This is a genomic window from Spongiibacter sp. C9W, assembly GCF_057370015.1.
Window position 1 is genome coordinate 1,841,324 of sequence record NZ_CM170672.1, and the last position, 114,976, is coordinate 1,956,299.

A 114,976-nucleotide genomic window follows, 5' to 3' on the forward strand; every position below is an offset into this window, starting at 1 on the left:
CTTACTGCTTTAAAGGATGACTTGCATCGGTGCCCTCCTGGCTTACGCTGCAAAAGTAGCCGCTACATAACTCACTATCGCAGCGGCGAATAACAAGGTCACTGCAGCTTTAATGCCAGCTTTTCATAAATTAGTATTGCAGTGAAAGTCGGTGTTTTTTCGATCAATCGCGCATCTAACGCCCTTTTATAGGGCGCTGCGGGATGCATTCAGCACGTAGTGCACCAGTAATGACCGCGCCAGTGCGCTCACTGGAAGCGGGTTTTCAACTTGCGGCCAACACCACATCAAGCTATAAGAAGCCGCCATTTTCATTGCAAACTCCGGTACACTTGAGCGCATGGATTCAAAACCTCAAAACGCAGAACTCCCCTTCGGCAGCGCGCCGCAATTTCGCTTGAAAGCGGGCTTGTTCCCGCTGACGCAACTCGATATCAGCGACTATGAGCACAGCTGCTTTGAGCAGCAGTTGCGCGCCAAAGCCGCCGAAGCGCCGGCCTTTTTCCAGCACACCCCGGTCGTGCTCAACCTAGAGCCCTACCAGGGCACGCTGGCGCCGCCCGTGCAGGAAATGGCCGCACTGTGCCGCGAGCATGGCTTGATTCCCGTCGCCCTGCGCAGCCCGGATGACGCAATACAGGAACAGGCGCGCGCTTGCGGCCTGGCCATCATGCCCGCTGGTCGCCCCGCTCGCGAAACTGCCGATACATCTGACACCTCCAAGGCTTCCGTGAGCGTTGCGGTCAAAGCAGAGCCAGAGACCGCCGCGCCAACCAGCGAGGCGCCCACTGCGCGGCCCAGCAAAGTGATCGACACGCCGATTCGCTCCGGCCAACAGGTTTACGCCGCTGGCGGCGACTTAATTGTGCTGTCGTCGGTATCAGCCGGCGCGGAAGTACTCGCCGATGGCAATATTCATGTTTACGGCGCACTCCGCGGACGCGCTCTGGCAGGTGTACGCGGCGACACTTCTGCACGAATATTTTGTCAGAGTTTGGAGGCCGAACTGGTATCTATCGCCGGAACCTTTAAGCTGGATGAAGATTTTCGCGGCCAGCATTGGAAGTCCGCCGCAAAGATTCGCCTCGACGAGCAAACATTAGAGATTCAACCACTCAGTTAATTGAAAGAAGGGCGCAACCCGCCCTGCCAACATATAAGGGAGCCTTGCTTTGGCCAAAATTATTGTCGTGACCTCCGGGAAGGGCGGCGTGGGTAAAACCACCAGCAGTGCCGCAATCAGCAGTGGCTTGGCGCTACGCGGCCACAAAACTGCCGTTATCGATTTTGATATTGGCTTGCGCAACCTCGACATTGTGATGAACTGCGAGCGCCGCGTTGTCTATGACTTTGTCAATGTGATCAACGGTGACGCAACGCTGCGCCAGGCGCTGATTAAAGATAAGCGCGTCGACAATTTGTATATTCTCCCCGCCTCGCAAACCCGCGACAAAGATGCGCTGAGCGTGGACGGTGTAGAGCGCGTACTTAAAGAGCTCGCCGACGACGGTTTTGAATACATTATTTGCGACTCACCCGCGGGCATTGAACACGGTGCCTTTATGGCGCTGTACTTCGCCGACACCGCGATCGTGGTTGCCAACCCCGAGGTAAGCTCAGTGCGAGACTCCGACCGCATTCTCGGCATTTTGCAGAGCAAATCCCGCCGCGCCGAAAACGGCGAGCGCGTGGAAGAATACCTGCTACTCACCCGCTACAACCCTGAGCGCGTGGCCAAGGGCGAAATGCTGGCGGTGGAAGATGTCGAAGAAATTCTGGCAACCAAACTGCTGGGTGTTATCCCCGAGTCAGAAACCGTATTGAAGGCGTCAAACCAGGGTATTCCGGTTATTCACGACGACCAAAGCACGGCGGGGCAAGCCTATAGCGACGCCGTGGCACGCTTACTCGGCGAAGAGGTGGAGCAACGTTTTATTCACGCGGAACAAAAAGGCCTGTTCAAGCGCCTGTTCGGGAGGACTGCATGAGCATCCTGGACTTTTTCCGCAACAACAAAAAAGATACCGCCGCCGTCGCCAAAGAGCGGCTGCAAATCATTGTTGCTCACGAACGCAATCAACGGAACCAGCCCGACTATTTGCCAAAACTTCAGCAAGAGCTGCTGGAAGTGATACGCAAGTACGTGGATGTGAACCAGGATCAGGTCGAAGTGGCCTTGGACAATGCTGGCAACTGCTCGGTACTTGAGCTAAACATCACCCTGCCTGACCGCTAAGCCGTGCTGCGGGAATGACCAGCGCATTCCCGCCGCCGCTAACGTGGTGCAAAGGACTGCATATACGGATTCGCGCTGCTGCGCTGCACATGGATGTATCCGTGCTCGGTGAGTTCGTGACAGCTATTGCAGCCATCAATCAACTTATCAAACGCCGTGCTGGCTCGGCTGACATCGCCGCTATCGATTGCCGTTTCCAGCTTTAACACCAGCGGTTTAAGCGTACTGGCCGACAAGCGCCCTACCGGATAGTCGCCATAGCTTTCAATGTCACTGGCCTGCTTTACCGCCGCTTCCAGCTCGTGGGCATAAAAATCTGCCAGCGTCAGGTTGCTCGCATCCAGCGACAGCTGCAGTTTGTGCGCAAAGCGCTGCATATCGCCCATCACGGCAATCAGGTCAGGGCTTTCATTTGCCTGCAATAGCGAACTTCCCGACATAACCGTGCCGACGCACAGCCCTACTATCCATTTCTTCATTGGGCGCTTGTATCCTAAAAAATAAACGGCTGATGTTATACCAAAACGCGCAGAGGCGACTCCACTACTGCGGCGATTTGTCGCTATCGCCATGGGCCAACTCATCGTGTAGGAAGCCCATCTGCCGCGCGCGCTGCTCCCAGCGCTGACGCGCAAATACCTGCATATCGACCACTTCATCGGTTTCGTCGGTAATTTCAAAGCCCAGCAAGGTTTCCACCAAATCCTCGGTTGTTACCAAGCCGTGCAACTCGCCGTACTCGCCCACGGCCAATGCCATTTGTTTACCGGGTACCAGCATCTTTTGAATCATGCCGCGCAGCGGCAAGTTGTCGGGCACAATTAACAGTGGGCGCTGAAGGGTGTGCAGCACTGTGCCCGGCGCCTCGATCGCAGCGCGTAAAATTTCGTCTTTGCGCACGAAGGCGTAAACGTTATCGGCCTGGTCGCGATAAATCGGAATGCGGGAGAACGGCAAGCTGGGGTTTTCAGCCAGAACCTGCTCGGCGGTTTTGTCACCATCCAAACTAAAAATCACCGGCCGCGGGCTCATTACGTCGCGCACTTTTAGGCGACTGAAGTGCAGCAAGCTGCGCACTGCCCGCGCTTCGCGCGGCGAGAACACTCCTTCCTCAACACCCAGTTCGGCAAGGGCGGCAAACTCGGCACGGCTAACGGATGCAGCTTCTTCTTTCTGACTGAAAAAGATGGTTATCCACTGAGTAAGCCAGACCAGCGGCGACATCAAGCGCTGCACCCATTTCAAAATAAGCGCGCAGGCGGGTGCCAGCTGACGCCAGTAACGCGCGCCCAGCGTTTTGGGAATAATCTCGGAAAAGACCAGAATCAACAGGGTGAGTACCGCGGAGATCACCCCGAAATACACTTCGCCAAACAGTGCCGTGGCCTGCGCGCCCGCCCCCGCCGCACCCACGGTGTGGGCGATGGTATTCAAACTGAGAATGGCCGCCAGAGGTTTGTCGATATCTTCTTTGCAGCGCTGCCACCAGGTCGCGGTGCGCTGACCACTGGCCAAGCCCGCCGCAATATAGGAGGAGTTAACACTTAACAACACAGCTTCGAGCAGTGAGCAGAGAAAAGACACGCCCAACGCCAAAAAAACATACAGCGCCAATATGGCCATTACGCTTACGCCTCATCGTGGTATCGATAGCGCTAACTGTGTCACAGCTTTCGCCGGACTTAAATCCTCTGCGCGAACAAAGTCGACAAACAGCAGAGCCGTGCTTTAGCCATTCGCCGCCGGGCGCTGACCACCGCACAGAATGTCACTCACCAACTCGGTGTCCATATATTCCTTCAGCTCGATAATGCGCCCGTCTTTGAAGCGAAAGAGAAAGTGGTAACGGTTGTGATAATGCTGACCAGAGCTGTGGTCGCCGCGACTCTCGGCCTCCACCGCCACGCGTTCACCCTCGGCAGTGGTCGCGGTGATCGTGAACTTAAGGCCATTTGGGAAGGCATCCAGTACGCCCACTGCGGACGTCGAGATTTCTTCCAGATTATAACGGCCGGAAATCAACGTTCGGCCCGAGGTCCACAGGGTCGCATCAGGGTGATAAAAGGCTAAAAAACCATCGGTGTCGCCCGCCGACAAGCACTCAATAAAGCGGATGGCCCGCTGACGATTCTGTTCACTTAGCGACGTGTCTGCCACGCTACTCGCCCTCCTGTTTCTTTATTTTGGCCATTAGCCCCATCAGCGCCATGCGCATTTTAGAGGCTCTTGGGTAGCCAATATACTGGGTTAGAAACAGCACGGCCTCCTCCAATTGGGCCTCATCCAGCTCCCCGCGTGTAAACGCCGACTGGGCCTGAATGGTGAAGGTCATGTCCTCCCCCTGGGCCGCTATTGCCCCCAGCAGCAACAGCCTGCGGTCGCGAATGCTTAGGGTATCGTTGTCCCACAGATCGCCAAACAGCGAGCCCAACATGAAGTCGAAAAAGCGGTCTTCACCTTCCTTGGGCGGCTCGGGCAGGGCATTGCAATACACCTCTTTAAACTTTTCAATACCGCGTTCACGTTTTGACTCTGTCATAGCAGCGCTCCTACACCCGCATAAACTGACCGCCGTCCACGTTCAATATGTGGCCGGTGATCCAAGAGGCTTTGTCGGACAACAAAAACAGTGCCGCATCGGCCATATCATCAGGCGTGCCGAGGCGACTCAGTGGCATTTGCTTGACCAACTCGTCGGCGTAGTCACCTGCGGTATTGCGCAAGCCCTGGGTCTCGGTCGGGCCGGGAGCGATAGCGTTGATGCGAATTTTTCGCCAGCCCAGCTCATTGGCAAGCGAGCAGGTCAGGCCATTGAGTGCCAGTTTGGCAACGCCGTAAAAACCGATATTCATCCACGCCGCCGTGGAGGACTGGTTTACTATCGCAGAGCCTTCCGGCATATGCGGGACGCAGGCGCGCGCCATTAACAGGCTGCCGTGGACATTCACGCGCATGAAGGTATCGAGGTAGTCCATATCGACATTCATATAGCCTTCGATCTTCATGTCGCCAAAGATCGCCGCATTGTTAATGAGGTAGTCGACCTTGCCGTAGGCAGACTTCGCTGCCTCCGCACAGGCAATACACGAGGCCTCATCACCTACGTCGGTGCGCACAAACATCGCCTCACCGCCGCCCTGCTGAATGTCGGCCACAACCCGCTCGCCTTGCTCGGCATTTAGCTCAGCGACCACGACCCGCATGCCCTCAGCGGCGCAGCGTTTGGCATAGCCTTCGCCAATTCCTTGCCCCGCCCCCGTAACCACCACTACTTTGTTGTGAAAACTCATTATTATTTTCTCGTTTTAATTGTAAATGCAGGGCCTAGGCCTGTTCTTCCGGTAGCTCTACACGCATGCCTTCAAGCGCGGGCGTCACCGGAATCTGGCAGCCCAGACGGCTGTTGGCGCGGCGATCAATCGCATTCTCCAACATGCTGTTTTCGCCATCATTGAGCGGCGGCATCTGGCTTTGCCATTCCTCGGGGATATAGCAGTGGCAGGTTGCACAGGAGCAAATCCCACCACACATCCCCTCGACACCGGGCACCATGTTCAAAGTGGCGCCCTCCATCAAACTCATCTGCTCATCGACATCGACCGCGTGTTCGGTGCCGTCGTGTTCAACATAGGTGATAGCAACCATTTCTCTCTCCTTTACAGGGTGACTTTTTCAACTGGCGTGCAGGGGCGAATTTCCAGCAAGTCCACCGACACCCCGCGCGGCATCGACAAACAGAACAGCAATGCCTGTGCGACATGCTCCGCCTGCATACCGCTATCCATCCACGGTCCCTGACGGTGCCATTGCTGCACCGCCACCTGCAGGCGCTCAAACCTCCAAGCTGCAGCGAAATCTGTCATCGCGGCACCGGGGCGCAAAATACTGACGCCGACACCCGCCGGGGCAAGCTCACGGCGCAGGTCGCGACTCAGCCGCTCAACAGCGGCCTTGCTGGCCGCGTAAAGCGACAGGCCCGCCATTTCGTCATGGTGCTGGGCACTAGCGCTGCTCACATTGATCAACCGGGGGTTGGCAGACTGCTTTAACAGGTGGGCGGCTGCGCGACTGCAATAAAGCGTCGCGGCAATATTGAGCTGCAACTGTTGATGAATCTCGTCGTCTTGCCAGTCTTCAACAAAGCCGGGGCGCGCCAGACCGGCGTTGTTCACCAACGCGTCCAGACCACCAAAATGGTGAGCGACCGTTTCTATTGCCGATTGCGCTTGCGCGCTGTCGGTGATATCAGCGGCAACCGCCAAGCTGCGCTCGCCCAGCTCGTCACAGTGCTGCTGCAATAGGGTTTCACGGCGCGCGATCATACCCACCTTCGCACCGGCGGCAATCAGCGCCCGAGCCATCGCCAGGCCAAAGCCCGAGGAGGCCCCCGTTACCGCAACGACCCGACCGTTCAGAGAATTATTCATAGCGCCCTCCTACACGGCGATAGCAATGGTTTTGGTTTGCAGGTATTCCTCAAAGCCCTCCGGCCCCATTTCTCGCCCGACCCCGCTTTGCTTATAGCCGCCAAAAGGCGCATCGGGGCCGAGGAAGTTGCCACCATTGACATTGACCGTGCCACTGCGGATTTTCCGCGCAAACGCCAGGGCACGCTCTTCGCTGGCCGAATACACCGAGCCCGATAAGCCGTAGATGGAGTCGTTGCACAAGTGCAGCGCCTCGGCTTCGTCGTCATAGGGGATGACCACCAATACCGGCCCGAATATTTCCTCTTGCGCGATACGCATATCATTGCGCACATCGCTGAATATGGTCGGCTCAACAAAGTAGCCAGCGCGTGTATGCGCGGGAATACCGCCACCCAGTATCAGCCTCGCGCCTTCCTGTTTGCCCAGCTCAATATATTCCAACACCCGCTGACGCTGGCGCTCGCTAATCAGCGGCCCCTGCATTTCGCCACTGGTGTCATCACTGCCGTAAGACATGCCGCCTACATAGGCGCACAACAGTTCTTCGGCTTCGGCAAGACGACTGCGGGGCACTAACAAGCGAGTGGTAATCGCGCAGCCCTGACCACTGTGCGCGCAGATAGCCAGCGAGCCAAACAAGGCAGTGGGCAGGTCGGCGTCCTCGAGCAGCACCATTGCAGACTTGCCGCCCAGCTCCAAAAACACCCGTTTAACCGTATCCGCGGCATTGCGCATAACCTGCCTGCCCACCGCCGTGGAGCCAGTAAACGACACCACATCGACACGCGGATCTCGGGTCATTGCATTGCCAATTTCGGCGGGGTCGCTAGCGGTGAGCACATTGAACACGCCGGGTGGCAACTCGGCCTCGGCGGCAATGCGGCCAAGCAGAGATGCCGTCCACGGCGTTTCGGCAGCGGCCTTAAGTACCACCGTACAGCCCGCGGCCAGAGCCGGCAGGCACTTAGCCAGGTTAATTTGAATGGGAAAATTCCACGGTGAAATAGCCGCCACCACGCCCGCGGCCTCCTTCACCACAAGGCGCCGGCTGCGAACGCCCATCACCTCGTATTCACCGATGTCCCGCTGCCAGGGGAAGGACGCCATATACTCCACCGGCCAATTCGCCATCGCAATTGGCCCGTCGCACTGAGGGCCGTGAACGAAGAACTGGGTCGCCCCGGTTTCGTCGGCAACCGCTGCGCGCAGGGCATCGCGATGGCGATTTAGGCCGTCCACAAAGCGCTGTAAACAGGCGCGGCGTGCGGCGTGATCCGTCGACCAGTCGCTGTGATCAAAGGCCCGCCGCGCGGCGTCAATCGCCTCATCGGCATCGCGCAAGCTGGCATCGGCAGCAACCCCGAGCACCGTCTCGGTCAAGGGGCTGATGTTCTCATACTGACGACCGCCCTCGGCGGGGCGCAGCTCGCCATTGATATACAAGCGGCTCTCCCCGTGACCTGGCTGCCGGGTATCAGCATCGCCCATGGTGACCTCCTATTATTGTTATTCGACGTCCGAGCGCGATATCGCCATAAAGACATCGTCGATATCGCGGCGCACCCTTTCAGTGAGCGGCAACGACACATTGAGCTGCGCCGCTAAACTGAGGGCGTGATCCAGGTCTTTCTCCGCCAGCGCTGCGAAAGGGCCAAACACTGCTCGCATATCCTCATCACTGCAGGCGGCGCGCAGGCCGTCACGACCGTCGATAAACTGCTTCATCATGGCGGTAATCACGCCATTGGCCTTCCCTACCTGATGCAGCGCATCGAGATCGGCACCGGCGCATTTGACCAATTGCGCCGCTTCAGAGATCGACGAGAAAGCGGCATAGTTCATCAGGTTATTTGCCAGCTTCAGTACGGTTGCCTGCCCCGCCTCACCGGCATACACCACCGTTTTACTCGTACACGCAAACATCGCCTGACAGCGCGATACCGCCGCTTTACTGCCGCCGGCCATAATGCATAGCGTGGCATCCGCCGCTCCCGCCGCGCCGCCGGTGATGGGGGCATCGACCAGGGCCAGCCCTCGCTCAGCGGCATCCGCGGCCCAGCGCACAACGCCGTCTCGGGTAACAGTGCTGTGAATGGCAATAACGGTTTCGGGTGCAGCCACCGCAAAAATACCTGCCTCGCCATAGAGCAGTTGCTCAACGTCCGCGTCATTGCGCACGCACAGCGCGATCAGCGAGCAATTGCGGGCCAGTTCCTCCGCGCTTTCGACAACGCGGGCGCCCAGCGCCTGCATTTCTGCCAAAGGCGCGGGGTCGAGATCGAATACCGATAGGGCAAGGTGCTGTGACGACGCCTTGCGGGCAATATTGGCGCACATCGGTTTGCCAATATTCCCCAGACCAATAAAGCCGCACTGCACGGCGCTCATAGCTCGCCCGCCTGCCGCGGGCGAAAGCGCACTGGCAAAGTAGTAAAGCCGCGCACATTGGGGTTGTGAGTGCGGTCACTGCGCGACAGGTCCAGGTCGTAATCGGGAATCGCCTTTAGCAGCTCCTCGAAGCACACCCTGACCTCCAAGCGCGCCAACGCCGAACCCAGGCAGGCGTGAATACCCACGCCGAAGGCCATGTGGTCGCGCGCTCCCCGGCATACATCGTAGACATCGGCATTTTCATAGCGCTCTTCGTCACGACTGGCGGAAATAATGCACAGCCCCACACGCGCGCCAGCGGCAATCTTTTGTCCGCGAATCTCGATATCTTTGGTTACCGTTCGGCCGATCATTTGCGTGGATCCGTCGAAGCGCAGAGTCTCCTCTACCGCATCGGCGATGCGGCTGGGATCGTCAATCAACAACTGGCGCTGCTGCGGGTGCTGCCAAAGCCGGTAGCCCATATTGCCGATCAACTTGGTGGTGGTTTCGTTGCCAGCAACCGCCAGCAAAATGCCAAATCCAATGACATCGTCGTGGGTCATTTTGCCGTCTTTCTCAGCCTGTAAAACGCAGCTGAACATATCGTCGGGATCGAAGGGCTGCTCAGCCAACTGCCGGGACAGGTCGTCAAAATACTGGGCCAATTTAAAATAGGCGTTGACGTTGGCTTCGCTGATCTCGAACTGGCCGTCTTCCCGGTAGATCAGCTCATCGGCCCAGGTGCGCACCGCGGCTTGATCCGCCTCGGGCACATGAATCATGGTGGAGATCACGTCCATTGGCAGAATGGCGCTGAAGTCCTGAATCAGGTCCATCTCCCCGCGCGCCAGATGAGGCACAATCAGCGAGCGGGCCTTCTGACGCGTGTAGTCTTCAAGAGCAGCAATACGCTGGGGCACCATCAGCCCCGATAACAGCTTGCGAATACGCGTATGGTCCGGCGGGTCCATATTAATGAACATGGGGTAACCCGCCGACGCGCTTTGGTCTGACTCCAAGGCCGGGCCATTGATGCTGCTAAAGGTTTTAAAATCGCGAAATGCGTTAAAACAGTCTTCCCATTTGCTCAGCAGCCAAAAGCCGTGCTCGGCGTTGTAGTAAACCGGCGCTTCGGCCCGCAAACGCTGGTAGTAGGGATAGGGGTCTTCATGAACCGCATGGGAATAGGGATTGAACTCCACCGCCGCCATCGCGCACTCCTTATCATTATTATTGCCGAGTACGCTAGCACAGCCCCACACAAAAGGTAAATACACTAAATATATTTTAATAAATATGTGTTACATTAATTGACGCTACAGAATTCACAGGCGCCCAGGCCATGCCACAGACTTCAGCCGCACTCGAGCGGTTTCGCAACAACCCGCTAAAACAACTCAATGCCCTCAGCAATGACTGTGAACAAGCCACCATGCAGGGCTTAGCCGCCCAGGGGTTCACGAAATTAGCCATGCACTTCGCCGCGCCGATGAGCTTGCTGGGCCAACGCCCACACCGGCTCACCGAGCTAGCCCAGCGCCTGGCAATGAGTAAACAGCTTTGCCTGCAAAGCCTGCGCCCTTTAAGCGAGGCCGGGTATATCGCGCGCCAAGCCGACCCACTCGACAAACGGGCGAAGCTTATTGCCCTTAGCCCGCGCGGCAATCAGCTTATTGCTGCAGCAAACCAACAATTGGTCGACATCAATGAGCATTATGTGGCGCAGCTCGGCAGCGCTGAGTTGGCATTTTTGAGCCGCTATGCTCAGCGGGTTTGCATTGAGATGGCCGTGCCCGGCTTTGAACCAAACCGGACCGGCATTGATGAACAACTGCCTTTTTCAATGCTGATCGGCATGATCAACCGAAGCCTGCAGCGTCACCTGATGCAGGGCACCATTGCCCGCGGCCACCCACATTTGCAAATGACCCACGGTCAGGTGCTCGCCTGCCTGGCCCCCGAGGGCAGCAGTGTTGGCGAACTGGCACAGGCCAATGGCGTATCCAGCCAGGCCATTTCTCGCGTCGCACGTCAGCTTGATGAATTGGGCTATGTCGAGCGCCACAGTGACCCCGTTGACGGACGCAGCCAGCGCCTTCACCTGACTGAAGCGGGCGTTGCGTTAATAGACGATGCGGTATCGGTTATGACGGAGCTAGAGCGACGCCTGCAACACCGCCTGGGTGACGGCGACTTTCAGCGCTTCTGCAAAGCCCTACAGACGCTTAGCGGCGCCGAACCGCAGGCTGAGGTGAATGTGGCGGCGCCGCTAAGCGTCCCCGAGCTGCTGACTTACGCCGCGGACCTGCTGGATAAGGGCCAGCCGAGCGCCGACCTGAATGCCGCCGTCGAAAAGCGCCTCGGCGGCGAAGCGCAAACGCAGCTGAATGCGTTACTCCGCCTTGCTGTCGGGACTCCCGTAGGGTGAGAGTTTGTGCAATTGATCCAGATAGACAAAGATTTTCGCGAAGTGGCGCGATGAACGCCGCTGCCAGCGCAGCGCATCCAGATACAAATCGCCGTTAACGGTATTCTCATTACCCGACGCAATTTCTGCCATCAGCGCTTCGCGGGCGGATTCGGTCTCGTCCTCGCAGCGCTCAGCAAACGCCGATGCCGCGCCGGCCACGTAGTCAGACTCGTCTGTTAAGCGTTTTACGAGCTGCCGGCAACCGTCTTCAAAAACCACACCGGAGTGCAGTGGCGGCCCTTTTTTCTGCCAGCGCTGAGCCGTTTCGCGATCTGCCAAGCGCAGGTGCAGGCGCTGCATATGGTCAATGACGTGCATACACGCCAACAGGCGCTGCCAGCTGTCCGGTGTGTCGGGCCGCAAGTGAATATCGTCTACATAGCGTTGGCAGCGCTCAATGGCATCGTCAAGCTCGCGATGGCGCTCAGGCTTGGCTGATGGCTGGTCGCGCAGCAAACCAATGCAATATTGCAGCTGCGCTTCAACCAGTGAGCGCAAGCTGCGCCGCACAGCCTCCAGGGCAATCGCGGGGTCTTTCAATAATTGCTTATCCAAATGCCCGGTGAATTGCTCCTGCGCCTCCGGCACCAGCCAGATCATGAACCGCGCAAACTGGCCCGCCAGTGGTAACACCAAAATAACGCCGAGCAGATTGAACAAGCTGTGAAACGCCACGAGGGCGACCTCAGCCTGCTCGTATATCGCCCCGGGCGCCCACCATTGCCAAAGCGCAACGTAGGGCAGCAGCATGATAAAGGCGGCAATCCCGGTGAACACGTTGTACACCACGTGGGAGTATCCCGTGCGCCGAGTTTCGGCTGAGCCGCCCAGGGTGGCAAACAGCGCCGTTGCAGTGGTGCCAACGTCCATACCAATTACCATCGCGGCCGCCTGTTCAAACTCCAAAGCACCGCTGTGCACCGCGGTTAACGCGGTAGCCACGCCCGCACTGGAGGATTGGGTAATCAGCGTAATTAGCGCCCCCAGCAACAACAGTTGGAGACGCCCCAGCCAAGTATTCTCCGGGAAACTGTCCGGAGTAATCCTCCCCTCTAAGCCGGACATTCCCACTTGCATCGCGTCGATGCCAACAAAGATCAGGCCAAAACCTGCAAGTGCCAGCCCGGCGGCACGCCAGCGCCCCCGGCCAAACAATTGCGCCAGGGCGCCAGCGAGAATACAGGGCAATAACAGCGTATTCAGCTCGAGCTTGAAGCCCAGCAGGGCGACCATCCACCCCGTAACGGTGGTACCGAGGTTGGCACCAAATATCACCCCAAGGGCCTGGGGGTAGCTCAATAAGCCCGCGCCAACAAAGCCCACCGCCGCCACCGTTGTTGCGCTGGAAGACTGCAGAATTGCCGTGGTCGCTGCGCCGGTGAAGGCGCCACTAGTTGGGCTGCGGGTAAAGCGCGAAAGTGCCCGGTGAAGGGCATCGCCAGCCAGTGCTTTGAGGCCGTCGGTCATCAGGATAATGCCGACTAAAAACAGGCCGAGGCCGCCCGCTAATTCCATCCATTGGTTCACATTGAAACGCCTTTAAACGATCGCTGTATTTTGCCGATAACAACGCGCCATTTATTCCCCGTAATTTTACTTAGGGCCTAGGCACGGGCGAGTATCCGGTCGAGCTGATTAGCGAAGGCTTGTTTCTCACGCTGGCCATAGGCGCTTTGCCCGCCGCTCTGAATGCCGGAGGAGCGCAGCGTCTCCATAAAATCGCGCATATTGAGCCGACCGCGAATATTGTCAGCCGTATAACGCTCACCCCTTGGGTTGAGAGCCATCGCGCCTTTCTCGATGACCTCGGCGGCCAGCGGAATATCACTCGTAATAACCAGGTCCCCCTCTTCACAACGGCGCACAATTTCATTGTCGGCAACATCAAAGCCAGCGCTCACCTGAACCGCGGTAATATGGGAGACGGGCGGCACTTTCAGCATTTGATTCGCCACGAGGGTTAAGGCGACCCCGGTGCGCTCGGCCGCTTTAAATAAGATGTCTCTGACCACCACCGGGCAGGCATCGGCATCAACCCAGATTTTCATTTTAGCTTTCTCCGGCATTTCGTTATAGCGTGTCAGGCATCGCTTTGACCTGGCGCTCCGTACAAACATCGAGCACCGTGCTGTGGAAGGAAATTATGACGCGATTGACCCTATTTTACGATGGCAGATGCCCCTTGTGTGTCGCGGAAATGACGCGACTCGCCGCCTTGGACGGTCGCCGCGCACTGGCCTTTGAAGACATCAACGGCGAGGACTTTAGTCGCCGCTACCCCAGCATCGACCCCGTTGCGGCCAACCGCGTGTTACACGGCTGGGATGAAAACGGTTCGTTGTTACTTGGCCTGGATGTAAGCTGTCGCGCCTGGCAGCTGGTAGGCAAACACCGCTGGATGGCCGCACTGCGCTGGCCGCTTATTCGCCCCTTGGCAGACCTTGGCTATCGCGTGTTCGCTCGACACCGCTACTCCTTTTCCCGGCTGTTTACCGGCCAGCCACGCTGCACAGAGCGCTGCGCCATCATTGAACATCGCCGCCATGAACCCTAAACGCGCACTGGTGGTCGGCGGCAATAGCGCTATTGCGCAGGCGCTGATCCAAAAATTGCTGACCGACCAAGAATTGGATGACGTACACGTCTTTAGTCGCCACCCCAGCGCCACTAAATGCGATGACCAGCGACTGCACTGGCACTGCGGCGACTACAGTTCGGACAGCCTCACTGCCTGGGCAGACTCCCTGGCGGAGCATACCGGCGCCATCTCTCGCGTGTTTATTTTCAATGGCGTGCTACACGACGACGCCGGCCAACCTGAAAAGCGCCTCGAAGACATTAACGCCGACACACTGCTGTCGCGACTGCACAGTAATACCGTAACCCCCATGCTGGCTATTCAAGCGCTACTACCGTTGCTGCGCGGCCCTCAGCCCTGCGTGGTAGCCGTTCTCAGCGCCCGAATCGGCAGCATTGGCGATAACCAACTCGGTGGTTGGTACAGTTACCGCGCCTCCAAGGCGGCGTTGAACATGTTGTTAAAAACCGCCAGCATCGAATTCGCTCGCCGTGCTAAGAACCTGAAATTGCTGTCCTTCCACCCCGGCACGACCGACTCACCCCTGTCAGCGCCCTTCCAGCGCCGCGTCCCAGACGGCAAGTTATTCACCCCTCAGTTCGTCGCCGAACGCCTGCTGGACCTCTGCTCCGCCCTCCCCCATGACGGCCAGCTCAGTTACATCGATTGGCAGGGAAAAGCCATCGACTGGTAACGGCCGTGGAAACTACGCATGTTCGACAGGGCAAGTGCACACTAGCATTACAGGTGTTATTGCCACGGTGTTATATGTACTGACGAGACAGAGAGTTCGGGTACCGCATAGCCGCGGCTTCCTTATTGGCCGGTGCTCAGGGAGCAGTCATGAACTCGTTCCTCCAAAAACTCCGTCGTCACAGCGCATCACGCCAACCTGCTGTGAGTCGCTCCCGCCGTTGGCTGCACCCACTGGCCAGCCTTGCCAGCTTCATTCTTATCGCCGTTGTTGCGGTATATATCGACCAGCTGAATAACCACAACCGCGAGTTGAATCACCGCGACGCCGTTCTGCGGGAAATGGGTTCCATCAGCGCTAAAGTAGAGAGTGACCTGAAGGGTGACCTCCAGGCAGCCAAAGCGATGGTGGCAGCCGTCCGCCAGCACCCCGACCTCAACCCCGATTATCTGGATAAATATTCCGAAAGCCTGCTTTCGGGTGAAAGCCGCATTCGCAGCGTTGCCGTATTTCGCGGTGTTATCGGCGCCTACGTCTACCCACTCAAGGGCAATGAGCCGGTGCTGGGGCTGGACTTAAGAACGCGGCCCGACCAACTCGCCGACATGATGAAGGTACACAAAACCGGCGGCGCTGTACTCTCGGGCCCTGTCGAATTAGTTCAAGGCGGTATGGCGCTGATTGCCCGTCTACCCGGTGGCCAGAGTCAAGGTACTGGAGAGCCTATGACGGTGTCGGCCGTGATTGATATAGAGCAGCTGCTGCGTAGCAGTGGCCTGAGTGAAGCAGGCGAGCGATTGCAGGTAGCCATACGCAAATACGGACCCGAGGGTCGCTTAGGTAAAACCGTATTTGGCGATGCCGCACTATTTAACGACCAGACCCGCGCGGTGACCACAGATATCCGACTACCGCTGGATGAGCGCTGGCAAATCGCCGCCGCCCCCGAGAGCGGCTGGCTACAGATGAACTTGCTTGACCCCTTCCGGGTTGTTGTCGCGTCGCTGGCACTAATTATTTTTTGCTTCCTAACGATTATTTTGTGGCTGCTTGCCAAGCGCTATGAAAGCAACCAACTATTGGTTCAGTTGTTCGAGCTATCGCCGATTGGCATTGCATTAAACGACTACGAAACAGGCAAATTCATTGCCGCCAATCAATCTCTGTGCAAAAGCCTAGGCTACCCTCATGAAAAGCTAACCGAGTTGCGCTACCAAGATATAACGCCCCAAGAATTCATGTTAGATGACGAGGCGGCTTTCATTATTCTCACAGAAACAGGCCGCCTGGGGCCCTATGAGAAACAGCTTATCCGCGCCAATGGCGAGCCCCTGCCTATCGAAACCAACAGCATTTTATTCAGCGACTCGCAGGGTAAACCGCTAATCTGGTCAATGGTTGAGGACATTAGTGAGCGGATGCACGCCGCCCAGATAATGGACCGGCAGCAACAGATGTTTAACTCCATGAGCCAGCAAGCAAGGATCGGTGCCTGGGAGCTGGAGGTGGAGAGCGGCCAGCTCACGTGGTCTGAGGTGACAAGGGAAATTTGTGGTGTACCAGCAAACTTTACCCCAACTGAAGAGGCGCTTCGCAGGGTGTTTCCTCAGGAAGAGATGTGGCACCTGCTGCAGCATTTGATCCGACGCGCCATTATCAATGGCCAGGCATTTAGCGAAGAAGTGAAGCTCACCACACAACAAGGCCGCGAACTGTGGATTCAGCTCACGGGCCACCCTGTACTGGATAAGCAGCGCTGCACACACATTTTCGGCTCACTCCAAGATATTGATGACCGCAAACGCGCCGCCGAAGCATTGATACGCGCCCGTGATGAAGCGGAGCAAGCCGCGCGCTCGAAAAGTGAGTTTTTGGCAACCATGAGCCACGAAATTCGCACCCCGATGAACGGCGTCCTCGGCATGCTGAATTTGCTAGCAAACTCCGACCTGGACTTCGAACAGGAGCGTCGGGTGAGCATTGCCCGCAGCAGCGCACATTCGCTGCTCTCTCTCATCGACGATGTCCTGGACTTCTCCCGCATCGACGCCGGCAAAATGACTCTGGAAGACAGCAGCTTTGCGATACGCGAAGTCATCGAAGAAGTCTGCGAGAGCATGTCGTTGCGCGCACAGGAAAAAGGCCTGGAGCTCATTGTTGACCTTAGTGAGATCAACATAGAAATGGTCTCAGGCGACGCCGCAAGGCTGCGCCAGGTCCTGACCAACTTACTTGGCAACGCACTAAAATTTACCGAAAGTGGCGAGATCGTTGTTCACGCCACGCTCACCGAGCATCAAAACCAATGGATATTTGACTGCTATGTACGCGACACCGGCATCGGCATTGCCAGCGAAAAATTAGACAGTTTGTTTAGCGCATTCACCCAGGCGGATGCCAGCACCACGCGCCGCTACGGCGGCTCCGGACTTGGCCTGTCGATTAGTCAGAAAATCTGCCAAGCCATGAATGGCAGCATTGCCGTGAGCAGCAAGGAAAACAAAGGAAGCACCTTCCATGTCCAGGTGATGCTGAATTCATCCACCGATGCGTCATTCGATGAGGCCTATGCATCGGGCAGACATGTATGGTTGATAGAGGACAATATAAACAGCTGCAAAAGCCTGGAGCGTCAGCTGCTGCGCTGGGGCGCAAAAGTCTATTGCTCCACATCCAGTGAGTCCGCGCTCAACTCCGCCGAGAGTCATGATATTCCGCTGGAGAAAATCGACCTGGTTATTATCGACCGATACATGGACGGCTTAGACGGCACCGAGCTCGTTCAATTCCTGCGCCAGGAAGAACATCTAAGCAGCCAGCCTTTTGTCTTGCTCAGCAAAATCAGTAGTCAGGGAACCGACGCCCACTTTCGCTCGCTGGGTTTCGATGCTTGGTATCCCAAACCCCTCACCACCAGTAATTTGCGTGAAGCACTAAAACTGGCGCCCCTGGGAAGTTACTTACAAAGCGATAGCAGCGACCGTACGCAGGAGACACCAGCTAGCAGCCTATTACAAGGCAGGCGCGTGCTACTGGTTGAGGACAATGCGGTAAACCAAGAGGTGGTGCGCTGTCTGCTAGACGAGTTGGGCTTACAGGTCAGCATTGCCGATAACGGCAATAAGGCGATCACTGAGCTGAAGCACCAGCAGGACAAGCAAGCGCCGCCCTACTCGGCAATTTTAATGGACTGTCAGATGCCGGAAATGGATGGTTACGAGTGCACTCGCCAAATCCGTGCAGGTCTGGCAGGCGAAGCGGCACGTGAGTTACCCATTATCGCGTTGACGGCCAATGCCCTCAGTGGCGACCGTGAAAAATGCAGCGCCGCCGGTATGGATGACTACCTCAGTAAACCGATTGACCCCGACCGACTGCATAAAAAATTGCTGAGCTGGTTGCACACCTCACGCAGTGACGACCCTGCCAGCCCCTCATCAAAGAATCATGCAGAGGCGCTGTGGAATGCCGACAAAGCTCTGGAAGGGGTCATGGGGCAGGAACGTACCCTGAATAAAATGCTGGTGATGTTTAACGAGTACAGCATTGCGCAACAGCAGGCATTACGCAGCGCAGTTACCGCAGCAGATACTGCAGAAATTGCCCGTATCAGCCGCGCACTGAAGGGCAGTAGCGGACAGCTACAAGGCGACGCACTGCGCGAGCTGGCCTCATCACTGGAACTTGCCGCCAGTAATAAGGACTGGGAAAAAATCCACTATTTCTACCCCCAGCTCCACCAGTGTTGGCAGCAGCTATGCGCGTGCTTTGAACAGCATTTGCTGCGCAACACCAACGAAAGCCGCGCGCTAATAGAGGGTTAACTGCCGCACCGTCGTATAATGTGGGCATGACCAGCAACGTTCTCACCGCTGCGAAAGGCGCCGACCTATTGCAGAACATCGACCAGCTACTCAGCCAGCACGAAGCATTGTGGCGCGCCGGCTCGAACGCCGAGTCAGTAACGCACTACGACGCGCTGTTCCGCGCGCTTTGCACACTCTCGGCAGATGACGTTGCCCAACTGCAGGGCGATGACCTTATGCTCTTGGAGCGATTGTCGCCACACTTTGCCGATGCCAAAGACATTCTCGCCATTCTGTCTTACTTTACGCCGCCCACCGCGCCATCACATATCGAGCCGCCCAGCGGCATTGGTGGTAGAAAATGGCAGCAAATACAGGCTTTTTGTGGCGGGTTAGCATCACTATCGGGAAACGTGATCGAGTGGTGCTCTGGAAAAGGCTACCTCGGCCAGGCACTGCGATTCCACCCGCAACACGCGCCCTCGTCTGTCATCGGCCTGGAAATTGATAGCGATCTTGTTGCCAGTGGCAACCACAGGCACGCCAACACCCATCAACGCATTGTGCGCTGCGATGTATTGAGCGAACAGGCAGAGTCGTTTGTGGCCGACGCCAACGCCATCATTGCACTGCACGCCTGCGGAGGGCTCCACCAACGCATGCTGAAAGTCGCAGCGACGACGAGCACCGCGCAGATTGCCCTCGCCCCGTGCTGCTACCACCGGTTTATTGAGCAGTACGCGCCACTGTCCAAGGCCGTCAACAACTCGCCCCTCTCAATCACAACTCAAGATTTGCGCCTGGCGGTTCGACAAACCGTCACGGCCCGGCGCGGTGAAACGCAGGCGCGACGACAACTTCACCACTGGTGGCTTGCAAGCCAACAACTTTCCCAGCAACAGGGGATAGCGCTGGACCAATACCGCGCCCTGCCCCACAGTGCTGCCAAAAAAGGGTTTAGCTACTTTGTAGAACAACAATGCGCCGCCAATGGCATTGCAACACTCGACATGAGCGACGCTGATACCGCCCTGGCCAACGCGGCAGGCCAACAGCTTGCGCAAGAGCAGCGCGGCCTCGCCGCCATGCTATTCAGGCGCCTGCTGGAATTGCGCTGCGTGTTAGACAGTGCCCTATTCCTGTGTGAGCAGGACTACCACGTTACGCTCAGTGTCTTTTGCCCGAGCACAACCACTCCAAGAAACTTTTTATTATCTGCCCGGCGCAACTAGTCAGGATTGATATTTCAGGAGGGTATTCTGCATCAGCAGGTATCGAAGACCTTTCTGCGGCGCTCGACTCACGTCCGCAGCACTGCAAGCCTATCTGGCCGTGTAATCTTGACTAACTGCCCGCCCATCACCATTCGCTTGCAGATAGCGCTGACTATCCACCCACCCCTTCTCGGTATAAAAGCCCCAGTCGCGGATTTTCGGTCCGGTCAAAAACACTGTGACGCTATCGGCTGAAAGCAGGTCCAGACGATGCGGCGCGCGAGACATTCTGGCGGTGACCGAGCCGGGCTCTAGCACACGTGTCTTGCTGGGAAGGGTCTCAGATATGCGCCCTCGCAACACAACTGAGATATTGAATAGCCAGGGGTGGTCATGGAGATGACTGTCGGGATCATCTTCTTGGACATGGTGAAGGTATACATTGAAAAAGCGGTTTTTAGGCAGCAGGTGCCAGCGCGTTAGGTAGCGCTCACCAATGCGCTTTGAAGGAGGTGTGTCCATACGGCGTTCAGCTCGTCGCTGCATGGCAGAGAGTAATGCTTGAGGTAACTTCATCAACTGCAGGCCAGTATACGGTCAATCACGAGAGCAAATTATAACAGCCGCCCGGGCATCAGACATTGTCCAGCGCTTGCAGCAAGGGTTGAAGTGCTGCACTGCTATCGTAGTCACTGCGCTCCCCGCGCATTAGCGCTGCTTCGGTCAACGCTGCCAGCAGCATTCTGGCGTAGAGTTCTCTATCGCTGTCGGACAGCTCACGCTCCGGCCACATCTCGTCAAGACGTCGCTGGGCCTCCAGCACCACAGCACTGCGGCGCAGTCGTTCGCGACCAAGAATGTGGGGCGCGTCCAACAGCACGACCTGTACAAAGCCCGGCTGGTCGCAGAGAGCCATAAAACGCTGCCATGATTCTGCCAGCCCGGCGTCGCCGCCATTTTCCGACGGCGCCTGAAGCGTCGCGAGCAGTTCTGCCTCGTAAGACTCGGTGACCGCTTCGAAGAGTGCTTCCTTGTTGCCAAAGTAGTGATAGATGGGTCGGATAGTTGTTCCGGCCTCTCGGGCAATATCCTCCAACGCTGCGGTGGAATAGCCTTTTTCACCGAATTGTTGACGAGCACAGGCCAGGACTTTTGATTGGGTTTCTTCCCGTCGCTGGGCCTGCGTGCGGCGCTGTTTTTGAACCAATACTCTACCCTCTTAATAGCGGGGCACAGTGTAGCTTGCTTTTTGCAAAGATGATATGTAGCGTTATTACATATAATTATTTCACCGAGTCTGCCATGAATCCGACCAATCCCTCCCTCGACAGCCGCACTTCGCTGGAAAAGTGTTTCTCGCCCGCCAAGATCAATGGCCTCGAGTTAAAAAACCGGCTTATTAAAGCAGGCACCTTCGAAAATATGACCCCGTTGGGCGTCCCTGGCTCGACGTTAAGTGCGTTTCACCAGCGCCTGGCGGATGGCGGCATTGCCATGACAACACTCGGCTATTGTGCGGTGACCGCCGACGGCCGACTCAATGAAAATATGATGTATATGCACGAGGGCATCCGCGCCCCCCTCACGTCGCTGATCCATTCATTGCATGAGCGCGGCACTGCAGTGTCAGGGCAAATGGGGCACTGCGGCGGCTTTTCCAAGAACCGCGAGCTACAACGCCGCCGGCCGCTGGGCCCCAGCTTCGCGATTAATGGCTTAGGCCTAAGTCAGGGCATGTTCTTCGCCGATGCGATGTCCATCCAGGATATCGATGAGATGGTGGATCAGTACCGCGATGCAGCGCAATTTATGAAGTCTGTGGGTTTCGACGCGCTGGAGATCCACTTTGGCCACGGCTATGGCCTTTGCCAATTTATCAGTCCAAAAACCAATAAGCGTAAAGATGAATATGGCGGCAGTTTGGAAAACCGCATGCGACTGCCACTGCGGGTACTTGCTGCGGTTCGCGAAGCGGTTGGCGACGCCTTTCCTATACTCGGCAAGATCAGTATGTCAGAGGGCGTGCGCGGCGGGATTCATTACGATGACTCGGTTGTAATTAGTCAAATGCTCGACCAGGCCGGTATTGATGCCATTGTCTGCAGCGGCGGCACCAGCACGATGAACCCAATGCTGATGTTCCGTGGCGATAATATGCTGCCCACAATGCTTGCGACAGAGAAAAGCCTGTTGATGCGGCTTATTCTACGGTTGGCAGGAAAGTCGATGTTTCGCGATTATCCCTACACGGACCTCTATTTTCTCGAGCAAGCAAAGCGCATTCGCGAGGCCGTTAATTGCCAGCTAGTGTACATTGGCGGCGCAACCGGGAATGATAATTTCGCCGACTTAATGGATGCGGGCTTTGACTTTATTCAGCTTGGGCGGAGCTTATTGAGCGACCCCGAATTACCGAATCGCTGCGCGCGCGATGCCGGCTTTAAGAGTCGCTGCGTTCACTGCAACGAATGCGTGGGAACCATCGAGAGTCCCCAGGGTATTCACTGCACCCGTTACTGAGGATGTCAGCCCCGCTTATTAGCGGCGACGGCATAGATAAATACGGGTAGCGCCAGTAGCGGAATCGTCCCCGGAATATAGAAACCGTAGACAATGAACGCCTCCAAGGCGGTTTCGGGGACGATTAAGCGCTTGGTAACAAACAAGGCATTGATCAGCGGCCCGATGATATTTGCGTAGCAGCCGACAATTAGCCCCCAGCGCGCCGCGCTAAGCACACTACCCTCGCGGTATATTGCCGGCCAAGCAGCGGCAATGGCAATGACCAACAAACCATTCAGCAGCCCCTCCATGTGCGCGAAGCGCCACACGCCGTAGGCAGGCGCGTCCTGAGGCCCCGTCGCGGCAACTGAAAATCCAATTCCCGCCAAAAGCCCTAAAAAAAGAATAATCAGGCCGTGAAATAAAACTTGCCGCTGTTGCTGAGCACCCATGTTATCAATCCTTATTTTTGTTATCTCAGGCGTAAACTGTGTAGTGATGGGCAATGGTAGCGGTAAACACTTCGGGGGGAATCGTCCGTTCCTATGACTCACCGCAAGGGGCAACTTCCAGAGAAGATATGCGTTGTTTGCAATCGTTCCTTCTCATGGAGGAAGAAATGGCAGCGCGACTGGCCTTCGGTCAGGTATTGTTCAGAGCGGTGTCGGCGGTCGAAAACACAGACTACTCAGAGAAAAACACATCCAGACGAAATGTTAAGCTAGCCTCGGCATCCCAGCCCTTATCTCGCGCAAAATACAACTCGGGGCTGACCGTGAAATACACCCAGTCCTCGTGTATTTGGTTACGGTAGTTCGCGCCGAAAAAATACGCCGTCAGGCGGCTGCGGTGCTCATTGTTTGCAAAGCCACCCAGGCGGTATTCCATCGACTCGCGTTCATTCATGCGGTACGACAGCGACAACAGCTGGACGTTTTCAAAAAAATCGTTCCGATCCTCAAACTCCAATCCAGTGAAGTAGCGCAGACGGTAACGCTCTCCCAGCGGACGACTCATCGTATATTCCGTCGACTCCCCCCACCCCTTATCACGGAACCACCAAAACTCCTGCTGGAACTCACGCTGCCACTCGCCCCAATCGGAGAATGGCCGTCTCAAGCGAAGGCGAGCAAAGGGCACCAGTGGGGTTCGCACACGAATACCAATACGGGCACTCCGCTTCCAATGGTGCCACTCTGACAGGGGGGATATTTCAAGACCGGTAACCGACTCTTCGCGGCTCGGGCGCTCACCGCTTGAGCCGCCACGCACCCGCTCTTCTAAAGGGTTGTTTGCATCGGCATCACTATTAAAGAACAGCTTCGTCTTTCGCTTTGTATTGGGCAGGTCCACCTTCGCACGAAGGCGTACATCGCTCTCTAGCTCCCCTCGCTCGCCAATGGTCTGCCGCAGCTGCAGTTTTAGATAGCTCTCGTTGCTGTAATCTTCCGCGGTATCTTCATTGCTCAAATAACGATCGACACTTTCAGCGAAAACCACCCAATTCTCCGACCATTGATCCCTGGTCGCTTCCGCACTTTCCATTGTCCGTTCGATAAAACTCGGGGGCGAAGGGGCTGGCAACGGCTCTGCCACCACCACTGCTGCAGCGCTGCAGAACAGGAAGGTGAGCAGGTTATACAACGCAGTTTTCAAAAAGGTATTCCTCGCGGCCATACCCTGACTATAGCGGCCGCTTCGCCTGTCGGCATCGTCCAGGCAAAAAAAAGGCACCTTACGGTGCCTTCAACGAATCATGTTAGTTATCAGATGTCGTCTTTCAACGCCGCCTGACGAGCCAACTCGCGATCCATAAACTTAATCCACTGCGACGCATAGCCTTTTGACCGCTCGTCTTTCAACGCTTGTTTGAAAGCTTTACGCGCACCTTCATAGTTCTGCAAGTTAAAGCGGGCCATACCAAGCACAAGGTTCGCAGTATCCGGACGCTTTAGATTACCTTTCTTAAAGGCATTTTCTATCGCTTTCGCAGCTTTCTCGAACTCGTCATTGTCCAGGTAGATGCTACCTAAGCGTGACCACAGCTCGCCCTTATCGGACTTGGCCGCAGCTTTTTCCATTACTGGAATCGCACGCTTAACTTCTTGTGACTGGCGCCATGAGTTACCGAGCAGCTCAAGGTTTTTGGAGGTAGCAGGGATCGCCCCCGACTTAATACCTTTATCCAGTACCTTCGCTGCTTTGTAAGGCACTTCCTGAGAAAGGAACAAGTAAGCCATATTGATCAGCTCTTTGTCTTTCTCCAGCAAGCCTTGCTCATAGGCCGCTTCCATAGTGGCGGTTGCCGCCATTTCGCGCTTCTGCTCGTTATACATGGCAGAAAGTTGCAGCCAGTAGGCCTTCTTCTGATAGTGCTTCAGGGTCTCTTCGAGAATATCAACAACCTTGTTAATGTTGTTTTTCTCATAGTAGAGGTAGCGCTGAAGCCCCCACCACTGCTCCTTGGGTACCTTGCCACGAGACTGGTAATCGTTAATCGCGACTTCAATGTACTTGAGTGCGCGATTCAGATCTTTCAGCTGGTAGTAACCTTGGGCAAGCAATGCATAAGCACCGGCACCGGGATCTTCCTGCAGCTCTTCTTTCGCCTTAAACCACTCAAGCAGCACTTTCACGCCGTTTTTGTAGTCTTCTTTAACAAAGTAAAGCTGGGCGATGGTGTATTTGGTATTTAGTTCCATCGCCTCAGGAATATCAGGCTGCTTTACAACATTACGGTAGGCCGTTAACGCCTGCTCATACTTCTCTTGCGTGAAGTAAATGAACGCGTACATGTTGTAGAGGTTTGCAAGCTCGTAGCTATTAAGCGAGCCCCGTCCTTCTTTGTCGCGAAGGGCATCGAGCAATTTAATGGCTTCAGAGTAGCGCTTCTCGTCGGCAGCAACCTGCGCTTCGTTCAGCTTTTCAAAGATTTTTGCGCGGATCGCCGGCGTGCGACGCGTGCTGCGGCGCGGCTTTTCCTTTTCCGCTGCGTGGACGACATTTACGCCGTCCATTTGCAGAGCAGGAGCTACCAGGTTACTAGCAACCGGGGTCGCCAGCACTGCAGCTACACCCAAGCTGAGGGAACATGCCAGCTTGACCAGCACCGGGCGCACGACTTTTGTGCTCACGTGATAATCAGACATCATTTCTCCAACTCAAAGGTGAAGCGGTTCTGGATCCCCGGTACTTCGATCGGCTCGCCATCTACCACCCGAGGCTTATATTTAAACTTCTGGGCAGCTTTAATTGATGAGCGTTCGAAGTAACCCGGAGGGCTACAATCCACGGGGGCGATATCGCGCGTGGTACCGGCTTTCGTTACGGTGTATTCAACCGTACAGTAGCCTTCAACACCTCGGCTTTGCGCGCGGCGTGGATAGATTGGCGCAACTTTAACGATAGGCAGATATTCACCATCGGACGCCGACAAACCACCAGCAGTGTTGGTCATTTGCAGGCTCTGTTGAGGCGCCATATTAACGACCTCAATGTCCGGGTTCACATCTTCCATCTCCGGTTGTTCCATATCCGGCGGCGGCTCTTCCGGTTGCTTAGGCTTATCCGGCTTTGCGTCTTTCATTGTTTCTATTTCGGTGTCCGGCATCTGAATGTCGGCCAACTTAGTACGCGGCTTTTCGTCCAACGTCTTGTCAGCTGACTCGATCAGATATGGCATTATGATGAACAGCGCTGCTGTCACCACAAATGCCAATGCTCCACCGATCAGGAGTCGAATATTCATAATTGATCAGCTGTCTTCAGTGGCCAATGAAACATCGTATACGCCGGCCGCTCGGCTGGCGTCGATAACCGCAGTAACCGTTTCGGTATTCGAGGCTTTATCAGCCTGAATAACAACAGCACCTTTGGGGTTCTCGGCATGCATACGCTCAACAACCGAGCGCACTGCTCGCTTGTCAACACGACGCTTGTCGATCCAGATTTCATTAGTACCAGTAACAGCAATCAGAATATTCACATTTTCTTTCTTGCTGGCCGTTGAGGCCTCGGGGCGATTCACCTCGACACCGGCTTCTTTGATGAACGACGCTGTGACGATAAAGAAGATCAACATGATGAAGACCACGTCGAGCATCGGCGTCAGGTCGATCTCGGAGGAATTTTCCTCTGCACCTGCTTTGCTATGCTTTCTCATAACTGTTCTCTTAATGATCGGTTGTCAGATGGTCTTCCAAAAGCTCGCTTTCGCGCTCCGCAATACCTTTTATATAGGTATTGATGAATACGCCTGACAGAGCGGCAACCATTCCAGCCATCGTCGGAATTGTTGCTTTTGAAACACCGCCGGCCATCGATTTAGCATCGCCACCACCTGTCACTGCCATGATATTAAAGACCTCGATCATCCCTGTGACCGTGCCCAACAGACCCAGCAGCGGACAAAGCGCCACCATGGTCTGAATCATTGGCAGACTCGCGTTGATCTGCAGAGAAACCTCTGAGATCAACTTTTCGCGAATCTGCTTGGCATTCCAGGATTTGCGCTCACTGCGCGCTTCCCAGGTGTTGATAGCGTTGTTCACGTCTTTCGACAGCCCGAACTTGTAATACCAAACCCGTTCAATAGCGAGAGTCCACATGACGAAGGTCAGGAGGGCGATGTAGTTCAGTACAGGCCCACCGGCTTCCATAAATCGCCGTATGATCTCGATCCATTCATTCAGTTGGTACATCGCTTAGTTACCCCGCGCGCCCTTCTGTGTGTTCGGCGATAATGCCAGTCGATTGCTCATCAAGCACGTGCAGGATTTTCTTAGCGCGGCCGCTAACAAACGTGTGCAGCAGTACAGTCGGGATGGCGACAACCAGACCCAGTACGGTCGTTACCAGAGCACCAGAGATACCACCGGCCATTGCCTTCGGATCGCCCGCACCAAAGATGGTGATAGCTTGGAAGGTGATGATCATACCGGTTACGGTACCCAGAAGACCCAGCAGCGGTGCTACCGCAGCGATGATCTTCAGCAAGTTCAGAGAGCGCTCCAAACGTGGTGTTTCTTTCAGAATGGCTTCTGACAGTTTCAGCTCCAGTGTCTCCGCATCCATACTTGGATTGTCTTCGTGTACTTTCAGAACACGGCCGAGGCTGTTGTTGTCATTAGCAGTTTTGCTCTTAAGCTGGCTGTTGACCTTCATATCTTCGATGGTCAGAACAATCAGGCGCCAGATAGCGATCAGCATAGCCAATACACCTACTGCGGTGATTACATAACCAACCACACCACCTTGGTGCCAGCGCTCAGTCAGCGTTGGGCTATCGATCAGTGCAGCAAGGTATGAACCGCCTGAAGGACCAGTAGGGTCAACACCGAAAGGCGTTACGCCTGAAGTTGTTGATGCCAACTCGTTAGCCCAACCCATGTAGGGGCCTTTAGGCTGACGCGCCAACACAGCAACAGTGCCATTTTCTGAAATGTACTGCAGGTATTCGCCGTCGCTGTTTACGAGGTTGAAGGTACCAACACGCACGACTTCTTGCTGTGTTTTCTCACCAGCAGCCGTCGTCACTTCAGTTTGGAATTTCACCACTCGGCCTGACTCAGTCATTTCGCGCTGAAGTTCAAACCAAATACGCTCAATCTCTTCGATGCTGGGCAGCTCTTCAGCGCCTGACATCTTCGCGATCAGGTCATCAACGAACTGCTCACGATTGGGGAATTGAACACTGATGATCGACGTCTGGAAATTAGAACGCAGGTCGCCGGCGGTAGAAGTCAGGTGACCAAACAGCTCGGTCAACGTACCCAAACGCTCTTTCAGCTGACGCTGTTTCTCGGTCAGGACGGTTTCGTTTTCTTCGAAGGTGTTTTCCAGCTCAGAAGAGCGCTTCTCTTCATCGGCCAGAGTTTTTTCAGCTTCTTTCAGCATTTTCTGCTGGTCGTAGCGAGCGTTTTTGAAACGCTGCTCGCGAGCTTTTTGCTCACGCGCGTCGCTGGCGCGACCTTGCTTAACCATTTGCAGCAGTTCATCCAGTGACTTGGCTTCTTGAGCCATCACAGGGCTTGATGCCAGAGCGATAGTGCCACCGATAGCCAGTACGGCAGCTTTCAACAGATTACGTTTCATTATTTAGCAGCCTCCGGAGCCGGAATCGGGAGTTTCATGATATCGATGGACGCCTGCTTACGAGCAATACGCAAGCCTTTCTGGATAGCGCCACGGTAGTCGCCAGCATCCAGTTCAGTCCATGTGCCTTGGGTTTTATCCCAAGCGCCCGACACTTTGCCATCGGTAGTTTGGTAAAGCAGACCGATGCGGCCGATACGGAGGAAGTTAACATCGCGCTCAGCACCGTTGACGGTCGCTACGCCTTTGTAGCTGTCAATTTTGCGGCCGTACTCGTTCTCGATTTTGTAGGCTTCAAGAACCTGACGGAATTTTTCAGCGATGGTGATATCAGAGCGGTCCAGGTTGTTGCGCAGGAATTCGATACGCTCTTTGCGCTCCTCGAGGTGGAAAGGAACATCCAACTCAACGAATTGCTCCAGGCCGTCGATCATACGCTGAATCAGCGGGTCGATTTGGCGCTGAATGATAGTTGCTTCGTCAACCGCTTTTTCCAGGCTTGCGATACGACGCAATTGGCCAGCGATCTGTTTTTCCAAACGCGCGTTGTAGACGCGAAGGCCGTCGACCTGCTTCATCACTGTTTTGTAGTCTTGAAGCAAATCGCCAGTTTCTGCAGCCAGGCGGTCAATACGAACCTGAGAAGCCTTGGCAGACTTGGTGCGCTGTTCGCCAACTTTGACGATAGCACTCACAGGAATAAGGGGTTTAGCGGGCTTTGCGGGCGCAGCAGCGGCATCTTGCTCAGCTGAATAAGCAGACGATGCAGCCAGCACACCTGCAGTCGCGGCGACCGCCAGCGCGATTGATTTCAATCGATGCATTTTCATGGGAATTGCTTTTCCTATTTGGGACGTTTAGTGAAAGCAGAGCTTATTATCTTCTGTCAGCCGTACGGCCAGTCGCAAGACCGTGCTTTCATACAGCGGGACTTATTTTAATCACGGGCTTTCGCAAGAATCAACGAGAAAGCTAAATGTTTCGTAATATAAAAGTTAGGGAAAATGCGTAAGGAATAATTGTTACCGATGCGTAGTTTATGGTAACAATTTCGAGCCTACAAGTAACACTCTCGCAATGAAAGTGACTAGCACATCCCTTTTGAAAACACCAACAAATCCCTTACCGGGCGCGGCGCTGATAATTGACGAAGGCATAGGCCGGGGCACTCTCTTTCGCAGCGAAGTCTTGCCTGGAAACCTCACCCCAGTCCCGCTCATCGAGCTCGGGGTAAAAGGCGTCACCATCGACCTCTGCGGCCACTTCCGTGACGTAAACACGGTCGACACAATTCAAGCTCTGACGGTATAGCGTCTCACCGCCGATAACGAAAATCTCATCAAGACCATCGCGCTCAGCGCTTTCACGAGCGACATCCAGCGCGTCTTCAAGTGATGCACAAACCTTGGCACCCGTCGCACCGTAGCCTTGCTGGCGAGTCACAACAATATTTTCACGCCCAGGCAACGGGCGGCCGATAGACTCCCAGGTTTTGCGACCCATGATAATGGGCTTGCCCATAGTCAGCGCTTTAAAGTGCTTCAAGTCGGCAGGCAGATGCCACGGCAAGCGGTTTTCTACTCCAATGACGCGCTGGCGATTCAAGGCGACAATGTGTGCAACAGCTATCGGCATTAACACATCCTTTTATATAGCAATGGGAGCCTTGATGGCTGGGTGGGGGTCATAGCCTTCGAACTCGAAGTCGGCAAAGTCATAATCGAAAATCGACGCCGGACGACGATTTATGCGCAGCGTTGGCCGCGCGCGAGGCTGGCGACGCAATTGCTCTTCGACAATCTCATCGGTGAGATGGTTTTGATAGAGGTGGCAGTCACCGAAGGTGTGCACAAACTCACCAACATCCAAATCGCACTGCTGCGCAATCATATGTGTCAGCAGGGCATAGCTGGCGATATTAAAAGGCACCCCGAGGAATAAATCGGCGCTGCGCTGGTAGAGCTGGCAAGACAAGCGGCCATTGGCGACATAAAACTGGAACAAGGTGTGACACGGCGGCAACGCGGCACGCCCAGCACGCACATTGTCCTGAGGGCTCACCGACTCATCGGGAAGGTCAGCGGGGTTCCAGGCATTCACCAGCAAACGCCGCGAGTCCGGTTTGCGACGGATCATATCCACCACTTCACTAATCTGGTCAATGGTCGACCCATCAGGGCAGGCCCAGCTTCGCCACTGTTTGCCATAGATCGGCCCCAGGTCGCCATCCTCCAGCGCCCACTCATCCCAGATCGTCACCCCTCGCTCTCGCAGCCAGTTGTTGTCACAACTGCCATTTAAGAACCAAATCAACTCATAAATAATGCTGCGAAGGTGCACCTTCTTGGTGGTTAACAACGGAAAGCCCGCCTGCAGATCAAAGCGCAGCTGGCGACCAAATACCGAGCGCGTTCCCACTCCGGTGCGGTCACCTTTATCCACACCGTTGTCACGCACATCGCGCAATAAATCTAAATACTGTTGCATAACCCTATCCTTGCACTCTGTCTCGACGGTAGGCGTAGATCAACACCCCCAACCCCACCGCAATCATCGGCAGCGACAATAACTGCCCGCGCGTTACCCAGCCAAGCGCATCGAAGCCGATATGGCCATCGGGCTCGCGGAAAAACTCCACGACAAATCTGAAAATCCCGTAGCACAGCACAAAGAGTGCGCCGGGCGCCAACCGGGGGCGCTGCTTGCGGGTATAGAGGAACACGATCAAAAACAGCAACACGCCCTCTAACGCAAACTGGTAAAGCTGCGACGGGTGGCGCGGCAACTGACTGGGGTCGCGCGGAAAGACCATCCCGATCGCACTGTCGGTTGGCCGCCCCCAGAGTTCCTGACCGATGAAGTTGCCAATGCGTCCAAGACCCAACCCTATGGGAACCAAGGGAGCAATAAAGTCCCACAGCGCATAGATCGACACATCAATACGCTTGGCGTAGATCGCGATGGCAAGCACGACACCCAAGAACCCACCATGAAACGCCATGCCCCCTTCCCAAATACGGAAAAGCCAAAGCGGGTCAGCGAGAAATTGCTCGAAATTGTAAAACACCACATAGCCAAACCGGCCACCGAGAATAACCCCCAGCGCCCCATAGAAGATCAGATCTTCCAACTGATCCTCCTTCAACGGACTCCAGGGCTGTCTGCAGCGCATTTTGCCGATGTACCAAGCCGCGGCAAAACCCGCTAAGTACATCAGGCCGTACCAATGTATCGCCAGTGGCCCCAGCTGAACGGCAACAGGGTCGATGTCTGGATGCCTGAGCATATTAAAGAGCTCCGTATATAAAGTGGCTGCCAACCGCGAGCAGAAATAACGCAAAACCTTGCTTTAGCCGACGAGCAGGTAGTTTCTGAGCCAGATTAGCGCCCAATTTAGCGCAGGGGGTGCTGCACAGGATGATTGCAAGCAATGCCGGCCAATACACAAAACCACTAGACCACGCAGGCAGCGCTGAGTGCCCATAACCGGCAACAATATTTGTCAGCGCACCGACAATGGCAATGGGTAAACCGCAGGCTGCGGACGTTGCCACCGCGCGCTGCATCTTCACATTGCACCATGTGAGAAAGGGCACGGTGAGTGAGCCACCACCGATGCCAAACAGCGCCGATAAGAAACCGATAAAACCGCCGGCCAGCAGCGTTTGCGGGCGAGCCGGCAACTGCCGGTCGGCGGATGGTGATAAGCCAAATGCCATTTGCGCAGCAATCAACAGAGCAAAAATACCAAACACTAACTTGAGGCGCTCACCGGGCAGGGAGGCCGCAAGGGCAACACCGCCCACTACGCCAATCGCAATACCGGGTGCCAGTAGCCGCCAGGTTGGCCAATCAACGTTGCCGTGACGCTGATGCGCCCTTACGGAGCTCACAGAAGTGAATACAATGCTGGCCAGCGATGTCCCCACCGCCAGCTGAACCGCAACCAGCGATGACACCCCCTGCAGCGCAAAGCAGTAGATCAGCGCCGGCACTATCACCAGGCCGCCGCCCACCCCAAACAACCCCGCAGACAGGCCTGCTAGCGCACCAACAGCGAGATAGATAAGAACAACGGTCACGCCAGCTCTCCGCCACAAAGCCTGCTATTATGGACAGCCCTGATTTCAAGTGCCACCCGCCATGTGTTTAATTTTACTGTCTTGGCAACAACAGTCAGCGCGCCCCCTGATCGTCGCCGCAAACCGAGACGAATTTTTTGAGCGCCCCACTCTCCCAGCGCACTTTTGGCCAGAGTCACCCCACATTCTGGCCGGCAGGGATCAGCAATTTGGCGGCAGCTGGCTGGGTTTAAGCACCAACGGGCGCTTCGCCGCCATTACCAACTTACGCAATCGGGACGTCGGCGATCAAAGCCGCGGCGAGCTGGTTCGCCGCTTCCTCGATAGCAGCGAGCGCTGCTCAACGTTTTTCGATGAATTAGAGGCAGAGAAATACCAGTACCGCCCCTTCAACTTTATCGCATTTGACGGCAGCACTCTGGCTCACAGCGACAATATCTCTTCGGGCTGGAACAACTTAGAAGCGGGGATACACTGTATTGGCAACATCCCACACACGGCGCACAGCGCAAAAACGGATCAGGCGCTCGCCGCCTTCAAGCCCTTAGCGGCAGGGCACGACGACCCAACACCCTTGCTGACATTCATGCAAGACGACAGCCCCACTGTCGACAGTGACGACGAGCTACAAAAGATGTTGTCCTGCCGCTTTGTGCGAAGCTCAGTCTACGGCACCCGTTCCACTAGCATCGTTTTTGTTCGCAAAGGCGGCGCGGAGCTGTGGGAGCAAGGTTACGACAGCGAACAGCGCCCGGCCGAACTTCGCCATTTTCAGGTGTAATGCTCAGGTACGCGGGCAAGCCCTCAGGGCCCGGGGGGCAATAACTTTTCCATCCCGGATTCGGCCAGCGCACTGCGCAATAAGGCGCGGACTTCATCAGCCGTATCGGCAGCCATCGCGGTTGTTAGCAGGTTTTTCAAGTCACTCATCGTCGACGCTCTAACCACCGCTTTTACACGCAGCAAGCTGTTATCGTTCATCGAGAGCATGTCGTAGCCCATCGCGGTCAATAGCAGCACCGCTCCGGGGTCGCCTGCCAGCTCACCACAAATACCCACCGGTTTACCTTCGGCATGCGCGGCATCCACTACATTCAGTAAGCTGCCCAGCACTGCTGGGTGGTAGGCGTGATAGAGATCAGCCACGCGGGTATTATTGCGATCCACCGCTAGCAAGTATTGCGTCAGGTCATTCGACCCGACCGACAGAAAATCGACACGACGCGCAAGTTGACGGGCTTGGTACACCGCCGCGGGCACCTCCACCATCACGCCAATAGGGGGCAGGCTGATATCCCAACCATCCTCAACCAGCTCATCATAAGCGCGACGCACCAGCACCAGGGCCTCATCCACCTCTTGGACGTTGCTGATCATCGGCAACATGATGCGAAGGTTATCCAGCCCCGAGCTCGCCTTGAGCATCGCCCTGACTTGCACCAGAAATATTTCGGGGTGGTCCAACGTAACGCGAATGCCGCGCCATCCTAGAAAAGGATTTTCCTCATCAATGGGGAAGTATGGCAGCGCCTTGTCACCACCAATATCCAGGGTGCGCATGGTGACCGGTAGCGGTGCAAAAGCTAGCAATTGCTCGCGGTAAATAATCCGCTGCTCTTCTTCACTGGGGAAGCGCTCTCGCAATAGGAAAGGAATTTCTGTTCGATACAGGCCAACGCCCTCTGCCCCGCGATCGAGCGAGCGCGCGACATCCGCCATCAAACCGGTGTTCACCCACAGCGGCATGCGATGGCCATCACGCGTTTCGCTCGGCAAGTCACGGAGTGCCTCCAGCCCCTGGCTCAGGGCCTGATCTTCCTCAAGTAAGGCCCGAAAATGCTCAGAGACTTCCGGCGTTGGATTGTAGTGCACATAGCCACTGTAACCATCAACGACCAGGCTGGCATGCTCTATTTGGGTATAGGGCAAATCGCTTGCCCCCATCACCGTGGGGATGCCCATCGCTCGCGCCAGAATCGCAACATGGGAGTTGCTGGAGCCTCTCACCGACACCATGCCCACCAGCTTTTCTCTGGGAACCTCCCCAAGCATCGACGCCGTTAGTTCTTCGCCGACCAGGATTGTGTCAGCGGGGTAATCGGTATCGCGCTCGTTACTCGCCTGCAAGTAACTCAACACCCGCCGCCCAAGGTCTTTAATGTCGGTTGCGCGATCTTTGAAATACGGGTCGTCCATCATTTCAAAGGTGTTGATGTGGCCACTGACAACCTGAGCCAATGCCCCCTGCGCCCACTCGCCCTCGCGAATTTTTGCCTCCACTTCAGACAGCCAGACGCCGTCATCGAGAATTCGCAGATAGACATCGAACAATGCCAATTCTTCCGGAGACAGTTGCCCGACAAGCTTGCCACTGAGCTCGCGAATATCGACGCGCACCGCATCGAGCGCCGCCTCAAAGGCCCGCAGCTCTGCGTCGGCGTCCTCGCTGCGGCGCTGAGGCACCGAATGCAACTCAGCACTGGGAACGATCACTACCGCGCGACCAATGGCCACGCCCGGCGCGCCCGCGATCCCTTTAAACAAGGCAGAAGCGGTCACAGAATCTTGCGTCTTTGAAATTGAACCGGTTGCTCGCGCATGGGCCAACACACCTGCCAACTGCGCGGACATGGTGACCAAAAACGCCTCTTCTTCTTCGTCGAAGCGGCGGCTATCCTTCTGCTGCACAACCAACACCCCCAGCACTTCGCGCTGGTGGATAATGGGTGCCCCCAGGAAAGAGTGGTATTGCTCTTCACCAATACCCGGTAGCAATAAAAAGTTGGGGTGTTTCTCGGCGTGGTCGAGGTTCAGCGGCTCCTCGCGGCGCGCCACCTGGCCGACCAACCCCTCGTCGGCCGCCAGGCTCGCTTTCCCGATTAAATCTGGGTTGAGGCCTTGGTTCGCCATAAAGATGAGACGACCACTCTCGGGGTTGCGAAGGTAGACCGTGCACACCTCGGTGCCCATCACCTCAGCAATGCGCTCGACAATAATATCCAGCGCTGCCTGCAGATTACCCGCCGCATTAACCGCCTGAACTATTCCTCGCAGCGCCGCCAGCATCAGCTTGAATGACTCCCTTGGGTATCTCGCAGTAGACGAACATGCCTGCCCGCCAGCTCTTTCATCGCGCGGCGGTACACTTCACGCTTAAAGGCCACCACCTGGCCGAGTGGATACCAGTAGCTCACCCACTGCCAATAATCAAACTCTGGCTTGCGGCCACAATTAAAGCGGATATCGGCCTCATTACCGACCATTCGCAACAAAAACCACTTTTGCTTCTGACCGATACACAGCGGCTTATTGTCTTTACGAATCAGCCGTTTGGGCAATCGGTAGCGCAACCAACCGCGCGTGCAAGCGAGAATTTCAACATCGCTTTCTCTCAGGCCAACCTCTTCATACAGCTCGCGGTACAGGGCCTGCTCTGGGGTTTCGCCGTCGTTAATCCCACCCTGGGGAAATTGCCAGGCGCTCTGACCGACACGGCGCGCCCACAACACCTGACCGCAGTCATTGGCGATAACAATGCCAACGTTGGGACGAAATCCATCCGAATCAATCACATGCTCACCTGTGTTAACGTTTTTTTCTAATTTGATCTATTGTTCCACAAATTCGTGGAGCTGGGAATTCGCCCCAGCGGCTGCAAATTCGCGCAGTGCTGCCAATGCCAGAGCAGACAAGGCAAAAGCCGATGCAAAAGCCACGCCGAGAAGCTATGCTTGCCGTTTTTGCAGTCACGCCCAGCCAACGGGCCTAGTTAAGTAAGGGTTTACGATGACCTTGGCGATATTCGACCTCGACAACACCCTGATTGCCGGTGACAGTGATCACGCCTGGGGGGAATTCCTCGTCGAGCGGGGCCTCGTGGATGGTGACGAACACCGTCGGCGCAATGATGAATTCTATCAACAATACCAACAGGGTGGCCTCGACATCGAAGCCTACCTGCGCTTCGCCCTTGCCCCCATCGCCGGGAAATCACCGGCAGAGCTATCCGCCCTGCATCAAGACTTTATGGCGAGTTACATTACCCCCATGCGCCTGCCGCGAGCACAGGCTCTGATCGACAAGCATCGCCAGCAGGGGCATTGCCTAATGATTATTACCGCCACTAACCGCTTTGTCACCGAGCCCATTGCGCGCGCCATGGGCATTAAGGTGATGTTAGCCAGCGAGCCTGAGCTCCGCGATGGACGCTACACCGGAGACAGCACCGATATACCGTGTTTCCAAGCAGGCAAGGTTGTGCGCCTGCAGCGCTGGCTACGCGAAAATGGCGAGACGCTCACAGGCAGTTATTTTTACAGTGACTCCCACAACGACCTACCCTTGCTGAAGCACGTCGACAACCCCGTGGCTGTCGACCCCGACGATACCTTGCGCGCCGCCGCCGAAGAAGCCGGCTGGCCAATTGTGAGTTTACGCTGAGCAAAAAAACGGCGGCACACGCTATTGCGAGGCCGCCGTCATCGCGTAGAAGGCGAGATTAGCCTTCACATTGTGCGTCGTAATCGTCGTTGCTAAGCAGGTTATCCAGTTCGCTAACGTCGCTGGGCTTCAAGCGGAAGAACCAACCGTCGCTATAGGGGTATTCATTTACCGTTTCGGGGCTTTCTTCAAGCGCGTCGTTCACGGCAACGACTTCGCCCGATACAGGCGCGTAAATGTCAGAAGCCGCTTTCACTGACTCGACCACTGCTGCCTCTTCACCGGCACCATATTCCGCGCCCACTTCTGGCAGCTCTACGAAGACTACGTCGCCGAGCGAGTCCTGCGCGTGATGGGTGATGCCCACAGTAACAGTGCCGTCTTCTTCCAAGCGAGCCCACTCATGGCTGCTGGCATACTTCAGTTCGCTGGGGGTGTTGCTCATGGAGCGCTCCTGGCTGACAAGGGATATTTGCAGCGCATTTTACCGCCGCTGCCGGCAAATACAAAGGCCTCAGCGCCCGCGACTGGCACGAATGCTTAACATCACCGGTATTAAACCCGCCAATACCAGCGTCAGGGCAGGCAACGCCGCCAACTGCCACTGCCCTTCAGCCGTCATTTCAAATATCCGCACCGCCAAGGTGTCCCAGCCAAACGGCCGCAACAACAGCGTGGCGGGCATTTCTTTCATCACGTCGACAAACACCAACACCAGAGCCGTCAACACGCCCGGGCGCAACATCGGCAGATAAACCTCCCAAAGCAGGCGCCAATTCCCGGCGCCCAGGGTTCTGGCCACCTCGGGCAAACTCGGTTTCACTCGTTCTAACGCCGAGTCCAGTGGACCACTGGCAACCGCTAAAAAACGAATCCAGTAAGCGGCCAGCAGGGTCAGCACGGTTCCCATCAACAGGGGCTTGGGGTCGAGCCCCAGCCACGCTTGAAGCGGCAGCAGCCACTGTCGATCAAGCCAACTGAATGACAGCATAATTCCCACTGCCAACACCGACCCGGGCAGCGCGTAGCCCAGCTGCGCGGCGGCAAAGATGCTACCCCAGCGACCGCGACTGAAACGGCGACAAAAGGCCAGCAGTAGCGCCAGGGTAACGGTCAGCGCAGCAGCCATGGCAGCCAACCAAAGGGAGTGACCAAGCAGGGCAAAGAAACGCGATGTCAGCTGGCTTACCCCCTCGCCCACGGCCCAGTCCAGCAATTGCAGCATGGGCAATACAAAGGCAAACGCCAAAATCAACGCGCAATAAGCGCTCACCAGGCCAGCCAACACCGGCGACAGCGGAAAGCGTCTTAGGTGCTGCAGCTTCGCCCCCTGAACAAACAGCCCGTATCCACGCGAATGGCGCTCAGCGAACAGCGTCACGCCAACGAAAAGTAGCAGTAACGATGCCAACTGCGCAGCAGCTTGCAGACTGAAGAAGCCGAACCAAGACTTGTAGATGGCGGTGGTAAAGGTGTCGTAATTAAACACCGCAACCGTGCCAAAATCCGCGAGGGTTTCCATTAATGCCAAGCCCACACCGGCAGCAATTGCCGGTCGCGCCATCGGCAGTGCCACTCGGAAAAAGGCTTGGCGACTGGTGCAACCCAATACTCGTGCCACTTCCAGCGTCTCGCTACTTTGAGACAGAAAGGCGCTGCGCGCCAGCATGTAAACGTAGGGGTACAAGACCAGGGAAAATACGACAATTACACTGGCCCGATTGCGCACATCGATGCCCCAACCGGCGCCTAACAGCTCCCGCAGTTGCGTCTGCAATGGGCCGCCAAAGTCGAACACTCCCAGTACAACGAAGGCCATAACATAGGCGGGCACTGCCAGCGGCAACATCAACAACCATTCAAATGCCGCGCGCCCAGGAAACTGACACATGACCGTGAACCACGCCAGACTGACGCCGATCACCGAGACCAAAACACCGACACCAAACATCAGGAACAGGGTATTTGCCACCAGGCGGGGCAATTGCGTATCAACCAGATGCTGCCATATCTCGACTTCCGGGCTTAACCAGCTGCTCGCCAATACCACAACGGGCACCAGCACCGCGCAGACCAGCGCCACCCCCGCCACCCTGAGTAGCCACAGTGGCGTCGGCCGCAAGCGCCGCTGATTCGCCACGCGGGCACGCTGGGCAAGTTGCATCTAGCGGTAACCCACGCGGTCCATCATTCGGATAGCTTCTGCCTGCAAGCGACCCGCTTCTACAACGGGGACTTGGTCAGCCTTAAAATCGCCCCAGTGCTGAAGCAGGGATGAAGGAGGCGTGTTGCGATTCACCGGAAATTCCTGATTCAACTCTGCAAACGCATGCTGAGCGTCCGCCTCGGACAACCATTCCAATAATGACATCGCCAATGCTTTTTGCTTGCTGGCCGCAGTCACGCCAGCGCCGGAGATATTAACGTGCACGCCGCGATTAAACGGCGCTTCGCCGGTTTGGTTCGCCCAAAACAGGTCCACCGGCAAGGAGGGATCATCTGCCTTCATGCGCGCTAGGTAGTAGGTATTCACAATACCCACATCGCACTGACCGGCGGCAATGGCCTCAATTACTTTGTTATCACTGGAGAAGGGCGGCACCGCCAAATTATCGACCCAAGCCGCCAATACCCGCTCGGTGTTCTCAGCACCATCGGCGCTAATCATCGTGGCAACCAGCGACTGGTTGTACACCTTCTTTGCCGTGCGCAAGCACAGGCGCCCCGCCCACTGCGGCTCTGCAAGCGCCTCATAACTACTCAACGCCTCGGGCTTTACACGCTCACTCGAGTACACAATGGTGCGGGCGCGAATGGAGAGCCCCGTCCAGCGACCCTCTGGGTCACGCAGAGATTCAGGCACATTATTGTTTAGCACCGACGACGTCTGAGCAGCCAACAAGCCCTGCTGCGCGGCTTGCCAGAGATTGCCAACATCAACCGTTACCAAAATATCAGCCGGCGTATTCTCTCCCTCGGCACGCAAGCGCGCCAGCAGCGGCCCGGCAGAGTCCGTCACGTAGCGAATATTCACGCCCGTCTCAGCAGTATATTGGTCGAAAATCGGTTTAATCAGCTGCTCTATGCGCGAGCTGTAAACAACCAATTCAGGCCCAGAGGGCTCTTCGCTTCGGCCACAGGCCACCAAAGAAAGTAACAAGCTAAACACTAGCGCCGAGCGAAATATCATAATGGGCAGGTCCTTAACGGTAAGAAGGCAAGAAATCTTCAGCATCAATGATAATAATTATCATTTAATGACTCAAGTTTTACTTCTCGGGGAAATGGGTCAGCGACGCGCCAGCCCCATCGCGCGAGCAACAATCTGGCGCTTGATAGGCACTGCTCGATCTAACCAGCTCATGCCCGCATTTCTCAACAGGCGCAATGGCAGGGCTTGGCTGGCAAACAGATTTTGAAAGCCTTCCATCGCCGCCATCATCGCCAGGTTTTCACCCTTGCGTCGCCGTTGATAACGCGACAGCAGCAGCTCATCAGAGAGTGGCAGGCCGCGCGCCAAGGCACGCTGACATTCTTCGGCGAGAACCTCGGCATCGGCGAAGCCCAAATTAATTCCCTGCCCAGCCAGCGGGTGAATGGTGTGCGCGGCATCGCCAATAAGGGCGATACCCTGCTGAAAATAGCGCTGAGCGTGGCGCTGGCGCAGCGGGAAACGGACGCGCCGGCTGGCCGCATTGATACGCCCGAGCCGCCCTTCAAAATGCTGGGCCAGCGCCAGGCAAAAGGCGTCGTCATCCATCGCCATTAGCGTATCGGCCAGCTCGGGCTTTGCCGACCAGACGATTGAACTAAAGTTTTGCGCGCCATCGCGGTCGGGCAAGGGCAAGAACGCCAGCGGCCCCTCTGGCAGAAAACGCTGCCACGCCGTAGCGCGATGGGGCTTTTCGGTCTCCACGGTACACACAATCGCGTGGTGCTGATAATCCCACTCGCGGGTTTGAAAACCACCCCAGTCACGCAAACGCGAATTGGCGCCATCTGCGGCAACAATCAACGGCGCCTGTAATAGCCGCCCGTCATTTAACTGCAACTGCCCGTGATCACCACTTCGCACCCAGGCCGCAACAGGACTGTTAAACAGCAGGCGCACGCGGCTGTCTCGCAAACGGTTGTGCAGCGCGGCGGTTACCAAGCGATTCTCGGCAATATGCCCCAGGGCCAACTCACCGACCTCATCGGCCGAAAAATGAATTTCACCGGTGCCCTCAGCATCCCAAACAACCATTTCCTGATAGGGGCACACCCGCCTTTCTGCCACAGCAGACCACGCTCCCAGCCGCTGCAGGAAGCGACGCGACGCGTCAGTCAGCGCACTGACTCTGGCGTCATAGTCCATTACGGTTTCATCAAGCGGCGGCCACCCTTCACGCTCTGGCTGGGCATCGATCACGACAATATCCAGCGGCTGGTCCGCCATCGCCAGCGCGAAGGCAGCACCGGCCAGCCCGGCACCGACCACAATAATGTCAAATTTTTCCAGTCGGTCTGTCACAGCGGCAGCTCCATGTCTCGGCCTTTTATCACACCCGCAGCGCGCGCGGTAAAGCGCGATTTTATCGGCTTGCTGGCATCGAGCATGACCAGCCCCATATTCCTCGCCAGGCTCAGTACAGGCCGACGGTTACTAAATAGTTTGGTTAAGCGGTCCGAGAACAAGGTCGTCACCTGCTGGTCGGTATGCTGACTGCGCAAATAGCCCTGCAAGACCGACAGCTCACCCGCACTGAGTCCCTGTGCAACCGCTGCGGCAACACGCTGGGCCAGCGCATCGGCGTCGCGCAGGGCGAGGTTAAAGCCCTGCCCTGCCACGGGGTGAAGTGAATGCGCAGCGTTGCCCATCACCACAATATTTCGCCGTACTTGTTCCTCAGCAAAACTGAGGCGAAGCGGGAAGGCCACGCGCTGCCCCACTTTTAGTAAGCGACCCAAACGGTGGCCAAACTGCTGCTGCAAGCGCGCCAGAAAGACCTCATCAGTCCAATTCATCGCCGCGTCGGCGTCATCCTCGGGAAAGGTCCATACCAGGGCAGAGCGCGACTGACCTTGCTCGTCCGGCAAGAGCGGCAACATCGCGATAGGCCCTTCGGCAGTGAAGCGCTCGTAGGCGGTTCCGCCATGCGGCAGCTCGGTGGCGATATTGGCGATCACGGCCGTTTGCGCATATTCATCCACACGGCGGTGAATCCCCAGGCGCTGGCACAGTCCCGAATCGGCCCCGTCGGCGATGACCAGCAAAGACGCGCTGCAGGATGTTTCCCCGCCCTCGGCTTGTAAATCCAACTGCACGTTGGCGGCCATTGGCGTTACCGCCTCGACACTGGCCGGGGAGATAAACTGTACATTGGTATGACGCCGCAGATGGTTAAGCAGTACATTGCCCAGCCACGCGTTCTCAATAACATAGCCCAGCGCGGGCCACTCTAGTTCACCGCAATGCATTAGCGCACTGCCAAAATGGCCGCGATCAGAAACCTGGATATTCAGAATATCGGCAACGTGGTTCTCCAGCGTCGACCAAAGCTCCAGGTTTTCAAAAATTTGTCGGCTGCCGTATGACAGCGCGGTGGACCTGGCATCAAAACTGGGCCGATAACTCGGCCCCGTGTCGCTGAGCGGAGGCAGGGGAAAGCTCTCAACCACGGCAATTTTTAACTGGCCCTGGCTGTGTTTGTGCAAGCTCAGGGCAAGGCTGGCGCCAACCATGCCGCCACCGGCAATCAGCACATCGTAGTCAACGTCCATCGCCCGCCTCCGCCATCAGGGCTTCGATGTCTTCAACCGACTTAGGCACTGACGCCGTCAGCACCTCACAGCCGGACTTACTCACCACCACATCGTCTTCAATACGAATGCCAATCCCGCGCCAACGCGGTTCGACGGCGTCGTTGTCGGGGGCAACATAAATACCCGGTTCGATGGTTAACACCATACCTTCTTCGAGCACCCGCCATTCGCCGCCGACCTTGTAATCACCCACATCGTGCACATCCATACCGAGCCAATGCCCGGCTCGGTGCATATAAAATGGCTTATAGGCTTCGGTTTCTATCAGCTCAGACAAATCACCCGTTAACAGCCCGAGCCTCAACAGGCCTTCGGTAATCACCTTCACTGTCGCTTCATGTGGCTGATTCCAATGATTACCCGGCTGCGTGGCTTCTATTGCCGCCAATTGCGCTTCCAGTACCACCTCGTAAAGGGCGCGCTGTTCATCATTGAAGCGGCCATTGGCCGGAAAAGTACGCGTGATATCCGCAGCGTAACCCTCGAGCTCACAACCCGCATCAATCAGCACCAACTCGCCATCGCGGATCACGCTGTTGTTTTCCACGTAATGCAAGATGCAGCCGTTTTTCCCCGCACCGACAATACTGCTGTAGGCTGGGAAGCGCGCGCCGGCCATTGCAAATTCATGCTGAATTTCGGCTTCAAGCTGGTATTCATAAACTCCGGGGCGGCAGTAACGCATCGCTCGGCAGTGAGCCTTTGCAGATATCTCGCCAGCGCGACGCATAATCCGCAATTCCGCCGCGCTCTTATACAAACGCATATCGTGGAGCAAGTGGTCGAGATCGAGAAACTCGCCTGGAGGCTGGGCGCCGCTGCGCACTTTGGAGCGAATAACATTAACCCAGTTCATAACCTGCTGATCAAACTCTGCGTGCCGCCCCATCGCATAGTAAACACGCTGTCGACCTTCGATTAGCCCAGGCAAAATATCGTCGATATCCGCAATGGGAAACGCATCATCGGCGCCATATTCCGTGCAGGCGCCCTCCGGGCCAGCGCGATACCCGTCCCACAATTCCATGGCGGGGTCGCGCTCGCGGCAAAACAGAATGTATTCACCCTGCGGGCGCCCCGGCAACAACACCAACACCGCCTCGGGCTCGTCGAATCCGCTTAGATAAAAGAAGTCACTGTCCTGCCGAAAGGGGTAGTCGGAGTCTCGGCTTCGCGTGCGCAACGACGCCGACGGCACAATGGCAATGCTACCCGGCTCGAGCAGGGCCATTAAATTCTTACGGCGACGCGCAAATTCCTGCTTACTGATGCTCATAGTGTCCCTGATGTGTATGATCTTGAGGAGCTTATCACAGCTATTTTTACGGGAAATTGATCTACTCGGTTGTCAGTGCAATCGCTCGCCCTTGGGCTTCTTCGTCGCCGGGGTGGCGGCGTTACACTCAAGAAAAATGGTCATCGCCACGACTCGCACATACTCGCAGATCTCCACGTAGTCTTGCTCGCCGTCTTCATCGTCGGCCTGATCAGCAGAAATTTGCGCAATGGCCGCCAAGTCGCTCAATGCCTCGCGGCTCTCTTTAGACAGCGCATCCAAGGCATCACCCTCGCTCTGCCGCTGCTTTCCGGCCATCGCAAAGCCAGTGAGAAAACCCTGCACCCACTGACCGAGGCTGACAATGCGCTGCCCCAGATCAAGCTCGTCTCCCGGCAGCATCAACTGCAGTGCCAAGTCCTCACTGCCCAGTGCTTCCAGCGCGCTCTTATAAACGCCGAATAAGGCATCGGCATCGTCAGGGTTGGGCATCTCGATATCCAGCAGCTCCGTACAGTGCTTTAACCACGCCTGGCGCTCGACTCGCCCACCCACAGACAAAAAGCCAACGGCATAGCCGTGGAGCTCCGCCGGGGGCTGCAAAGCACCTAAATTAAGGAATAGATTAGCGAGATCATCGTGGTCAAACTCGTTAGACATTGCGCATTCCAAGGGCATCAAAGACTGGAGGCGCATGGTAGCGCTGATCCGCCGCAAAATCGAATACCCGCCGCGATTCACACCGCCGCGTATAACCGTTGACCGAGCGCTGGCACCCACTCTACTATGACGACATCATTCCCGGCCGTGGAACTAGGCAATAATGGACGATCGACAGCTGCAGGTTTTGGAACGAAAAGTCGATGAGCTCATCCAACTGTGCGAACAATTGGATGCAGAGAACCGCACTCTCAAATCCGAAACACAAAACTGGAAGATTGAGCGCGAAGCGCTGATCGAAAAAACCGACACGGCCCGGGCAAAAGTCGACGCGATGATCCAGCGCCTGCGCGCATTGGAAAAAGAATGCTGATGACTCGCCCCAGCCACATGGAGACGACAAGGTGAGCAAAGAAACGGTCATCGTTAAAATTCTCGACAAGGAGTATCAGGTTGCCTGCCCGAGTGACGAGCAAACAGGCTTGCTGGAAGCGGCCCGCTACCTCGACCAGCAGATGCGCCAAATACGCAACTCCGGAAAAATTATTGGCCTGGAGCGCATCGCCGTGATGGCTGCACTAAACATTGCCTACGAGCTACGCGAAGCCAGCAAAAGCGGCGTCAGCACGGAGCAAGAGGCCACGGTAAGCAAGCGCATTACCGATAAAATTGACGACACCCTCAACCGCTGCCGCCAACTCGATATCGGCTAACCACCCTGTTAAGCGCGTGGGCCTATCGGTATACTGTGAATTCCTGGGATATACGCTAGGCCGTCAGACCCCTGAGCCGATGCTTTAAAACCCGGAGCGAACCAGCCAGTATTTGTGTGCATGTCCGCGTGACGGAAAGCCTAAAAATGCTGCGGTAAGTTCCACCTTGAACCGCTGGGTTCAAGGGCCACGCGGCCGGCGGTATCCTGGGTCCTACCTTTTCAGGCAGCGCCTTCAACCACAACCCGCCTTCACTATGGATGCATCGAGCAAAAACCAGCTCCGCCAACGTCTTCGGCAACAACGGCGCGACCTACCAGCCGCCACTCAACGGCGCGCTGCCAAGCGCCTGCTTCAACAGCTGAGGAAACTACCCGAATTCCGGCGCGCTCGGCATATTGCTCTGTACAGTGCCAGCGACGGCGAAATCTCCACCAACGAGGTGCTTCGCTACTGCCAGCAACGCGGCAAGGTGTGCTACTTACCGGTTATTCACCGAGACACCAAACAGGCGCAAATGCGTTTCCATCGCCACGCCCCGGGGCAAACCCTGCGCAGCAACACCTTTAACATCCCGGAGCCCAATGCCCTGCGCCGCCGACAGATAGACCCTGCCCGCCTCGATATGATGCTGCTACCACTGGTCGGTTTCGATCGCCGGGGCAATCGCTTGGGCATGGGCGGCGGCTACTACGACCGAGCGCTGGCCTTTAAGCAGCGCCGCAATGCGGCAAGCACGCCTCTGCTGATCGGCCTGGCCCACCACCTACAGGAAGTGGAGCGCTTACCGACACAGCACTGGGATATCCCCCTCGACTGGGTCGCCACCGACCGAGAAATTTTTGCCGCGCGTTAACTGAGAAACTGCTGGTACGCGAGGTTGTCGGTCTCTTCATGGAAGGGATACGCCAGTTTGTCGAGAAAAGCCTCCACCGCTTTCCGCTCAGACTTATCCGCTTGCAGGCCGACTAACACCCGGCCGTATGCGGCACCGTGATTGCGGTAGTGAAAGAGCGAAATATTCCAGCGATTACCCAAACGCGTCAGGAAATTCATCAAGGCGCCAGGGCGCTCAGGGAATTCAAACCGGTACAGCAATTCATTGGCGACCGCGCTGGGGCGATGACCACCGACCATATGGCGGATATGTAGCTTGGCCATCTCGTTGTCGGTCATGTCTTCGACCCGGTAGTCCAACTTGCGCAAGGATTCGACGACCTCCGTCCGCCCTTGCCCGCCGGCCGCAACGGCAACGCCAACAAAAATTTGCGCGTCGCGATCGTCGCCATAGCGGTAGTTGAACTCAGTGATATTGCGCTTACCCAGGGCAGCACAGAATTTTTTGAAGCTCCCGGGCTGCTCGGGAATGGTGACACTCAAGATCGCCTCGCGCTGTTCACCGATTTCTGTGCGCTCCGAGATATAGCGCAGGCGATCGAAATTGGTGTTCGCGCCACTGTCGATCGCCAACAGCGTCTGGCCTTCACAGCCGTGCTGTTCAACATATTTCTTGAGACCGGCGAGCGCCAGTGCCCCTGCGGGCTCGGCAATCGAGCGGGTATCGTCAAAGATATCCTTGATTGCTGCGCAAATTTCATCGGTATTTGCCGTGACAACCTCATCGACGGTTTTACGCAGTACCCGGAAGGTTTCCTTGCCGATTTGTGCCACAGCAACGCCGTCGGCGAAAATCCCGACCTCTTTCAAGCGCACTCGCCGCTGCTTTTCCAGAGCGACTTTAAGGCAGGCGGCATCTTCGGGCTCCACCGCAATAACGCGCACATCCGGGCGCACATATTTGATGTAGGCCGCCACCCCAGCAGCGAGACCGCCGCCACCTACCGGCACAAATACCGCGTCGAGCGGCCCGGTAACTTGCCGCAAGATTTCCATGCCAACGGTGCCCTGCCCCGCAATAACATCGGGGTCGTCATAGGGGTGGACATACACCATGCCTTTTTCCTGCACGAGCTTTTGGGCATAGGCCGAAGCCTCATCGTAGGTGTCCCCGTGTAACACCACCTTGCCACCGCGCGAACGCACCGCATCCACTTTGATCTGCGGTGTGGTTTTAGGCATCACAATTGTTGCCTTCACCCCCAGCTTTAGCGCTGACAGCGCCAAGCCCTGAGCGTGGTTTCCCGCCGACGCGGCCACCACGCCCTGGCGGCGCTCGGCCTCACTGAGGTTGACCATTTTGTTATAGGCGCCGCGCAACTTGAACGAAAACACCGGCTGTAAGTCCTCGCGCTTGAGCAGCACGGTGTTATTCAGCCTTTTCGACAGCAGACGTGCCTCGTCCACAGGCGACTCGATAGCAACATCGTAGACCCGGGCATCGAGAATTTTCTTGATGTAACTCTGTGGCATGTTGTCGGAGACTCCAATTGCGGCCTGCTGGCGGGATGATCGTATACCAAACGGCAAGTCTAACGCGTCGCTGCGCGCTCCACCATGCTGCGAGCAATTCAGAGGCACAAAAAAGCCCGCCGTAGCGGGCTTTAATTCACTCGGCTGCTCTTATCCGCCGAGGCGCCAACCAAACCGCACCTGCGCCGACGACGCCTGCGGCTCGCCGCCGAGAGTCTCCGGGGTAAAGCTACACTTCATAATCGCCTCTAGCGCTGCATTATCCAGTCGCTCTACGCCACTGCTCTGCTGCACCTCTCCACTGACGACCTGCCCCTGCGCATCGATGGCAAATGTCATCGTCACCGTGCCTTCCTGCTTCAAGCGGATCGACGCACGGGGATAGCGCGGCTTGCGGCAACTACTCCAATCCACGCTTGCCGGGATGCGCTCGGCATTTGCCTTGGGTTTAGGTTTTGCAGCCACTTTCGGAGCGACGGGTGCCGCGGGCTTAGCCTGAGCGGCCAAGGCCTTTTTACGGGCCAATTCAGCCTGCCGGGCGCGCTGCTCAGCCGCCTCCGCCGCTTCCTTGGCTGCCTCTGCCGCCGCTTGCGCCTGAGCGAGCGCCATCGCCTGCTCTTCCAGCACCGCACTCTGCTCTTGCTGTCGCAAGGCCTGTTCACGCTGGTTGAAGGTTTGCTCTAAACGCTGTTCCCATGCAAGCAGGACATCCTGCTCATCATCCGCCAGCTCAGCATCTGCCAGCGAGGCAAATACCTGCACCGTTTCAACGGTTGCCGACTCATCGGCTGCGCCATCCCCCAAGCTCATTAACCACGCCGCCAGTCCTGCCGCTGCGCACACTGCGAACAGCACCACAGCGATAAACATTTCCGCCGACTGCACCAAACTTTTCTTGGGAGCACTGCTGGCCGACACGTCACTATTCATCATTGTATTCATTATTATCGTTATCTCTGCAGCATCAGGCGGTCAGACCAAACAAGCGACCAATACGCTTGAATACCCCGCGGCGGTCACTGGGTGGCTCTGGCGCTTTTTCAGCAGCCAGACGCAGTGTCTGCTCTGGATTCTTTTGCAAAATATCGAAGCGCCGCACCGCCAAATTAACACTGCCGCGCAGCATCCCCTCGCTGATAGGTTTGCTCAGGAAGCGGTAGATTTGCCCGCGATTGATCAATTCAATTCCCAAGCCGGCATCAGCTCGCGAGGTTAGTACTATGGCCACCAGCGATGGGTGATGCTGGCGCAGAGCGGTCAGCAGGTGCGTCACGCTCTCGCCGCCGATAGATAGCTCGGTGATGATCACGCCGATATTTTCTGACTCCAGCGCCTCAAGTGCGCCGTCCAGATCAACCGCGGTAAATACCGGGCGATCTTTGTGCAACACGCGCTGCAGAACGTCGCGGGTGGTGCTGTCTTCGTCCAGCACCAGGATGCCCGTTTCATTGCGAAGCGCCTCCGGCCCTGCGGCGATATCAACTACCGTTTTCGCCGTGGGCGCAGACAGCTCCGGCGCCTCGGCGGTTTCGCCCGGCTCAGCGGCCTCAGCACTTGGCTGAGCCTCATCAGTGGTTTCTTCAACCTCGCTGTGATTCAGCTCAGCACTGACATCCTCAGCCACATCGACCTCAGAGGCCTTTACCGCCGCAGCGATGGTGTCGCGCAATTCGTTATTCGACCAAGGCTTGTTGATGAAACGGAAAATTTCGCCATCATTTATCGCGCCCAATATGGCGCTTAAATCCGAGTAGCCGGTCAGCAATACACGGATCGCTCTCGGCCGGAGCTCGCGCGCTGTGCGCAGAACCTCGACACCCGTCATTTCCGGCATACGCTGATCAGAGACGATAACATCGACATCTTCTTGCTCTAACAACGCCACCGCGTCCGCGCCACAATTGGCGGTAAACACTTGATAGCGACTGCGAAACAAAGCCTTTAGGGCGACGAGAATTCTCGGCTCGTCATCCACGAATAAAATCTTTGCCTTACTTTCAATGCCTTCAGTCATCACGTACTCCTCAAACCGCGCTGTCACTGAGAATAATGCTGTCTTCGGTCACAACGGCTTGTTCTGGAACGGCCTTGCCCGCTATCGGCAGGCTGACAACAAACTCGGTCCCGACACCCGGCTCCGACTCCACTGAGATGCGGCCGCCGTGATCTTCGATAATGCGAAACACAATGGACAAACCAAGGCCCGTACCTTCACCGACAGGCTTGGTAGTAAAGAAGGGCTCAAAGATATGCGCGGCGGTTTCGGCATCCATACCGCAGCCACTATCGCGTACGCGCACCACGGCATTGTCGCCGTCAACAGCGGTGCTGAGTGTCAGGGTTCCCTTGCCATCCATCGCCTGAGCGGCATTATTGATTAAGTTCAGAAATACTTGGTTCAACTGAGACGGTGCGCAACTAATATCGGGTAGCTCGCCAAAGTTGCGCTGAATGTCCAGGTCTTTGATTTGGTTTTGGCAAATCTTCAAGGAGGTTTCGATCCCCTCATTCAGGTCGAAGAGCTCGGTTTGCGAGCGATCTACCCGGCTGAAGTTTTTCAGGCTCATAACCAATTCAGCAATTTGTTCTAAGCCGTATTGGGCATCGCCCAATAGCATGTCGAACTCGCCGCGGCTTTCTTCGTCGATCACATCCTCCATGGAGGACACCAACTCCCGCACAATTGACACGTTGCTGTTGGCGTAGCCGAGAGGCGTATTAATTTCATGGGCGACACCCGCCACCATTTGCCCCAAGGAAGCCATTTTTTCAGATTGGATCAGTTGTGCCTGCTGCAGACGCAAGTCTTCCAAGGCGGTGCTCAAATCACGGGTGCGCTCGGCGACGATACCTTCCAGATTGATATTGGCATCCTGCAGCTCCATGTTCACTTGGTCCAGCTCTTGGAATGAGCCGCGCAAACGCCAGGCGATCAAACCAAAGGCCAGCAGCAGCGCCGCCGCGTAGACAGCCAGGGTTTGGCGGTTGCGATCTGCCGCTGCCTGCAACTGGGAAAAGTGGTTCTCATAGCGCGTCTTGAGCGTTGCCAGTGCGCCGGCAGCACCGGTTTCTGCGATCTCGTCCAGTTGCTGATTCAACTCATCTCGAGTGAAGCGCAGACCGTCCACCGTATCGAGCAGTTGCGAAAGCGCCGCCAGTGCGTCGGTATCCTCCAGAGCACTGGCCTGAACCGCGATACTTGCACTCAACTGGTCTAGCAGCTCTGCGTTTTCTGCTGTTGAGATAATGCTGTACTGCGTCGCTTCACGAATCAGTCGCTTGATGTCGCGCCCGAGAGCAGCTTCCGATTCTATCGCCGGTGCGCTGAGCACCGAAACACCGCCGCTGCGCATCGCCGCAAACAGCAGGCGCAAGCGACGCAGCGTTTCCTGGTAGGGCTCCAATGCATCCAACTTGGCTTTCGTGCTGCGCAGGAAGTCGTTTAACGCGCGGTCCACAAGCGGCGCCTGCCCCTTGAGGCCAGCCTGACCAAAACCGATCTGGCGCGACTGCTCATCGAAGCGCTCCGCGGCGGCCAGCATAGCCAGCGGCTCACTTTCTAATTGCAGCGGTGCACGCACGATGGCCCGATTGAGCTGTCGATCTGCGGTGTTTACGGCTTCTAACTGCTCCATGCGTACCACATGCAGCCCGGTTTCCAGCGGTGTTCTCAAGGTAACCCACAACAAATAGCCCAGCACGGTAAATGCCAGCAAAATAGCCAGCGGCGCAAACACGCGCTGAATACCTAGTTGGCTCACTGCTGATGTTGTCGACCCTCGAACCGCTCCTTCTTTTATTTTTCTTATTCGGCTCATGCCGTCTCCTAAAGCAACCCTTCCCCCGGGAATCCCGGAAATACCGGCTTAGCAGCCAGTACTACTCTAACGACCGATTTTGTTGTTTCTATAGTCTTGCTAGAGTCGCCATTTTTATGATGTGTAATAGGTTGGCGACCGTCGAGGATAAAAGCTCATCACCCAAATGTCTAGGCGCCCGGAAACCGCCTTGCGGCTCGCATTCGCCACAGCGCAGTTTTATACTTGCCGCTCTCAGTTCTCAGCGCAGCGAATCCACCATGAATCAGCAGCAATTGAAAGAAGCCGTGGCCGCAGCGGCCATTGAGCGCGTAAAACCCGCCATCCTCGACGGCGAAATCATCGGTATTGGTACCGGCTCAACCGCCAACTGCTTCATCGACCAGCTCGCCGCCCTAAAAGATGACATAAAAGCGACTGTAGCCAGCTCTGAAGCCTCGGCACAACGGCTGCGCAGCCACGGCATTGAAGTGGTTGAGTTAAATAGTTGCGGCCAAATTGCGGTCTACGTGGACGGCGCGGATGAGAGCAACCAGCGCCTTGAATTGATCAAAGGCGGCGGCGCCGCACTCACCCGAGAGAAAATCGTCGCGGCAGCGAGCAAGCAATTCATCTGCATCGCTGACGAAAGTAAATTGGTCGACCAACTGGGCGCCTTTCCCCTGCCGATTGAAGTTATTCCGATGGCGCGCAGCTATGTGGCCCGCGAGCTGCTCAAGATGGGTGGCAATCCGGTCTACCGCGAGGGCGTTGTCACCGACAACGGCAATGTGATCATCGATCTCTACGACTTTATGATCGCCACCCCACAAAAAACGGAAGAAACCATCAACGGTATCACTGGCGTTGTCACCAACGGCCTGTTTGCCCTGCGGCCCGCCGACGTACTGCTGCTTGGCACCGCCGACGGCGTTAAGACGCTACAGCGCGAGGACTAGGGGCAACGATGTTTAACAATATTCTGGTTATCTGTATCGGTAATATTTGCCGCAGCCCAAGCGCGGAATACATGCTGCGTCAGAAGCTCGCCGAGGTGAAACCCAACATCACCATTCACTCGGCCGGCCTTGGCGCGCTGGTGGACAAAGGCATCGACGACACCGCAGCGGCATTGCTCAGCGAACACGGCATCGACCCCAGCGGCCACCGTGCCCGCCAAGTCGACCGCGACATGCTGACCCAGGCCGACCTCATCCTCACCATGGAATCGCGACATGTTCGCGGCATCAATAAAATTGCCCCACAAGTTGGCGGCAAGACGTTTTTATTGGGTAAATGGTCGGAAAATCAAGAAGTGCCCGACCCTTATCGCAAGAGCCGGGAAGCCTTTGAGCACGTCTATAAACTGCTAGACCAATTCACAGACGATTGGTTGAAGTATTTGTAGCGTATCGCGCTAGGGGTGTGAGGCCTTAACGCTTTCCAACATGCGCTTAACGGGCTGCACTTGGTTCATTGTATAAAAGTGGATACCCGGTGCGCCGCCCTCCATCAGAATCTGGCACATTTCCGTCACATACTCTTCACCGAAGGCAGCAATGCTCTCCAGATCCTGGCCATAGCCATCGAGTTTGCGCGCCAGCCAACGGGGAATTTCAGCGCCGCAGTTGCGTGAAAAGCGCGCCAAATTCGCATAGTTGGTGATCGGCATAATGCCCGGGTAGATCGGCTTATCGATACCGGCCTTTTCGCAGGCATCCAAAAAGTAGAAATACGCGTCAGCATTAAAGAAGTACTGGGTAATGGCGCTGTTTGCGCCGGCATCCAGCTTTTCTTTTAAGTACGCCACATCCTGCTCGTAACTCGGCGCGTCGGGATGAACCTCCGGGTAGGCAGCAACTTCTAACTCGAAATGGTCGCCGGTGTGCTTGCGGATGAACTCGACGAGTTCGCGGGCATACACTAAGCGCGTTGCCCCCATTCCGGAGGGAATATCACCGCGCAATGCGACGATGCGACGCACACCCGCCTGGCGATACTGTTCAACCAACGCCAGAACCTCCTCTTCCTCGTCACCACCAAAAGACAAGTGAGGGGCGACATCAATGCCCGCCGCCTTGGCATCGAGCACGATGCCCCGGGTATTGTCTCGGGTAGACCCGCCCGCACCATAGGTGACGGAAAAGAAGTCTGGCGCCAGACTATTCAACTCATTGCGGGTGGCAACAAGCTTTTCGCGACCGGCTTCGGTCTTGGGTGGAAAAAATTCAAAACTGTAGCGATTGGCCATGCACACATCCGCTTATTATCTGTCACGCGTATTAACGCCCCGCGCCCAATAGGCGGCGCGGGGTAAACGGCAGCGGCGAAACCGCTACCTCGGGCTTAGTATTTGTAGCTGTCCGGCTTGAAGGGGCCGTCAACGCTCACACCGATGTAGTCGGCCTGATCCGCTTTGAGTTTGGTGATCACGCCACCAAAGCCCGCCACCATGTGCGCGGCAACCTCTTCGTCCAGCTTCTTGGGCAGCACTTCAACGGTGATAGCAGCTTCGCGCAGCTCTTTTTCCAGATCGGCAAAGCGGCGCTCGTACAGGTAAATTTGCGCCAGTACTTGGTTAGCAAACGAACCGTCCATAATGCGGCTGGGGTGACCAGTAGCATTACCCAAGTTAACCAGGCGACCCTCTGAAAGCAGAATCAAGTGATCGTTGCTAGCGCGGTCGCGATACACAACGTGTACCTGTGGCTTGATCTCATCCCACTGCCAATTTTCACGCATGTAGGCCGTGTCGATTTCATTGTCGAAGTGACCAATGTTGCACACTACGCAGCCGTTCTTCAGCGCCGCCAGCATATTCGCATCGCAAACGTTCACGTTACCGGTTGTCGTTACCAGCAGGTCGGTAGTGCCCAGCAGTTCGCTATTGATGCTGCTTGCCTCACCCGTGTTCACACCATTGATGTAAGGCGACACCACTTCAAAACCATCCATACAGGCCTGCATCGCGCAGATGGGATCGATTTCTGTCACCTTTACGATCATGCCTTCCTGACGCAGTGATTGCGCAGAACCTTTACCAACATCACCGTAGCCAATAACCAGCGCTTTTTTGCCCGACAGCAGATGGTCGGTAGCGCGCTTGATCGCATCATTTAAGCTGTGGCGACAACCGTATTTGTTGTCATTCTTCGACTTGGTCACCGAGTCATTGACGTTGATCGCGGGCACTTTCAGCTCGCCCTTCTTCAACATATCTTGCAGGCGGTGAACCCCTGTGGTGGTTTCTTCAGTGATACCGTGGATCTTGTCGAGCATCGCCGGGTACTTCTCGTGGAGAATACCGGTCAGGTCGCCGCCATCGTCGAGTACCATGTTGGCATCCCAGGGCTGACCGTCTTTCAAAATTGTCTGCTCAATGCACCACTCGTACTCTTCCTCGGTTTCACCCTTCCATGCGAAAACGGGAATGCCGGCCGCGGCGATCGCCGCTGCTGCGTGATCCTGAGTGGAGAAAATATTGCACGACGACCAACGCACTTCCGCGCCGAGAGCGGTCAGTGTTTCGATCAACACCCCGGTTTGAATGGTCATATGAATACAACCGAGAATTTTGGCACCCGCCAAGGGCTTGCTATCGCCATATTTTTCGCGCAGAGACATCAGCGCAGGCATTTCACCTTCTGCGATGCTCAGTTCTTTGCGACCCCATTCGGCCAGGCTGATATCGGCAACTTTATAGTCGCTGAAATTTTCTACTGCAGTTACTGTGGCAGTCATATTGCTATCCTCAAATTAATTTCGCGAGTGACTTTGCTTCTTACACCGCCGCTTTCAGCGCCTCGGCGCGATCGGTTTTTTCCCAGCTGAAGGCCGTGCTGGTTTCGCTGCGGGCTTCACCGTTTTCTGTCCATTGGTACGTATGCTCGTATGGCTCCCGACCAAAATGGCCGTAGGCCGCTGTGGGCTGATACATGGGGTGAGCCAAGTCCAGCATATTGGTAATGCCGTAGGGGCGCAGGTCGAATACCTGGCGCACTGCCGCCACCAATTTTTCGTCACTGACTTTGCCGGTGCCGAAGGTGTTCACCGAAATCGAGGTCGGCTCCGCGACACCAATCGCATAGCTCACTTGAATCTCGCAGCGGTCAGCCAGACCCGCGGCGACAATATTCTTCGCCACGTACCGGCCAGCATAGGCCGCACTGCGGTCCACTTTGGAAGGGTCCTTACCCGAGAAGGCACCACCGCCGTGACGCGCCATACCGCCGTAGGTATCAACAATGATTTTACGCCCCGTCAGCCCGCAGTCACCCACTGGGCCACCGATCACGAAATTGCCAGTGGGGTTGATGTGGAATTGCGTACCGGCGTGCAACAAATTGGCAGGCAACACATGCTTGATAATCTCTTCGCGCACGGCTTCCTGAAGATCAGCCTGGCTGATATCAGGGTTGTGCTGGGTCGACAACACAACGGCATCCACGGCCACCGGCACGCCGTTCTCGTAACGCAAGGTCACCTGACTTTTTGCATCGGGGCGCAACCACGGCAGCACACCGTTTTTGCGCAGGTAAGCCTGGCGCTCAACCAAACGGTGGGAATAAAACAGCGGTGCGGGCATCAAGTGCTCGGTTTCGTTTGTAGCGTAGCCGAACATCAACCCTTGGTCGCCCGCGCCCTGATCTTCAGGTTTGGCGCGATCCACCCCCTGATTAATATCGACTGACTGCTTGCCAATGGCATTTAATACAGCACAACTGGCACCATCAAAACCCACATCGGAGCTGTTGTAGCCAATGCCGGTAATAACGTCGCGAATAATATCTTCCAGATCCACGTAGCACGAGGTGGTGACTTCTCCGGCAACCACTGCCATACCCGTTTTAACCAGGGTCTCTACGGCAACCCGGGCATGCTTGTCACGCGCGATGATCGCGTCGAGCACCGCATCGGAGATTTGATCGGCAAGTTTGTCTGGGTGTCCTTCCGATACCGACTCGGAGGTGAACAGGCTGTATTCAGACATTGATAGTCTTCCTCATTGTAATGGCCCTGTGGCCAGCTCGTTATTTCTTGCCCGGCTTTATAAACTGCCGAACTTGCACGCGAAAACCGTTTAACTGGGCCAGGTAAACTGACGGCCCCTCTTCCAAGCCGCAGGCCAACGCCCACTCGCTTAATTCTTCCTGCGCGATGCCCAGCCACAGATCACCGCAGGCCTCTCTGGCCCAGTTTTGATCATGAGGGCAAAGCTCAGCCAGGCAAAACACCCCGCCCGGACTCAACATGCGCTGTACGTCGTTAAAAATATCTGACGGCGACGGCACGTGGTGAAGCACCATATTGGCCACCACACAATCGGCTTCACCCTCCGGCAAACGCCGGCTGCGGCTGTCGCCCAGCACAAACTCTATGCCGTCGAGCCCTTTGCCAGCAGCGGCGGTGCGCGCTTTGTCCAGCATTGGCTCACTGTTATCAAGCGCGACCACCCGTGCGTAACGGCCGGCCAGTTCAGCAAGAAAATCGCCCTCGCCCGGCCCAATCTCAACCGCCAGGCGCCCACCCTCGGGCTGACTGGCCCGCAACAGCTCGGCGCAACTTGGGCCGTATACGCTGTAGGCGACCATTTGCTCTTGCTGCTCGCCGAACTCACCGGCGTGTTCAGCGAAAAACGCTCGCGAGCGCTCCGCCCGCTCGGCGACCACTTTTTCTAGCTGCCGCTGCTGCCCCGCATCCAAGACCAGCTGCTCGGCAGCATTGAGCACCGCGGTGTGCAGCTCGGCCACACTGGCATGTTCAGCTTGCCAATTGCGGCGGTAAAACAAGCTATTACCTTCGCGACGACGAACAACCAAGCCCGCAGCGGCGAGTATTTTTAAATGGTGGCTCATGCCCGACTGGCGAACATCTAAAATCTGGCACAGCTCCTGAACGCTGTAGGCATCGCGACTCAACACACGCAGCACTTGCAGACGCAAGTTATCGGCTCCCGCCTTGCAGAGCTGGAGAACCATGGCGCCGATAGCCGGCGCGCTCGGTGTTGCAGGGAGAGACTCAGGGGAATCTGCCGCCGCCACATTGCAAGAGTGTGCATCCATGGCGAGGCAGTGTAGCAGTCTTAACGGCTATATCAAAATATTTTGATATAGATTTCCATTTAGTAATTATTGCACCAGCGGCCTCGGCATTGGCGCCGCAGAGGGGAGGGAGTGCCGCAGGATTCGCCACACCACTTGACCAAACTGTCGCGGCAACGAGCCGGTATTGTAGTGCTGACCAAATTTCTGACATATCGCCCGCAGCTCTACCGACATTTCCTCGTAACGGTGGGCCGGCACAGTGGGAAACATATGATGCTCGATCTGGTGACTAAGATTGCCTGACAAGATATGGAACAGCTTGCCACCGCTGAGGTTCGACGAACCTCGCAACTGACGCAAGTACCATTCCGCTCGGCTCTCGTTATCCAACACCGAGCGCTCAAACACCTCGGCATCGGCGGTAAAGTGGCCGCAGAAAATGATCATAAATGTCCAAAGGTTGCGGATCAGGTTGGCAACCAAATTACCGCTGAATACCGTTAGGAAAAACGGCCCGGCAAGCAGTGGGAAAAACACATAGTCTTTGAGTAGCTGACGCCGAGTCTTCTTCCAAAGCGGTCGCAGCTCCTCCTTTAATTGCGGCCAGGACTTTCGCCCCTTGGCGACCTTGCCCAGCTGCAGCTCCTGAATTGCCACGCCCCACTGAAACAACAGCGCCAGCAATACCGCGAACACCGACTGAAACAGGTAGGAAAAATGCCAACGCTGCTCGGGGAAGAGCCGCAGCAGGCCGTAGCCCACGTCATCATCAAGCCCCTTGATGTTGGTGTAGCTGTGATGCTTGTAGTTGTGGCTCTCGCGCCAGTTGTCTGACGTGCCGACGATATCCCACTCATACGTCGCGCCGCGCAGCGCAGGTTCGTTCATGAAGTCGTATTGGCCGTGCATCACATTGTGGCCAATTTCCATGTTCTCCAGAATTTTTGCCACACCCAGCAATACGGTGCCCAGTATCCATGCAGGCGGGAAAACGCCGATAAACAGCAGCCCTCGCCCCGCGACCTCCATGTATTGCTGCACGCGAATCAAGCGGCGGATATAGCGGGCATCGCGCTCACCCACATCGGCGATCGCGCGCTTTTGCAATGCGTCGACGGCCTCACCAAACGCAGTTAATTCCTCTGGGCTCAGCGCCCGACTTTTCCCTTGACTCACAACGCTCACCTATATGTCCAATTCGATGTTGCTGTTTGCGCGGCTGACGCACAGGCGCACAGACCCCGCCCCGCGAAGCTGCTCACCGTTTAACTGATTTTGACTTTCCCCACTGCGCTGACCACAACTGCAGCTGTTGCAAATACCCATGCGACAACCGTGAGGAGGCTGGTGCCCCGCCTCCTCTAGCGCGTCGAGTAATGACTGTTGAGAAGAAACCGTGATCGTTTGCCCACTGCGAGTTAACGAGACCTCAAAGAAACGCTCCTCTGCCACCGCCTCGCCGAACCGTTGCGGCGGACTAAATGCCTCGGCATAAAAACCACCCGCCACGTCAGAAAATAGCTCGCGAGCCGCTCCCACAAACGCGCTGCCACCACAGGCAAATACACTGGCATTTGGATACCGCTCACACAGCGGCGCCGCCAGCTCCGGGCTCAGGCGCCCAGCCGAATAAAGCGATGAGGAATCACCGGCGTTGCAAAACCGCCTCACGGAAAACTGTGAGTGCGCCTGGCAGAGCGCGCCCAGTTCCTCGGTAAAGCAGAAACGCTCGACCTGCTTCTCCCAATACCACAGCTCACCCCGAATCGCCTCACCGCGCCTTGCCTGCTCGGCAATCAGGTTATAGATCGCGGTAATACCACTACCTGCCGCAAGAAATACCTGCGCCGGCGCCCCTTCCAAGCCTTCCACGAGCTCACCATAGGGCTGGCTTAGCTCAAGCACATCGCCCACTCGCAAGTGATCGTGTATGTGATTGCTGACAAGCCCACCCGGCTCACGACGCACCGAGATGCTGACACACCCACCCGCAGCGGGGCGCGACAGACTGTAACTACGGGTGCAGAGGCGGCCGTCAATCTCGACAGACACATTCACGTGCTGACCGGGCTCTGCCGATTGAAAATTACGGTTTGGACGCAGCTCGATACTCAGCGTCTCTGCGCCTTCCATGCGCAGGCTCTGCACGCGGGCAAATACCCGCCGCCACGCCGTAATGCTGCCGAACTCGCGAGCCCAAAAATCAAATTGCGACTCGCTTATCAGCGCGCCTAGCATTCCTGCCACACGCGGCATGCGCTCAGGAAAACTATTCAAAGAAGAAACCACACTCGCCATTGTTTTCATCCGGTGGTGAATTTTCGACCAATATACACGTGTATTTATAAGTGTCAATACAAGTGTATATTCATATGTATATTTACTTGTATATACGAACGTCAAACAACGCACTAGAATGAGCACTTCAGGCCAGCAGGGCCAACCGCGAACACGGCAGAGACATGGGTATCAGAACACGACGGAAGAACAAGCAGGAAGCCGAGGTCAGCAGTCGCCGGACACAGGTTACCGCTCAAGATTTAATGGATGCCGCCGTGCGGCTGTTGGGCACTCACCGCAGTGTTTCCACGCTGAGCCTTAGGGAAATTGCGAGAGAAGCCGGGATCGCCCCCAACAGTTTTTACCGTCACTTTCGCGATGTTGATGAGTTGACGGTTGCGCTTATCGATCAGGCAGGGCGCGCCCTGCGCGGCATTATCCGCGAAGCGCGACAGCGACTTTCCATGGAGCGCAGTGCAATTCGCACATCGGTCGAGGCGTTTATGGACCAGCTCGACGCCGATGAAAAATACTTGCAGGTACTGCTGCGCGAGATGTCCACGGGCTCGGACGCCTTCCGCCAAGCCGTCGAACGGGAACTCACCTATTTTGAGGACGAATTGCGCGATGAGCTTGAGCGCATGGAGAAACTCACTGGCCACACCACCTTTGAACCTGCACTCACCGCAAAGGCCATCACCCGACTGGTTGTCGCCATGGGTGCCAGTGCCGCAAGCCAGTCGGTTGACCAGCGCGCCGAACTCATCGACCAAACGGTCATTATGATTCGCATGATCATGGTCGGCTCACAAGCGATGGCAAAGAAAGCCTAGGCCCCCTCGACAGCCCCCAAGCCAATAAAAAAAAGGAGCCTCTCGGCTCCTTTTTCATTCTTGCTACTTGCTGATTGGGGTCAGCACAATCGGCAAATCATCAACCGGCTTTGGCAGTGGCACGGTTTGCATCTTGTCGCTGAAGTTGTCCGCCAGGCGGAACTCGTAACGGCGCAAGAACTGGTGGAGGAAATTCTTCACCTGCATCAGCGCAAAGTGCATACCGATACACTTGTGGCCGCCGCCACCAAAGCCAACAAAGCTAAAGCTGTGACGCTTGTGCTCATTGCGCGGCTCCAGCCAGCGGTCGATATCGAACTTAAGCGGAGCGTCCCAGTACTCACCCATGCGGTGGGTATGCTGCGGTGCCATAAACAAAATGGTGTTGGCAGGAATTTTAAATCCGCCCAGCTCACACTCATTGATGGTGCGACGCTGCATCATCATCACCGAGGGGTGCAAGCGCAATGCCTCTTTGGTCGCCGCTTCAGCAAGTGGCATTTTCTCCAGGTCTTCATACTCCATGAAGTCCTTGTCGATTGCCTGGGCTTCTTCGCGCAGACGCTGCTGCAACTCGGGGTTTTGCCCCAGGTGGAACAGCAAGTGGCTGAGTGCACTGGTCGTTGTATCGTGGGCGGCAAAGAGCAGGAAGCTCATGTGCGCAACGATGTCCTCATCAGAGAAGTACTCCCCTTCTTCAGTCTTTTCCTTGGTGAAGAAGGTAAAGGTATCGATGCCGTCACCCGCACGACGCTCGCCAATCAGCTTGCCGAAGAACTCCTTGAGGAAGCGCTCCGCTTTTTTACCTTTCGCGTATTTGGTGCCGGGGATTTCTTTGGTGACGATACCCATTAAACCATCGGCAATATCCAAGAATGCGGTATTCAGCTCATCGGCACGCGAGTCGTCTTTGTCCAGGCCAACGAAAATCTCCGAGGCAACGTCCAGCAGCGTTTGCTTAATGGCTGGGAAGAACAGCATTTCCTTGTTCTTGCCCCACGCTTCAACCGCCTCGCCAATCATCGGCCCCATCGTACCGATATAGCCTTTCATCGCGTCATTTTTGAAGGCCGTTTGCATCATACGACGCTGGAAACGGTGCTCCTCGTGGTCGCGCAGCAACAGCGCACCCTTATAGAAGCGTCCAAGTGAGCCCATGTAACCCATCTCGGCAGAGAAATTTTTATCGCGATCCAGGTAAACCTCTTTATAGAGGTCGGGGCCAACCAACAGTACGCCTTTAAAGCCCGCCAGACCGAAGCGAGAAACTGGTCCGAACTCCTTGTATTGTTTATCGATCGTGCCGTAGAGGTCTTTCACCAATGGAAAGGTGTGACCAATAATCGGCCACCCAAACGAGCCGGGAATGTGATCCAACTTGTCGTTATTGGGAGCGAGTTTGTAATCCGTATTGACTGCTGTGGCCATGCGTCTGCCCTCCGAAGGGGGTCCGTGTAGTGAATTATTTTGGAAGTCATCATAGAAGCCAGCTCGATACATATCAAGCGTTCGATATGAAATATTCGTCATCTTCAGGTATAGTTCCGCTCAGCGACAATTGAGCACACCCAGAGGTACGCCCCACAGTGAGGAAAGTAGACCACGACAGCCGCCGCGAGGAAGTCGCCGAAGCGGCCGCGAGACTCATTGCCAGCAAGGGGCTCGAGGCACTCACCACCCGCGCACTGGCAAAGTCACTGGGGTGCTCCATCGGCGTGCTCTCGCACTACTTCAGCAGTAAAGAAGAAATTGTGATTGCGGCGTTTCGCTGGGCAGACCAGCGCATTGACCTGCGTATGCAAGAGGCCAGTATCCAGCAGGACAACCTGAGCCTGGATCAGTTCTTCCCCATCATCAAAGCAGGCCTCCCCCTAGACGAGGAGTCCGACCTCGAGTGGCGAGTGCGCTTAAATTTGCACACCTTCGCCCTCACCCACAACGATAGCCTGCAGGCCGAGCTGGAAAAGAACACACAGAACCGCGAATTAATGCAAGGGATGATCACCTCGCTGCAGGCGCAGGGTGAATTGCGCGACGATGTTAGCGCAGAGGATATTACCAATATCGCTTTCGACCTGGTTATCGGCATGGCCAAGAACCTGGTAATGAGGCCCTTCAGCGAGCGCGAGGAACGGTCTGCGTATCTGTTTAGAATGATTGAGCAGCTGCGCCCGGAGAAGCATCTTCCGGACGCAGCCAGCGCTTAAGCGCGGCTTTTCTCGATAACCTCGGCCGCGTACCACTGCAGCATTGCCACTTTCTCCTGGACCGTCTTGTCGTCGGGCTCAGAGGCATAGACATCGCGGAAGGCAACCAACACCTCGTCAACGCCAATATCCTCCAAGCGTTTAATGCCATCCGCGCTGTAGGCCTCAGCGGTCATGGCTTGAAATTCGAAGGGCAAGTGATCGCGCCCATACTCAACACGGAATTCATTGATTTGATCGATCATTGCCTTGATCGAGTCTAAATCGCCCCCGGCCGCAATCCAGCCATCACCCAGGCGAGCGGCGCGGCGCAGTGCAGGCTTAGAGTGACCACCGACAAGAATCGGGGGGCGCTCGCTCGGCACGGGGCACAGCTTAATTTCCGGCAGATCGAAGATTTCCCCCTGATAACCGAAGTACTCGCCGCTCATCAGACCATTGATGATCTCAATCATTTCGTCCATGCGCTTACCGCGGCGTTCCCAGGGGACATTGGTGACTTCGAAGTCTTCGGCCCAGGGGCTAATCCCCACACCGTAACCAAAGCGGTTGCCGCTGAGAATAGCCAGTGTCGACAACGACTTAGCGATCAGCGCTGGCTCGTGAACAGCCAATTTGTGCACTGAGGTTGTGAAGCGAATATTTTCGGTTTTCGCTGCCAGGTGAGCCGCTAGCAGAAAGGGCTCCATAAAGGGAACACCATCGAGGAACTCTCGGCTACCGTCGCTGTTATAAGGGTACTTGGAGCTCGCTTCTTTGGGATAGCAAATACTGTCAGGCATTGTGATGGTGTCAAAACCCAGTTTCTCCGCTTCAATACTCAGCGGCACATACTGTTCAACCGGACACATGCTGTGGTGGTAGGCAAACTTCATGGTGGCATCCTTCTTTGCTTATTGTTCCCCGCCGATGCGGTATCAACCTTCACTATAGTGTGGCGAGTTCGCCGCCTATAACCTCCGAATGGACGAGTTTACGTAATGGTATGGCGACTGGAGGCAGACAGGCTGAGGATAGTTGCTGGCGGTATAAGCTCGCAAACCGCCGCCGCCAAGCCATCGCTCACGAAACAGGCGCTGTTTTTTGCTAAGCTAAGGCGCTATACCACCGCCGCGTGCAAGGAATATGACACTGACCGCCGTTAAAGACACCCGAAGCCACCGCACACGTGACAGCCTTATTCGCGCGGCCGAAAGGCTCTTTGCCGAACAGGGTGTCGATGGCGTCTCGATCAATACCATTACCCGCGCCGCCGGCCAAGCCAACCGCAATGCGGTGCAATACCATTTCGGCAATAAAAATGGCCTGCTACAGGCGATTTTCGACAAGCACGGCCCCGCCCTTGCCGAGCGCCGCGCCGAATTGGCAGACCAAATGTTGGCTGACGGCATTGCCACGCCACAACTGGTTGCCACCGCCATTGTTCAACCGCTGATCGAGAAGCTGGACGACAGCGACGGCGGCGAAGCCTATATCCACATCAGTGCCGAACTGATTGCCACCAATACCCTGGGCTACGACCTGGCGGATAAGCACTCCCTACAATTGGCGCGGGAAACCAAAATCGCAAAGCTGGCAGCGCAGGAACTTACCGAGCTTCCCCCCGAAATTGCCCAGCAGCGCATTTTATTGATGAACGTACTCGGCTTTCACGGCGTGTCCGACCATGCGCGGGTGCGCAAAAACACGGGGTTCGATCCACTCATCCGCGATACTGACTTCATGGCCAGCAACCTTATTGACAGTATGGCGGCCATCCTGGAAGCGCCGCCGTCGCAGCACAGCCTGGACATTTTGGCCAAGCGGCGACAAACCACCCAACACGGCGACCCGTCATGCGCCTAACCTTTCTTGGCACCAGCGCCGGCACTCCCACTCGGCACCGCAATGTCACCGGCCTGGCACTGGCGATTGACGACGCCCGGGACTGGTATCTGTTCGACTGCGGAGAGGGCACACAACACCAGCTGCTGCACAGCCGCTACAGCACCGCAAAACTCCGCGCCATCTTCATCACCCACGTGCATGGCGACCACTGTTACGGGCTGCCAGGCCTGATCGCCAGCGCGAACATGAGCGGCCGCAAAGCCCCCCTAACTATTTGCGCGCCCGACGGTATCGAACAATTTATACGCGCCACCTTCCTGCACACCGACATACGGGAACTGCGCTTTCCCTTGGAATTTGTGCGTAGCGATGCGCCGGACTTCCATTTTGACGATGGCCATCTGCGGGTCAGCGCTCACGCGCTGTCTCACCGCGTCCCCTGCTTTGCCTACCGCGCCGAGGAAGTCCCACCCCGCCACCTGATTGAAGAAACGTTAGACGCCAAGGGAATTCCCAGAGGGCCGCTGTGGAACCGACTGCAAAAAGGGGAAAACATCGTCTTGGATGACAGCCGCGCCGTGCTCGCCGACGATGTTAGCCAGGCGGCCTGGTCACCGCGCAGCGTTATTGTCGGCGGTGATAACGACCAACCCGCCCTGCTACACGACGCCATGTGCAACAGCGACGCCATGATCCACGAGGCAACGTTTACCGAGGACGTTCTGGCCCGGGTGGGACCGCAATACATGCACAGCACGGCGGCCATGGTGGCCAAAGCCGCCGAGCGCAGCGAACTGCCGCACCTACTGCTAACGCATTTCAGTCAGCGCTATCGCCTCAAGGGTGGGGAAAGTGTTGAACACAGCATCGACGACCTGCGCAAAGAAGCGCGCCAGCACTACAGCGGCACATTGATCATGGCCGAAGACCTGGAGTGCTATCAGCTAGAAAAAAACCGCGACATAACGCCGCTTTCAACCGACCCTAAAAAGCCCTAGGGCATCGCCTCTAGCGCAGCACGCTGGCGCTCCTGCTCTTCGCGAACCCACTGTTTGTTGTGCTCACCGGGCACAAGCAAGGTCGGTGGCGGCGTTTGCGAGAAGGCAGCCAAACTTGCCGCGACAACATCCTCCGCGCTCGACCAATACGCCTCGGGAATCGAACGCTTATCAAAGCCCGCCAGCGCCTCACGCCCGTGAAAGTCGCTGTGGGTGTAACCGGGGCACAGGCACTGCACGGCAATACCGTGACGGTGATTTTCCTTAGCAAGAGACTGACTAAACGCCACCAAAAACGCTTTTGAAGCGCCGTATACCGCAGCGCCTTTCATCGGGATCAAGCCCGCCATGGAAGCAACATTAATCACCCGCCCGCGACCGAGTTCCTGCATATAGGGCAGCGCGCCACGGCACAGCGACACACTCGCCTGACAATGCAGGGACAGCATCTCCAGCTCAGCGTCGAGGTCACTGTCCACCAGCGCATTGTCGGTGGTGAATCCGGCATTGTTAATCAGAATGGTCACCGGGCCTTTTTGCCGGATAGCCTCCATCACTTCGGCCACGCCCAGCGGCTTGCATAGATCGACGGCAATACAGTGAACCTCACAGTCCACACCGGCCAGGCTCTCGGCAACACGCGACAGTTTTTCTGCGTCGCGCGCCACAAGAATCATTGATGAGCACTGCGGAGCGAGCGCCTGCGCGAAGGCTCGGCCAATTCCGGCAGAGGCGCCGGTAATTAATGCAATATCGGAATTATTCGCGCTGGCCATAGTCCATCTCTTAACATTGTTCAGGGCGTGAATTCTGCACTGAAGGCGCGCCAAGGGGAAGTCGAATCCCGGGAACGCGAGTTACCAAGTGTTCATGTCAGCACGACAGCAACACACCCCAACAGGAGGCAATATGCGCAACTATCTTACCTGCTACGCCGCCGGCAGCCTCGGCGGCTTGGCCAACAGCCTGGCGCTTTGGCTTTGCGGTCTGTACGGACTAACCGCCGCCGCGGGGGTCAATATTTCGCCACCACTAACGCCGGAATGGCTCTATCCGCGCCTGGTCTGGGGAGGCCTGTGGGGCCTGCTATTCGCCCTGCCGCTCTTCAGCGGAGCGTGGTTGCGTCGCGCCTTGCTGATCAGCCTCGCCCCCAGCGCCGTCCAGCTTTTCATTATTTTTCCGTATCACTCTCCGTACGGCCAAGCGGGGCTTGCCCTCGGCACGCTAACGCCCGTTTTTGTGCTGGCATTCAACGCGGTATGGGCAATTACCTGCGCGCTTAGCTTGCGCCTGACTCGTTAAAATGAAGAGCCGGGCTGCTGCAAGAATTCCAGCTCTTCGGCGCTGGACGCTCGCCCAAGCACGGCATTGCGGTGAGGGTAGCGGCCGAAGCGCTCGATAATATCGGCGTGCTGGCGAGCAAAACGAAGATTATTCTCCACGCCCAGCGCCTCGTAGAGGGCAAGAGACTGCCGCTGAATCAGTTTCGATTCACTGTGCATATACGGCATGTATAAGAACGCCCGCTGTTGCTCATCGAGAGTGCGATCTGCACCGCCGGCAATGGCCTCTTGCGCCAATACCAGCGCTAGCGGGTCACATTGAAACGACTGCGGGCGGTCGCGATAAATATTGCGGGAAAACTGATCCAGTACAATGACCTCGGCCAAACGCCCCAGCGGCTGTTCACGCCATTCATATAACTCGGCGGCCGCCGCCGCACGGTGACACTCACCAAATCGCCTATTGATCAGCGAATCCAGCTCTGCCGACTTGGCGAACCACTGACCGGGTGTCAATTCATCAAACCAAAATTCTATTACCGCTTGCCACGTTGCCACCGAATGCCCTCCGTTACATAACATGCCGCCATCCCCTGCTGCCAACCCGCAGATAGCCACTATAAAGTGCATAGGCACAGTGTTGCGCCTGTTGCGACTCATTAACTTACTGCGGGGGCAATCCAATTACTGTTAACGAGCCACCAACAGCGGACAGTTAGCCACAAGGGCTGCTAAAATGCCGTCGAAAATTCCCTCAGCTGGAGAGTACCCGATGGCCAAGGCAAAGGCGGTTAATTTTGAATCTGCCCTCAAAGAGCTCGAAACACTCGTGCAAACGATGGAATCTGGCGAGTTGAGTCTGGAAGAGTCGCTAAAAGCCTTCGAGCTGGGCATGAGCTTGAGTAAAGACTGTCAGCAGGCGCTTGCCGATGCTGAGCTAAAGGTGCAACAACTCACCGCCGACCTCGACGCTACGGACCCCGCCTAATGCCCTTCGACACCTATCTTCAGCAATGTCAGTCGCGGCTACAGCGCGCGCTGCCGGAGCACCTGGCCCAGGCATTTAGTGAGTTCAGCGACCACGATGCCAGCGAGCAGCTGGCCCGCCTGACCGAGGCCAGCCAATACAGCATTATGAATGGTGGCAAACGCGTGCGCGCCACGCTGGTCTACGCCACCGCGCAAACTTTACAGGCCGACATCGACGACGCCACATTGGACAGCATTGCCTGCGCCATTGAGATGATCCATGCCTACTCCTTGGTTCACGACGACTTGCCCGCCATGGACGACGACGACCTGCGCCGCGGCAAGCCCACTTGCCATATCGCCTACGACGAGGCCACGGCCATTCTTGTTGGCGACGGCTTGCAAAGCCGCGCCTTTGAACTGATCGCCGAGCTTCCTCTCCCTGCCACACACTGCGTGGCGATGGTAAAGCTTCTGGCGGCCGCCAGTGGCCCGCGCGGCATGGTCGGTGGACAAGCTATCGACCTCGCAAATGTTAATCGCAGCCTCGATCTGCACACACTGCAAACCATGCACCAGCTCAAGACCGGCGCGCTCATCCGAGCGGCTATCGGCCTGGCCGCCCTGGCCTGCGGAGCCAGCGCGTCACAGCAGCAACAACTGGACGATTATGGCAAAGCCGTCGGCCTGGCCTTCCAGGTGCAGGACGACATCCTCGACATAGAGAGCGACACAGCGACATTGGGCAAAACCCAGGGCGCCGATATTTCGCTAAACAAGCCGACCTTCCCCAGCCTGCTCGGCCTCGATGGCGCCAAGGACCTCGCTCGGCAGCTCCACCAGCAAGCCGTGGCAGCACTGAGCAGCTTTGGCGATCACAGCGACGCCCTGCACCAACTTTCCAACTATATTATTGAGCGGCAACACTAGGCGGGCCATCAACATTGGCCGCTAACAACGTATAGTACCGCGCGAACACCGTGTCGCAGGCCGACAATTGGTTTACAATTGCCCCCTTTTTCGCCGCTTTGGGTCAGAAATTGATGTTCCAGAAAATTCCCTCGCAGCCACCGTCAACGCCCTTACTCGATGGCATCGCCGACCCGGACGACCTGCGCGGCTTGGAAGAACAGCAACTCCGTCAGCTCGCCTACGAACTCCGCGAGTACCTGTTGTATTCGGTTGGTCAAACCGGCGGACATTTTGGCGCTGGCCTGGGCGTTGTCGAACTCACCATCGCGCTGCACTACATTTACAACACTCCTGAAGACCGCCTGGTCTGGGATGTCGGCCACCAGTGCTATCCGCATAAAATATTAACTGGCCGGCGCGAGCGCATGAATACCATGCGCAAAGCAGGTGGCTTAGCCGGCTTCCCCAAACGCGAGGAAAGCCCCTTTGACACCTTCGGCGTCGGGCATTCCAGCACCAGTATTAGCGCCGCCCTGGGTATGGCCATTGCCGCCCGACAACAGGGCATCGACCGGCGCACCGTTGCGGTCATTGGCGACGGCGCCATGACCGCGGGCATGGCCTTTGAGGCTATCACCCACGCCAGCCACACCGGTGCCAATATGCTGGTGGTGTTGAACGACAACCAGATGTCGATTTCGAAAAACACGGGCGGGCTGAACACGTATTTTTCTAAGATCTGGGCATCGAAAACCTACAACCAGATCCGCAGTGGCGGCAAATCCGTGTTGGAGAAATTCCCCGGCCCGGCAAAAGATATTGCTGCCCGCCTGGAAGAGTACATGAAGGGGATGGTCTCTCCTGCCACGCTATTTGAAGAGCTGGGCTTCAACTACATTGGCCCCATCGACGGTCACGACCTGGATGTACTCGTTCCCACTTTGCGCAACCTTCGCGAGCTCGACGGCCCGCAAATGCTGCATATCATGACAAAAAAGGGCAAGGGCTTTGCCCCGGCCGAGAAAGACCCGGTAGGCTTTCACGCTATTTCGAAAATTGAGGCCGACACCCCCGCCGCAAGCAAAAAACCGGCGACCCCTGTTAGCAAACCCAAATACCAGGATATTTTTGGTCAATGGCTGTGCGACCAAGCCGAGGCCTGCGACAAACTGGTGGGCATCACGCCGGCAATGTGCGAAGGCTCTGGAATGGTTGCCTTCTCAGAGCGCTATGCAGAGCGCTTTTACGATGTTGCGATCGCTGAGCAACACGCCGTTACCCTCGCTGCCGGTATGGCCTGTGACGGCTTGAAGCCGGTTGTCGCAATTTATTCAACGTTTCTCCAGCGCGCCTACGACCAGCTGATCCACGATGTTGCCCTGCAAAACCTCGATGTGACCTTCGGCATCGACCGAGCGGGCCTGGTGGGAGAGGATGGCCCCACCCACGCAGGTGCCTTTGACCTCAGCTTCTTGCGCTGCATTCCCAACATGGTCGTAATGGCGCCCGCCGACGAAAACGAAACCCGACAAATGCTTCATACCGCCTATCACTACCCAGGGCCAGCGGCTGTGCGCTACCCCCGCGGCACTGGCCCAGGAGTTATACCGGCCACAGAAATGGCAGCCCTGGAGATCGGCAAAGGTCGAAAAATACGCGAAGGTGGCGAGGTCGCGATTCTGAGTTTTGGCACACTTTTAACGGCTGCTCAGGAAGCGGGAGAAAAGCTCAACGCTAGCGTTGCAGATATGCGCTTCGTTAAACCACTGGATACCGAGTTAATTGACCAGCTCGCTGCGACGCACTCGCTGATCGTCACCGTTGAAGAGAATGTGATCGCTGGTGGCGCAGGCAGTGCGGTAACGGAATACCTGCATCAGCGCGGCGTGAACGTCGCGGTATTGCAGCTCGGCCTGCCCGACACCTTCGTCGACCACGGCAACCACCATACTCTGCTCAGCCAGCTCGGCCTGGACGCCGAGGGCATCGCCCAAAGCATTCAACAGCAACTGCAAAGCTGAACTAGCGTGCGGCGACTTCCGGCATAGCCGGCCTCGCCGGTAAGGCCTCCCCCTCAACGGGCTCAGTAATCGCCAGGCGCGCCTGCAAGCGCTGGTAAAGGCTGTCGAGGTGCTGCTCATAGGAGCGCAACGGCATAAATGCGCTTGGCTGGTACAACTCGAGATCAGCGATCGCCCAGCGCTCAACCAAGCCCTGGCTCTGCAAATACAGCAACGATCGCAAGTGGCTTCCGCGAATCACCGAATTCGCTGGGCGCAAGCCGATTACCTGTTTGTGCATTGCCACCGACTCGCTCACCATGCTCAAGCTATCTTCCGTGCAAAAAATGCGCTCTGCTGCCCCCAAGTAGGCATCGGCATTCGGGCTACTTGCCCCCTGATACACAATGGATGACAAGCAATTCTGCTCGTTGAGGTAGCCGCCGAGGATCTCTCCCGCTTGCTGGCCGCTGCGGCGCGACGTGGTAAGCAGCCACTGAATGCCGTGGCGCGTGGCGACCGCCGCCATCGCCCGCCCCAGCTGATGCCAATCACTCTCCTGATAGCGCAGACCGCTGCCATCTCCCCCCACCAGCATCGCCCACAGCGGACGCTCAGCTTGCTCTGACAACAGGCTACCTGCACGGGTATTTTGCTCGGCATCGGTTTTGCAAAGTGCTACACGGCTGGAAACATTGCACTGCTGCCAGGCGCTGCTAGCTGAAGCGGTGGGAAACGCGGTGACATTTGCCGAGACGGCATTGGCAGGCAGGCTATAGCAATTTCCGATCACGACATTGCGGCAGCGCCAATGCTGGCTCAGCGCAACATTCAGCGCCAATACATTGCCACCGAAGGACACAACAATATCCGGTGCGATATCCGGCAATTCATCACAGCGGTATGCGATAGACACTAGCCGCTGCGCCCAGGGTTGATTCATCGCGGCCAGTAGTCGCAATAGTCGGTTTAGCAACTTAAACCTGGGTCGCGCCTGTATGGCGTGAATCTGGGTGTCACCCCGGTGGCGCCGAGCAAGCAGCCGCGCTACGCCCTGGGCCTGCGAAAAATGTCCGGGCTTACCATCGTGAAGGACTAAAATGTGTTGTGACATCCGCGCTGACTCTCTCTGCTTACGATGAGAGAGAGGCTATCGGCTGCCAATGACTGAGCGGCGACAATACACTTACGGTTTAGTGACAGCGCCGCAACTCAATGAGTGTGAACAGGGCCTAGAACAAGTGCCCCAGTTTGCCGGACTTGGTTGCCAGATACTTGGCATTGTGAGGGTTTTGCCCCGTTTGCAAGGGCAGGCGTTCAACCACGTCGACGCCCTGATCCGTCAGCGCATTGACCTTGCGAGGGTTGTTGGTCATCAAGCGCACTTTGCTGATACCGAGCTCTTCGCACATGACTTTCAGCAAGCTGTAATCACGCATGTCTGCACCGAAGCCCAGGCGTTCGTTTGCCTCGACCGTATCGGCGCCTTCATCCTGAAGTTTGTAGGCGCGGATCTTATTCATCAGGCCAATGCCGCGGCCCTCTTGCCGCAAATAAAATATGGCACCGCGACCTTCCTCGGCAATTTTCTCCATCGCCGCCTGAAGCTGGGAGCCACAGTCACAGCGCATGCTGAACAGGGCGTCACCCGTCAGGCACTCTGAATGGATACGGGCGAGCACAGGCTGACCGTCGCCGATATCCCCGAGGCTTAATACAACGTGTTCTTTGCCGAGTTCGGCGTCCTCGAAACCATGAATATCAAACACTCCCCAAGGGGTGGGAAGCTTGGAGGACTCAATAAAGCGGACCGCCACAGGCATCTCCAAGAAAAAATCCGGTCGCGCATTTTAGCAGCGACGCGCGCAGCAGGCGAGCCAGAATACGCAATTGGGGCAGCCAGGGCCTGTTAACACTAATTGAGTTACGCCTGTTGCGGCTAAAAATTCTCCAATCTAGGAATGAGAAGAGAGGTTTGCTTATTCCAAATGAACGACGAATGGTGGATTTTTAGCCACAACCCAGAGGGCTGGCGCCATTTTTGCCCCCAGCGTTGTTGTCGGTCGCTTGTTTGGGCCCACCAAACTTCGCTTCCTCCGCCTAGCTGGAGGCAAAAATGACCTCCAGCAGGCGCATCTCAATTAGTGTTAACAGGCCCTAGGGGGCACTTAAGGTCATAATACTGCCGCGTTCTTGAAGATCGACATGCTCTAGAAAGCTCATTCCCAGCAGTATTACATGGGGGTATTCACCATCCACCACCACAGCGGGAATATGGTGGCGCTCTATGCCACCTACCGCCAGTTTGTCCAGTTTCACCGCAAAGCCGCGGCTGACACCAGACGCGGTGGCAATACTAACCACTGGCGCGTCGTCGTAGCGAATACCTAATTGGCGGGCATGGCGAGCGCTCATTGCTACTTTGGTGGCGCCGGTATCCACCACCGCCTCGGCGCTTCGACCATTGATCTGCAGGCGCGTTCGGTATTCACGATTGCTGTTGCGCTGCAACACCACTTCCTGGCGTTTGCTCTCGGCATACAGTGTGCCAATACGTTTATTGAGTGTGAGGCGGTGGGTTTTTCCTTGATAGCGCACCTGAGCAAATCGCGAATTCGCCGACAGCACTTTGGCCCCACCCGGGTGGCTGCTGCCGGTGCGCACTAATTGTTGCTGGCCATTGATCTCCAGCAGCACCGCGTTTTTAAATAGTCCGCGCACAATCAACTCGCTGGCGCTGGCTGTCGTAGCCGCCACCATTAAAACTGCAATTATCGCCAGCTGTTTCATACGCGCGATCTCAAAAATGGCTCTGTCTGATTATTGTGTTTGGCTACGCGCATAGTAGCAACCACACAGCGCAGGTCGATACGTTATCTCCACAGCTTAGCCAGCACCCGGCAATCGCTGACGCCGAAGTAACTCAATAAACCAACGGTGCCCTGCATCGCCGTTCAGGCTTAGTGGCCACATCAGCCAGACGGGTATCGGCGGAACCGGCAATGGAAAGGGCAGAACCTGAATATCGTAGGCCGCAGCGTATCGCCTGGCGAGTTCGCGGGGCATAGACGCCAGGGCATCGGTTTGCTCAACCACCGACGGCATGGCCGCGAAGTGCTGAACATGAAGGTCGACCCGGCGCTCAAGCTTCTGCCCGCCCAGTGCCAATTCAAGCTGGCTGCGGTAACGGCTGCGCTGGCGCAGCAAAATGTGGCCCTCTGCAAAATACTGTTGCGCAGACAGGCTGCCAGCGATACGCGGGTGGGCACCGGCGGCAATCACTACCAGCTCTTGCTCACCCAATAGCGCCGAGCAGACTTTATCCGATTCAATCCGCACAAAGTCGATCACTGCATCGTACTCCAGGCGAGACAAGGCTTTGGCCACGTCTTGCTGGTCCAGCACTTCGTTGCGCAAGCGCAGACCCGCTCCTGAACCCTGCAATGCGCGCAGCAGCGGCCCCAGCGCCGCCATTTCCATGTAGCCGTCAGCCAACAGGCTGAATTCCCGCTCGGCGGTGGCAGGTGAGAACACTTGCTCCACGCTGAGCGCTTCAGAAATCAGTGCGAGGGCCTCGGCGACGGCCGCCTGAGCGGCAATCGCCCGTGGCGTTGGCCGCATCCCGCTGCGGGTGCGCACAAACAGCTCGTCTTTCATGGTCAGCCGCAAGCGCTGCAAGGCCGCACTGACAGCGGGCTGGCTCATGCCGAGTTGCTCGGCCACCCGAGACAAATTTTGTTCGCGCAGCAGGGCCTCAAACACCGTGAGCAAATTAAGGTCGACCGAGCGTAAATTCAGCTTCATAAATATTAGGTATATAAATTATCAAATTTACAAATACCTCAAATCCCGTAACCTGTCTACATCAGCCGCATATAACAGTAACAAGGAGCTGCCATGACACTGCAACCTGCGCATTTCGTGACACTATTTATAATTGTTTTTGCCCTATGGGAATGGCTCAGTGGCCGCGCCCGCGCCGAGCGCAAAAGCAAGGAAGATTGGCAAATGGCGGGACTGAGTGCCGCCGGCATGGTGCTTATCCAACGGCCGGCACTGCTGTTTGGCATCGCTTGGATCGCTGGCCTCATCATCCCTCAGTATCAGGGCGGCCTAAGCTGGTTAGTAAGTGATTACTTCTGGCTAACCCTTATCGGCTACATCGCCTTAGAGGAACTGTTCCACGGCCTTGGACACTGGTTTGCCCACGCCCGCCGGCCCAAATCGCGCTGGCTACAACGCCTGCAAGGCCTCTATAAGATCGGCCATCGCCCGCACCATTTGTCGGGCGGTAACGACGGCAAGGGGCAATTAACGGTGACGCAGACCTTTGTGGAGCACTGGCTGTGGTGGTTCATCATGCCCAATTACTGGTTCCAGTTTTTGGCTCTATACCTGGGGCTCACAGAGGTGTTTATTATCGGCACGCTGTTCAAAGGCCTGTGGGCGGCTCACAACCACGTGAACTGGAACTATGACTTGTACTTCCTCAACCACCGCTGGGCTTGGGTGAGAAATAGCATGTATGCCCTGTGCCACATTTTCACCTTTCCGACGCAGCACCACCATCACCATGCCCGTGGCAAAAACTCAGGGAGCAACCTATGCAACCTGTTGGCGATCTACGATTGGTTGTTGTTCGGTACATTGGTGATCGAGCGCGAGAAGCCCAAGGTCTATGGCTGGCGCCAAACCCCCGAAGAGGAGCACAGCGCCTTATACCGCTACTTTTACACCGACCTTGCTAAGCTTCGCTAGTGAAGCGCCAGTAATTCGGCGACCACCGCCTCAGGGTCATCCGCCTCGGTAATCGCGGTGATCATCGCACAGCTCCCAACGCCCGTCGCCAGCACGTCGGGGGCCCGGCGGCGATCGATCCCGCCTATCGCAGTAAGGGTATAACTCGGCGACAGGATATCGACCCAACGCTTAAGCTGAGTCAGGCCCTGAGCCCCAAAGCGCATCACCTTGCTGGTCGTCGGGTAGACCGGGCCAATCGCGATATAACTGGGTGACAGCGCATGAGCACGAGCGATTTCATAGTAGCTGTGGGTGCTCACGCCCAAGCGCAAGCCAGCAGCGGCGATCGCGCCAATGTCGGCAATATCCAGGTCTTCCTGGCCCAGGTGTACGCCATAGGCCCCGGCGTCAATCGCCTGGCGCCAGTAATCATTAATAAACACCCGCGCGCTGTATTGTTGGCCCAGTGCAACAGCGCGCCGAATTTCCTCATCGAGATTGCTCTGCTCGGGGTTTTTAATGCGCAACTGGATCGTTTTAACACCGGCACGCAGCAAGCGCTCCAGCCACTCAGTACTGTCCACCACCGGGTACAAACCCAGTTCGCCGCCACAATCGGGAAACGCCTGAATCGGCGCGGCGGGCAACTGCCGACTCAAACGTGGAAAGTCCTCCAGCCGCTGAGGCCAGCCCAGGTGTACAACCGGGCCGGGGCCACCACCGAGCTGCACAGCCAAACGCAGTCCCTGACTGACATAGGCCTTAGCAATGACTAAGGCATCAGCCAGTTCATAGCCACGAGCGATCAGCGCCGCTATCGCCGACGATAGCGTACAGCCAGTGCCGTGGGTATTGAGTGTGTCGATATTTTCGCCACTCAGCCAGAAGCCACTCTCGCCATCGGTCCAATAGTCGTGACGACAGCCATCATCGGTGCTCAGGTGCCCGCCAGTTAGCAGCACCGAACGGGCGCCTAACACCACGATATCCTGGGCGGCACGCTCTACATCAGCCGGGGAGTTAATCTCACGATTGAGCAGGGTTTCGGCTTCGCTGATATTTGGCGTCAGCAGGTCGGCGCGCGGCAAGATTTTTTCGATCAACGCTTCGCTGACACCGTCCTCCATCAGCTGACCGCCACTGGTAGACACCATAACCGGGTCGCAAACCACAAAGCCGCGATAGTCAGCCAGGTACTTTGCCACCATCTCAACAACATCTTCGCCGCCGAGCATCCCCAGCTTTATCGCCGCCGCCTGCAGGTCACTGTCGAGCGCATTAATTTGCGCAGCCAGCGCTCGACGCGGCGTAATAGCCACATGCCCAACCGTAAAACTATTTTGCGCAGTTAATGCCGTAACCACTGAACAGCCGTGCACGCCAAAATCGTGAAAGCTGGCCAAGTCCGCCTGAATACCGGCTCCGCCACCGGAATCTGAGCCGGCAATCGTCCATGCAATGGGCTTTGAATGACTCGCCATAAGACCTTTTTACCTCTGATTAACCGTGGGGTTTCCCTACTCTGGTCGAAATATGGCTTCGGCCTTGAGCCACATTGGTCGGTCGCGCAGGCGCAATAGATACGCCTGAATATTGGCGTAGGGGCCAAGCACATCGCCGCCCGCCGGCCCGGGAATCAACGGCGAATCGAGCATCATCAGCGGAAAGGCCACCATAATATCGGCAGCGCTAAATTCACCGGCGATGTACTCTCTATTCGCCAGCAACTTCTCCATGTACCCGAGTACCGTATCGAATTCACCGTGCACAAAACTGTTGTAGGCGGGGTTATCCACGCCACTCATGCCGGCGATCATATTCATCAGCACCGGCGTCATCAGCGTTGACTCGGCCGCATGAAGCCAGTGCAGATACTCAATATATTCCGGTGTCCCGGCGGCCGGCCGCAGGCGACCCTCGCCATACTTGTCGAGCAAATATTCCACAATGGCGCCGGATTCCGGGATCACCAAGCCATCATCTTCAATGACCGGCGCTTTCCCCATCGGGCTGACCTCCCAAAGCGAGGGTGGCGAGCGGAATGTCTCTGGGTCGCGATCGTGCTTAACTAAGCGGTATTCAAGACCGAGCTCCTCCGCCAACCAGATAATCCGGTCGGAGCGAGAGAGACCAAGATGATGGATCGTTAACATGAAGCCTTCCTGTGCTGAAATGGGTTGGGGCGCGGCACCTGCCTACCACTGATAATAGCAGTGCTTTGCTATCGGTACCGGCCTCGCGCCACGGCGATGATTATTGGTGCCAAAACGGCATACCGAGCGTCGGTGTCGACGGTGAGGCGGTTTGCCGAGCTGGCATCGCACCCGCGCGATACGCCTTGCGGCCCGCAGAGAGTGCATCGCGAAACGCCTCGGCCATGGTGACCGGCTGACTGGCCTGGGCGACCGCGGTATTGAGCAATATGCCGTCGTATCCGAGCTCCATTGCCTGTACGGCATGAGACGGTTTACCGATGCCCGCATCCACGATCAACGGCAATGACGGCAAACGCTCACGAATGGTTTGTAAATTGTAGGGGTTCATTAACCCCCTACCCGTACCAATTGGAGAGCCCCAGGGCATCAGCACCTCACAGCCGGCATCGCGCAGACGCTGACAAACAACCAGGTCGTCAGTGCAATACGGGAAGACCTTAAAGCCCATCTTGCTCAACTGCTGGGCCGCCTCGATGGTGGCGATTGGATCCGGCTGCAAATTGTAGTCGTCGCCAACAACTTCCAACTTCAACCAGTCCGTCTCAAAAAGCTCGCGGCTCATTTGCGCGAGCGTCACCGCCTCTTTCACGGTGTGACAGCCGGCGGTGTTCGGCAACAGGGTTTTCCCAAGGCTTTTAATTTGCTGCCAAAATGCCTCGCCACCGCCTTGTTCAGGCGACTGGCGGCGCAGACCGACGGTAATAATTTCAGCGCCCGAGGCCAAAATAGCCTCGCACATCACCTGCGGTGACGGGTACAGCGCACTCCCTATCAACAGGCGACTGGTAAACGACTTACCGTAGAGGCTCCACGGGTCCTGCCGATCTACAGACATGCTTTATTCCTCAATTTTCGAGCAAACGAGCGCTAGCCACCTTGCACGGGGGCCAACACGTCTAGCTGATCGCCATCGCGCAAGCGGTGCTCGCCATAGCGTGAACGCGGCACAAAATCACCGTTTACGGCAACCGCAACCTTGCCACTTTCAAAGCCCCATTCTTGAAGCAGTGCCGCCAGGGACTTCTGCTTATCGCACTGCTTCTGCTGATTGTTCACACTGACGGCGATCATGACGCTCGGACCCGTTCACACATACCCTGATCAAATTTTTCCAATGCCTGCTCCACGACATGAGGACTGAGCAGGTAGCCGTGACGATAGAGGCCGTTCACTACCAAACGGCCCGGCTCAGCCATGACCACCGGTAAGTTGTTTGGCATCGCCGGCCGGCAATGCGACCAGGCATGCTCTACCTCCGCTTCCGCAAAACCACTGTGCAAGCTGTACAACGCCGACAGTAGCTCCAGATGACTGCGCACTGTCACCGGCGCCATCGACTCGCTCTCGATCTCCGTGGCACCAATCACATAGCGATTATCCGGCCGTGGCGCGACGTAGAGCTTGTAGCGAGGGTGCATCAAGCGCACTGGGCGCTGTAAGTTCACCTCTGGCGCATGCAGCCACAATACCTCACCGCGCACGCCCCGCAGCCCCGCCAATTGCCCCTTGGCACCAATCCCGCGGCAGTCGACGACGCAATCAAAATCTTGCCAGCGGCCCTGCGCATACAGACGCCCCGGCTCAATGTCCGTAACGTCGACATGCTCGTGCCACTGGCCTGACAGCTCGGCGATGGCGTGAGCGAGAGCACGAAGTAGCGCGCTGTTGTCGAGGTAGCCCTCGTGGGGCAGGAACAAACCGTTGCGATAACGACCCGCTAACTCTGGCTCCAGTTCCGCGAGGCGAGTCGCAGAAAGTTGCTCAACATCGGCTAAATGATCGGGCACGACCGCCTGCAACTGCTGGAGAAAATGCGCCAGTGTGGACTGGTCCAGTTCGTGCGCAACGACAACACTGCCATCAACGCGGCATGTGATATCCACGCCGGTTGCTTCGTTCAGCTCAGCAATGTGCTGAGGCCACCACGCGAGAGCGCGCAAGCCCCAGTCGAAAACCTGACGCTCGGCGCTCGCCACTTCCGTGTACGGCGCCAGCATCGACGCGGCGATACGCGCCGCGCTCTGCTCGGCAGCGCGACTACCGCGTTCAAAGATACAGAGCCGGTGCCCACGCTGCAGCAACTTCCAGGCGAGCAAGCGCCCGAGCAAACCGCCACCAACAACGGCAATAGATATTGCGCTCATGCGCGCCTACACCTTGTGGTAGATTTCACTGCCCTGCTCTTTAAACTCGGCAGACTTTTTCGCCATCTCCTGCTCGATATCGCCTGATTCTAGTTTTGCAGCGTAATCACGCACATCCTGGGTTATTTTCATCGAACAGAACTTTGGCCCACACATTGAACAGAAGTGGGCGACTTTCGCGGACTCCTTGGGCAGGGTTTCGTCGTGAAACTCTCTCGCGGTGTCCGGATCGAGCCCCAGGTTGAATTGGTCCTCCCAGCGGAATTCAAAGCGCGCTTTACTCAAGGCGTTATCACGCAATTGCGCGCCGGGATGCCCCTTGGCTAAGTCGGCCGCATGCGCCGCAATTTTGTAGGTAATGATGCCGGTTTTTACATCATCCTTGTTGGGCAAGCCCAAGTGTTCTTTCGGAGTGACGTAACACAGCATGGCGCAGCCATACCAGCCGATCTGCGCCGCGCCAATGCCCGAGGTAATGTGGTCGTAGCCCGGCGCAATGTCAGTAGTGAGCGGCCCCAGTGTATAAAACGGCGCCTCGTCACAGTGCTTTAGCTGCTCGTCCATATTCTCTTTGATCATCTGCATCGGCACGTGACCGGGGCCTTCAATCATCACCTGAACATCGTGCTTCCACGCCTTCTTGGTCAACTCACCCAAGGTACGCAGCTCGCCGAACTGCGCCTCGTCATTGGCGTCGGCAACCGAGCCAGGGCGAAGCCCATCACCCAGCGAAAACGACACATCGTAGGCCTTCATGATTTCGCAGATGTCGTCAAAGTGGGTGTAAAGGAAGTTTTCTTTGTGATGGGCCAAACACCACTTCGCCATGATCGAGCCTCCGCGCGACACAATGCCGGTTACGCGCTTCGCCGTTAGCGGCACGTAACGCAGCAACACGCCTGCGTGGATCGTAAAGTAATCCACGCCCTGCTCGGCCTGCTCTATCAGCGTATCGCGGAAGATCTCCCAGGTGAGGTCCTCGGCGATGCCGTCGACTTTTTCCAGCGCCTGGTAAATCGGCACAGTACCCACCGGCACAGGCGAATTGCGCACAATCCACTCGCGGGTTTCATGAATATTTTTGCCCGTCGACAAATCCATCATGGTGTCGGCACCCCAGCGAATGCCCCAGGTGAGTTTGGCAACCTCTTCCTCAATGGACGAACCCAGTGCGGAATTACCGATATTGCCATTCACCTTTACCAGGAAGTTACGGCCGATAATCATCGGCTCCAGTTCAGGGTGGTTAATATTGGCCGGTATAATAGCGCGGCCGCGAGCGACCTCGTCGCGAACAAACTCGGGGGTAATTTCTTTGGGAATGCTCGCCCCAAAGGATTGCCCCGGGTGCTGCACCGCCAACTCCCCCGACTCACGCGCCTGCGCCAGCGCCATGTTTTCTCGTATGGCGATGTACTCCATCTCTGGTGTGATGATGCCGCGCTTAGCGTAATGCATTTGGCTAACGTTCTGACCCGCTTTCGCGCGGCGCGGGCGGCGCTTTAGGTCAAACCGCAGCTGCTCAAGGCTCAAATCAGCGGCGCGTTGACGGGTATATTCAGAGCTGTCACTGCTCAGTAGCTCGGTGTCATCGCGATCCAATATCCACTGCTCGCGAATTGGCGCTAAGCCCTTGCGAATATCAATGCTCGCCGCGGGATCAGTGTACGGACCAGAAGTATCGTAAACCCGCACCGGCGCATTGGGCTCCAAGCGGGTGGAGCCGTCAGGGTCTTGCACAGGCGTCGCCGTCAACTTGATTTCCCGCATCGGGACCTGGAGGTCAGAACGACTCCCTTCAACATAAATCTTTGACGAACCCGGCAGAGGCTCTACGGCAGCGGCATCGACTTGTGCAGTTTCACGCAGCAACGGATATTCAGATGAACTCATTATTCCCCCCGCGCACGTAGGCGCTCAGTGTTGTAAACACAGGGAGCAGATCGTCAGTAGAGACGGAATATGACTGAGGCGACCTTGTTCCCTACGCTGGCATTATCCAGATCAGGTGCAACGGGACTCGCTACGCGATCTCAGCCCTGGCCGATTTGGCCGTGACGGGCGCCCCGACAAGAGTTTGTCAGTGTAGGGTGGGGGCAAGGCAATGGCAAGAGGCAGGCGGCTTGGCGCCCCACGAACAACGAGCCATAAAAAAAGCCGCTACAGCGGCTTTTTTACTCAGCTTACACAAGCGATTATTGATTCACTTTTGGCAGGGCTTCTGACAATGCGCGAGCATAGGCATTGCGGGCTGTTTGCAGTACTGCCAAATCCTGTTGAGTTGTCGCGATCTTTTGATCGGCCACTCGCACATTCATAAGCTGATTTTTGGCTTCACTACTCAGTGATTCCAAGTCGTATTCTTTTCCATCAATGGTAATGGTTTGAGCTTGCGTCATGATTAAAATTCCTTTTTTACTGTTTACAATCCGTTGTTACCTTCCAAGCACCTCATTAGTAGTATTTAAAAAAACCATTGAGACACTTTCCAGCACGTTTAAACGCGCTTCCAAGTAAACTGCTGCTTATTAATTTATAGCAAAGCACTAATACTTTGACGCAACAAATTTACCAGCTTTAAGGCATTGCCTCAATGCTACGATTAAGTAAGATTCGTCATCGCAAATCTATACCGACATCTCTTTACCTCTGCGACGCCAGCATTTCGTTGTACAGGCGATTTCTATAGTCTCTAACCTGCTGATCAACCCTCATGCGGTCTTGTAATTCGCGAGCGGCGACCTTCTCCCGCAATTCTATGCGCTCTAAACTGGTAACCGTCCCAGACGAAATTTGCCTTGCCATTTCGCTTTCCCTGGCCAAGCTCCGCTGCCACAAATCATTGCGCAACTCATCAGCATACTGAGACACGGCGCGACCGAGTTGCTCCGGCGTTCGCACCACCATCCTGCCATCCTCTTCATCCTTCGCATCCAGCGCTATTCGTGAACGCCCATACTCAAGGCGCAGCTCTACAGCGGCACGGTGAAAATCAACATTTACAGCATCTTCTCGTTGCCACGCGTCTTTACTCATCTCCAAAGCATTCCCGGACGATTTTACGGAGGATTGTATTGCTGCTAATTCTGCGGTGCGCTTTTCATTCAAATTCTTCAATAGCGACGCATAACTATCAGAGAGCTCCTCCCTATTCGTTGACTGCGTAAACAGCTCTGAAAAATGACGGCTATTATCCTGCCCATAAGGAATTATCATTTTTTAACTCCACGGATTTCTCTAGATATTTCCAACAACCATTGCTTGGCAACCGATTAAACAGCAATCTTCATGCCCAAAGACCAGGGCCTTAAAAGCCAGAGATAACAGCAAGTTAATATTTTTATAGCGGAGCCATATATTAAAAGTCCGGCAACCTTTAGCCTTTATAGCTCCCATAAAAAAACCCGGCCGAAGCCGGGTTCTCGCGTCAGCGCCGACAAGCAGCGCTGAAAGGGAGCGTCGTCGGGGTTAGCCGATTTCGATTACGCCTGCAGTACCTGTACCAACTGCCTCGATACCAGTAAATGCACCTACCAGTTCAACAACTGTGTCGGTCGCACCATCCTGGAATACGAAGGTGCTATCAACAGCAGTGATGAGGCCATCGCCATCGGCATCGTACTGGAAGGCCACGGTTTCGTTGGTGCCATTCAAGTTAGCTGCCAGGTAAGACAGGGCGTCAGTCAAGCTGATCTGACCTGCACCGGTACCCACACCTTGATCGGCAACATAACCATCGACGTTATCGAAGGTTACCAAGCCATTCGCGGCAATGCTGTGAGACTTCGCCGCACCGGCATTGGTACCGTTCACAGCTGCTACTGGAGCAGAAATCAACGTTGAAGCCAAGTCCAGCACATCGCTACCAACAGCCCCGCTACCAGCAACGGTGCCAAGAGCAGATGCACCTGCTACCGCATCAAAACCAACAACCACATCCCAGGCCGAAGCCGTAGATTCACCGTCAGCAATGACGATGGTGTCAATACGACCGTCAGCAATTGACGTATCCTGCATAACGTATTTATCCGCACCAGCACCGCCGATATAAATATCATTGTCGTTGGTTCCCACGGCTGCATCATTACCGTTACCACCGTTAAAGGTAATGCTTCGAGCGCCCGCGAGACCTGTGTCGTTCCACATGGCAACATCATTGCCTTCGCCACCGCTAAAGGTATAGTTACCAGGCGTCTGGTAGATAGACAGATCCGCGTTTGCAGTAGTGGTATTGGCATCAACTTCGGCCAGCTTACCGTCGAGTACCGCAGAGGCGGTCTGCAAGTTGTCACCAGTCCAGCGTACGCTCAGGTTTGAGCCGTCGCCGACTGCCAGCATTTGGTCAGTGGTTACACCGCCACCACCAGTGTGAAGCTTGACGCTGGTTACACCGCCACCCAATGCAACAGTAGTTGTAGCCAGGGTCGCATTGATGCCCGTGCCGTTGTTATCAACCACGCTATCAATACCAGTACCTACGTCATAGGTATCGTTACCGTCTTTAGCTTGGATAGTATCGTTACCAGCACCGGTGTTAATGACGTTGTTGCCACGGTCACCCGCCACCATGTCCCAACCACTGCCAGTTGTGATGCGGTCCGACTGCGCAGAACCCTGGATCATATTGTCGCCATTACCAGCCACAATTTTGATGCTGTTACCGGCCGAGCCAAGTGCATCAAAGTTGTTGTCACCGTTGCCCAGTGAAACCGTGGCATTGTTGCCCAAGGAAATAACACGCGCAGTAACATCCCCACCCACAGCGGTTGAATCAAAGCTGTTCAGTGAGTTGTTAAGCGGTGCGCCCGATACCACGCCCAGGTTGACGTCACCCTGAGCACTCACGCTCAAAGAGGCCATATCCTTCGCGTAGATATTGTTGATGGTCGTGATTGGAGTATTGAACGGGCTGATAGCGCGCTCAACGTCTTCATCGGCAACCTTGATATCCATGCCGGTGACACCGTGAGCAGTCAATTGACCAAGGGTGTAGCTCTGAGCACCTGCATCAACGAAGTCCAAAGCGGAGTTGATGTTTACCGTCAGGGCATTGGCGCTGTTGTTTTGCAGCGTTACACCGTTGAAGGTCGCGTTGAACACCTCGTTACTGTCAAACAAGTCATTCGGGTTGTTATTGCCATCAAAGGTGTCCAAATCAGCAGAGAAGTTCAGCTCTGTCAGCTTGGTGTCAGTGAGAGTAATAACATCGGTAGTTTGTACACCGGGGATATTGAATGGCTCAGCCGTCAACGGAGAGGCATCTGGGTCACCATCGGCCGCGATATCCGCCAAGATAACCAAGTTATCAACGTCAGCGTTGGCCATGCCAAGTGTTACGTTTTGGTTAGCAATGATGTGCAGGTTCTCGATATCAGTCAGAGTCAGGTTACTGTCTTGACTGAACGCAGCGCGAACTGTGTCATTACCACCAGCGTCACTGATTTTGTCGCCACCGGCGAAGTCGTCGATATTCATAAAGGTCAGAATATCGTCGCCAGAGCCCAGACGAATATCCTGGTCCACAGTAGTGATAGGCGCGACATTATCACCCACGGTCAGGCGAAGGTCGCTCTTCTGAGCAGACGCCTCAATAACCTTGGCAACAAGGGGGTTGGCTACGGTGTATGTCTGACCCGCAACACCACCATCTAAGGTGATTGTACCAGTGTGCTCTTGCGCCTTAGTCAGCGTTACCGTGTTGCTCTCAGTATCGTTGTCGTGAATGGTTACATTCTCAACACGACCGTCCTGCAGATCACTGTCATTATCAAGGTTATCGCCGTCAAAGTTCAGTGTGTAGTTGAACACAGGCTGTGTATTCAAGTCATTTTCAACCGTGATTGCAATGGTGTTAGTGCCCGTTGCATCTTTTAGCAAAGCATTAACAGTTGGCGCACCGGTAAAGCTTGCACCATGACGCAGAGTTAAGGCGTTCTCCGCCAGGTTTGCGTTCAGATCCATGAGGTTGAACACCCCACCACCGAAGCCCTGCTCATCACGCATCAACACACTGCTCAAGCTGGCATCGAATGCATCGAAGTCCACCATTTGAGCACCAGCCTGCTGACGCAGTTCAAGGTTTTGAATATTGCTAATTGAAGCGTTACCAGCAATATTATTGGTAGTCCACAGCGTGTTGTTGCCTGCACCGCCATCAATCACATCACGGTTTGAAGGCGTTGTTGCCGCTACTGCAGCGCTAGTGTAGAAAGTATCATCTCCTGCACCACCTTTAACCACACCATGTACGATCGCACCAGAGTTAGACGGGTCATTAAAACCACCCAGTGAGCTGCTGATGTCGATGTTCATATCACCGGCAAAAGCGGTACCGTCAAGGTTCAGCAAGCCTACCGCAGCAGGGTTGTTGATACCGGGAGCCCCCAAAATCATGTACTCAGTGGACGTAACTGGCTGAACTGCCGCAAGGCTTACGATATCCAGATTGCCGCTACCCGTTACAATCAATGACTCCATTTCATTCACGGTGAAGTTATTGATATCAACGCCATTGATGGCATTGAGGTTTACTGTCTCAAAGCCTTCAACAAGAGCACCCGCGCCGCGAGCGTTTTGCATAACAGCATTTGCCAGAACATCATCCAGCTCAATGTCCAGTTCCCGTGCAGGCGCATTACCGTCGGTCAGTACACCTTGCTTGTATTGGAACAGAACATTAACGTTGTCAGACGCTGAATTGGAAACGCGCAGGTCGCCCGCAGGTGTACCAATATTGTCAACTAGAACACGAGGGAGTAGCGTCGTAATTGCGTCCTGAGTAACCCTCTCAATATTGATTTTTTGCGTGGAGTCCGCATTACGCAGGTCCAAGGTATTGGTATTACCAGTCCAATCAATGTTGATATTCTGAATATTGATCAGCTTAGGGGTAACAACACCTGTTGTCCCTTCATCAGCGTTGGCATTACCCATGGTGACATTCAAGGTATTGTCGGTTTTACCGGCAGTACCTGTGAGTACGTCTTCATCTTGCAGAGACAAGATGCGGTCAGAGCCGTCTGGAACAAATACCATAGGCGCATCGAAAACGTCAGCGGTAGCAACATCAGTGCCGCTGGTCAGCTGATAAGCGCCTGGCGTGCCGCCATTACCCGCTGGGTCAACGGTGATATTTACCGTTTGGGTAATGCTGGTTTTACCGTCTGAAATCACTACATCGAAGCTGTCGGTGCCGCTGAAGCCAGCATCGGGGGTGTAGGTGAACTGGTTGCTGCCGTTTACGGTTAAAGAGCCGTTTGCGGGGTTAGTGGGCGAGTAAGTCAGTGAATCGCCATCCGCATCGGTTGCATTGATGGAGATAACGGTTGAGTCACCTTCGTCAACACTCACCGCCTGACTGGCAGCTGCCTCTGGCGCACGGTTTGCGGGTGTGCTGGGCGATTTGCTACCGCCGTTGTCGTCGTCATCGTCGTCTGAGGCGGCAACAATGGCCGCCGCACCGAGGACACCGGCACCGATCCACACGCCAGTAGGCACTGAGCCGCCGGACGAACCACCGGTTGATGCGCCGCCAGATGACTGTGCGTTGGTGTCAGCCAGAACCATTGCCGCAACGCCATTGTCGGCAGCAGCAACTTCTACGGCTTCAGTTTGAATTGCGCCTTCGCTAAGCGCCACTTCCTCTTCCAGCTTCTTCTCATCGTCGAAGAGGCCTTCTACAGGTGCAGTTTCTAGATCGGCTTGGGGGGCTACAGCAGCTGCCAATTCGGCAGACAATGTGTCGACAGCAGTCGTATCCACATCCACTGTAATTTGCTCACGCGTTCCTTGCTTTTTCATTTGTATCTCCCTGGGTACGAGTACTATCCGACATCCGCCGGAATCTCTACAGCAACTGATTTTGCAATCAGCATTCTGGTCAATAGCAGGCTTCCTGCCTGCCGTGTTACGCGCTGTACTCAATCCTTGAAACAGGCTTGCGTAACGTCGGCATGTACGAGTACCGACTTGACATAAACTTTTTCGAGTTTGAAAGGTACGTCAGCGCTGTCAACACGTCAATACCCTATAAAGCTGCTCGAAAGATTTTATCTTTAATTAAATCTTTTCGCTTTCCAGTTTGTTACAGCGCACTTTAATGATGCACTATTAACAATCTTATTTAATATTTAAAGCGACACCACACTTTATTTTTCGAGTTTTTATAGCATAGTACAATGCCATAAAAACGCTACAAGATAATAAAACTTTTTTAGCGCTCGGTTAACGCTTCTGCACTGCCTCGGCGCAAGGGCTTAAGAATATACTGCGCAACGGTTCTATGACCGGTAATAATCTCCGCCGTTGCTGTCATACCTGGTATCACCTCTATTGGTTCTATTCCCTTTCTTTCAGGTAACTGGGTGATCTTTACTTGCGCCCGGTAGTAAGGGTCTTCATTTTGACGCAGATCTTCATCAATGGTGTCAGGGCTCACATACACTACTTCACCTTCCAGCGAGCCATAAATGCTTGAATCGTAAGCATCTAACTTCACATTCGCTCTGAGTCCCGGTCTGACAAAGGCCACGTCCTTAGAATAAATTCGCGCTTCTATTAGCAAGGGCTCATCTGAGGGCACAATCTGCAATAGCTCATCGCCCGCTTTAAGCACTGCCCCCATAGTGGTAATGCGAATATTTTTAATACTGCCCGACATCGGCGCACGAATAATGGTAGCCGCCAACGCCTCTTGGCGTTGTTTGTAGATCTGTAATGTTTGCTCTAATTCCGCCTGCGTGCTCGCCAGTTCTTTTTGTGCGTCGCGGCGATATTCATTTTGCCTATTCGTTAGCTCAGCAGTGAGCTCAACCACTTGGCGCCGCGCCGATAACACTTCTGACTGGGAGGCATCACCAGTGCGCGCCAACTGTTGCAAAGCGCTTAGCTCTTCCTGTGCAAGTCGCAGTGATTTTTTAACGCTGTTTCGCTCTTCGCGCTGCTGACGGAGGCGCCGTGTATGCAGGTTCTTTTGTCGGTCGGCGAGGTCGCTTTCCCTTGCTACGGCATCACTGAATTTCAGCGGCGTACCGTTGAGCTCAGCGCGTAAGCGTTCCACGTTTGCCGTTAGATCCAGCACTTTGGAGCGGGTCTCAGCGGCATTGGCGGCAAAACGCGTGCGGTCCAGCTCTGCCAGAACGTCACCGGCATTGACCAGTTCACCCTCTTTCACATTCAAACTTTGCAGAACACCACCGTCCACCACCTGGACGATTTGCGAACGACTGGAAACGATCACCTCGCCACTGGCCCTTACCTGCTCATCCAGTACTGCCCAGTTCGCCCACGCGACACTGGCCACAACGGTCAGCCCCATTACCCATAGCATTCGGCCAGCCGCGCCAATATTGATGGGACGAGACCGTGAGAATAAGTCCTCTGCGGAAATCATTGTCCACCCCCTACATTTACAACACCCGGGCCGTTTTGGCTGCCAGCTTTTTGAGCTTGGTTTTGCACAGCGGGCGCCGATGCATCCGCAAGCAGTTCTTTGACGATTTCGCCGTTATGAATAATGAATCCGCGATCCGCCAAACTCACCCAGGATTGCTTGTGAGTTGTAAAGATAACCGTGGTGTCACCGGGCAACCCCTGGATAATATCGATAACTTTTTGTTCTAGTACTGAGTCCAAGCTGGCCGCGGGCTCATCAAGCAACCAAACTTTGGGATTTTGAAGTACTAGCCGCGTTAGCCCAACAGCCTGTCGCTGTCCGCCCGACATACCTGCCCCGCCTTCAGTGATTGGAAGCTGCAGGCCCAACGGGTGGCGCTGCACAGCATCGAGCAGCCCTGTTTTTTCAAGTGCGGCGACGATCTCGTCTTCGCTGGGCATACTCATCCCGAGGGTCAGGTTGTCGAGCAAGGTCCCGGAAATCAATTTCGGCTCTTGGGGAAGGTATCCAATGACTTCACGCAACCAACTCTGCCGACAATGCTCGTAGTCGAGACCGGCGATACGGATCTCACCTTGATTTGGCGTGGCAATACCTGCGAGCAATTTCAACAACGTCGATTTTCCGCAGCCATTGCGACCCAACACGGCCACTTTACTGCCTGCATCAATGCGCAGCGCTTCAGCACTGAACTGCGGTAGCTGCGACCCCGTGTAGGCATACTTCACATCAACCAGTTCGAGGTCCAGTGGCAGGGCATGGGTATTCGCTTCGCGCTTGGCATCCAGGTCACTCGGGCAGGACAGCACTTGATCCAGCACTTGCAGGGAATACTTGGCATGGTGCCAGCGCACCAGCAGGGCGGATATACCAGAGATACTTGCCAGCGCCCGCCCGCCCAAAATTGAGCAGGCAATTAAACCGCCCATAGTGAGTTCGCCAGTCTCAATGACATAGACACCGGTAATAATAATGGCCACGTAAGAGAGCTGCTGAAAGAACGCCGTGACAATCTGTACCACGGACGACACGTAATTCAGCTCTTCACCGCGGTCGCACGTTTCCCGTGTCGCGTTAATCCAGGCGTCACTAAATTTTGCCTCTCCACCCTGGGATTTTATTACTTCACCGCTGGATACCGCCTCATAGAGCATTCCCTGGCGGCGCACAACGGCGTCGTTATTTTCTTGTTGAATGCGCGCCAGTGGCTTGTAAGCCACCAAACCAATTAGCGTGCTTAACAGCACAAATACCAGCGGCACCAGAGCAACCGGGCCAGCTATCATATAAATCGCCGCGACAAACAAACCAACGAAAGGCAGGTCAACCAATGAGAACACCGTGGACGAGGTAAAGAACTGCTTCACCGATTCATAGTCCCTGACCTGTGCGACAAGTGAGCCCTGACGACTCGGGCGTCGATCTAACTTTAGGCCCAGCAAGCGCTCAAATATGTAGAGCGACAGTGCCTCGTCCAGGCGCTTGCCGGTCGCGTCCATAATTTTTAGGCGCACCAGCTTAAAAATAACGTCAAACACATAGGCCACGCCCATACCAATTGCCAAAAACCACAGCGTGGCATAGGCAAAATTAGGAACAACTCGGTCGTATACCTGCATTGCAAACAGCGATGACATGACGGCAATAAGATTGATAAACACCGATACCAACGCGACCTTACCGAGCAGCGGCGCATGCGCCTTTATCGCAACATGAATCGCTTCAGTCGCCTTACCGCGAGGCTCGCTTTCGATAAAGCTTTCGTCCTCCTCTGCAGCAAGGGGCGCTACGGGAACCAATACCTCTGGGTTAGCCGGCAAACTGACGGGTTCTGCGCCCAACCATTTAACTACCATCGGCGACTCACTACTCGCCAGCTTGAGCACAACACCTATGCTATTCGCCGTAACCAGCCACGCCGGTAACTGGCCGGGCGACAATAAACCAGCCGTGCTGCTGGCGACGGCATGTCCCTTGAATAGCGACTTCCATGCGGCAATCAAGCGGTCGCGGCTGGTATTTGCCGTGACCTGCCCCCAGGCCTGCTCGGCTTCGTGCTTGGAGGCGTGCAAACCTCTGCGCCTTGCCATGTCCATTAGCGCTTTAGCGGCTAAGGGCATTGAAATATCCTGCTCATCGCTTGCCAACTCAGCGGGTGTAGGTCTTGCTTGCACTTCAACTTCAGCGGTGGATTCGGCGAGATTACTAGACATACTTTGACCTACTGCTCCTGGAGCGCTAATTCAATAGCCGGTGCTCCGGCATCTAATCGAGACCACATCATTCCGTGAAGGGCCAAACGCGTATTCGCCGACCAATAGCTCTTTTTAATTGCGGAAATTTGCAGCAAGGCTTCGTGCGCCTCACGGTGAGCGTTCAATACTTCTAACCACGCCTTTCTGCCCACTTTAAACTGCCTTAAAAAGCTATCGACCAAGTTCACTGCCGCGCGCGCCGCTTCCACTTGCGCGTAAAACTGCTCTTGCGAGGCATTGCGTTCGGAATACGCGCTGCTGACAATGTCAGTGACATCGCGTTTGGAATAGACCAAGTCTTGTTCTGCGCCGTGCAAACGCTGAAGAATTGCCCGGTAACTGTTATACCCTTTGAGGCCGCTGTCGCTAGAAAACTGCAGCACCAATTGCGTTGACGAGTCCGGCGTGAAATCCCCAGCAGATTGATCGAGCTGCGTGCTGTACTGCAAGCTCAACTGCGGATAAACCGCCGACTTAGCCACCTTTACCCGTGCTTTTTGCAGCGCAATTTCGGCGCCTGCGAGTTGTGGCGCGGGGTGGTACTTGATTGCTCGAGCATCAAGTATTTTGAACATCTCTTCATGGGACAAACGATAACGCTCAGCGGGCCAGCGCACCTCTCGCACAGAACGATGCAACAAAGACTCCAAGTGAAGGCGACTGCGCAGCAATACCGATTTACTGGCCTGTAAGCCAGCCCGCGCCTGACTCAGCCGAGTCTGGGCGGTTTGAATATCAGCCTCCGGAGACACCCCTAACGATGCACGACGACTAATCGTATCGAGCAAGGCCTGAAGATTATTGATATAACGCGCCCACAGCTGCCCCTGCTCTTTCGCCAGCACAACATTCAGATAGGCCTCGCTGGTGTCTAACGCCAAGTCCAGGCGCGTTTGATTCAGCTCGGCCAAAGCGCGATATTGTCCCGCTTCGGCCTCTTTTAGCTCTGCGGAGGTGCGCCCGCCCATCCACAACGGCTGAATAATATTGACCGTTGTGGCAGAGGCATCGTTACTCGCCTGGCGAGCCGTGACCGACATATAGGGGTAAAAGCCGCTGCGCGCCCCCGAAATTTCAAAGCCCGTAGCCTCAACCTCGGCCAGCGCCCGCACAACATTTGGGTGCTCACTCCACACGCTGGCTAACACCTGACCCAGGCTGAGCGCATCGGGCTTATCAGCATCTTCGGAATACAGTTGAACACCAACGCTTATCTCGCCGTTGGGTGCCATGGGCGCAAAGGCATAGGAATTGAGAACCGTCTCCTGATCACGCGACGGCGGGGCCATTGAGCGCAGCATGACTTCTGAATAGAGCACGCCTCTCTGACTTTTCGCCGGCATCTTCGCCGATGAATCGGAGGTCGTCGAGCAACCAGCAATCACCATGGCTGCCACGCTGCTGAGGAGTATCATCCCCGTACGGATAGCGGCGACAGGCCGGGGAAATAATCGATTTGTTGTTATCTGGGGCATACCACCAACTTAACCATTCCATAGGTTGGTGACACAGGGAGGTATAGACAGCGAAAATCACGACTGGATTCTCACGTATTGCACACTATCCCTGTGCACCTTCGCACCCACCGACATCCTCGTCAGCGCCCCAAGCTGGGGGATCGGCACGAATCTTCCGTTTCAAATAAGGTGGTTGTTTTATAACCACCCAAAAAAACGATCCGCGATACTAGCAGACCGCTTTACACCGCGCAATCAACTGCACATCCGTGCAAATTAGCGCATTGCCATAATATATACACAGCCAATTTCTGCTGGCAAGCCTAGATGGCGAGTATTACAAATTTATTTTCACTGCCTCACTCGCAGCAATGGCTTTCGCCTTGGCGTCGTTTACATCCACGCCGCGTGCCAGGGCAACCCCCATTCTTCGCTGGCCATTCACCTCTGGTTTGCCGAAGAGCCTCAGCTGGGTATCACTTTCTGCCAAGGCTTTATGGAGGTTGTCGAACCGCGTCGCGTTGGAAACGCCATCGACCAAAATCACCGCAGAGGCCGACGGCCCATGGTTAGCAATGTTGGGGATAGGCAAGCCGAGAATCGCGCGAGCGTGCAGAGCAAACTCTGACAGATCCTGCGAAATCAGTGTGACAAGCCCCGTGTCATGGGGGCGCGGGGACACTTCACTGAACCACACCTGATCGCCTTTTATAAACAGCTCTACACCAAACAGTCCCCAACCACCGAGCGCCGCGGTGACGGATTCTGCAATAGACTTCGACGCCGCCAACGCCGCCTCAGACATCGCCTGGGGCTGCCAGGACTCTCGATAATCACCAGCCTCCTGGCGATGACCAATAGGCGCACAGAAGCTGCAGCCATCGCGGTGCCTGACAGTGAGCAGGGTAATTTCGTAATCGAAGTCGACAAAGCCTTCAACGATCACCCGCCCCGCCCCTGCGCGGCCACCCTGCTGGGCATAGTCCCAGGCCTTAGAAAGCTCTGATGCACTGCGCAGCAGGCTCTGCCCTTTGCCGGATGAGCTCATAATGGGCTTAATCACGCAGGGAAAACCAATCGCCTCAACCGCGACACAAAAGTCATCATAGTTATCAGCAAAACGATACGGGGAGGTTGCAATATCCAGGGTTTCCGCCGCCAGGCGCCGTATCCCTTCGCGATTCATGGTGAGTTGCGCTGCTCGTGCACTGGGCACCACATTAACGCCCTCGCGTTCAAGCTCTACCAGCACATCGGTCGCTATCGCTTCGATTTCTGGCACGACGTAGTCGGGCTTCTCTAGTTCGATAACCCTGCGCAGCTCGTCGCCATCAAGCATGGAAAAACAGTAACTTCGATCAGCCACTTGCATGGCCGGCGCATTTTCGTAGCGGTCACAGGCGATAACCTCAACCCCCAGGCGCTGCAGCTCAATGGCGACCTCTTTACCCAACTCGCCTGAGCCACACAACAGAACCTTGCAAGCACTGCTACTAAACGGCGTACCGATGGAAACCATACCTAGCTACCCTTAAAACTTACATATACGCTGATCACAGCAAAAGAAACGCCAACTGCAACACCACAAAGGCATAAAAGCCTGCCAATACATCGTCGACCATAATACCCAAACCACCGTGTACTTTTGCGTCAAGCACACGAATCGGCCACGGTTTCCAAATATCAAACAGGCGAAATAATGCGAAGCCGGCCACAACCCAATACCAACCCTGAGGCAGCAAAAACAGCGCGATCCACAGGCCGACAAACTCGTCCCAGACGATGCCACCGTGGTCGTGCACGCCCAGGGCCCGCGCCGTTTCACCGCAGAGGTAGATGCCTAACACAAAGGCCGCGACCACCACTAAAATGTAGCTACTGGGCGGCAGGTACTGCAGCAAATACCAAAGCGGCAACGCAGCTAGCGAGCCAAACGTACCCGGGGCCTTGGGCGACAAGCCGCTGCCGAACCCCAACGACAGTAAGTGTGTTGGATGGCGCAAATAGCTAATCGGTATCTTTTTCATAACGCCTCAAAAATGTTGGTATCCCGCAGCGGTCTCATAGACAACGCCCTCGGCATCCAGGCACTTGAGCCCGGCGCCATCGATAACTTCCCCGATGCAGTGCAATGGCAATGCTAAGGTTTTTTCCAGTGCGCGAAGGTGGGCCTGATATTCCCCAGGAACAGTAAAGCAAAGTTCGTAATCATCACCACCGGACAGGGCATAGTCGACGCCTTTCGCAACATCGCGCAACCCCATCGCCACGGGCAGCCTCTCGGTATAAATGGTGGCGCCCACGCCGCTTGCTCGCAGAATGTGACCAAGATCGGCCACTAAGCCATCGGAGATATCGACTGCCGCATTGGCTACGCCGCGCAGTGCCTGGCCTAAGGCCAAACGTGGCAATGGGGAATGGTAGCGCTGAAGGTAGCCTTGCTGAGCATCTGTTGGCGAGAGAGTCTCAAGATAATCTAAGGCGGCTCTCGCACCGCCCAGCTCACCGGAAACATAAACAAGGTCTCCGGGTTGCGCGCCATTACGCAACAGTGCCTGTCCTCTGGGCACGCTGCCCATGACTTGCAGGCTAAGGCAGAGCGGGCCGCGAGTGGTATCACCACCCACCAAGGAAACGCCATAGCGCTCGGCCTCGGCGGCCAAAACGCGGCTAAACTCTTGCAGCCAACTCTCGTTAAGCTCCGGCGCAGTCAGTGCAAGCGTAAAAGCCTCAGGGCGGGCACCTGCCGCCGCTAAATCACTGATGCACACAGCCAGGGAGCGCACCGCCAGCTTCGCCGGCGCGTAGTGACAAGGAAAATGCACTCCCTCAACCAAGGTGTCCACCGACAACACCAGTTCGTCATCTACTGCCGACGAGAGCACCGCACAGTCATCGCCAATGCCATGACGAACAAACGGTGTCGTCCGTGACAGGGGCTTAAAAAAGCGCTCGATCAGCGCGAATTCACCGGGGCGATTCGGCGTTGTCATCTAACTTAGCCGTCGCGCCGTTTTTTCTCAGCGCCAACTTCCAGCTCACGTGCGCTCGCCGCGACTTGATCTAACACACCATTAATGTAGCGATAGCCATCCGTCGCACCGAAGCGCTTAGCGAGGTTTACCGTTTCGTTGATCGCCACCTTGTAGGGCACGTCGATACGGCACAGCAACTCGTAGCACCCCATGTACAACAGGCAGAGTTCGATGGGATCCAGGTCATCGAGCTGGCGATCGAGGTGGGGCTCAAAGGCCGCCTGTAGCTCGCTCAGTTTTGCCGGAATGTTGTGCAGCAGCTCGTGGAAGAAGGCCTTGTCGACATTCTTCATGTCGTAGTCTGTCTGGAACTGCGCCTCAATAACGTTTAGAGGCTGAGAGGCCATTTGCCACTGATAAAGTGCCTGCAAAGCGTAGTGTCGCGCTTTGCGACGGGAGGCCGCCAGCTGATTTTTGGCGTGTTGCTCGGGGCGATTGGCCACAATGTTACTCCAACTATAAAGAACCGGTGCGAACGAGTTGCCGCACCGTATTACCGCTCGTTAACCGCGTTTAAATCTGCTTGAGCAGGTTGACCATTTCGATGGCCGACATCGCAGCCTCTTCACCTTTATTGCCGGCTTTAGTGCCCGCGCGCTCAATGGCTTGCTCGATGGTATCGACGGTCAAAACACCAAAGGATACGGGCACATTGTACTGCATTGACACCTGCGCCAAGCCCTTAGTGCACTCACCTGCCACGTATTCAAAATGCGGGGTGCCGCCGCGAATGACTGCACCGAGTGCGATGATGGCATCGTACTTTTCAGTGGCGGCCACTTTTTGGCAAACCAGGGGAATTTCAAACGCACCCGGCGCACGAATGATAGTGATATCGTCTTCGCTAACACCGTGACGACGCAGTGCATCGCAAGCGCCTTCCAGAAGGCTTTCCACAACAAAGCTGTTCCAGCGACCCACTACAATGGCGAAAGAGCCCGCCACACCTGTAAATGTACCTTCGATTGTTTTCATAACCGTTCCTTAAATGTATTCAATAAGCCTAGCGCCGACGCCTCAACTGCGCTCAGGCAAAATTCTCGGGGCTGACAAATTCGACGACTTCCAGGTCGAAACCTGAAATAGCGTTGTACTTCACTGGCGCGCCCATCAGGCGCAATTTGCCGACACCAACATCGCGCAATATCTGCGAGCCCAAGCCGATATTAAAGTAGGTATTTTGGTACTGCGCACTATCTCCCTGCTGGGGCGACTTCACACCGCGCGCAATATCCAGTTCGGCAAGAATATCCTGGCCCTGCTCGCGATTCGCCAGCAATACCAATACGCCGCCCTGCTCCGCCAATACCGATAAACTGCGGTGCATATTCCAGCCGGTCGTCGAGCCAGGAGGCTGCGCTTGCAATAAATCGCGAACCGTAGAGCCCAAATGAACACGGGCCAAGGTAGGCTGCTCGGCGTCGATGTCGCCTTTTTGCAGGGCAAAATGCACCTCACCAGCCACTGAATCGCGGTAGGCGTGCAGAATAAACTCACCGAAGTCGGTATTGATGGTGCCGCTGCTCAGCTTTTCGACGGTCTGCTCATTAAGCACCTGATAATGGATGAGGTCAGCAATCGTACCCATCTTAAGGTCGTGCTCGGCGGCGAAGGTCTCGAGGTCTTCGCGGCGCGCCATCGTGCCGTCCTCGTTCATAATTTCGCAGATCACACCGGTGGGCTCAAAACCGGCAAGCTTAGACAAATCACAGGCCGCCTCAGTGTGCCCTGCGCGGCTCAACACGCCGCCGGGTTCAGCCATTAGCGGGAAAATATGGCCTGGCTGAACAATGTCTTCCGCCACGGCATTGCGGGCCGCGGCGGTACGCACCGTGTGCGCGCGATCAGCGGCGGAAATGCCCGTCGTCACGCCCTCGCGCGCTTCAATAGACAGCGTAAATTTAGTACCAAAGCCAGAGGCATTGCGGTCTACCATCAGCGGCAGCGCAAGCTGCTCGCAGCGCTCGCGCGTCATTGGCATGCAAATCAAGCCGCGCCCGTGGGTCGCCATAAAGTTGATATCCTGCGGCCGCACACACTCAGCAGCCATCACCAGATCGCCTTCATTCTCGCGATCCTCGTCATCCATCAAGATCACCATCTTGCCGAGACGGATGTCCTGAATCAGCTCTTCTACTGTGCTAAATGCCATATCATTTCGCCTTCATAAAACCATTTTCGGCCAGCGTGGCCATTGTAATTCCGCCGCTATTGCCGTGATCAGCCGCCGCGTTGAGCAGGCGCTCCAAATACCGTGCAATAACGTCTACTTCCAGATTAACCCTGCCCCCAACGGCATACTGCGCAATAATCGTTTCGGCCGCGGTATGGGGCACAATATTCAAATCAAAGATCGCCCCGTCGACACGGTTTACCGTTAAGCTTACGCCATCGACACAAATCGACCCTTTGTGGGCGATATATCGGACTAGTTCGTCCGGCGCTTGAATGCGCACATTGATTGAGCGCGCATCCTTTTTCATTTCCACTATTTGCCCTACGCCGTCGACGTGACCACTAACGATATGCCCGTCAAAGCGGCTGCTCGCGAGCATCGCCCGCTCAAGATTGACCGCAGCGCCAACACTGGCCTGGGCAAAATTGCTATGCGCCAGCGTTTCCCGGGACACATCTGCCCAAAAACCATCGCCGGGGAGTTCTACCACGGTTAAACAAACACCGTTCGTGGCAATGCTGTCTCCAAGCTTAACCTCGGCCAGGGGCAGCGAGCCGGTACGAATATACACTCGCAGGTCGCCATTGCGAGGTTGCATTGCGGCAATTTCGCCAACCGCTTCAATAATCCCGGTAAACATCAGTTTTGCTCAACCTCTGCATCAACCACCTTTGGTCGACAGTGCCAACGCCAGTCACCACCGATAGCGCGGCCGTCAATAATTTCTATGCGCTGTTTGTCGGCCATATTCTGAAGCGGCAAGGCCGCCAAACCCCGAGCCTCGCTTCCCAGCATGCAGGGCGCCACGTACACAAACCAATCATCAATCAAGCCTGCCTGCAAAAATGCGCCGGTCAGCGTTGCGCCGGCTTCCAGCATCAACTCGTTGCAGGCCCGCTCAGCAAGGTGTTGCAGCAGCGACTCCAGACATACCCGGCCGCGGTCGTCTGCGGGCAGGCGCTGTATCTCTGCACCAGCAGCTTGTAGCGCCGCGGCCTTCGCGCCGTGATCGCTTACCGTTGCAATAAGGACATCGCCCCCACCTGAAAACAGCTTGGCACCCGGCGGGGTGCGCAGCTGCGAGTCCACGATGACTCGCAGCGGCTGCCGCCATATCCCACCTTGGTAATCGGCCAACGGTGAGCGAAAACTGTCCGGCCGCACGGTGAACGCGGCGTCATCGTCGATAACCGTGTCCACGCCACTGACAATGGCGCAGCTCTGCGCGCGCAGTCGCTGAACATCAGCACGTGCCTCTGGACCGGTAATCCACTGGCTTTGCCCATTGGCCATCGCCGTTCGACCATCGAGGCTCATGGCCGACTTGGCCGTCACCCAGGGTCGCCCTCCCGCAATGCGGCGAATGAAACCCCGGTTTAATGCACGGGCTTCCTCTTCCAGCAGTCCACATTCTACGTCGATATTTGCCTCGCGCAGCATCGCAACACCCCGCCCAGCCACCAACGGATTGGGGTCACCGGTTGCGATTACCACCCGCGTGACACCGGCGTTTATCAGCGCCTGAGCGCAGGGCGGTGTGCGGCCAAAATGGCTACATGGCTCGAGCGTGACATACGCCGTGCAACCTGTCGCGTCGTCGAGCTGGGCCAGCGCATTCACCTCCGCGTGTCCTTCTCCGGCGCGCTGGTGCCAACCCTCGGCCACCAGCTGCCCCGAACGGGTCACCACGCACCCCACTCGCGGGTTCGGGCTCGTTGAATAACGACCGCGATCCGCCAACTGCAGGGCACGCGCCATCGCTTGTCGGTCGCTGAGGGAGGTCATCGGGACTTACTTCAACTTATTGAGGTCGACGCCGCCGGGCTCGGCGGACAAACGGTCGATTTCGGCTCGAAACTCATCAAGATCCTGAAAGCTGCGGTACACGCTGGCAAAGCGCACATAGGCAACGTGATCCAGCGCTTTCAGCGCCTCCATCACCTGCTCACCAACGTCGCGACTATGCACCTCACGCTCACCAGTGGCTTGCAGCCGCCGCTTGAGGTCGCTGATCTCCGCTTCAATGCTCTCAACACTGACCGGGCGCTTCTCCAGCGCTTTGAGAATACCAGAGCGCAGTTTCTCCTCGTCGAAAGGTTCGCGGGAGCCGTCCGTCTTGATCACTTTTGGCATTAACAGCTCAGCGCTCTCGTAGGTCGTAAAGCGCTCGCTGCATGAAAGGCACTCGCGCCGCCGACGCACCTGACCACCCTCAGCCACCAGGCGAGAATCAATCACTTTGGTATCGTCGAAACTGCAAAATGGGCAGCGCACAAAAATGGCCCTCCAAAAACGCAGAATTCTAGCAGCTCCGCTACTTCAGTGACAGTACAAGCACAAAAACCAACCGCGTTATGCTGGCGATTAGGGCTTGCGATACCGGGCGGCAACGCTAAAATCGGATATTTGTAGCATAAATATAAATAACGCAGGGATCCCGCGTGTCAAAAACAAACCGTAATCACCTCCTCGGCCTGTGCCTGCTGAGCCTGGCCGCCACGACCTCCTTTGCCCAAAACAGTGCCTTTGACGACACTGAATTCGGCGACTTCGCCGGATCCTTGAGCGCAGAGTTTGCCGAGTTCGAGGCCGCTCAGACACAGGAATGGGATAGCTTCGTCAGCGAAATTCGCGCTGAGCACGACGCGTTTATCGCTGATTTAGAGCGCTACTGGGGCAATGAAACCGAGAGCAGCGACCGCAGCAAATGGGTGGAGTACGCAAAGAATCGCCGTATTAAACGCACCGTCGACTTTGAAAAGAATCAAATTCGCATCTCCGTGCTGGGCACACCGGCCCCTGAGGAGATGCAGCGCATCGTCAACCAGCAGCTACAAGCCGCGCTGGAGACGCGCAGCGACCAGGCGAACCAGGAATACCCCATTGTGGCACGCATGCAGGAAGCGGCTTCAGCACCGAAACTGCCACCTGTGCCCGTGGTAGCGGAGCTCAAAGAGCTCAGCGGACAAAAAACCGCCCCCAAAACCGCCGTAGCATTGGCGAAAAAAGCCAAGATCGATGTTGTTGAGATTAAGCCGGCACCCGCCAAAAAGAAGGCAACTGCACCAAGCAAACCTAAGCGCAATAGTACAGCGCCCGCACCCGTACCCGCACCCAAGGAAACCAAAGCCACCGTCGCGGTGATCGACCTTTCCGAGAGCTGGCCGGTGCGCCGCGCCCGGAAATACAGCGATGCAGTCACCCGCTTTGCGGCAGAAATGGACATTCCCCGCTCACTGGCCTTTGCCATCATGTATACCGAAAGCAGCTTTAATCCGGTCGCGGTGTCGCCGATCCCGGCCTACGGATTAATGCAAGTGGTACCGGGCAGTGCTGGCCGTGACGTGACGAAACTGCACTTCGGCAAAGAGCGCTTACTTTCCCCCGACTATCTGTTTACCGCCGACAAAAACATCGAGGTCGGCATCGGTTATCTCAATATTTTGGATAAGCGCTACCTACGTAAAATTACCGACCCGCTGAGCCGAAAATACTGCACGATTGCCGCCTACAATACTGGGGCAGGCAACGTCGCCAAGGCATTTACCGGCAAACTCAACATTTCCAGAGCGTCGAAAATCATCAATGAGATGTCGCCCGACGAGGTCTATAACACCTTGCGCACCAAGCTGCCCTACGAAGAAACGCGCAAGTACATCAAAAAAGTGACCGCCGCCGAAAAACAGTTTATGAGCTTGTAACGTGGATAAAGTCGAACTTCACAATCAAAAAATTAGCGCTATCACTAACCGGCTACCCACGTGGTTAGTGTCGTTGGTCTTGCTGTTTGTCGGCCTCGGCAACTTTACCGACTCGATAGAGCTGATGAAAAACGTGTATGAGTCAATTTCCAGCAAGTTCAGCAACCAAGTGGAATACGACCGCACCCGGCACGTGCGCGCAGGGTTAAACCTGGCCTATGTGCAAGATTATATTGGCGAGCCGCAGCTCCTGAAGGAACTTGAGGGCGGCCTGCAAGTGCGCTACTACATTGATGAGAAATACCTTATTTCTCTGTATACGCAGGGCGAGCGCGTGAGCGCGTATTTAATTTTTGCCCGCGAAGACCATTTCCAGCCGGACATGCAGGGCATGAACGAACAGTCGCTGGGCGACAGTTCATTATTCCAACTTCGCCAGAATACCGACCGCGTTGCCTTTGAGCACTCGCGCAACATCGCCTACTTTCTGGAAAGCAAAGAAGTTAACTTCGGCGGCGGCTATCTCACGAACAGCTATTTAGGCTGGGTAAATTATGCAGCGCAGTTTGGCCCCAGCCCATCGCCGCAGCTCGGCGCGCTCTACGATGCAGAAATGCTCGGCGAAAACAGTGCAGGCAAATTAACGGCCGCGCGCGAGCATATACGCCCCAATGCCTTTGGCTATGGCGAGCTGAGCATTGAGCAACTTCAGCGCGGATTACTTACCAGTGCCGAGCTGAGGTTCTTCGACTAATGACTAACGGAATAAACTGGAAACGAAGCCTCGCAGGCGTGCTGCCACTCACCTTGGCAGCCTGCTTGAGTGGCAACACCCAGCCGCAGAATACTGCGATCGCCTCCGGGCTTTCTTCACCGACACTGCCGTCAAGTAAGGACATCGCCTACGATGACCAAGACCTCGTGTCGCTATTCACCCACGCCAGCCTGCGGCGACATGAAGGCGATTACCGGGGAAGTAACCAAGCCCTTGAGCGCGCCTATCAACGCAGCGAAGAACTTTACACTCAACGGCTAAGCGAGTTTGGCAGCGCGAGCTTGCGCAAACCCGGCGCCCTGCCCTATCGACCCAACTCACTTGAAGTTGGCTTTATCAGCTACCTAAAGGCGCTCAACCATTTCGCCACCGACGCAGACCGACTGCCCTTGCAGCAAAGGGAAGCGGCAGCGGTAGAAATGCGTCGCCTCGATGTACTGCAAGGCGAAGCGCGCTTTCTCCAGGACATGGGCTTAGACAGCGACAAAAACCGCGACCTGGCACAAATGGTGGTATCACTCTTTGCCGAACGCACGAACACAGAGTTAAGCCAGGGTATTGTCGATGTACAAAGCCCCTGGCTGTATGTCGTTTCTGGCATCGTCTTTGAAATCAACCAAGACCTGGACAGCGCCAGAATCAGCTACCAACGCGCCCTGGATGCGCTGCCAGAGGGCGACCTTTCGCTGCCGCACAGCAATGTAAAAGTACTCGCTGAAGAGGGCGGTCTGCGCTGTATGCAACAACTCGGCGCAAGCGATCAAGCCATACAAGAGTCTGCCTTTGCCGCACCGGCGCAAGACGGCGCGCCAACAACCAATAGCTGGCTGATTGAACATATCGGTACACTTCCGGCGAAAGCCCCTCTGGAAATGCTACTCACCGCCGACAGCATTCAACAGCGGCTGATCCTGCGGCCAATGATTCGCGGCACAGATGCAGAAAAGCGCCAGCAAAAGCAGCAATTTGCTGGACTGTCACTGCTGTACAGCAGCCCCTACAAAGATGCCATTGTCGTCGAGCTCGGCGACAACTGGAGCGCACTGAAAAGTCTCGGCCTTACCGACACAATTGGCGGCGGGATCCGTCTGTTTCTCGACTATTTCTCGGAGCCACAACCTCACCACGCCGCTAAAGTCATTGGTGAAAACGGCGCGTTACTGCAAAGCGTTGAACTGGCCGATATCGCTGGCGATCTCCAACGCTACCAAACCCTCACGCTGAAACGCCGCTTCGAGGAAGCACTGCTGCGAGAAGTCAGTAAATCCGCGGGCTATAAATCGATGACCGGCGGCATTAAGTTACCGTTTTCGCTCGGCGGTGCGCTGGCCACGTTCACCGCGGGGGCCGATTTACGCCAGTGGCAGCTTCTGCCAGCCAAGATACGCATCACGCCACTTTCTGCAGATTTAGCGGGCCGCCAACTTACTATCACGCGCGGCGATCACGTCAACTCGCTGACGGTTCCCGCTGACAAACGCCTAATCAGCATTGATCACTACTGAGTCAAATCATGATGACCTTTCGCTCTCTTACTATCCTTATTCTTTCAGTGCTGCTGTGCGCCTGCGGAAGTAGCAACGTTAAACGCATGGAAAACGGCAGCCAACCCGCATTAACCGATCGCTGGAATGCCACCGATTCGCAACTTGTTGCCGAGGCACTGATTAGCGACATGCTGAGCTTTCCCTGGGCGAAATCAAGGGCGGACGGTTCACTACCTGTGATTGCGATTCAGCACATCAGCAATCGATCCCACGAGCAAATTGCAGTGGAAACCTTCATCAACTCGATCAAGCGTGAGTTGTTGCGCAGCGGTAAAGCCGAGTTTGTGGTGACCGGCGCAGAGCGCGAGCGTGTGCGCGACGAGAAGCTCGACCAGGAAATGTTTGCCAGCATGGAAAGCGCCATTGAACTCGGCGAAGAGACGGCCGCCGGCTATGCACTGAGCGGTGTTATCACCTCATTAGTAGACCAGCTTGAGGGACAGCGCACGACCACCTACCAAGTCGACCTTAAACTGATTGATCTTAAGAGCAACCGCGAAGTTTGGAACGGTCAAAAACAGATCCACAAATACAGCAAACGCGCGAGATTTGGCCTGTGAAGCATCCACTTGTAGCCGCCAGCAAGCTCGCCGTCGCCACTTTACTTATTGCCTGCAATACCGCGCTCGCCGCCGCGCCAGACTGGGTTAACCAACCACCCCAGCGCAAGGGTTTTGTATTCGGTGTTGGCGCGGCCGACCTCTCACTTGGTCACGCTGCTGCCAGCGAGGCGGCCAAGCTCGCCGCTCGCAATGAAATCGCCAGCAGCCTTAAGCTGCAAATTGGATCAGAGCTAACACTAAACAATATCTCCGACGAATCCGGCAGTCGCAGCGAGTTTAATAACAACATTCGCATCCGCGTTCCCGACGTCGCCCTCTCCGACATTCGCATCATCAAAACTGGGGAGGTGGCAGAGCACCAAAGCTTATACAGTTTGGCCGAGCTGGACTTGGCAAAGGCTGCGGAGCGCGTCGCCAGTGAAATTCGTTCACTGCTCGCGCAAACCTCCCCAGCCATCGACAGCACTTCGCTAGCCACTGCTCTGCGCGGCCACTACCGCGCGCTAGAACGCCAGCTCAATTTTCAGTCATTGCTGTCCCAGTATCGACTACTCGACGGCAAACAGCCGTTTAACGATAGCGCACTCAACAATGACGCCGAGCGGGCACTGAAATTTTTCGACAACTTGCTGATTCACATAGCGCCAAAGGATGAAGACAGCAAAAAAGTGGCGCGGAACATCGCCTCAGAACTGGCCGCGAAAGGCCTACAGGGCAGCGAAAGCGCTACGCAAGCGAAGCTTCAGCTGTCCATGAACAGCCAGAGAAGGACGATGGAGCGCAATGGCGCGCATTTTTGCCGGATAAAAACTGATGCGACACTCAACGCGAATACACAGCATTTGAGCGCCGCCAGTCGCTCGGCAAAAGCGGTTTCCGGTGACCCTGAAATTGCCTGCCAGAAGGCCGCGGAGAAGCTCAGCAAAGTTGTCGCCGCCGACATCATGAACACATTTTGGAACACATTAAAATCACCGTCACCAAAGCAAAACTAAGACGGATAACACCACACAGAGGGTAAGTGAGATGACGAGAAAGGCCTCGGCAATTGCACTGGCAGCCGCGATACTATCAAACGGTGCACTGGCGCAAGAGCAAGATCAACGAGCGAGCTTTGGCGACGACGCTAGCTATAACTATTTTGGCGGTGTCTCCGTCGGCTACAAGTATCAGGAGCTAGAGGCGGATACAATCCGCGACGCCTATGTGAAAACGGTCGGGCTCAATATTCTGCAGTTCGAATGGTTCCCCGAGCAGGCGACCTGGATGCAAAACGTTAGCTGGCTGGCGGCAGTGCGCCCCAAGCTGAGTTACGAAATGACACCCGGCGACAGCGCGGAACAAGATGAAATCGCCCAAGCCTCGGATTCGGAAAAAGAGGGATGGACACGCTTCGTTGCCGACCTCAGCATCGACCCATTCCAGCTCTTCGGCGGCGAGAAGACCAATCACCGCATCGATATTAATTACGACGTTCAGACGTTTTTGATTACGGTACAAGCGACACGTGATTATTTTTACGTAGAAGATAACGACGCCAAGCTGCTCACCGCCGGTGACAAAATTGACGTCAACACCACTTTTAAAGAAGCGGTAATCGGCTATAGCAACGAACCCTCACCAGGCCAAAGTTTTATGATGGGGCTATTCTCGGTGGACTATGAGAAGCCCGTTTCCAGCGATGTATCAACCCCCATAGAAGCCATTTACAAGGGCGAGTTTGAGGCTACCGGCCTGTACCTGGGTGGATCGCTGCGCTTCTTCGGAAACCTGGATGTCAGCCTGCGCTACGACTTCACCTTCGATGCGGAAGCGAATGTAGACGGCGGCAAATCGCTGACTCGTGACGAATTCGGTATCGAAGACAGTATTGAGTACGAGTCATATACCCTTAATGCTGTTTACGACCTAAGCAAAACACGAGTGAAGCTGCCAATGGAGCTGCGCTTCAACTACACCCAACGCCAGTTCGACGCATTTGTTGAGGGCTCCACATTAAACGACGACCGTATTTTCGGTGTGTCACTTGTCGGCAGCTTCACGCTATAAGAGGGGACATAGCCATGAAAAAATTCAACATCCTAGCATCAGCGGCTGTGGCTCTCGGACTCAGCCTTCAAGGCTGCGTGTTCGACGAATCGGGTACTGAATACAAAGAACCCAACGCCAACACCGAGCCCGTAATCAACCTCAATTACGATTCGCAACTGTCCCTGAATACCTACCTCACTTTTGAGGACGATAGCGCCGATATCGTCGTGAACTTTGGCTCACAGGAATTTCGCTTTCCCGATCGCTCGGAAATGCGCCTGAGAGGATTCGGCGACTTTGAAACGGATCGCGTCTGGAAGACCTCCGTCATCGAAGATTCGCGTGGTATCAAGACCCTGCGCTTGGGTTACTATGTCGTAACACCAAACAGCAACGACATCAGCGCGCCAATTTTTCACAACTTTGCCAAGGACAGTCGCGGCAACATCTACTTGACTGAAACCGCCGAACAGCTGAAGTCGGACTTGGGTGTAGCGCCCTTCAGACAGCCTCAACCCGCTCTCCTATTCCCCGCCAAAGTTGAAGTTGGCGACAGCTGGGTAGCCGGCCCCACCATCGTACCGCTGTTTTACAACTTCAGTTCAGGCACCGGCTGGACGGCGACCCTCATTGATGACAATGCGACAGCGCCGATCAGCGGTGAGCAGAACTGCATCGTTATCAAATACTACGGGGAGCGCTTTTCCTACTATCTGTATTTGAAAAATGGCCTCGGTGTTGTTGAGTGGACCAACTCTTGGGAAGAGGGCCAGGACGGCACGGTGGTACCTATCAACGGCTGGGCGCGCAGCAAAAATGGTGACGGTACCACAGCCATTGACTACACAAACTTCGGCTGGTCTTTCGATGACAGCAACCCCGTTGGTGCGGTGCTTTACTCCATTGGCCTGAAAGTCGTCGATGGCGAGGAAGCTAATGCGAATGGCGCCACAACTTCGCCGGTCAATGACTCTGGTTACGATTTCACCCGAGTGATCGAAACCAGCGCTCCAGCTTCAAGCACCTATCCCGCCCTGCTCGACCTGCGCCTTCCAGATGAGCGCGGGGAGGAAAGCATCGACTTTACCGAAAGCAAATGGGATAGCCTGGCAGGCAAATACTACCGGCCACTGGTTCGTATCAGCTTCAATGGCAAAACCTATTCAGCGGACCAAAGCAGCGGTAGCTTTGAGGTAGAAAAACTGTACAACCAACCCTTTGGCCCTGCTCGCCTGGCCTTCCTCGGCCGCGGCACACTGGTCAATGAAGCAGACGCTACGGACAGCATGGAATTTGTCGGCTTGCTGGAAGGCAACTACCTCAATGCTGGCCCTGATGGCCTGACCTCGGACTTTGCCATCTTCGGCCTAGGCCCAGACCGTCGCCTGCCTGCCGCCAAACCCGGCAGCACCTATCGCATTTACATTGGCTACGCGAACCTCAACGAGCCCTTGCGCGAGCTTTTGGAAATGGACCAGGCAAGCATTGATGAATTCAATTTGGATGAGTCCCAGCTGGGTTACACAAGCATCTGCTACGGCAATCGCACCAGCGAAGACGGCCCATGCGATAGTGGCAATGTTAGCTTTGAGATTGAAGTCCCCAATGTCGAAGGCGAGCTCGGCTTCCGCATTGGCGGCAGAAATAGCGCAGGCGAAATTCAATCTGCCAGTAAGCTGTTTTTCTTGCCCGTTAGCAAAGATGCTGGCAGTAAAGGAAAACTTACAGCGCGTCTGTTTGACCAATATAGCGATGTCATCCGCGGCTCACTCGATAACAACGGCGAGTTCAATACCGGTATTCTCAACGCACTATCGTCAATATCACCAAATAGCAACATCGTTAAATACAGCTATGACTTGGGTGATGGCACAGTCGTCGATGACGGCATCCCCTTGGGCAACCACACCTACAAGCAAGACGGCGAATATCAGATCAAGCTGACGGTTACCGACGATCAAGGCAATACCGCCACGGCGTCACGCAAGGTGGTTATCAGCAATACCGGCAAGTTGATTATTCGCAATATCGCCAACGACTTTAGCAGCGGCGCCTTCACTATCGGCATTGATAACATCGATGAACCCGATGGTTATTACGACTACTACAAATTCGTTATTCTCGACAAAGGCGAAGATGAAGTCTTTGAAGTACCGGGCGGCGTGAACTACGAAGTCGATATTATCGACAACGGAGAAGTCGTGTTCACTGATGAGAGATTTGTGAGCAACGCCGGAGAAGTAGTCGTTGAGGTTGATCTAGACCAAGACTAGTTAGCAATACTATTACAGCCACAAAAAAGCCCGCCAATGGCGGGCTTTTTTGTGCGCTTGAGGCCGCGGCGTCGGCGACACATAGCATTTACGCAACCTATTAGCGCGCCATTTCTTCGTTCAGCTCCTGCTGAGCTTGTGCGCCCTTAAATTGCTGCAAAAGCACTTCACGGGTATCTGGCTGCACCTGGCGCTCACTCGCGGCCAACATGTTATCAAACAGTGCCAGGGTTTTATCGCGCCCCATCGTCACCAGTACACAAAGGTTTTTCTTCCCGTCGATTTCAACAAACTCCACACGCTCTGCTCGAGTGCCGATCAACGTCTGTTGGGTAAGTTGCTTTGCCACCGACGAGAAGGTTGAGCCGCTGGATACACCACTGGACACATCCGTGCGCTCGCGAAATACCTTGTCCAATACGGCAACTTTCGTTTCGAGCTGCTGGGCTAAATCCGTCCGCGCATTGGCAACGGCAAGCTGGCGATCGATCGACATATTACTGGAATACGGCACACACTGAGCACTGGCAAAACCATCGTCAATGTAAGGGTTCATCACCCACTGGGGGAGTCCACCCGCACCTTGTTGTGACTGCTGCGTATCTGCTGCCTGCTCGGTGCTTGCACACGCCGTCATTAGCACGGCACAAGTCACACCTATTATTTTCTTCTTCATTAAGCACTCCAATATCCACGAGTAATACACATCGACACAGTCCAAATTAAGTGCCGACGTATTTCGAGTTCCTGCCCGACTGTTGCATCTCAGGCGCTTAACAAGCCGACCAATTCAAAGCAACACTCGAGATTCATTTTAGAGGGGAATGGAGAGAATTCACAGGCAAAAAAAAGCCGGGCAATGCCCGGCTCTTCAACCCATTTTACATTAAGCGTAAACAGGATAGCGCTTACAGACTTCAAGCACCTTCGCTTTCACTTCTTCAATTTTTGCGCTGGCATCACCAGACTCGAGCGCTTCCAATACATCGCACATCCAGTTGGCCAGATCGATACACTCTGCTTCTTTGAAGCCGCGAGTTGTCACTGCCGGCGTACCTACGCGCAGACCACTGGTGATGAACGGTGAACGTGGATCGTTAGGAACCGCGTTTTTGTTCACGGTGATGTTAGCTGCCCCTAGCGCTGCATCAGCGTCTTTGCCGGTGTAAGGCTTGCCGATCAGATCCACTAACATCAGGTGGTTCTCGGTACCGCCTGAAACAATATTGATACCGCGATCAATAAAGGTCTTGGCCATCGCTTTTGCATTGGCAACCACCTGCTTTTGGTAGTCGACGTACTCAGGGCTCATTGCCTCTTTAAAGCTCACCGCTTTAGCGGCAATCACATGCATCAGCGGACCACCCTGGCCACCTGGGAAAACGGCAGAGTTCAGCTTCTTCTCAATTTCTTCGTTGGCTTTTGCCAGGATCAAACCGCCACGCGGACCACGGAGGGTTTTGTGAGTCGTGGTGGTTACCACGTCGGCAAAAGGCATTGGGTTGGGGTAGATGCCCGCCGCGACCAGACCCGCCACGTGAGCCATATCAACCATCAGGTAGGCGCCCACTTTGTCGGCGATTTCACGGAATTTCGCCCAATCGACAATGCCCGAGTACGCGGAGAAGCCCGCCACAATCATTTTGGGCTTATGCTCTAGAGCCAAGGCCTCTACTTGTGCGTAATCGATTTCGCCCGTGTCGTTGTTCAGGCCATACTGCACAGCATGATAGGTTTTGCCAGAAAAGTTTGGCTTGGCGCCGTGGGTCAAGTGACCACCCGCATCCAGGCTCATACCCAGCACTGTCTCACCTGGCAGTACCAACGCTTGATATACTGCTGCATTTGCCTGTGAGCCCGAGTGAGGCTGAACATTTGCGTAGTCAGCACCAAACAATGCCTTGGCGCGCTCAATGGCCAGAGACTCGGCTTTATCTACATACTCACAACCGCCGTAGTAGCGCTTGCCAGGATAGCCCTCGGCGTATTTATTGGTCAGCGCCGTACCCTGAGCTTGCATTACGCGGGGGCTGGTGTAGTTCTCGGAAGCAATCAGCTCGATGTGCTCTTCCTGACGAACCTCTTCTTCCTGGATTGCAGACCAAATATCGTCGTCGAAACCAGCTATCGTCATCTCTTTGTTAAACATAGAACCCCCGCAAGGCAGATACAGGCTAAGAAAAGCCGCGCATTGTACAATAAACGCGCGCCGCCGGCACCGTTTTAGGCCGCCAACTTTGTTACGCAGAGCGGTAGCGACTTAGATTCTTCAAATTTGCACTCTACAGCGCGCCAACGCTCAGCTATGATGTCGCCTGAGAAACTGGAAATCCCCATATGAATCAAACAGATATGCCGCCCCAGCAAATTAAGCTACACAAGAAATCACGCCTGCTGGAGCTCCGCTACGCCGACGGCAGTCACTACCAGCTTAGCTGCGAATTTTTGCGTGTCTTCTCACCCTCGGCGGAGGTACGCGGCCACGGGCGCGGCCAGGAGGTATTGCAAACTGGCAAATTGAATGTGGAGATCCGCGATATTATTGCCGTCGGGAACTATGCGATTCAGCTGGTGTTCGATGACGGGCACGACAGCGGAATTTACTCTTGGCGCTACTTGCGAGAACTCGGCGAAAATCATCAAACCTTATGGGAAGGCTATCTCGCAGAGTTGCGGGCGGCAAATGCCAGCCGCGACCCAGATGAGCAAGTCGTCACACTCGTCGACCCAAGCAAAGACTAGCGAAATCAGTCTCTCAAGGAGATGGCCGGACGGAGATTAACGCCGCCATCTTCCTCCAGAATGCCAATGTTCATTCCTGTCGTATTTTCAACAACAACAACGGGCGGCTGAAAACGGGGACGACGAATAAACTTGATCTGCCAGCCAAAGTTTTCAATACGACGCAGTGACGTTCGCTGCAGCTCAGTAAGCAGCTCAGAAAGGTTGTGAGGCACAGGTTCCGCACCAACACGCTTTTCTTCAATCATGGCCGCACTCCCTCCAATTTAACGCCGAGTTTCATACCCCAACATTAATAAAGGCACAGTGCAGCGACTACCGCGGATTCACCCTATTGACAGACGGCGAGGCGAGCCCTACAAATTTTCTTCAGCAAACGCCGCTAACCTAGATCGTTCTATGCCATTTACATGCATCACCCCGGCGTGGGCGAAGTGCTTACTTTTCTCGACTAAGTAAGTTAGCCCGGAAGTAAGCGGCGAAATATATTTGTTGTCGATTTGCGCCAGGTTTCCCAGCACCACGATCTTCGAGTTAACCCCCACCCGAGTGATAATCGACTTAAGCTGAAACTGGGTTAAGCCCTGCGCCTCATCGATGACAATATAGGCGTTGTTGAAAGAGCGACCGCGCATAAAGTTTAGTGACTTAAACTGTATATTGGCCTTGTCTTTAACATACTCGATGCTGCTGTAGGGCGACTCATCCCCCCCGTGTAACACCTCGAGGTTGTCATCAAAGGCGGCCAACCACGGCGCCATTTTTTCTTCCTCGGTGCCAGGCAAGAAGCCGATATCTTCGGCAATTGGCGGCGTCGATCGCGCCACAATCAACTTATCATAACGCTTTTCTTCAAGTATCGCGTGCAAGCCATAGGCCAGTGCGATTAGGGTTTTACCCGAGCCCGCTGGACCGGTGAGCACGGTCATATCAATATCCGCCTGGGCAATGAGAAAAAATGCCATCGCCTGTTCCATGTTACGCGGCGTGAGGCCCCACAGGCTTTGGTGCATTAACTGCTCAGGGCACAGATCCAATAACTCAACCCGGTCATCATCTACCGCTCTCACCAAACCGGCAAAGCCGCTGTCATCGTAGATGAACTGGTTGATATGCACATGGGGAAGCACCGACCTGCTTAAAACATGCAGGGTTTGCGGCCCCTCCCGCAGGGTTTCCACACTGTCGACCTGGTCCCAGAATCGCCCGGCCAGGTGTTCATAGCCCTTCGCCATATACTGGATATCATCCAGCACCCGATCCCGCCGGTAGTCCTCAACATTTTCCAGCCCTGACCCCTTGGCCTTCAAACGCATGTTGATGTCTTTGGTTACCAAACAAACGTAGGCCTTTGGGTTTTTCACCTGTAAGTGCAAGGCAACGTTAATAATACGGTTGTCGTTCGCCTGCTGTTGGCTGCCATCCAGGTAGGGAGCCTCGGTATCGTGACTGATTAGTTGATCGGGAAAGATCGCCAGGGAGCCCGCAGCCTCGCCTTCACGCGCCGCCGGGATCGGCACCCCCTCCTGAATCTGCTTGGGGCTGGCTTTGAATAGAATTTTATCAATCGCATTGATCGCAATGCGCGCCTCACGGCTTACGTCCTTGTCACGCCGGTCCTTAATGTGATCAAGCTCTTCGAGCACCGTCATCGGCACGACCACACGGTGCTCATGGAAAGCACTCAGGGCCATCGGGTCATGCAATAGAACATTGGTATCCAGAACAAAGATTTTTTCCATCAGGGGCTCTCTACTGGCTGCAAGAAACAAATCGGACCGTTGCTCAGTTGCGCGACGAGCAACGTGGTGAGGATGTTTTGAGGAAGAGAAGACGGCGGCATGGCTGCCCCCGCATAGCGGCTACCAAGCCTACAACTGATGGCCCATCGGGCCTTGTCGGAATGGGGCAAACGGCTGCTCCAAGAAGGACATGCTGTCTTGAATATTAAAAGCTACCGCGGTGATGTCAACTAAATCTGGTGCCCAATGCGCCCATAACCTCGGCGAGCAAGACGCGGCGGAGGTTTTCCGCTACCCTATCGCCCCTTTCTCAGACCGAAAGCCAAGGTATCTCAACACCATGCTCGACCAAAACGCCCTGCAACAGCTAAAGCAGCTGAAAACCGACATCATTGAAAGTAAGGATCAGGGCGAAGGCGAGGTACGCGGCAGCCAGCGCCGCTTCGGCTTTGTGCGCCTGGATGATGGTCGAGATGTGTTTCTCCCCCCCGACGAGATGCTGCGCGTATTTCCCGGCGACCGGGTACAGGTCAATGTGTTGACCGATGACAAGGGCAAGTTTAAGGGCGAGCTGGAGAAACTGGTCAATAGCCCTCTGACAAGTTTTACAGGCCGATACATCGTTCGTGGGCAAGGGCACTTTGTGGAGCCCGACCTGCCCCGCTTTAATAAACTGCTCTTCATCCCGCCTTCTGAGCGCAAAAAAGCGCAACCGGGGGATTACCTGCACTGCAAAGTCCATCGCCACCCCTGGAAAGATGGCAAATCTCAAGTAAAAGTGCTGAGTAAAATCGGCAGCCCCGAAGACGCTGGTGTAGAGGGCAAGTATACCCTGTGCAAATTTGAGCTGCCTTTTGGGTGGCCCGCCGAGGAAGAGCTCATCGACAGCCGCGCAGACCAACGTGAGGACCTGCGCGACACACCCTTTGTAACAATTGATTCTGCCAGCACGCGAGATATCGACGATGCGATCTACGCAGAGGCCAACGACGCCGGCTGGACGCTGCAAGTCGCGGTAGCCGACCCCGGCGCTTACATTGAAGCAGGCAGCGAATTGGATCGCGCCGCCCAGCAGCGCGCAAGTACGGTCTATCTACCAGGGTGTACTCAGCCCATGCTGCCCGAGCGCATCAGCCAAGACCTCTGCTCACTGGCAGAAGATGTTGAGCGCGCCGCCCTGGTTTGTAGCATGCAAATTAGCCAAAGCGGCGAAATCAAAGATATTGCTTTCTCAGAAGCCCTGATTCGCTCCCGCGCAAAACTTAGCTATGACGACGTCGCCTCCCACTTGGC

Annotated in this window: 113 protein-coding genes, 1 other RNA gene and 1 riboswitch (1 of these 115 only partly in view); of the genes, 36 read left to right on the top strand and 78 right to left on the bottom strand. The window is 55.8% G+C overall.

Annotated elements, in window-relative coordinates:
- The first annotated feature begins 340 nt into the window (after positions 1–340).
- From minC to minE, 3 genes are read left to right on the top strand one after another with little or no spacing between them, the layout of a single operon-like run.
- On the top strand, positions 341–1,123 hold the full coding sequence (gene minC / locus AC2Q8J_RS08775; RefSeq protein WP_486451081.1) for a septum site-determining protein MinC: 783 nt from the start codon (positions 341–343) through the stop codon (positions 1,121–1,123).
- A gap of 49 nt (positions 1,124–1,172) precedes the next feature.
- Positions 1,173–1,988, top strand: coding sequence for a septum site-determining protein MinD (minD, locus tag AC2Q8J_RS08780; RefSeq protein ID WP_372877626.1), 816 nt, complete (start codon positions 1,173–1,175; stop codon positions 1,986–1,988).
- Positions 1,985–2,236, top strand: coding sequence for a cell division topological specificity factor MinE (gene minE / locus AC2Q8J_RS08785; RefSeq protein WP_027873106.1), 252 nt, complete (start codon positions 1,985–1,987; stop codon positions 2,234–2,236). The genes minD and minE overlap by 4 nt, the downstream gene beginning before the upstream one ends.
- A gap of 38 nt (positions 2,237–2,274) precedes the next feature.
- On the opposite strand, the gene AC2Q8J_RS08790 is transcribed toward minE, so the two are convergent.
- The 10 genes from AC2Q8J_RS08790 to AC2Q8J_RS08835 all read right to left on the bottom strand — a co-directional run bounded on the left by AC2Q8J_RS08790 (position 2,275) and on the right by AC2Q8J_RS08835 (position 10,250).
- Positions 2,275–2,715, bottom strand: coding sequence for a hypothetical protein (locus AC2Q8J_RS08790; RefSeq protein WP_204994629.1), 441 nt, complete (start codon positions 2,713–2,715; stop codon positions 2,275–2,277).
- 64 nt (positions 2,716–2,779) lie between these two features.
- Positions 2,780–3,859, bottom strand: coding sequence for a CNNM domain-containing protein (locus tag AC2Q8J_RS08795; RefSeq protein WP_204994630.1), 1,080 nt, complete (start codon positions 3,857–3,859; stop codon positions 2,780–2,782).
- A gap of 105 nt (positions 3,860–3,964) precedes the next feature.
- Positions 3,965–4,393 carry a nuclear transport factor 2 family protein gene (locus tag AC2Q8J_RS08800; protein ID WP_374972859.1) on the bottom strand — a complete coding sequence of 143 codons (429 nt, stop codon included), beginning with the start codon at positions 4,391–4,393 and terminating at the stop codon, positions 3,965–3,967.
- Between the two features lies 1 nt (position 4,394).
- Complete coding sequence (locus AC2Q8J_RS08805) at positions 4,395–4,775, bottom strand: carboxymuconolactone decarboxylase family protein (RefSeq protein WP_204994631.1); 381 nt, start codon at positions 4,773–4,775, stop codon at positions 4,395–4,397.
- A 10-nt stretch (positions 4,776–4,785) separates the two neighbouring features.
- Positions 4,786–5,526, bottom strand: a complete 741-nt coding sequence (locus AC2Q8J_RS08810) for an SDR family oxidoreductase (RefSeq protein ID WP_486451082.1) — start codon at positions 5,524–5,526, stop codon at positions 4,786–4,788.
- Between the two features lie 34 nt (positions 5,527–5,560).
- Positions 5,561–5,881: a 2Fe-2S iron-sulfur cluster-binding protein gene (locus AC2Q8J_RS08815; RefSeq protein WP_486451083.1), complete on the bottom strand. Its 321-nt coding sequence runs from the start codon at positions 5,879–5,881 to the stop codon at positions 5,561–5,563.
- Between the two features lie 11 nt (positions 5,882–5,892).
- Positions 5,893–6,663, bottom strand: a complete 771-nt coding sequence (locus tag AC2Q8J_RS08820) for an SDR family oxidoreductase (protein ID WP_486451084.1) — start codon at positions 6,661–6,663, stop codon at positions 5,893–5,895.
- Between the two features lie 9 nt (positions 6,664–6,672).
- On the bottom strand, positions 6,673–8,154 hold the full coding sequence (locus AC2Q8J_RS08825; RefSeq protein WP_486451085.1) for an aldehyde dehydrogenase family protein: 1,482 nt from the start codon (positions 8,152–8,154) through the stop codon (positions 6,673–6,675).
- A gap of 18 nt (positions 8,155–8,172) precedes the next feature.
- Positions 8,173–9,054 carry an NAD(P)-dependent oxidoreductase gene (locus AC2Q8J_RS08830; protein ID WP_486451086.1) on the bottom strand — a complete coding sequence of 294 codons (882 nt, stop codon included), beginning with the start codon at positions 9,052–9,054 and terminating at the stop codon, positions 8,173–8,175.
- Positions 9,051–10,250 carry a cytochrome P450 gene (locus AC2Q8J_RS08835; protein ID WP_486451087.1) on the bottom strand — a complete coding sequence of 400 codons (1,200 nt, stop codon included), beginning with the start codon at positions 10,248–10,250 and terminating at the stop codon, positions 9,051–9,053. Before AC2Q8J_RS08835 ends, AC2Q8J_RS08830 begins: the two co-directional genes overlap by 4 nt.
- A 131-nt stretch (positions 10,251–10,381) precedes the next feature.
- On the opposite strand from AC2Q8J_RS08835, the gene AC2Q8J_RS08840 reads away from it, so the two are divergent.
- Positions 10,382–11,467: a MarR family winged helix-turn-helix transcriptional regulator gene (locus AC2Q8J_RS08840; protein WP_486451088.1), complete on the top strand. Its 1,086-nt coding sequence runs from the start codon at positions 10,382–10,384 to the stop codon at positions 11,465–11,467.
- Here AC2Q8J_RS08840 and AC2Q8J_RS08845 read toward each other — a convergent pair.
- On the bottom strand, positions 11,432–13,036 hold the full coding sequence (locus AC2Q8J_RS08845; RefSeq protein ID WP_486451089.1) for a Na/Pi cotransporter family protein: 1,605 nt from the start codon (positions 13,034–13,036) through the stop codon (positions 11,432–11,434). The genes AC2Q8J_RS08840 and AC2Q8J_RS08845 overlap by 36 nt on opposite strands.
- A gap of 77 nt (positions 13,037–13,113) precedes the next feature.
- Positions 13,114–13,557 carry a YaiI/YqxD family protein gene (locus AC2Q8J_RS08850; protein WP_486451090.1) on the bottom strand — a complete coding sequence of 148 codons (444 nt, stop codon included), beginning with the start codon at positions 13,555–13,557 and terminating at the stop codon, positions 13,114–13,116.
- Positions 13,558–13,652: 95 nt separating this feature from the next.
- Between AC2Q8J_RS08850 and AC2Q8J_RS08855 the strand changes: the two genes are divergently transcribed.
- The 4 genes from AC2Q8J_RS08855 (at position 13,653) to AC2Q8J_RS08870 (ending at position 19,819) form a co-directional block, all read left to right on the top strand.
- Positions 13,653–14,063, top strand: a complete 411-nt coding sequence (locus tag AC2Q8J_RS08855) for a thiol-disulfide oxidoreductase DCC family protein (protein ID WP_486451091.1) — start codon at positions 13,653–13,655, stop codon at positions 14,061–14,063.
- Positions 14,053–14,781 carry an SDR family NAD(P)-dependent oxidoreductase gene (locus tag AC2Q8J_RS08860; RefSeq protein ID WP_486451092.1) on the top strand — a complete coding sequence of 243 codons (729 nt, stop codon included), beginning with the start codon at positions 14,053–14,055 and terminating at the stop codon, positions 14,779–14,781. Before AC2Q8J_RS08855 ends, AC2Q8J_RS08860 begins: the two co-directional genes overlap by 11 nt.
- A gap of 149 nt (positions 14,782–14,930) precedes the next feature.
- Entirely contained in the window at positions 14,931–18,605 is a 3,675-nt protein-coding gene (locus tag AC2Q8J_RS08865; RefSeq protein WP_486451093.1) for a response regulator, read from the top strand.
- A gap of 26 nt (positions 18,606–18,631) precedes the next feature.
- Positions 18,632–19,819: a methyltransferase gene (locus AC2Q8J_RS08870; RefSeq protein ID WP_486451094.1), complete on the top strand. Its 1,188-nt coding sequence runs from the start codon at positions 18,632–18,634 to the stop codon at positions 19,817–19,819.
- A 90-nt stretch (positions 19,820–19,909) separates the two neighbouring features.
- Here AC2Q8J_RS08870 and AC2Q8J_RS08875 read toward each other — a convergent pair whose 3' ends face one another.
- Together AC2Q8J_RS08875 and AC2Q8J_RS08880 are read right to left on the bottom strand one after the other, a co-directional pair.
- A complete protein-coding gene (locus AC2Q8J_RS08875) occupies positions 19,910–20,377 on the bottom strand; it encodes a hypothetical protein (RefSeq protein ID WP_204994645.1) in 468 nt (155 codons plus the stop codon).
- 58 nt (positions 20,378–20,435) lie between these two features.
- Positions 20,436–21,008: a TetR/AcrR family transcriptional regulator gene (locus AC2Q8J_RS08880; RefSeq protein WP_424144037.1), complete on the bottom strand. Its 573-nt coding sequence runs from the start codon at positions 21,006–21,008 to the stop codon at positions 20,436–20,438.
- A gap of 95 nt (positions 21,009–21,103) precedes the next feature.
- On the opposite strand from AC2Q8J_RS08880, the gene AC2Q8J_RS08885 reads away from it, so the two are divergent.
- Positions 21,104–22,321: an NADH:flavin oxidoreductase gene (locus AC2Q8J_RS08885; protein WP_286696318.1), complete on the top strand. Its 1,218-nt coding sequence runs from the start codon at positions 21,104–21,106 to the stop codon at positions 22,319–22,321.
- Positions 22,322–22,326: 5 nt separating this feature from the next.
- Here the strand turns inward: AC2Q8J_RS08885 and AC2Q8J_RS08890 are convergent, their stop codons facing one another.
- Positions 22,327–22,755, bottom strand: a complete 429-nt coding sequence (locus AC2Q8J_RS08890; protein WP_204994648.1) for a styrene oxide isomerase — start codon at positions 22,753–22,755, stop codon at positions 22,327–22,329.
- A gap of 93 nt (positions 22,756–22,848) precedes the next feature.
- Between AC2Q8J_RS08890 and AC2Q8J_RS08895 the strand changes: the two genes are divergently transcribed.
- A complete protein-coding gene (locus AC2Q8J_RS08895; protein WP_424144036.1) occupies positions 22,849–23,028 on the top strand; it encodes a DUF2256 domain-containing protein in 180 nt (59 codons plus the stop codon).
- Here the strand turns inward: AC2Q8J_RS08895 and AC2Q8J_RS08900 are convergent.
- The 11 genes from AC2Q8J_RS08900 to AC2Q8J_RS08950 form a co-directional block, all read right to left on the bottom strand.
- Entirely contained in the window at positions 22,988–23,959 is a 972-nt protein-coding gene (locus AC2Q8J_RS08900; RefSeq protein ID WP_486451095.1) for a hypothetical protein, read from the bottom strand. The genes AC2Q8J_RS08895 and AC2Q8J_RS08900 overlap by 41 nt on opposite strands.
- Positions 23,960–24,069: 110 nt before the next feature.
- Entirely contained in the window at positions 24,070–25,452 is a 1,383-nt protein-coding gene (locus tag AC2Q8J_RS08905; RefSeq protein ID WP_424143006.1) for a tetratricopeptide repeat protein, read from the bottom strand.
- Entirely contained in the window at positions 25,452–26,051 is a 600-nt protein-coding gene (locus AC2Q8J_RS08910) for an energy transducer TonB (protein ID WP_204994652.1), read from the bottom strand. The genes AC2Q8J_RS08905 and AC2Q8J_RS08910 overlap by 1 nt, the downstream gene beginning before the upstream one ends.
- 6 nt (positions 26,052–26,057) lie before the next feature.
- Complete coding sequence (locus AC2Q8J_RS08915) at positions 26,058–26,465, bottom strand: ExbD/TolR family protein (RefSeq protein WP_027873128.1); 408 nt, start codon at positions 26,463–26,465, stop codon at positions 26,058–26,060.
- A gap of 10 nt (positions 26,466–26,475) precedes the next feature.
- The gene (locus AC2Q8J_RS08920; protein WP_027873129.1) at positions 26,476–27,003 is read right to left on the bottom strand and encodes a MotA/TolQ/ExbB proton channel family protein; all 528 of its coding nucleotides are present in this window, start codon (positions 27,001–27,003) and stop codon (positions 26,476–26,478) included.
- A 7-nt stretch (positions 27,004–27,010) separates the two neighbouring features.
- Positions 27,011–28,396, bottom strand: coding sequence for a MotA/TolQ/ExbB proton channel family protein (locus tag AC2Q8J_RS08925; protein ID WP_286696321.1), 1,386 nt, complete (start codon positions 28,394–28,396; stop codon positions 27,011–27,013).
- Positions 28,396–29,226, bottom strand: coding sequence for a DUF3450 domain-containing protein (locus AC2Q8J_RS08930; RefSeq protein ID WP_027873131.1), 831 nt, complete (start codon positions 29,224–29,226; stop codon positions 28,396–28,398). The genes AC2Q8J_RS08925 and AC2Q8J_RS08930 overlap by 1 nt, the downstream gene beginning before the upstream one ends.
- 292 nt (positions 29,227–29,518) lie before the next feature.
- Positions 29,519–30,031 (bottom strand): dihydrofolate reductase, encoded by a 513-nt coding sequence (locus AC2Q8J_RS08935; protein ID WP_204994654.1) that lies wholly within the window; start codon positions 30,029–30,031, stop codon positions 29,519–29,521.
- A 12-nt stretch (positions 30,032–30,043) separates the two neighbouring features.
- The gene (locus tag AC2Q8J_RS08940) at positions 30,044–30,883 is read right to left on the bottom strand and encodes a thymidylate synthase (protein WP_204994655.1); all 840 of its coding nucleotides are present in this window, start codon (positions 30,881–30,883) and stop codon (positions 30,044–30,046) included.
- A 4-nt stretch (positions 30,884–30,887) separates the two neighbouring features.
- Positions 30,888–31,682: a prolipoprotein diacylglyceryl transferase gene (lgt, locus tag AC2Q8J_RS08945; protein ID WP_204994656.1), complete on the bottom strand. Its 795-nt coding sequence runs from the start codon at positions 31,680–31,682 to the stop codon at positions 30,888–30,890.
- A gap of 1 nt (position 31,683) precedes the next feature.
- Positions 31,684–32,478, bottom strand: a complete 795-nt coding sequence (locus AC2Q8J_RS08950; protein WP_204994657.1) for a TSUP family transporter — start codon at positions 32,476–32,478, stop codon at positions 31,684–31,686.
- A 61-nt stretch (positions 32,479–32,539) separates the two neighbouring features.
- On the opposite strand from AC2Q8J_RS08950, the gene AC2Q8J_RS08955 reads away from it, so the two are divergent.
- The gene (locus tag AC2Q8J_RS08955) at positions 32,540–33,259 is read left to right on the top strand and encodes an NRDE family protein (RefSeq protein ID WP_486451096.1); all 720 of its coding nucleotides are present in this window, start codon (positions 32,540–32,542) and stop codon (positions 33,257–33,259) included.
- Between the two features lie 23 nt (positions 33,260–33,282).
- Here AC2Q8J_RS08955 and ptsP read toward each other — a convergent pair whose 3' ends face one another.
- On the bottom strand, positions 33,283–35,544 hold the full coding sequence (ptsP, locus tag AC2Q8J_RS08960; RefSeq protein ID WP_204994659.1) for a phosphoenolpyruvate--protein phosphotransferase: 2,262 nt from the start codon (positions 35,542–35,544) through the stop codon (positions 33,283–33,285).
- Entirely contained in the window at positions 35,544–36,050 is a 507-nt protein-coding gene (rppH, locus tag AC2Q8J_RS08965; protein ID WP_204994660.1) for an RNA pyrophosphohydrolase, read from the bottom strand. The genes ptsP and rppH overlap by 1 nt, the downstream gene beginning before the upstream one ends.
- 214 nt (positions 36,051–36,264) lie before the next feature.
- On the opposite strand from rppH, the gene AC2Q8J_RS08970 reads away from it, so the two are divergent.
- Positions 36,265–36,918, top strand: coding sequence for a histidinol-phosphatase (locus AC2Q8J_RS08970; RefSeq protein WP_424144029.1), 654 nt, complete (start codon positions 36,265–36,267; stop codon positions 36,916–36,918).
- A 58-nt stretch (positions 36,919–36,976) separates the two neighbouring features.
- Here AC2Q8J_RS08970 and gcvH read toward each other — a convergent pair whose 3' ends face one another.
- The 7 genes from gcvH to AC2Q8J_RS09005 form a co-directional block, all read right to left on the bottom strand.
- The gene (gene gcvH / locus AC2Q8J_RS08975) at positions 36,977–37,363 is read right to left on the bottom strand and encodes a glycine cleavage system protein GcvH (protein ID WP_204994662.1); all 387 of its coding nucleotides are present in this window, start codon (positions 37,361–37,363) and stop codon (positions 36,977–36,979) included.
- Positions 37,364–37,432: 69 nt separating this feature from the next.
- Entirely contained in the window at positions 37,433–39,082 is a 1,650-nt protein-coding gene (locus tag AC2Q8J_RS08980) for an ABC transporter permease (protein ID WP_486451097.1), read from the bottom strand.
- The gene (locus AC2Q8J_RS08985) at positions 39,083–40,108 is read right to left on the bottom strand and encodes an extracellular solute-binding protein (protein ID WP_204994664.1); all 1,026 of its coding nucleotides are present in this window, start codon (positions 40,106–40,108) and stop codon (positions 39,083–39,085) included. It abuts the gene before it with no gap.
- Between the two features lie 99 nt (positions 40,109–40,207).
- Positions 40,208–41,431: an FAD-dependent monooxygenase gene (locus tag AC2Q8J_RS08990; RefSeq protein ID WP_486451098.1), complete on the bottom strand. Its 1,224-nt coding sequence runs from the start codon at positions 41,429–41,431 to the stop codon at positions 40,208–40,210.
- Complete coding sequence (ubiH, locus tag AC2Q8J_RS08995; RefSeq protein ID WP_486451099.1) at positions 41,428–42,681, bottom strand: 2-octaprenyl-6-methoxyphenyl hydroxylase; 1,254 nt, start codon at positions 42,679–42,681, stop codon at positions 41,428–41,430. Before ubiH ends, AC2Q8J_RS08990 begins: the two co-directional genes overlap by 4 nt.
- Positions 42,671–43,999, bottom strand: a complete 1,329-nt coding sequence (pepP, locus tag AC2Q8J_RS09000; protein WP_374972835.1) for a Xaa-Pro aminopeptidase — start codon at positions 43,997–43,999, stop codon at positions 42,671–42,673. The genes ubiH and pepP overlap by 11 nt, the downstream gene beginning before the upstream one ends.
- 72 nt (positions 44,000–44,071) lie before the next feature.
- Positions 44,072–44,659 carry a UPF0149 family protein gene (locus tag AC2Q8J_RS09005; RefSeq protein ID WP_204994668.1) on the bottom strand — a complete coding sequence of 196 codons (588 nt, stop codon included), beginning with the start codon at positions 44,657–44,659 and terminating at the stop codon, positions 44,072–44,074.
- Positions 44,660–44,822: 163 nt separating this feature from the next.
- On the opposite strand from AC2Q8J_RS09005, the gene AC2Q8J_RS09010 reads away from it, so the two are divergent.
- The 4 genes from AC2Q8J_RS09010 to AC2Q8J_RS09025 all read left to right on the top strand — a co-directional run bounded on the left by AC2Q8J_RS09010 (position 44,823) and on the right by AC2Q8J_RS09025 (position 46,228).
- The gene (locus AC2Q8J_RS09010; protein WP_027873145.1) at positions 44,823–45,032 is read left to right on the top strand and encodes a TIGR02449 family protein; all 210 of its coding nucleotides are present in this window, start codon (positions 44,823–44,825) and stop codon (positions 45,030–45,032) included.
- 31 nt (positions 45,033–45,063) lie between these two features.
- Complete coding sequence (locus AC2Q8J_RS09015) at positions 45,064–45,372, top strand: cell division protein ZapA (RefSeq protein WP_204994669.1); 309 nt, start codon at positions 45,064–45,066, stop codon at positions 45,370–45,372.
- 37 nt (positions 45,373–45,409) lie between these two features.
- Positions 45,410–45,589, top strand: a non-coding RNA gene (gene ssrS, locus AC2Q8J_RS09020) — 6S RNA.
- A gap of 39 nt (positions 45,590–45,628) precedes the next feature.
- Positions 45,629–46,228 (top strand): 5-formyltetrahydrofolate cyclo-ligase, encoded by a 600-nt coding sequence (locus tag AC2Q8J_RS09025; protein ID WP_486451100.1) that lies wholly within the window; start codon positions 45,629–45,631, stop codon positions 46,226–46,228.
- On the opposite strand, the gene ilvA is transcribed toward AC2Q8J_RS09025, so the two are convergent.
- From ilvA to AC2Q8J_RS09045, 4 genes are all read right to left on the bottom strand, one after another.
- Positions 46,225–47,760 (bottom strand): threonine ammonia-lyase, biosynthetic, encoded by a 1,536-nt coding sequence (gene ilvA / locus AC2Q8J_RS09030; RefSeq protein WP_286696349.1) that lies wholly within the window; start codon positions 47,758–47,760, stop codon positions 46,225–46,227. The two genes, AC2Q8J_RS09025 and ilvA, sit on opposite strands and share 4 nt — an antisense overlap.
- 132 nt (positions 47,761–47,892) lie before the next feature.
- Positions 47,893–48,684 carry an energy transducer TonB gene (locus AC2Q8J_RS09035; protein WP_204994672.1) on the bottom strand — a complete coding sequence of 264 codons (792 nt, stop codon included), beginning with the start codon at positions 48,682–48,684 and terminating at the stop codon, positions 47,893–47,895.
- A gap of 22 nt (positions 48,685–48,706) precedes the next feature.
- Positions 48,707–49,756, bottom strand: coding sequence for a response regulator (locus AC2Q8J_RS09040; protein ID WP_204994673.1), 1,050 nt, complete (start codon positions 49,754–49,756; stop codon positions 48,707–48,709).
- 10 nt (positions 49,757–49,766) lie between these two features.
- Positions 49,767–51,560, bottom strand: coding sequence for a sensor histidine kinase (locus AC2Q8J_RS09045; protein WP_424144024.1), 1,794 nt, complete (start codon positions 51,558–51,560; stop codon positions 49,767–49,769).
- Between the two features lie 260 nt (positions 51,561–51,820).
- Between AC2Q8J_RS09045 and rpiA the strand changes: the two genes are divergently transcribed.
- On the top strand, positions 51,821–52,498 hold the full coding sequence (gene rpiA / locus AC2Q8J_RS09050) for a ribose-5-phosphate isomerase RpiA (RefSeq protein ID WP_424142959.1): 678 nt from the start codon (positions 51,821–51,823) through the stop codon (positions 52,496–52,498).
- 8 nt (positions 52,499–52,506) lie between these two features.
- Positions 52,507–52,947 carry a low molecular weight protein-tyrosine-phosphatase gene (locus AC2Q8J_RS09055; RefSeq protein WP_204994676.1) on the top strand — a complete coding sequence of 147 codons (441 nt, stop codon included), beginning with the start codon at positions 52,507–52,509 and terminating at the stop codon, positions 52,945–52,947.
- Positions 52,948–52,956: 9 nt separating this feature from the next.
- On the opposite strand, the gene metF is transcribed toward AC2Q8J_RS09055, so the two are convergent.
- The 6 genes from metF to AC2Q8J_RS09085 all read right to left on the bottom strand — a co-directional run bounded on the left by metF (position 52,957) and on the right by AC2Q8J_RS09085 (position 59,860).
- The gene (gene metF, locus AC2Q8J_RS09060) at positions 52,957–53,790 is read right to left on the bottom strand and encodes a methylenetetrahydrofolate reductase [NAD(P)H] (RefSeq protein WP_204994677.1); all 834 of its coding nucleotides are present in this window, start codon (positions 53,788–53,790) and stop codon (positions 52,957–52,959) included.
- Between the two features lie 95 nt (positions 53,791–53,885).
- Positions 53,886–55,280, bottom strand: coding sequence for an adenosylhomocysteinase (gene ahcY, locus AC2Q8J_RS09065; protein WP_286838696.1), 1,395 nt, complete (start codon positions 55,278–55,280; stop codon positions 53,886–53,888).
- A gap of 40 nt (positions 55,281–55,320) precedes the next feature.
- Positions 55,321–56,529: a methionine adenosyltransferase gene (gene metK, locus AC2Q8J_RS09070; RefSeq protein WP_204994679.1), complete on the bottom strand. Its 1,209-nt coding sequence runs from the start codon at positions 56,527–56,529 to the stop codon at positions 55,321–55,323.
- A 40-nt stretch (positions 56,530–56,569) separates the two neighbouring features.
- Complete coding sequence (locus tag AC2Q8J_RS09075; protein ID WP_486451101.1) at positions 56,570–57,601, bottom strand: ArsR/SmtB family transcription factor; 1,032 nt, start codon at positions 57,599–57,601, stop codon at positions 56,570–56,572.
- 66 nt (positions 57,602–57,667) lie between these two features.
- The gene (locus tag AC2Q8J_RS09080) at positions 57,668–58,759 is read right to left on the bottom strand and encodes a fatty acid desaturase family protein (protein ID WP_486451102.1); all 1,092 of its coding nucleotides are present in this window, start codon (positions 58,757–58,759) and stop codon (positions 57,668–57,670) included.
- Positions 58,760–58,768: 9 nt separating this feature from the next.
- On the bottom strand, positions 58,769–59,860 hold the full coding sequence (locus tag AC2Q8J_RS09085; RefSeq protein ID WP_486451103.1) for a flavin reductase family protein: 1,092 nt from the start codon (positions 59,858–59,860) through the stop codon (positions 58,769–58,771).
- Between the two features lie 185 nt (positions 59,861–60,045).
- On the opposite strand from AC2Q8J_RS09085, the gene fabR reads away from it, so the two are divergent.
- Positions 60,046–60,696, top strand: a complete 651-nt coding sequence (gene fabR / locus AC2Q8J_RS09090; RefSeq protein ID WP_486451104.1) for an HTH-type transcriptional repressor FabR — start codon at positions 60,046–60,048, stop codon at positions 60,694–60,696.
- A gap of 63 nt (positions 60,697–60,759) precedes the next feature.
- Here fabR and AC2Q8J_RS09095 read toward each other — a convergent pair whose 3' ends face one another.
- Positions 60,760–62,124 (bottom strand): cytochrome P450, encoded by a 1,365-nt coding sequence (locus tag AC2Q8J_RS09095; protein ID WP_486451105.1) that lies wholly within the window; start codon positions 62,122–62,124, stop codon positions 60,760–60,762.
- 158 nt (positions 62,125–62,282) lie between these two features.
- On the opposite strand from AC2Q8J_RS09095, the gene AC2Q8J_RS09100 reads away from it, so the two are divergent.
- Positions 62,283–62,903 (top strand): TetR/AcrR family transcriptional regulator, encoded by a 621-nt coding sequence (locus AC2Q8J_RS09100; protein ID WP_486451106.1) that lies wholly within the window; start codon positions 62,283–62,285, stop codon positions 62,901–62,903.
- Here AC2Q8J_RS09100 and AC2Q8J_RS09105 read toward each other — a convergent pair.
- Positions 62,900–63,778, bottom strand: coding sequence for a TIGR03619 family F420-dependent LLM class oxidoreductase (locus AC2Q8J_RS09105; RefSeq protein ID WP_486451107.1), 879 nt, complete (start codon positions 63,776–63,778; stop codon positions 62,900–62,902). The two genes, AC2Q8J_RS09100 and AC2Q8J_RS09105, sit on opposite strands and share 4 nt — an antisense overlap.
- Positions 63,779–64,028: 250 nt before the next feature.
- Here AC2Q8J_RS09105 and AC2Q8J_RS09110 point away from each other — a divergent pair, with 250 nt between their 5' ends.
- Complete coding sequence (locus AC2Q8J_RS09110) at positions 64,029–64,748, top strand: TetR/AcrR family transcriptional regulator (RefSeq protein ID WP_424146421.1); 720 nt, start codon at positions 64,029–64,031, stop codon at positions 64,746–64,748.
- On the top strand, positions 64,739–65,728 hold the full coding sequence (locus AC2Q8J_RS09115; protein ID WP_486451108.1) for a ribonuclease Z: 990 nt from the start codon (positions 64,739–64,741) through the stop codon (positions 65,726–65,728). The genes AC2Q8J_RS09110 and AC2Q8J_RS09115 overlap by 10 nt, the downstream gene beginning before the upstream one ends.
- On the opposite strand, the gene AC2Q8J_RS09120 is transcribed toward AC2Q8J_RS09115, so the two are convergent.
- On the bottom strand, positions 65,725–66,504 hold the full coding sequence (locus AC2Q8J_RS09120; RefSeq protein ID WP_486451109.1) for an SDR family NAD(P)-dependent oxidoreductase: 780 nt from the start codon (positions 66,502–66,504) through the stop codon (positions 65,725–65,727). The two genes, AC2Q8J_RS09115 and AC2Q8J_RS09120, sit on opposite strands and share 4 nt — an antisense overlap.
- Before the next feature lie 133 nt (positions 66,505–66,637).
- Between AC2Q8J_RS09120 and AC2Q8J_RS09125 the strand changes: the two genes are divergently transcribed.
- Positions 66,638–67,030 (top strand): hypothetical protein, encoded by a 393-nt coding sequence (locus AC2Q8J_RS09125; protein WP_286696342.1) that lies wholly within the window; start codon positions 66,638–66,640, stop codon positions 67,028–67,030.
- On the opposite strand, the gene AC2Q8J_RS09130 is transcribed toward AC2Q8J_RS09125, so the two are convergent.
- Positions 67,027–67,569, bottom strand: a complete 543-nt coding sequence (locus AC2Q8J_RS09130) for a DUF924 family protein (RefSeq protein ID WP_486451110.1) — start codon at positions 67,567–67,569, stop codon at positions 67,027–67,029. The two genes, AC2Q8J_RS09125 and AC2Q8J_RS09130, sit on opposite strands and share 4 nt — an antisense overlap.
- Before the next feature lie 214 nt (positions 67,570–67,783).
- Here AC2Q8J_RS09130 and AC2Q8J_RS09135 point away from each other — a divergent pair, with 214 nt between their 5' ends.
- From AC2Q8J_RS09135 to dxs, 3 genes are all read left to right on the top strand, one after another.
- Complete coding sequence (locus AC2Q8J_RS09135) at positions 67,784–67,999, top strand: exodeoxyribonuclease VII small subunit (RefSeq protein ID WP_027873163.1); 216 nt, start codon at positions 67,784–67,786, stop codon at positions 67,997–67,999.
- A complete protein-coding gene (locus tag AC2Q8J_RS09140; protein WP_204994691.1) occupies positions 67,999–68,910 on the top strand; it encodes a polyprenyl synthetase family protein in 912 nt (303 codons plus the stop codon). Before AC2Q8J_RS09135 ends, AC2Q8J_RS09140 begins: the two co-directional genes overlap by 1 nt.
- Positions 68,911–69,023: 113 nt before the next feature.
- The gene (dxs, locus tag AC2Q8J_RS09145; RefSeq protein ID WP_486451111.1) at positions 69,024–70,913 is read left to right on the top strand and encodes a 1-deoxy-D-xylulose-5-phosphate synthase; all 1,890 of its coding nucleotides are present in this window, start codon (positions 69,024–69,026) and stop codon (positions 70,911–70,913) included.
- A gap of 1 nt (position 70,914) precedes the next feature.
- On the opposite strand, the gene AC2Q8J_RS09150 is transcribed toward dxs, so the two are convergent.
- The 4 genes from AC2Q8J_RS09150 to AC2Q8J_RS09165 form a co-directional block, all read right to left on the bottom strand.
- Positions 70,915–72,006, bottom strand: a complete 1,092-nt coding sequence (locus AC2Q8J_RS09150; protein ID WP_486451112.1) for an ELM1/GtrOC1 family putative glycosyltransferase — start codon at positions 72,004–72,006, stop codon at positions 70,915–70,917.
- 118 nt (positions 72,007–72,124) lie between these two features.
- Entirely contained in the window at positions 72,125–72,715 is a 591-nt protein-coding gene (gene ribA / locus AC2Q8J_RS09155; protein ID WP_239547458.1) for a GTP cyclohydrolase II, read from the bottom strand.
- A 334-nt stretch (positions 72,716–73,049) separates the two neighbouring features.
- Positions 73,050–73,682, bottom strand: coding sequence for a retropepsin-like aspartic protease family protein (locus AC2Q8J_RS09160; protein ID WP_204994695.1), 633 nt, complete (start codon positions 73,680–73,682; stop codon positions 73,050–73,052).
- Between the two features lie 96 nt (positions 73,683–73,778).
- Entirely contained in the window at positions 73,779–74,696 is a 918-nt protein-coding gene (locus tag AC2Q8J_RS09165) for a LysR substrate-binding domain-containing protein (RefSeq protein ID WP_204994696.1), read from the bottom strand.
- Positions 74,697–74,789: 93 nt separating this feature from the next.
- Here AC2Q8J_RS09165 and AC2Q8J_RS09170 point away from each other — a divergent pair, with 93 nt between their 5' ends.
- Positions 74,790–75,650 (top strand): sterol desaturase family protein, encoded by an 861-nt coding sequence (locus AC2Q8J_RS09170; RefSeq protein WP_027873170.1) that lies wholly within the window; start codon positions 74,790–74,792, stop codon positions 75,648–75,650.
- Here the strand turns inward: AC2Q8J_RS09170 and thiD are convergent.
- The 21 genes from thiD to nrdR all read right to left on the bottom strand — a co-directional run bounded on the left by thiD (position 75,647) and on the right by nrdR (position 100,583).
- Positions 75,647–77,113, bottom strand: coding sequence for a bifunctional hydroxymethylpyrimidine kinase/phosphomethylpyrimidine kinase (thiD, locus tag AC2Q8J_RS09175; protein WP_286839825.1), 1,467 nt, complete (start codon positions 77,111–77,113; stop codon positions 75,647–75,649). The two genes, AC2Q8J_RS09170 and thiD, sit on opposite strands and share 4 nt — an antisense overlap.
- 36 nt (positions 77,114–77,149) lie before the next feature.
- Entirely contained in the window at positions 77,150–77,785 is a 636-nt protein-coding gene (locus tag AC2Q8J_RS09180; protein WP_486451113.1) for a glutathione S-transferase family protein, read from the bottom strand.
- A 100-nt stretch (positions 77,786–77,885) separates the two neighbouring features.
- Positions 77,886–78,683: a thiazole synthase gene (locus tag AC2Q8J_RS09185; protein ID WP_486451114.1), complete on the bottom strand. Its 798-nt coding sequence runs from the start codon at positions 78,681–78,683 to the stop codon at positions 77,886–77,888.
- 32 nt (positions 78,684–78,715) lie between these two features.
- Positions 78,716–78,919: a sulfur carrier protein ThiS gene (gene thiS, locus AC2Q8J_RS09190; protein ID WP_286695120.1), complete on the bottom strand. Its 204-nt coding sequence runs from the start codon at positions 78,917–78,919 to the stop codon at positions 78,716–78,718.
- A complete protein-coding gene (thiO, locus tag AC2Q8J_RS09195) occupies positions 78,916–79,992 on the bottom strand; it encodes a glycine oxidase ThiO (protein ID WP_486451115.1) in 1,077 nt (358 codons plus the stop codon). Before thiO ends, thiS begins: the two co-directional genes overlap by 4 nt.
- Positions 79,993–79,998: 6 nt before the next feature.
- Positions 79,999–81,885 carry a phosphomethylpyrimidine synthase ThiC gene (gene thiC / locus AC2Q8J_RS09200; protein WP_286695122.1) on the bottom strand — a complete coding sequence of 629 codons (1,887 nt, stop codon included), beginning with the start codon at positions 81,883–81,885 and terminating at the stop codon, positions 79,999–80,001.
- Positions 81,886–81,956: 71 nt separating this feature from the next.
- A riboswitch (TPP riboswitch) is annotated at positions 81,957–82,071 on the bottom strand.
- A gap of 116 nt (positions 82,072–82,187) precedes the next feature.
- Positions 82,188–82,391 carry a DUF6447 family protein gene (locus tag AC2Q8J_RS09205; RefSeq protein ID WP_027873177.1) on the bottom strand — a complete coding sequence of 68 codons (204 nt, stop codon included), beginning with the start codon at positions 82,389–82,391 and terminating at the stop codon, positions 82,188–82,190.
- 244 nt (positions 82,392–82,635) lie between these two features.
- Positions 82,636–83,028: a hypothetical protein gene (locus AC2Q8J_RS09210; protein ID WP_486451116.1), complete on the bottom strand. Its 393-nt coding sequence runs from the start codon at positions 83,026–83,028 to the stop codon at positions 82,636–82,638.
- 432 nt (positions 83,029–83,460) lie between these two features.
- The gene (locus AC2Q8J_RS09215) at positions 83,461–87,792 is read right to left on the bottom strand and encodes a beta strand repeat-containing protein (RefSeq protein WP_486451117.1); all 4,332 of its coding nucleotides are present in this window, start codon (positions 87,790–87,792) and stop codon (positions 83,461–83,463) included.
- 412 nt (positions 87,793–88,204) lie between these two features.
- On the bottom strand, positions 88,205–89,383 hold the full coding sequence (locus AC2Q8J_RS09220; protein ID WP_486451118.1) for a beta-barrel domain-containing protein: 1,179 nt from the start codon (positions 89,381–89,383) through the stop codon (positions 88,205–88,207).
- Positions 89,380–91,599, bottom strand: coding sequence for an ATP-binding cassette domain-containing protein (locus AC2Q8J_RS09225; RefSeq protein WP_486451119.1), 2,220 nt, complete (start codon positions 91,597–91,599; stop codon positions 89,380–89,382). The genes AC2Q8J_RS09220 and AC2Q8J_RS09225 overlap by 4 nt, the downstream gene beginning before the upstream one ends.
- Positions 91,600–91,607: 8 nt before the next feature.
- Positions 91,608–93,056 (bottom strand): TolC family protein, encoded by a 1,449-nt coding sequence (locus AC2Q8J_RS09230; RefSeq protein ID WP_286695128.1) that lies wholly within the window; start codon positions 93,054–93,056, stop codon positions 91,608–91,610.
- A gap of 379 nt (positions 93,057–93,435) precedes the next feature.
- Complete coding sequence (gene purT / locus AC2Q8J_RS09235; protein ID WP_204994708.1) at positions 93,436–94,617, bottom strand: formate-dependent phosphoribosylglycinamide formyltransferase; 1,182 nt, start codon at positions 94,615–94,617, stop codon at positions 93,436–93,438.
- A gap of 34 nt (positions 94,618–94,651) precedes the next feature.
- Complete coding sequence (locus AC2Q8J_RS09240; protein WP_286695130.1) at positions 94,652–95,125, bottom strand: phosphatidylglycerophosphatase A family protein; 474 nt, start codon at positions 95,123–95,125, stop codon at positions 94,652–94,654.
- A 6-nt stretch (positions 95,126–95,131) separates the two neighbouring features.
- On the bottom strand, positions 95,132–96,091 hold the full coding sequence (gene thiL, locus AC2Q8J_RS09245; protein WP_486451120.1) for a thiamine-phosphate kinase: 960 nt from the start codon (positions 96,089–96,091) through the stop codon (positions 95,132–95,134).
- A 5-nt stretch (positions 96,092–96,096) separates the two neighbouring features.
- On the bottom strand, positions 96,097–96,576 hold the full coding sequence (gene nusB / locus AC2Q8J_RS09250; RefSeq protein WP_286695132.1) for a transcription antitermination factor NusB: 480 nt from the start codon (positions 96,574–96,576) through the stop codon (positions 96,097–96,099).
- Between the two features lie 70 nt (positions 96,577–96,646).
- The gene (ribH, locus tag AC2Q8J_RS09255; RefSeq protein ID WP_027873186.1) at positions 96,647–97,108 is read right to left on the bottom strand and encodes a 6,7-dimethyl-8-ribityllumazine synthase; all 462 of its coding nucleotides are present in this window, start codon (positions 97,106–97,108) and stop codon (positions 96,647–96,649) included.
- Between the two features lie 52 nt (positions 97,109–97,160).
- On the bottom strand, positions 97,161–98,285 hold the full coding sequence (gene ribBA / locus AC2Q8J_RS09260; RefSeq protein WP_486451121.1) for a bifunctional 3,4-dihydroxy-2-butanone-4-phosphate synthase/GTP cyclohydrolase II: 1,125 nt from the start codon (positions 98,283–98,285) through the stop codon (positions 97,161–97,163).
- A gap of 1 nt (position 98,286) precedes the next feature.
- A complete protein-coding gene (locus tag AC2Q8J_RS09265; RefSeq protein WP_486451122.1) occupies positions 98,287–98,949 on the bottom strand; it encodes a riboflavin synthase in 663 nt (220 codons plus the stop codon).
- Positions 98,949–100,094: a bifunctional diaminohydroxyphosphoribosylaminopyrimidine deaminase/5-amino-6-(5-phosphoribosylamino)uracil reductase RibD gene (gene ribD, locus AC2Q8J_RS09270; protein ID WP_486451123.1), complete on the bottom strand. Its 1,146-nt coding sequence runs from the start codon at positions 100,092–100,094 to the stop codon at positions 98,949–98,951. The genes AC2Q8J_RS09265 and ribD overlap by 1 nt, the downstream gene beginning before the upstream one ends.
- 6 nt (positions 100,095–100,100) lie before the next feature.
- A complete protein-coding gene (gene nrdR, locus AC2Q8J_RS09275; protein WP_027873190.1) occupies positions 100,101–100,583 on the bottom strand; it encodes a transcriptional regulator NrdR in 483 nt (160 codons plus the stop codon).
- 167 nt (positions 100,584–100,750) lie between these two features.
- Here nrdR and AC2Q8J_RS09280 point away from each other — a divergent pair, with 167 nt between their 5' ends.
- The 7 genes from AC2Q8J_RS09280 to AC2Q8J_RS09310 are packed head-to-tail and all read left to right on the top strand — an operon-like array spanning position 100,751 to position 109,199.
- A complete protein-coding gene (locus tag AC2Q8J_RS09280) occupies positions 100,751–102,010 on the top strand; it encodes a transglycosylase SLT domain-containing protein (protein ID WP_486451124.1) in 1,260 nt (419 codons plus the stop codon).
- Between the two features lies 1 nt (position 102,011).
- On the top strand, positions 102,012–102,764 hold the full coding sequence (locus AC2Q8J_RS09285; RefSeq protein ID WP_204994715.1) for an ETEC_3214 domain-containing protein: 753 nt from the start codon (positions 102,012–102,014) through the stop codon (positions 102,762–102,764).
- Positions 102,764–104,290: a COG3014 family protein gene (locus AC2Q8J_RS09290; protein WP_486451125.1), complete on the top strand. Its 1,527-nt coding sequence runs from the start codon at positions 102,764–102,766 to the stop codon at positions 104,288–104,290. Before AC2Q8J_RS09285 ends, AC2Q8J_RS09290 begins: the two co-directional genes overlap by 1 nt.
- Positions 104,291–104,298: 8 nt before the next feature.
- The gene (locus AC2Q8J_RS09295; RefSeq protein WP_486451126.1) at positions 104,299–104,892 is read left to right on the top strand and encodes a penicillin-binding protein activator LpoB; all 594 of its coding nucleotides are present in this window, start codon (positions 104,299–104,301) and stop codon (positions 104,890–104,892) included.
- The gene (locus tag AC2Q8J_RS09300; protein ID WP_486451127.1) at positions 104,889–105,890 is read left to right on the top strand and encodes a hypothetical protein; all 1,002 of its coding nucleotides are present in this window, start codon (positions 104,889–104,891) and stop codon (positions 105,888–105,890) included. The genes AC2Q8J_RS09295 and AC2Q8J_RS09300 overlap by 4 nt, the downstream gene beginning before the upstream one ends.
- Before the next feature lie 31 nt (positions 105,891–105,921).
- Positions 105,922–106,944, top strand: a complete 1,023-nt coding sequence (locus AC2Q8J_RS09305) for a hypothetical protein (RefSeq protein WP_486451128.1) — start codon at positions 105,922–105,924, stop codon at positions 106,942–106,944.
- Between the two features lie 14 nt (positions 106,945–106,958).
- Positions 106,959–109,199: a PKD domain-containing protein gene (locus AC2Q8J_RS09310; RefSeq protein WP_486451129.1), complete on the top strand. Its 2,241-nt coding sequence runs from the start codon at positions 106,959–106,961 to the stop codon at positions 109,197–109,199.
- 100 nt (positions 109,200–109,299) lie between these two features.
- Here the strand turns inward: AC2Q8J_RS09310 and AC2Q8J_RS09315 are convergent, their stop codons facing one another.
- Together AC2Q8J_RS09315 and glyA are read right to left on the bottom strand one after the other, a co-directional pair.
- On the bottom strand, positions 109,300–109,875 hold the full coding sequence (locus AC2Q8J_RS09315) for a hypothetical protein (RefSeq protein ID WP_424146332.1): 576 nt from the start codon (positions 109,873–109,875) through the stop codon (positions 109,300–109,302).
- A 210-nt stretch (positions 109,876–110,085) separates the two neighbouring features.
- Positions 110,086–111,348: a serine hydroxymethyltransferase gene (gene glyA / locus AC2Q8J_RS09320; RefSeq protein ID WP_486451130.1), complete on the bottom strand. Its 1,263-nt coding sequence runs from the start codon at positions 111,346–111,348 to the stop codon at positions 110,086–110,088.
- A gap of 188 nt (positions 111,349–111,536) precedes the next feature.
- Here glyA and AC2Q8J_RS09325 point away from each other — a divergent pair, with 188 nt between their 5' ends.
- Positions 111,537–111,941 carry a gamma-butyrobetaine hydroxylase family protein gene (locus AC2Q8J_RS09325; protein ID WP_486451131.1) on the top strand — a complete coding sequence of 135 codons (405 nt, stop codon included), beginning with the start codon at positions 111,537–111,539 and terminating at the stop codon, positions 111,939–111,941.
- Between the two features lie 5 nt (positions 111,942–111,946).
- On the opposite strand, the gene AC2Q8J_RS09330 is transcribed toward AC2Q8J_RS09325, so the two are convergent.
- Together AC2Q8J_RS09330 and AC2Q8J_RS09335 are read right to left on the bottom strand one after the other, a co-directional pair.
- Positions 111,947–112,189 (bottom strand): hypothetical protein, encoded by a 243-nt coding sequence (locus AC2Q8J_RS09330; protein WP_286695143.1) that lies wholly within the window; start codon positions 112,187–112,189, stop codon positions 111,947–111,949.
- A 108-nt stretch (positions 112,190–112,297) separates the two neighbouring features.
- On the bottom strand, positions 112,298–113,683 hold the full coding sequence (locus AC2Q8J_RS09335) for a PhoH family protein (RefSeq protein ID WP_027873200.1): 1,386 nt from the start codon (positions 113,681–113,683) through the stop codon (positions 112,298–112,300).
- 223 nt (positions 113,684–113,906) lie between these two features.
- Between AC2Q8J_RS09335 and AC2Q8J_RS09340 the strand changes: the two genes are divergently transcribed.
- Positions 113,907–114,976, top strand: the 5' portion of a protein-coding gene (locus AC2Q8J_RS09340; RefSeq protein ID WP_486451132.1) for a VacB/RNase II family 3'-5' exoribonuclease. 946 nt of this gene lie beyond the right edge of the window; 1,070 of the gene's 2,016 nt are visible here — the first part of the coding sequence; the start codon lies at positions 113,907–113,909; its stop codon lies off the right edge, out of view.

Coding starts and splice junctions, on each gene's coding strand:
- AC2Q8J_RS08940 (WP_204994655.1), bottom strand. CDS start 30,883: ATGCAACAGTATTTAGATTTATTGCGCGATGTGCGTGACAACGGTGTG.
- AC2Q8J_RS09225 (WP_486451119.1), bottom strand. CDS start 91,599: ATGTCTAGTAATCTCGCCGAATCCACCGCTGAAGTTGAAGTGCAAGCA.
- AC2Q8J_RS09115 (WP_486451108.1), top strand. CDS start 64,739: ATGCGCCTAACCTTTCTTGGCACCAGCGCCGGCACTCCCACTCGGCAC.
- metF (WP_204994677.1), bottom strand. CDS start 53,790: ATGGCCAATCGCTACAGTTTTGAATTTTTTCCACCCAAGACCGAAGCC.
- metK (WP_204994679.1), bottom strand. CDS start 56,529: ATGTCTGAATACAGCCTGTTCACCTCCGAGTCGGTATCGGAAGGACAC.
- AC2Q8J_RS08895 (WP_424144036.1), top strand. CDS start 22,849: ATGACTCACCGCAAGGGGCAACTTCCAGAGAAGATATGCGTTGTTTGC.
- AC2Q8J_RS08925 (WP_286696321.1), bottom strand. CDS start 28,396: ATGAAACGTAATCTGTTGAAAGCTGCCGTACTGGCTATCGGTGGCACT.
- AC2Q8J_RS08820 (WP_486451084.1), bottom strand. CDS start 6,663: ATGAATAATTCTCTGAACGGTCGGGTCGTTGCGGTAACGGGGGCCTCC.
- fabR (WP_486451104.1), top strand. CDS start 60,046: ATGGGTATCAGAACACGACGGAAGAACAAGCAGGAAGCCGAGGTCAGC.
- AC2Q8J_RS09005 (WP_204994668.1), bottom strand. CDS start 44,659: ATGTCTAACGAGTTTGACCACGATGATCTCGCTAATCTATTCCTTAAT.
- AC2Q8J_RS08905 (WP_424143006.1), bottom strand. CDS start 25,452: ATGTCTGATTATCACGTGAGCACAAAAGTCGTGCGCCCGGTGCTGGTC.
- AC2Q8J_RS08810 (WP_486451082.1), bottom strand. CDS start 5,526: ATGAGTTTTCACAACAAAGTAGTGGTGGTTACGGGGGCGGGGCAAGGA.
- AC2Q8J_RS08825 (WP_486451085.1), bottom strand. CDS start 8,154: ATGGGCGATGCTGATACCCGGCAGCCAGGTCACGGGGAGAGCCGCTTG.
- AC2Q8J_RS08935 (WP_204994654.1), bottom strand. CDS start 30,031: ATGCCGATAGCTGTTGCACACATTGTCGCCTTGAATCGCCAGCGCGTC.
- AC2Q8J_RS09295 (WP_486451126.1), top strand. CDS start 104,299: ATGATGACCTTTCGCTCTCTTACTATCCTTATTCTTTCAGTGCTGCTG.
- AC2Q8J_RS09330 (WP_286695143.1), bottom strand. CDS start 112,189: ATGATTGAAGAAAAGCGTGTTGGTGCGGAACCTGTGCCTCACAACCTT.
- AC2Q8J_RS08870 (WP_486451094.1), top strand. CDS start 18,632: ATGACCAGCAACGTTCTCACCGCTGCGAAAGGCGCCGACCTATTGCAG.
- gcvH (WP_204994662.1), bottom strand. CDS start 37,363: ATGAGCAACACCCCCAGCGAACTGAAGTATGCCAGCAGCCATGAGTGG.
- minC (WP_486451081.1), top strand. CDS start 341: ATGGATTCAAAACCTCAAAACGCAGAACTCCCCTTCGGCAGCGCGCCG.
- purT (WP_204994708.1), bottom strand. CDS start 94,617: ATGGTTTCCATCGGTACGCCGTTTAGTAGCAGTGCTTGCAAGGTTCTG.
- AC2Q8J_RS09035 (WP_204994672.1), bottom strand. CDS start 48,684: ATGAATACAATGATGAATAGTGACGTGTCGGCCAGCAGTGCTCCCAAG.
- AC2Q8J_RS08805 (WP_204994631.1), bottom strand. CDS start 4,775: ATGACAGAGTCAAAACGTGAACGCGGTATTGAAAAGTTTAAAGAGGTG.
- AC2Q8J_RS08915 (WP_027873128.1), bottom strand. CDS start 26,465: ATGAGAAAGCATAGCAAAGCAGGTGCAGAGGAAAATTCCTCCGAGATC.
- AC2Q8J_RS09310 (WP_486451129.1), top strand. CDS start 106,959: ATGAAAAAATTCAACATCCTAGCATCAGCGGCTGTGGCTCTCGGACTC.
- thiC (WP_286695122.1), bottom strand. CDS start 81,885: ATGAGTTCATCTGAATATCCGTTGCTGCGTGAAACTGCACAAGTCGAT.
- ribA (WP_239547458.1), bottom strand. CDS start 72,715: ATGCCTGTGGCGGTCCGCTTTATTGAGTCCTCCAAGCTTCCCACCCCT.
- AC2Q8J_RS08790 (WP_204994629.1), bottom strand. CDS start 2,715: ATGAAGAAATGGATAGTAGGGCTGTGCGTCGGCACGGTTATGTCGGGA.
- AC2Q8J_RS09160 (WP_204994695.1), bottom strand. CDS start 73,682: ATGAAACAGCTGGCGATAATTGCAGTTTTAATGGTGGCGGCTACGACA.
- AC2Q8J_RS09055 (WP_204994676.1), top strand. CDS start 52,507: ATGTTTAACAATATTCTGGTTATCTGTATCGGTAATATTTGCCGCAGC.
- glyA (WP_486451130.1), bottom strand. CDS start 111,348: ATGTTTAACAAAGAGATGACGATAGCTGGTTTCGACGACGATATTTGG.
- AC2Q8J_RS09165 (WP_204994696.1), bottom strand. CDS start 74,696: ATGAAGCTGAATTTACGCTCGGTCGACCTTAATTTGCTCACGGTGTTT.
- AC2Q8J_RS09240 (WP_286695130.1), bottom strand. CDS start 95,125: ATGAAAAAGATACCGATTAGCTATTTGCGCCATCCAACACACTTACTG.
- ribD (WP_486451123.1), bottom strand. CDS start 100,094: ATGACCTCCCTCAGCGACCGACAAGCGATGGCGCGTGCCCTGCAGTTG.
- AC2Q8J_RS09010 (WP_027873145.1), top strand. CDS start 44,823: ATGGACGATCGACAGCTGCAGGTTTTGGAACGAAAAGTCGATGAGCTC.
- rpiA (WP_424142959.1), top strand. CDS start 51,821: ATGAATCAGCAGCAATTGAAAGAAGCCGTGGCCGCAGCGGCCATTGAG.
- AC2Q8J_RS09230 (WP_286695128.1), bottom strand. CDS start 93,056: ATGATACTCCTCAGCAGCGTGGCAGCCATGGTGATTGCTGGTTGCTCG.
- AC2Q8J_RS08855 (WP_486451091.1), top strand. CDS start 13,653: ATGACGCGATTGACCCTATTTTACGATGGCAGATGCCCCTTGTGTGTC.
- AC2Q8J_RS09045 (WP_424144024.1), bottom strand. CDS start 51,560: ATGAGCCGAATAAGAAAAATAAAAGAAGGAGCGGTTCGAGGGTCGACA.
- AC2Q8J_RS09180 (WP_486451113.1), bottom strand. CDS start 77,785: ATGTTAACGATCCATCATCTTGGTCTCTCTCGCTCCGACCGGATTATC.
- AC2Q8J_RS09305 (WP_486451128.1), top strand. CDS start 105,922: ATGACGAGAAAGGCCTCGGCAATTGCACTGGCAGCCGCGATACTATCA.
- AC2Q8J_RS09095 (WP_486451105.1), bottom strand. CDS start 62,124: ATGGCCACAGCAGTCAATACGGATTACAAACTCGCTCCCAATAACGAC.
- AC2Q8J_RS09150 (WP_486451112.1), bottom strand. CDS start 72,006: ATGTCACAACACATTTTAGTCCTTCACGATGGTAAGCCCGGACATTTT.
- AC2Q8J_RS09135 (WP_027873163.1), top strand. CDS start 67,784: ATGGCCAAGGCAAAGGCGGTTAATTTTGAATCTGCCCTCAAAGAGCTC.
- ubiH (WP_486451099.1), bottom strand. CDS start 42,681: ATGGACGTTGACTACGATGTGCTGATTGCCGGTGGCGGCATGGTTGGC.
- AC2Q8J_RS08865 (WP_486451093.1), top strand. CDS start 14,931: ATGAACTCGTTCCTCCAAAAACTCCGTCGTCACAGCGCATCACGCCAA.
- AC2Q8J_RS09335 (WP_027873200.1), bottom strand. CDS start 113,683: ATGGAAAAAATCTTTGTTCTGGATACCAATGTTCTATTGCATGACCCG.
- AC2Q8J_RS08830 (WP_486451086.1), bottom strand. CDS start 9,054: ATGAGCGCCGTGCAGTGCGGCTTTATTGGTCTGGGGAATATTGGCAAA.
- pepP (WP_374972835.1), bottom strand. CDS start 43,999: ATGAGCATCAGTAAGCAGGAATTTGCGCGTCGCCGTAAGAATTTAATG.
- thiO (WP_486451115.1), bottom strand. CDS start 79,992: ATGAGCGCAATATCTATTGCCGTTGTTGGTGGCGGTTTGCTCGGGCGC.
- ptsP (WP_204994659.1), bottom strand. CDS start 35,544: ATGCTGGCGGCGCTGCGAGGAATAGTTCAGGCGGTTAATGCGGCGGGT.
- thiD (WP_286839825.1), bottom strand. CDS start 77,113: ATGGCGAGTCATTCAAAGCCCATTGCATGGACGATTGCCGGCTCAGAT.
- lgt (WP_204994656.1), bottom strand. CDS start 31,682: ATGCTCAGGCATCCAGACATCGACCCTGTTGCCGTTCAGCTGGGGCCA.
- AC2Q8J_RS08955 (WP_486451096.1), top strand. CDS start 32,540: ATGTGTTTAATTTTACTGTCTTGGCAACAACAGTCAGCGCGCCCCCTG.
- AC2Q8J_RS09105 (WP_486451107.1), bottom strand. CDS start 63,778: ATGAAGTTTGCCTACCACCACAGCATGTGTCCGGTTGAACAGTATGTG.
- AC2Q8J_RS08910 (WP_204994652.1), bottom strand. CDS start 26,051: ATGAATATTCGACTCCTGATCGGTGGAGCATTGGCATTTGTGGTGACA.
- AC2Q8J_RS08980 (WP_486451097.1), bottom strand. CDS start 39,082: ATGCAACTTGCCCAGCGTGCCCGCGTGGCGAATCAGCGGCGCTTGCGG.
- AC2Q8J_RS09170 (WP_027873170.1), top strand. CDS start 74,790: ATGACACTGCAACCTGCGCATTTCGTGACACTATTTATAATTGTTTTT.
- AC2Q8J_RS08875 (WP_204994645.1), bottom strand. CDS start 20,377: ATGAAGTTACCTCAAGCATTACTCTCTGCCATGCAGCGACGAGCTGAA.
- AC2Q8J_RS09210 (WP_486451116.1), bottom strand. CDS start 83,028: ATGAGTAAAGACGCGTGGCAACGAGAAGATGCTGTAAATGTTGATTTT.
- AC2Q8J_RS08890 (WP_204994648.1), bottom strand. CDS start 22,755: ATGGGTGCTCAGCAACAGCGGCAAGTTTTATTTCACGGCCTGATTATT.
- AC2Q8J_RS08815 (WP_486451083.1), bottom strand. CDS start 5,881: ATGGTTGCTATCACCTATGTTGAACACGACGGCACCGAACACGCGGTC.
- AC2Q8J_RS09040 (WP_204994673.1), bottom strand. CDS start 49,756: ATGACTGAAGGCATTGAAAGTAAGGCAAAGATTTTATTCGTGGATGAC.
- AC2Q8J_RS09120 (WP_486451109.1), bottom strand. CDS start 66,504: ATGGCCAGCGCGAATAATTCCGATATTGCATTAATTACCGGCGCCTCT.
- AC2Q8J_RS09185 (WP_486451114.1), bottom strand. CDS start 78,683: ATGTCTGTAGATCGGCAGGACCCGTGGAGCCTCTACGGTAAGTCGTTT.
- AC2Q8J_RS09265 (WP_486451122.1), bottom strand. CDS start 98,949: ATGTTTACCGGGATTATTGAAGCGGTTGGCGAAATTGCCGCAATGCAA.
- AC2Q8J_RS08850 (WP_486451090.1), bottom strand. CDS start 13,557: ATGAAAATCTGGGTTGATGCCGATGCCTGCCCGGTGGTGGTCAGAGAC.
- ahcY (WP_286838696.1), bottom strand. CDS start 55,280: ATGACTGCCACAGTAACTGCAGTAGAAAATTTCAGCGACTATAAAGTT.
- AC2Q8J_RS08840 (WP_486451088.1), top strand. CDS start 10,382: ATGCCACAGACTTCAGCCGCACTCGAGCGGTTTCGCAACAACCCGCTA.
- AC2Q8J_RS09125 (WP_286696342.1), top strand. CDS start 66,638: ATGCGCAACTATCTTACCTGCTACGCCGCCGGCAGCCTCGGCGGCTTG.
- AC2Q8J_RS08930 (WP_027873131.1), bottom strand. CDS start 29,226: ATGAAAATGCATCGATTGAAATCAATCGCGCTGGCGGTCGCCGCGACT.
- AC2Q8J_RS09290 (WP_486451125.1), top strand. CDS start 102,764: ATGACTAACGGAATAAACTGGAAACGAAGCCTCGCAGGCGTGCTGCCA.
- thiS (WP_286695120.1), bottom strand. CDS start 78,919: ATGATCGCCGTCAGTGTGAACAATCAGCAGAAGCAGTGCGATAAGCAG.
- AC2Q8J_RS09325 (WP_486451131.1), top strand. CDS start 111,537: ATGAATCAAACAGATATGCCGCCCCAGCAAATTAAGCTACACAAGAAA.
- ribH (WP_027873186.1), bottom strand. CDS start 97,108: ATGAAAACAATCGAAGGTACATTTACAGGTGTGGCGGGCTCTTTCGCC.
- AC2Q8J_RS09140 (WP_204994691.1), top strand. CDS start 67,999: ATGCCCTTCGACACCTATCTTCAGCAATGTCAGTCGCGGCTACAGCGC.
- minE (WP_027873106.1), top strand. CDS start 1,985: ATGAGCATCCTGGACTTTTTCCGCAACAACAAAAAAGATACCGCCGCC.
- AC2Q8J_RS09315 (WP_424146332.1), bottom strand. CDS start 109,875: ATGAAGAAGAAAATAATAGGTGTGACTTGTGCCGTGCTAATGACGGCG.
- AC2Q8J_RS08970 (WP_424144029.1), top strand. CDS start 36,265: ATGACCTTGGCGATATTCGACCTCGACAACACCCTGATTGCCGGTGAC.
- AC2Q8J_RS09205 (WP_027873177.1), bottom strand. CDS start 82,391: ATGACGCAAGCTCAAACCATTACCATTGATGGAAAAGAATACGACTTG.
- AC2Q8J_RS09075 (WP_486451101.1), bottom strand. CDS start 57,601: ATGGATGCACACTCTTGCAATGTGGCGGCGGCAGATTCCCCTGAGTCT.
- AC2Q8J_RS09220 (WP_486451118.1), bottom strand. CDS start 89,383: ATGATTTCCGCAGAGGACTTATTCTCACGGTCTCGTCCCATCAATATT.
- AC2Q8J_RS08835 (WP_486451087.1), bottom strand. CDS start 10,250: ATGGCGGCGGTGGAGTTCAATCCCTATTCCCATGCGGTTCATGAAGAC.
- ribBA (WP_486451121.1), bottom strand. CDS start 98,285: ATGGCATTTAGCACAGTAGAAGAGCTGATTCAGGACATCCGTCTCGGC.
- AC2Q8J_RS08885 (WP_286696318.1), top strand. CDS start 21,104: ATGAATCCGACCAATCCCTCCCTCGACAGCCGCACTTCGCTGGAAAAG.
- AC2Q8J_RS08795 (WP_204994630.1), bottom strand. CDS start 3,859: ATGGCCATATTGGCGCTGTATGTTTTTTTGGCGTTGGGCGTGTCTTTT.
- dxs (WP_486451111.1), top strand. CDS start 69,024: ATGTTCCAGAAAATTCCCTCGCAGCCACCGTCAACGCCCTTACTCGAT.
- AC2Q8J_RS09025 (WP_486451100.1), top strand. CDS start 45,629: ATGGATGCATCGAGCAAAAACCAGCTCCGCCAACGTCTTCGGCAACAA.
- thiL (WP_486451120.1), bottom strand. CDS start 96,091: ATGACAACGCCGAATCGCCCCGGTGAATTCGCGCTGATCGAGCGCTTT.
- AC2Q8J_RS08860 (WP_486451092.1), top strand. CDS start 14,053: ATGAACCCTAAACGCGCACTGGTGGTCGGCGGCAATAGCGCTATTGCG.
- AC2Q8J_RS08985 (WP_204994664.1), bottom strand. CDS start 40,108: ATGATATTTCGCTCGGCGCTAGTGTTTAGCTTGTTACTTTCTTTGGTG.
- AC2Q8J_RS09215 (WP_486451117.1), bottom strand. CDS start 87,792: ATGAAAAAGCAAGGAACGCGTGAGCAAATTACAGTGGATGTGGATACG.
- AC2Q8J_RS08920 (WP_027873129.1), bottom strand. CDS start 27,003: ATGTACCAACTGAATGAATGGATCGAGATCATACGGCGATTTATGGAA.
- AC2Q8J_RS09110 (WP_424146421.1), top strand. CDS start 64,029: ATGACACTGACCGCCGTTAAAGACACCCGAAGCCACCGCACACGTGAC.